Genomic DNA, 109,278 nt, shown 5'->3' on the forward strand with positions numbered 1-109,278 from the left:
GAGGACGCCGCCCGCGAGGAGCACCAGGACCAGCGGCAGGATCCGGGCGGTGAGGACGAGGCCGAGTTCGGTGCCGTCGCCCCCGTTCTCCAGGACGGCGAACGCCAGCGCGACCGACGCCATCGAGGATCCGAGCAGGGAGGTGGCGTAGCCGGTGAAGAAGCGGCGGAAGTCGCGTTCCCGCAGCACAGCGGGGCGGAGGTCGAAGGGCATGGGCGCAGCGTGCAAGGGCCGCCCGCCGACACGCCAGGCTCGCGGTCGAAATTATTGAGTCGGGTCGAATCAACTTATGCTGAATGACGTCACGGACCGCAGGCTATTTACTGCGGTCGAAGGGCCGCGATGGCCACCATGACGGGTCGACGGGGGTGGGCATGAGCCGTCCGGTGGAGTACGCCGTCGCCGTCGACCGCTATCTCTCCGCCACGGGCCTGAGCGCCGGCTCCCGCCGGGTCTACCGGATCGCCCTGGCCACTTGGACGTGGGGCCTGGTCGGGCGCGCCGCTCCCCTGGGGCGGGGGCGCCGCAACGCCTCGCCGCCCGCCGTCCCGTTGACGCTGCTGGACACACCGCGGGCGGCGCAGCGGTTGCGCGCGGCCTTCGCCGCACGCTCCGCCGCGGTCGGCGTCCGTACGGCCAACCGCGAACTGTCCGTCCTCGCCGCCGCCGTGGGCTGGTGGCGGGAGCAGGGCTGGCTGACGTGCGACCCGCTCGACGGTCTGCGGGCGCTGCCCCTGCCGGCGCCGCGCGACGCGGCGGGCGGTCCCGGTGCGGACCGCGCGGGGGCGGTGCTCCGTCTGCCGGCCCCGCTGCGCGAACAGGCCCTGTGGCATCTGCTCCACGACACCGGGGCACCCATCGAGCGGGTCCTCGCGCTGGACGTCGACGACCTGGACCTGCCCGGCCGCCGCACCCGCGAGCGCGTCGGCGTCACGCCGCTGCGCTGGGGTGGGGCGACGGGCCGGCTGCTCGCGCTGCTGACGCTCGGGCGCGTCGGCGGACCGGTGTTCCGCACCGGCCGCGGCCGGCTGTCCTACCGCCGCGCGGCCGAGGTCTTCACCGCAGCCACGCGCCCGCTCGACCCGGGCGGGCGCGGGTGGACGCTGCGGGAACTGCGGGCACTGCGGGGCCCGGGGCGGCGGTGACCCGAGGCGTCAGCCGCCCTGGGTGAAGCGGGCCGTCACCGAGATCGTCGCGGGGCCCTTGATCATGCCGAGCCGGTTCCAGGTGAGGCCGAAGTCCGCCCGGTCGACGACGGCTTCGACGGTGAGCACGACCGCGTCGGGGGCGGCGGTGTCGGTCCGGCCGGTCAGGGCGAGCGGGCGCGTGGTGCCGCGGACGGTCAGTTCGCCGTCGACCGCGAGTGCGCCGTCCGCGCCGGCGGTGACCCGGCGGGCGGTGAAGACGATCGCCGGGTGGGCCGCGGCGTCGAAGAGCTCGGCGGACTTCAGATGGGTGTCGCGCTGGGAGTTGCCGGTGTCGAGAGAGGCGGCCTCGACGGTGAGTGTGCCGTGCGCGGCGCCGTCGGGGGCGAGTTCGCCGGTCCCTGAGACGGTGGCGAAGGCGCCCTTGACGGTGGCCGCGCCCCACATCGTCTTGTGGGTGAGCCGGACCGAGGAGCCCGCGGGGTCGAGGATCCACGTGCCCGTGCGCAGGCCGGCGGGGGTGGTGGACGAGTCGGTCATCGGGAACCGCATCCTTTGATGGCTAGCCAGATATTAAGTAGCTGGTTAGACGATAGCTGGCGTTGGTACCCTGGGCAATGTGATGACGGAGATCCACACGGGGACGGACGGCGGCGCCGGCTGCCCCGGCGCCGCGGACCTGGAACTGCTCGCACGGTGGGACGCGTTGCAGTCGGGCTTCCGTCGCGTCACCGACCAGTTGCTGGCGGACGTGGAGGCGCGCTCGGGGCTGGCCCCGTCCTCGTTCCAGGCGTTGTGGTTCCTCATGACCACGCCGGAGCGCTCCGCGCCGATGTACCAGCTCGCGGGCACGCTCGGATTCACGACGGCGGGCACCACCAAGGTCGCCGACCGCCTCACGGAGGCCGGCCTCATCGAGCGCCGTCCCTGCCGGAGCGACCGGCGTGTCACGCTGGCGGCGCTGACCGAACGCGGGCTGGAGGTGGCGGTGACGGCCGCCCGTACGCTCGCCGACGCGCTGCGGGAACGTGTCGTCGCCCCTCTCGGCGGCACGGAGCGCTTCGCGGCGCTCGCGGACGCGGTCGTCGCCGTCGACCCGGAGCAGGCCGGCCGCCCTCCGTGCGGGTCCTGAACGTCAGAGGTCGACCGCGACCGAGCGCGGGTCGAAACCGAAGGGCAGTTCCAGGCGGTGGCGGCGCATCAAGGCGTCGTCGGACAGCAGCTCCTGCGTGCGGCCGTCCGCCGCGATGACACCGCCGCTGAGGACCACCGCGCGGGAGCAGAGTTCCAGGGCGTAGGGCAGGTCGTGCGTGACCATCAGCACCGTGACGTCCAGCGACCGCAGGATGTCCGCGAGTTCGCGGCGCGACGCCGGGTCCAGGTTGGAGGAGGGCTCGTCGAGGACGAGGATCTCCGGCTCCATGGCGAGCACGGTGGCCACCGCGACCCGGCGCCGCTGGCCGAAGGACAGATGGTGCGGCGGCCGGTCGGCGAACTCCGCCATGCCGACCCGCTCCAGCGCCCCGCGGACGCAGGACTCCAGCTCGGGCCCGCGCATCCCGGCCGCGGCCGGGCCGAAGGCGACGTCCTCGCGGACGGTCGGCATGAACAGCTGGTCGTCCGGGTCCTGGAAGACGATGCCGACCCGGTGGCGGATCTCCGCGAGGTGCCTCCGGTCGCCGACCGGCAGGCCCGCGACGGTGACCGTGCCCGCGCCCGCCTCCAGGATGCCGTTGAGGTGCAGTACGAGGGTGGTCTTGCCGGCGCCGTTGGGCCCGAGCAGCGCGACCCGCTCGCCGCGGCCGATGGTCAGGTCCACGCCGAACAGCGCCTGGTGGCCGTCGGGGTAGGCGTAGGCGAGGCCCTTGACCTCGAGTGAGGGTGTCAAGCGAACCATCCCGTCAGACAGACCAGCAGGGCGGCGGCCGGGAGCGCGGCAGCGTACGACCACTGCGTGCGGGACGCCGTGACGTCGTCGATCACCGGCATGCTGCCGGCGTAGCCGCGGCTGACCATGGCCAGATGGACACGCTCGCCGCGCTCGTAGGAGCGGATGAACAGGGCGCCCGCGGACTTGGCGAGGATGCCCCAGTGCCGCGGGCCGCGGGCCTCGAAACCGCGTGAGGCGCGGGCGACGCGCATGCGGCGCATCTCGCCGGTGATGACGTCGCCGTAGCGGATCATGAAGGAGGCGATCTGCACCAGCAGCGCGGGCAGCCGCAACCGCTGGAGGCCGAGCAGGAGTTCGCGCAATTCCGTGGTGGAGGCCAGCAGCACCGAGGCGGCGACGCCGAGGGTGCCCTTGGCGAGGATGTTCCAGGCGCCCCACAGGCCGTTCACGCTCACGGACAGCCCGAGCACCTCGGTGTGCGGGCCCTCGGCGACGAACGGCATCAGAACGGCGAAGGCGACGAACGGCACCTCGATCAGCAGCCGCCGCAGCAGGAAGCCCGCCGGGACGCGGGCCACCGCCGCCACCGCGGCCAGGAGCACCGCGTACAGCGCGAAGGCCCAGACCGCGGTGCGCGGTGTGGACACGACGACGAGGACGAAGCAGAAGACCGCGGCGATCTTGCACTGCGGGGGCAGCGCGTGCACCGGCGAGTGCCCGTGCCGGTAGAGCCGGTGTGCGTGCCCCGCGCCCATCCGTCAGGCCTCGTCCGTGCGCGGTCGGCGGCGCACGACCCAGAACACGCCGCTGCCGAGCGCGAGGGTGGCGCCCACGCCGAGGATCCCGGCGAGGCCGCCGGACAGCCGGGGATCGCCGACGTCCTTGGTCCGGTAATCCGCCAGCGGGGAGTCCTTGGCCGCGTGTTCCCCGGTCTTCTTGTCGATGCCGTGGTCGGCGGCGACCTTCTCCAGGCCGTCGGGGCTGGACGAGGCGTAGTAGCTGACGAATCCGGCGAGCACCAGGGCGGCGATCAGGCCGGCGATCCACAGCGGCCGTATGCCGCCGCGCTTGGGGGTGGTGGTCACGGCCGCCATCAGACGGTCGCCTCCTTCAGCTCCAGCGGACGGCGCAGGTCACGGGCGCCGTGGACGAGGTCGGGACGGACGGCGATCACGGCGCCCACCGTCGCGGCGGTGATGAACGCCTCGCCGATGCCGATCAGTACGTGGACGCCGACCATGGCGGTGAAGACCTTGCCGAGGGGGACGTCGGTCGTGCCGCCGAGCGCGTAGATCGCGGTGAAGGCGACCGATGCGGCCGGTACGGAGAGCAGGGCCGCCACGAAGGCCGAGCCCGTCACCGCGCCGCGTGTGCGCGGCAGCACCTTCACCAGGCCGCGGAAGACCGCGTAGGCGACGACGACCGTCACGATGGCCATGTCGGTGATGTTCACGCCGAGCGCGGTGAGACCGCCGTCGGCGAAGAGCACCCCTTGGATGAGCAGCACCACCGACACGCACAGCACGCCGGTGCAGGGGCCGACCAGGATCGCGGCGAGTGCGCCTCCCAGGAGGTGGCCGCTGGTGCCCGCCGCCACCGGGAAGTTGAGCATCTGCACGGCGAAGATGAAGGCGGAGACGAGTCCGGCCAGCGGCGCGGTGCGTTCGTCGAGTTCGCGCCGGGCACCGCGCAGGCTCACGGCGACGGCGGCCGCCGCCACGGCCCCGGTCGCCACCGACACCGGGGCGTCGATGAATCCGTCGGGTACATGCATGAGGTGCTCCGCTTCGGAGTCGGCCTGCTCGAACGCCTCATCATACGGTCTTATTGCGACTGGGTTGCAAGAACCTGGGAGGCGCGAAAACGTCCCTCTTGCGTGTACCGGCAGTTGGCAGCCAGGCCCGCCGCACGGCGCCGTTCGCTCAGGCCGGCGGCCGGCCCGCCGTCAGGTTCCAGCGCCCGGACCGCCCGCTGAAGTCCGTCGCGGTGAACGGCGGGACGTCGATCCGCCAGAACGCCGACTCCGGCGCGCCCAGCGCCCGTACCGCGCAGGCCCGCACGATCTCCGGCTCCACGACGGCGATCACCCGGCCGGGCTCGGCCGCCAGCCCGTCCAGCCAGTCGCCGGCCCGGGTGCACAGGTCGCGCAGCGACTCGGCGTCGTGCGGGGCGGCGTCGGGGTCGGAGAGCCAGGCCGCGACGGCGTCGGGCTCCTCGGCGCTCACCTCGGCCAGCGTGCGGCCGCGCCAGCGGCCCAGCGCCCAGCCGTCGGGGGCCTCCTCGGCGGTGGCCAGGCCCAGTGCCGCCGCGGTCGCCCGGCAGCGCGCCGAGGGCGACACCAGGACCCGGCCGGCCGGCCGCAGGTGTCCGGCCACCGCGCGGGCCACCTCCAGCGCCTTCCCGTCCGGCGGCACGTCGTCGTCGAAACGGGCCTCGCGCAGGGCGGCCGTCACGACCGGCGAGATCAGGGTGACCCGTGTTGTCATGCGCTCTCCTCCGTTGTCCGCGGGGGCCGCGGGCCGGCCCCGAAACGGCCCGGCCACCGCTCACGGCCAGGCGTTCGACGGCAGGTCACACGGTCAATGGGGCTGGAACCGGGCGCCCTTGGCCGTCCGGACGGATCGCGGTACCGTCGCAAGGACACGTACGACGGCATCGCGGAAGTCCGGTGGGAATCCGGCACGGTCGCGCCACTGTAAGCCGGGCACAGTGCCGGGCGAGAGTCAGACCCGCAGCCGACGTCAGAGCTCCACCAACCGGGACGCGCGTTCCCACCAGGAGGTCCTGCCATGGCGCACTCCGCCGTCCGGCCCGCCGTCGCACCCGCGGCCGCCCCCGCCCCGCTGCCGATCGGCGCGATCGCGCCGTGGGCCGTCTTCTTCGGGGTCCTGATGCTCGTCGTCCTCTACTTCGTGGGTGCCGAGCAGGGCGCGACGTCGCTCGTCTCCGGGGGACACGTCCACGAGTGGCTGCACGACGGGCGCCACCTGCTCGGCTTCCCCTGCCACTGACGGGGCCGAAGGGGCGCGGACGGGCCGGCCGTCGACCCGTTGTGGACGCGCCGGTCCGGGACGGGTGATTCCCGGCGTGACCGGGCCGGAGCCGGCCGGAGCCGGCACCCCGGCCGGGCTGCTGGGCTGGTGTCCGGTGGCCGAGGTGTCCCGGGAAATCGTCCGGGGAGAGGGCGGACTGGACATTCAGCGCGGTAGGCGGCACTTCGCCGCGGGAACCCTGCCTGTGGATCTCGCCCGCCGCGGGCCGTCACCGCGGCGACCCCCGCCGGTGCGTCAGCACGGTCGCGAACCTGGACGACCTGGAGCACTTCCGCGTCAAGGGCGTCTACCGCGAGGGCCTGGTCCGCAGTCTCAACGGCCACCGGCACGGCCCGGCCGCCCCGCGGACCCTGCAGAACCCCTGGCCCTCCCGTGAGGAGGTCCGGAGTCTGGTCGACGGCTGGAACCGGCCGCGGGAGCGCGTCTTCATCGACGGCAGTCCGAGTGCCCGGACCAGCGTGCCCAACCCCCCGCCCGCGGAGGTCCGGTTCGAGGGCGAGACCCTCCGCCTCGCCCGCTACGACAACAGAGGGGCCCCCTGCAGCCGCCTCCTCCCGCCGGCCGAGCGCGTACCGGGCTCTGACCGGCGCCGCACCAGGACCCGCCCGTGCGGCGCTCAACGCGTCGTGCGGGCGGGGTCGTTCGCGGCCATCAGTGTGTGCGGGCGGTCGGCGGCGGCGCGGCCGAAGTCCGGGTCACGCGGCGCAGCAGCAGGAGTGCCGTGTCGTCGGCCCGGTGCGCCGAGGCGGCGTCGTAGTGGACGAGGGTCTCGGCGAGCTGGTCCAGCGGACCCCGTCCGGCGGTGCTCCCGTACGGGGGCGGTCACCACCATGACGGGCCCGCCGTCCATGCCGATCGGCTCTCCATGGGGCCGATACGCCTCATTCCACCGCTCGTCCCCGCCAGGCCGCCGCGCCCCGCGCCGCGGGCTACGACGAGTCCGCGGGCGGGGTGGGAGCGACGAGGTCGATGGCGGCGCCGACCTGGTCGGCGAGGGTGACGGCGACCAGGCGGGTCTGGGCCGAGGGGACGGTGCCGGGGGTGGGGCGGAGCATGAAGCGCCCGTGGAAGCGGCCGTTGTGGAAGACCCGGAGTTCGACCTCCGTGTCGGGAAGGCCCTGGCGGTCCGCGTCCCAGGGGTGACGGCCCCAGATGATCGTGCCGTCGGCCTCGAGCCGCGGCGGGTGGCCGACGAGGGTGCCGTACTCGAAGCGGCAGTCGCGCAGCCCGAGCAGGCCCACGAGCTGGTCGCCGACGTGCTCGACGACCCGGTGCGGCGACGGGGCGCGCTGTACGAGCCGGGCGGTCTCATGGATGCGGGTCAGGTGGTCCGCGTCGGTGACGGCGTCGACTTCCAGCCGCCGTGTCCGCGCGGCCAGCTGGGAGACGGCCAGGCCGACGACGAGCAGCAGCACCGCGGTGGCGATGTCGCCCGGCCCGGCGATGGTGAACCGCTCGTAGGGCGGGGCGAAGAAGAAGTCGAACCACGCCGCGGCCGACAGCGCGGCGACGGCCCCGGCGACGCGGCTGCCGAGGACGGCGACCGCCACCACCGCGACCACCAGCACCAGGGCCACGAGCGGGGCGGAGAGGTCCGGGCGGAAGGGCGCCGTCGCCGCGGCGACGGCGAACGGCAGCAGGACCGCGGCCGGCAGGGCGAGCCTGTGCAGGGACGGGGACAGGGACGGGTTGTGGGGCAAGGCCCTCACCTGATTCGGACGGGTTGCGGTTCCGATGGCGTGAAGTCCCCCCGCGGAACGGTCAGACGGGTCCGGCGGCCCGCAGCGGCAGCTGCCGTGCGTTGCGGCGGCGCACGTTCTCGAAGAGGTCCTGGAGCGACGGGCGCGGCACGGTCAGCACCGGGCAGGCAGCGTCCCGTACGCACCGGCGGGCCACCGAAGGCGACAGCAGCCGGCGCAGCCGGCCGGGGTGCCCGGCGCCGACGACGAGGAGGTCGTCCTCGCGGTCCGCGACGTGCACCAGGGAGCGGGCCGCGGGGCCGCGGGCGATGAGCGCGTGCACCGGGAGGCCGGCCGGCGCGCCCCCGAAGGCGTTGTCCATCGCGGTCAGCAGCCGTGTCCGGGCCTGGTCCTGCTCCGCACGCAGCAGCGTCGGGCACGGCCGGCGCCGGTAGGCGAACTCCCCGCCCGCCGGTTCCCAGGCGTGCACCACGACCAGCGCCGCATCGCTGCGGCGGGCCTCGGCGGCCGCCCGGTGCAGTGCCGCGAGACTGCCCAGCGAGCCGCTCACCCCCACGACCACGCGGCGGTATCCGGTGTCTTCCATACCCCCATGGAAGCGCTGTCCCCGTCCGCGCGCGGGAGCTCTTGTCGTCGCCCTGTCGCCGCCGCCGCGACCCTTGACGCTTCCCTGACCGTGCCGCCAGCGGACCGTCAACGCTTGGCCCGCGGACGTCAACGTCGTATCAGGGACGGGCCCGGACCGGGAGGTGCCGGGCATAGCGTCAATGCCTGGCCACGGACCACGACCGGCCCGGGCCACCGTCACGAACGAACCTCACAGGAGGATCGCCATGAGCGAGACATGGTGCGGGGACGACCCGGAACCTTCCGAACCCGTCCCGGCCGGACAGCCCCACCGGGAGACGTGGTACGTCCCCGTCCGGCCGGGTCCCGTCGGGTGCGTCACGCGCATGTTCCGTACGCCCCTGGGCGGCCGTACGGCCGTCGCCTTCACCAGTGAGGAACGCCTGGCCGCCACGCTCGGCCCCGGCCAGGAATGGATCAGGCTCGGCGAATCCGCGCTGCGGGCGCTCGCCGAACCGCTGGGGGTGACCACCCTCACCGTGGACCCGCAGTTCGCCGCGCCCGCCGTGGGCGCCACCGCGGACTGGGACCCGCGAGCCGTGCACACCGCCGACCACCTGCCGCTGCGCATCGGCTGAGGAGCGCCTGCCATGACCATTTCTCCGTTCTCCGCATCCACTGCGTTCACCGCGCTCGCCGCCGAAGGCGTCGACACCGGGCTGTCCGTCTGGCCGGCCTCCACCCGTACCGCGCCGCACGGTGAGCTGTCGGTGGGCGGCGTCGCCCTCACCGAGCTCGCCGAGCGCTTCGGCACCCCGGCGTACGTCCTCGACGAGGGCGAGGTGCGGGCCCGCTGCCGTACCTACCGGGCCGCGTTCCCCGACGCCGACGTGCTGTACGCCGCCAAGGCGTTCCTGTGCCGGGCGATGGCCCACTGGGTCGAGGAGGAGGGCCTGGGCCTGGACGTCTGCTCGGCCGGCGAGCTCGAACTCGCCGTCGTCACCGGCTTCCCGGCGGAGCGCATCGTGCTGCACGGCAACGCCAAGAGCCCCGAGGACCTGGCCACCGCGCTGCGTCTGGGGGTGGGCCGCATCGTCATCGACAGCACGGGGGAGATCGCCCGGCTGGCCGCCCAGGTCCCGGCCGGTTCCCGGCAGAAGGTGCTGCTGCGCATCGTGCCCGGCATCGCCGCCGGCGGTCACGCCGCGGTGCGCACCGGCACCGACGACCAGAAGTTCGGGCTGTCGCTCGCCGACGGCTCCGCGCAGCACGCGGTGGCCCGGGTCCTGGACCAGCCGCGGCTCGAACTGGCCGGACTGCACTGCCACCTCGGCTCGCAGATCTCCAGCATCAAGCCGTACCTGTCCGCGGTGCGACGGCTGGTCGGGCTGCTGGCCGGGATCCGCCGCCAGCACGGTGTCACGCTGCCCGAACTGGATCTCGGCGGCGGCCACGCGGTGGCGTACCGGCCCGGCGAGGCGGCGCTCGACATCACCTCGCTGGCCTCCCGGGTCCGCGGCGAGCTCGCCGCGAGCTGCGCGGCCGCCGGGCTGCCCGTCCCGCGGCTGACGGTCGAGCCGGGCCGGGCCATCGTCGGGCCGGCGGGGGTGGCGCTGTACCGGGTGCTGTCGGTCAAGCGCACCGGCGGCCAGGTCTTCGTGGCCGTGGACGGCGGTATGAGCGACAATCCGCGGCCCGCCCTGTACGGGGTGCGCTACGCGCCCCGGCTGATCGGCCGGCACTCCACGGAGGAGCCCGCGCTGGTCACCGTCGTGGGCCGGCACTGCGAGGCCGGCGACGTCCTGGCCTCCGCGGTCCCGCTGCCCGGCGACATCCGGCCGGGCGACCTGCTCGGCGTACCGGTCGCGGGCGCCTACCACCTGTCGATGGCCTCGACGTACAACATGGTCGGCCGCCCGCCGGTGGTCGCCGTGGACAACGGCCGGGCCCGGCTGCTGGTGCGCCGCGAGTCGTTGGAGGACTTCCGCAGGCGCGACATCGGGCTGTGAACGACTCCGGCCGGCCCTGGCGGTGCCCGGCCGGTACCCCCGGAGGGGCCGCCCGGGTCACGCCGGATAGGCGTGCACCTGGGCGGCCTTGACGGTGGCCCAGACCTCGGCCCCCGGGTGGAGGTCCAGTTCGGCCGTGGCAGCGGTCGACAGGTCGGCGGCGAGCGGGAGTTCACCGTCGACGTCGACGCGGATGCGGTCGCCGCGGGACTCCAGACCGGCCACCCGGCCGTGCCACAGGTTGCGGGCGCTCGTGCCGGCGGGCCGCTCCCGGTACAGGGTGACCGCGTCGGGCGGGAACACCGCGAAGGCCGGGCCCGTCAGCTCGTCGGTGGTGGTGACCGCCGGTCCGCCGGGGAGCGTCACGGCGCGGCCGTCGGACTCGCCCCGGTAGAGGTTGAGACCCACCAGGTGCGCGATGTAGTCCGTGCGGGGGCGGCGCGCGACCTCGGCCGGGGTGCCCTCCTGAACGGCGCGGCCGTGCTCGATGACGACCAGCCGGTCGGCCAGCACCATGGCGTCCAGCGGGTCGTGCGTCACCAGCACGGCCACCGCCTCGAACTCGGCCAGGTGGCGCCGCAGTTGTGAGCGCACCTCCAGCCGGGTGCGGGCGTCCAGCGCGGCCAGCGGCTCGTCCAGCAGGAGCAGCCGCGGCCGGGTCGCCAGCGCGCGGGCCAGGGCGACGCGCTGCGCCTGCCCGCCGGACAGCCGCCGCGGCCGGGACGCCGCGTGCTCGGCCAGCCCCATCCGTTCCAGCCACGCCGCCGCCTCGGCGCGCGCCCGTGCCTTCGGCAGGCCGTGGCAGCGCGGGCCGAAGGCCACGTTGTCCAGGGCGGACAGGTGCGGGAAGAGCAGGTAGTCCTGGAACACCACGCCGACCGGGCGGGTCTCGGGCGGCGTGCCGTCCAGTTCCGTCCCGTCCAGCCGCAGCCGTCCGCCGGTCAGTGGCGTCAGCCCGGCCAGGGCGCGCAGCGCGGTGGTCTTGCCGGCGCCGTTGGGCCCGAGCAGCGCCAGGACCTCGCCGGGGGCCGCGGCCAGACGTACGTCGAGCCGGAACGTGCCCAGGTCGACGACGAGTTCGGCCAGCAGGCCCTCTGCCGGGAGACGGCCGCTCATGCGGCCGTCATCCAGCGGTCGCGCAGTCCCGCGAGGACCGCGACGGAGACGGCGAGCAGGACGAGGCTGAGCGCGATGGCCGCCGCGGGGTCGCTCTGCAGGGCCAGGTAGACGGCCAGCGGCATCGTCTGGGTGCGGCCGGGGAAGTTGCCGGCGAAGGTGATGGTGGCGCCGAACTCGCCGAGCGCGCGCGCCCACGCCAGGACCGAGCCCGCGGCGATGCCCGGGGCGATCAGCGGCAGCGTGACGCGGCGGAACGCGGTGAAGCGGGAGGCGCCCAGCGTGGTGGCGGCCTCCTCGTAGCGGGGGTCGGCGGCGCGCAGCGTGCCCTCCACGCTGATCACCAGGAACGGCATGGCCACGAACGCCTCGGCGACGATCACCCCGGCCGTGGTGAACGGCAGCGTGAGCCCGAACCACTGGTCCAGATACCGCCCCGCGACGCCGTTGCGGCCCAGCGCCAGCAGCAGCGCCACCCCGCCGACGACCGGGGGCAGCACCAGCGGCAGCGTCACCAGCGCCCGCACCAGGCGGCGCCCGGGGAACTCGGTGCGCGCCAGCAGCCAGGCCAGGGGAACGCCCAGTACCAGCGTCACCGCGGTCGCGGAGGTGGCGCAGACCAGCGACAGCCGCAGCGCCTGCCACACCCCGGGGCTGGTCAGCTGGTGCGGGAGGTCGCTCCACGGTGTGCGCACCAGCAGCCCGGCGAGCGGCAGTACCAGGAAGGCGAGACCGATCAGCGCGGGCAGCAGCAGGGGCAGCGGCACCCGGGAACGGTGACGGCGCGGCCGGGCCTTCACGGGGCCGGCCGCGCCGCCCTGGGCGTCGTCCGTCACGGGTTGAGGAAGCCCGCGGCGCTCAGCACCTCGGCGCCCTCGGGCGACTCCACCAGGGCGATGAAGGCCGTGGCGGCGTCGGCGTTGGGGGCGTCCTCGAGCAGGACGATGGGGTAGTCGTTGACGACCTTGGCGGACTCGGGGAACTCCACGCCCTCCACCTTGCCACCGGCGGCCTTCACGTCGGTCCTGTAGACGAGCGAGGCGTCGACCTCCTTGAGCTCGACCTTGGTCAGCGCGCTCTTGACGTCCTGCTCGTAGGAGACCGGCGTGAGCTTCAGCCCGGCGGCGTCCAGCGCCTTCTGGGCGGCGGCGCCGCAGGGCACCTCCTTGGCGCACAGGGCGACCTTGAGGCCGGACCCGGTGAGGTCCTCGAGGGCGCCGACCCTCTTGGGGTTGCCCGGGACGACGGCGATCTCCAGCTGGTTGCGCACGAAGGTCTCCGGTTCCCCGGAGGCGTCCTTCGCGTCGGTGACGATCTTCATCGTCTTCGGGGAGGCGGCCGCGAAGACGTCGGCCGGGGCGCCTGAGGTGATGCTCGCGGCGAGCGCGTCGCTGCCGCCGAAGTTGAAACTCACCTTCGTGCCGGGGTGCGCGGCCTCGAACTGCTTGCCCAGCTCGGTGAAGGTCTCCTTGAGGGAGGCCGCGGCGAACACGGTGACCGTGCCCTTGAGGCCGTCGGCGGACGAGCCGGGCGAGGCGGACGACGAGGCGTCCGAGGAGTCGTCGCCGGAGGAACAGGCGCTCAGGGCCAGCAGCACCGCGGTGCCTCCGACGGCCAGCCGCACAGCCCGGGTCCGGCGGTGCACGGAACGGTTCGTCACGTGGTCATTCCCCCTCGGTAAGTGGTCGCGCGGGCTCCGATGATAGTGCCGCAGATGCAGCTTTGATGATCCCTATTGCATTGCATTAGCCAGACGATTCGACATCTGATCCTGCACGTGCGTTTTCATGGGGGGTCGCCGTGGGTACGGTTGTCCGGGAGGTGCATGCCCGTGACCGCGCCCGTTCCCGCGCCGCAGCCGCAGCTCGCCGGATTCGTGCTGAGCGGCAACCTCGCCCGCCCCGCCCCGCTCACCGTGCGCGATCTGCGCGCCTGGCCCCAGCACGAGGTGCGGGGCAGCTTCGAGTGCGCCACCAGTGGGACGCGGCACCACCGGTTCGAGGGGCCGCTGCTGCACGAGGTGCTGTGCGCCGCCGGTCCGGCCTTCGACCCGTCCCGGCGCAAGGACCGGCTGCGCTTCCTCATCGTCGTCACCGGTGCCGACGGACATCATGCGCTGCTGTCCTGGGGCGAGATCGACCCTGACTTCGGGCGGGCCGCCGTACTGCTGGCCACCCGCATCGACGGCAATCCGCTGGACGGGAGCGGCCCGCAACTGGTGCTCCCGCAGGACCGGTGCGGGGCACGGCACATCAGCGGCATCACCGCGATCCGGGTGGACGGCCGGTACGCGGGCACCGCGGCGGCCTGAGTCCGCGGGGCGTGGCGGGCGGCCGGGGCGCGGCGGCCTGAGTCCGCGGCGGGCACGGATTACGATCGGCCGGATGCACGCCTCCTCCCCTTCCTCGCCTGGCACTCCCGCATCTGCTGTCTCTCCCGTCACTGACATCCCTCCTGCGCCTCCCGCATCACCCGCCGGTCTCGTCCGCGCGTTCCACACCGCCTTCGGCCTCGACGTCCGCTCCGCTCCCGCCGAGATCTCCGCCGCACACGCCGCGCACCGCCAGGAGCTGCTGGCGGAGGAGGTGGCCGAGGTCGCGGAGGCCTCCGCGGAGGGCTCGCTGGCCCACCTCGCGCACGAGCTGGCCGACGTGGTCTACATCGCGTACGGCACGGCGCTGGTCCACGGCATCGACCTCGACGCCGTGATCGCCGAGGTGCACCGCGCCAATATGTCCAAGCTGGGCCCCGAGGGCCGGCCGACGCTGCGCGCCGACGGCAAGGTCCTCAAGGGCGGGCACTACCGCGCGCCGGACGTCGCCGGGGTGCTGCGCGACCAGGGCTGGGCGCCCCGCGAGGCATAGCGCGCGGGACGCGGCGGCGTGCCGGGCGCGGCCTCCCGTGCCGCAGTCGGCCCCTGGTGTCACGCTGGGAGGATCAGGGACGGACCCCGCCGAAGGGAGCGTCATGATCACCACAGACTTCGTCCCCGGCTCGCCGTGCTGGGTGGACCTCGGGGCGCCGGACGTCGATGCCGCGGCCGCCTTCTACGGCGCCGTCTTCGGCTGGGACTTCGAGCGGTTCGCCCTGGACGGCGGTGACTTCGGGCTCTTCCGGCTGCACGGGCGGACGGTGGGCGCGGTCGGGAGGCTCACCGAGGAGGGCGCCCGCCCCGCGTGGATGATCTACTTCCGCGCCCTCGATGTCGAGGTGACCACCTGGGCCGCGATGCGGGCGGGCGGCTCGGTGCGGCGGGAGCCGTCCGACGTGCGGGACGCGGGCCGCCTGGCGCAGCTCACCGACCCGCTGGGCGCCGAGTTCGCCGTGTGGCAGCCGCGCGGGACGCAGGGCTTCGGTGCCGCCGACCTGCCGGGTTCCCTGTGCTGGACCGAGCTGTACACCACGGACGTGGCGGCCGCGAAGGAGTTCTACGGCTCCCTCTTCGGCTGGAAGACCGACGACATGCCGCTCCCCGGCGGGAACGGGGGCACGTACACCGTGATCACCCCCGCGGGGGAGAGCCAGGACCGGATGCAGGGCGGGCTGATGGAGATGGCCCCGGAGTTCCTCACGCTGAACGGCGGGCGCCCCTACTGGCACCCGGTCTTCGCCGTCGGGGACTGCGACGCCGCCGCCGCACGCGTCACCGGCAACGGCGGCTCGCTCCAGATGGGCCCCGAGGACGCCGAGGGCGTCGGCCGGCTGGCGGTCTGCCTCGATCCGGCGGGTGCGGACTTCGTTCTGCTGACCCCGGCGTCTCCCGTCTGAGCGGGGCCTGGGGGAGAATCGAAGGCATGACGGAGCGCAAGCCACCCGGTGTCCCGTTCGAGTCGTGGGTCGACCATCAGATCCGCGACGCCACGGAGCGCGGCGCCTTCGAGGACCTGCCCGGGGCGGGCAAGCCGCTGCCCTCGATGGACGAGCCGTACGACGAGCTGTGGTGGATCCGGCGGAAAATGGCCCGTGAGGGCCTGTCCTCGCTGCCGCCCGCCCTCGTGCTGCGCAAGGAGGCGGAGGACGCCCTGGCCAAGGCGCGGCGCGCCCCGTCGGAGCGCCTGGTCCGGGCCATCCTGGAGGGGATCAACGACAAGATCCGTGCGGCGCTGCGTATGCCGCCGCCCGGTCCGCCGCTGGGGCTGAGGCCGTACGACATCGAGCAGGTCGTGGCCGAGTGGCGGGAGCGGGAGCAGCACTGACCTCGCACCGCCCCGGGGCGGTGGGGGAGGTCCCACCGCCCCGGGGCGCCCGTGAGCCGGTGGCCGAGCGGTCGCCGTCCGCGCCCACGCACCACCGGAGGCCTCGCCCCGGACGCGGTGCGCGAGCTCCACGCGTTCCCTGGCCCGCTCACGGCGCACCAGGCGTTCCCGGCGCGCCGCCGGTCCCGCTCACCGTTCCGTGGAAGGGCCCGGTCCCACGGGTGCGGCCGGATGCGTGGACTCCGGCAGCTCCGGCGGGAGGCCGAACGCCGGGAACAGTGCCGGGCCGAAGGTCGTGATCTCGGCGATCAGCCCGTTCTCCACCCGCAGGACGTCGAACTTGAAGGCCCGGAAGCGGGAGTCGCCCGGCCGCCGCAGATAACTGGCGGCGGTCGGCATGCGGTTGGCGCTCGTCGGCAGCAACCGCCAGTCGCCTTCCCGGTTCTCGCCCAGCGCGCGTTCCAGCAGCGGCGCGATGGCGTCCAGCCCTTCGAAGAGCAGCGGCAGCGGCGGCATGGTGATCCGCAGATCCTGCGCGGAGATCTCCACGGCGGCCGCGGCGTCGCAGCGTTCGTGCGCGTCGATGAAGCGTTCCAGCAGGGCTTTCTCCTCGGCGCCTGGCTCCCCCGCGGACCACTCGGCCCGCCGCGCCGGCAGGTGCTGCCGCATCGTCGCCCGCGCCCGCTGGAGGGCGCTGTTGGCGGCGGCGACCGTCGTCCCCAGCAGGGCGGCCGTCTCCTCCGCGGGACGCCCGAGGACGTCCCGGGCGAGGAACGCGGCACGCTGCCGGGGCGGCAGCACCTGGAGCGCGGCCAGGAACGCCAGCTCGATCGTCTCGCGTTCCACGGTGACCGCGTCCGGGTCGTCCGCGCCGCCGGCCACCAGTTCGTCCAGCAGGCCGTCCGGGTACGGCTGGAGCCACGGCACGTCCGCGAAGGAGTGCGCGGCGGCCGGGCGGCGGGCACCGCGCCGCAGCGTGTCGAGGCAGACGTTGGTCGCGATGCGGTAGAGCCAGGCGCGGTAGAGCAGATCGCCGCCGAACCCGTCCCGTCCGCGCCACGCCCGCAGGTACGTCTCCTGCACCGCGTCCTCCGCCTCGTCGAACGAGCCGAGCATCCGGTAGCAGTGGACGTGCAGTTCGCGGCGGTGGCGCTCGCTCAGCGCGGCGAAGGCCGCCTCGTCCGTCATCCCGCGGACCGGTCCTTCCCGCCGGGCCCGCGCCGCACTTCCTGGAGCACCCAGGTGTTGCCGTCGGGGTCCGCGAACTCGGCGAAGGAGTTGTACGGGGCGTGGTCCGGGTCGACGCCGTCCACCCAGCCGCCCGGCGTCATGTGCCGGATGCCGCCGACGGTGACGCCGCGCGCGGTGAACTCCTCGCGTACGGCCTCGATGTCGTCGACGACGAGGTGCAGTCCGCGCACCGAGCCGGGCTCCGCGTCCGTGATGCCCCTGCCCACCGAGACCGAGCAGGCGGAGCCGGGCGGGTCGAGCTGGACGACCCGGAAGTCGTCGCCCGCCCGGTGGTCGACGTGCACGGCGAAGCCGAGCTTCTCGCTGTAGAAGGCCTTGGCACGGTCGACGTCCGCGACCGGCAGCAGCACGAGTTCGAGCCTGAGATCCATGGCGCTGTCTCCATCCGTGGGTGGTGGGGATCGTGTCACCTGAGCACGAGACCGGCGGTCACATTGGTCATCGTGCCCGTCATGCCCGCCGCCCGGTCCGAGGCGAGGAAGGCCGCCACCTCCGCGACGTCGGCGAGCCTCGGGGTGCGGCGCAGCACCGACGCCCCGGCGATGGCCGCCAGGGCGGCCTGCGGGTCGGGGGCGTTCTCCCCGGCGACGGCGGTCAGCCCTTCGCGGGTCAGCGTCTCTGCGACCCCGGCCGTCCAGATGCCGCAGACCCGCACCCCGTACGGCCCGGTCTCGGCGGCCAGGTACCGCATGAACGCCTCCGTCGCCGCGTCGGCCGGCCCGGTGCTGCCCATGCCGGGCATCGCCCCTGCGCCGGACGCGCTGTTGAGGTGCAGGATCACCCCGGACCCCTGGGGGATCATCCGCCGGGCGGCGGCGCGGGCGGTGACGAACGAGGACCGCAGCCCGGTGTCGACGGCGCGCAGCAGGTCGTCCGCGGTCATCTCGACCAGGGGGACGCCCTGCACATCGCCGCGCGCGACGAGATTGAACGAGACGTGGACTCCCCCGTGGCGGTCGGCCACGTCCTGGACGTGCGCGTCGACGGCCTTCTCGTCCAGCGCGTCGAGCACGGCAGTCTCGGCGCGGCCGCCCGCCGCGGCGATCTCCCCGGCCACCGCGTCGAGCCGCTCCCTGGTACGCCCGGCCAGGCACACCAGCGCCCCCTCGCGGGCCAGGACGCGCGCCACACCGCCGCCGATACCGCCCCCGCCGCCGTAGACGATCGCCGTGCGGCCGTCCAGTGTCCCCGTCATGCCGGCTCCCTCGGAACGCGCGGCCGCCCCTGCGGCGACCGCTCACGGAGGTGAAACGACGCCTGCCGCGGAAACTCATCGGTGCACCGGTTGCGGGGTGTGCCGGGCTGAAAAATAGTCGGAGGGTGACAGGCCGGCCGCGGGGCGGGATTCGGGACGGGCTCAGCGCCGTGCGCGCGGATCTGCCGCGCCGGGCCCGGGAGCTGCGCAGTGGTGCCGAGCGGCGGTTCCCGGTCATCACCCGGCTGGCCGCCCGGCTGCTGACCGTCAACGTCCTCGACGCCGGGACCCGGCTCGCCGCGCAGGTCTTCCTCACCGCCGTGCCGCTGGTCTTCGTCGTCACCTCCCTCGCGCCCGATGACCTGCGCCGGGAGATCTTCCATTCGCTGCACGACCTGCTGGGACTGGACGGCGCGTCGCAGCAGCAGCTGAGTCAGCTGGCCGAGGCCGAGGCGGGCAATCTGCGGGAGACGGTCGGCGCGGTCGGCAGTCTCATGGTGCTGCTGTCCGCGACCGCGTGCAGCCGGTCGATGCAGCGGGTGTGCGAACGGGCCTGGCGGATGCCGAAGTCCGGTGCGCGGATCGCGGCCTGGCGGTGGTTCGCCTGGGTGGTGACGATGCTGGTCGTCGTCTTCCTCCTGGGGCCCCTGCGGGACGCCTTCGGTGTCGGCGAGTGGCTGGGCATCCCCCTTTCGCTGACGTGCGGCATCGCCGTGTGGTGGTGGACGCAGCACCTCCTGCTGGGCGGCCGGGTTGGCTGGCGGCCGCTACTCCCCGGCGCCGTGCTCACCGCGGGGGTCCTCGAGGTCGCCTATCTCGCCGCGCCGCTCTACGTGCCCCTCGCGCTCAACCGCAGCCTGGAGGCCTACGGCTCCCTCGGCTCGGTCTTCACGCTCCTGTCCTGCCTCATCGCCGCCTGCGTCGCCCTCGCCGTGTGCATCACCTTCGGCGCCGTCCTCTCCGGCGACCGGCCGCCCGCCGGGGTCAGTGGCGGAGGGCGGTGTCCACCGTCGCCTTGACGGTGCCGGTGAGGTCGCGGTGGCTGCGGGCGGTGGCCCGGCCGGTGCCGTGGGCGGGGACGTCGGGGACGGTGACGACGACCGCGTCGAGAAGGTTGCCGCCGGCGTCGCGGAAGGAGACCTGGACGGTGTAAGTGGCGGGCTTCGCACCGTTGTTGGCGGCGGTGACGGGGACGTCGGCCTTGCCTTTGCCCTGGGCCACGGTGACGCTGCCGAGGCGGACGTCGGCCTTGGCGTCGACGCCGCCCTTGATGCGGGCGAGTTCCGACGCCGCCGCGGCGGTCGCCGACGCCAGGGCCTCGCCGCCGCGGGCGGCCAGCGAGGACGCGGCGGAGGCGGCCCGGGAGCCGTCGACGGAGGGCGTGCCGGCGCCGTCCGAGCAGCCGCTCACGGCACAGGCCGTGACCGTCAGTAGGGCCGCCGCGTAGGTGGCGTACGCCGCGCGCCACTGGTTCACCGTTGTCATCGTCGTCCTCCGTACCGCTTCTGACGCCTCATATGGCACATCATGGACAATACGGATTAAATGACCCTGTCGCATGGTCAGGGAGAGGCGGCGGTGACATGGCGGGCACAAGCCCCGAGGGTGGTGACCTCGCCGAGCTGCGCGCGCGGCTGGCGGCGCTGGAGGCGCGTGAGGCCCCGGCCGGCGGCCGCCGCCGGCACCATCCGGTCAGGGCCTTCTTCTCCGCACTGCTGATCGTCCTCGCCTGCGTCCTCGTGCCGCTCAGCGCGCTGGCCGTCTGGGTGAACTCCCAGATCGGCGACACCGACCGGTACGTGGCCACCGTGGCGCCGCTCGCCTCCGACCGCGACGTGCAGGACGCCGCCGCCACCCGCATCACCGGCGCCGTCATGCAGCACGTCGATCTCAAGTCCCTGCTGGACGAGGTCGCCCCCGCCGACCGCCCGGGGCTGGACGCCCTCCTGGGGCGGCTGTCAGGGCCGCTGACCAGCGGCCTGGAGAGCCTGGTGCACAGCACGGCGGAACGGGTCGTGCGCAGCGAGGCCTTCCGGAAGCTGTGGGTGGACGCCAACCGCCGCATCCACGCCACCGTCGACAAGGCGCTCACCGGCCAGGGCGGCGGCGCGGTGCGGCTCACCAACGACACCGTCGCCATCGACCTGGCCCCGGTCATCGACCAGGTCAAGCAGCGGCTGGTCGACGCCGGCCTCACGATCGCCGCGAAGATCCCGCAGATCCACACCGACTTCACCGTCGTCCGCTCGGAGAAGGTCGGGAAGATCAGGACCGCCTTCCGGCTGCTGCAACTCGTCGGCCTCTGGCTGCCGGTGCTCACGGTCCTCCTGGCCGCGGTGGGCGTGCTGCTCGCCGTGCGCCGCCGCCGGTCCCTGGTCGCCGCGGCGCTCGGCTTCGCCGGGGCCGCCTTGGTGCTCGGCCTGGCCCTGACCGTGTTCCGGACGGTCTATCTGGACGCGCTGCCCGCGAGCGTGTCCCAGCCCGCGGCCGCGACCGTCTACGACACGCTGATCCACTTCCTGCGCGGGACCGTCCGCGCGGTCGTCGTGCTCGGCGTCGTCGTGGCGCTCGGCGCGTGGCTCAGCGGCCCGGGTCGGTACGCCGTCCGGGTGCGCGGGGTGTGGGAGTCCGTGCTCGGCGCCGCGGGGGACGCCGCGGAGGGGGTGGGGATGCGGACCGGGCCCGTCGGCCCGTGGCTGGCCCGGCACAAGGTGCTGGTCGCCTGGATCGTCGTCGTGGCGGCGGGCCTCGTGCTCGCCTTCTGGTCGTACCCGACGGGCTGGGTGGTCGTCGGCCTGGCGCTGGCCGTCGTCCTCGTCCTCGCGGCGGTCGAGTTCCTGGCCCGTCCAATCCGGTCATGACCTTCGGACTGGCGCGCCGTCAGGTACGCCCCAAGGTCCCCCTGCTGCACGGCGAGGGCGACAAGTCGCGGCTGACCAGCCTCCAGGGGCTGGCGGCGCTGTCGCTGGACGCGCTCAGCTCGGTGGCGTACGGCCCGGAGTCCATCGTCGTCGTCCTCATCGCGGCCGGGACGGCGGCGCTGTCCGCGACGCTGCCGGTCATGCTGGTCATCGCCGCGCTGCTGGTCGTGCTGGTGATCTCCTACGGGCAGGTCATCGCCGTCCACCCGGACGGCGGCGGGTCCTACGCGGTGGCCAAGAAGGACCTCGGCAGGGGGGTCAGCCTGCTGGCGGCGGCCAGCCTGGTCGTGGACTACGTGCTCACCGTCGCCGTCAGCCTGGCGGCCGGCGCGGCCAGTCTCGCGTCCGCCTTCCCGTCCCTGACGCCGTATCTGCTGGAGATCTGCCTCGGCGGGCTCGGCCTGATCACCCTGGTCAACCTGCGAGGCGTCGCGGACAGCGCACGGGTGCTGATGCTGCCCGCGCTGCTGTTCGTCCTGAGCATCGGCGCGGTCGTGGTCGTGGGCCTGCTGCGCTCCCATCCGGCGGCGGTCGTCGGCACCGCGCAACCCGTGCGCGCCACCGAGGCGCTGAGCGTGCTGCTGCTCCTGAAGGCGTTCTCCTCCGGCTGCTCCGCCCTCACCGGTGTGGAGGCCATCGCCAACGCCGTGCCGGCCTTCCGGCCGCCCAAGGTCCGGCGCGCCCAGCGGACCGAGCTGATGCTCGGCGCGCTGCTGGCGCTGATGCTGATCGGGCTCGGCTTCCTGATCCGGCGCGACGAGGTCGCGCCGCGCGGCGGGGTGACGATCCTGGCGCAGCTCACCGCCGGTTCCTTAGGGGACGGCTGGCCCTACTACGCGACGAACCTGATCGTGACGTGCGTACTGGGCCTGGCCGCGAACACCAGCTTCGGCGGGCTGCCCGTACTGATGAGCCTGCTGGCCCGCGACGACCGGCTGCCGCACGTCTTCGGGCTGCGCGCCGAACGGCCGGTCTACCGCTACGGGGTGGTGGCCCTCGGGCTGGTGGCGGCGGTCCTGCTGATCGTCGTGGACGCCGACACCCAGCGGCTCATCCCGCTGTACGCGATCGGCGTGTTCATCGGCTTCACCGTCAGCCAGACCGGCCTGGTACGGCACTGGGCCGGGGCCCGGCCGCGCGGCTGGCTGCCCAGGGTGCTGCTCAACGGCCTGGGCGCGGTGCTGACCGCGCTCGCCGGGGTGATCCTGCTGACCAGCAAGTTCCTGGAGGGCGCCTGGGTGGTCGTCATCGCGGTGCCCCTGCTGATGCTGCTGTTCGCCCGCATCGAGCGGTACTACGCGCGGGTCGGCGAGGAGCTCAGGCCCGGGCAGATCCCCGATCCCCCGCGGCGCACCGACAGCCTGGTCATCGTGCCGCTGGGCGAGGTCAGCCGGCTGGCCCGGCACGCCCTGACCGCGGCCATGTCGCTCGGCGACGAGGTGGTGGTCGTCGCCGTGCACTGCGATCCGGACAAGAGCCGCCGTCTGCTGGAGGCTTGGGAGCAATGGCACCCCGGGGTGCGCCTGGACATCATCGAGAGTCCGCACCGCTCACTGGTCCAGCCGATCCTCGCCTACGTCAAACGCGCCGCCGTCGGCGGGCGGCAGGTCGCCGTGCTCATCCCCGAGGTCGAGCCCCGGCACCGCCGCTACCGCATCCTGCAGAACCAGCGCGGCATCCTGCTCGCCACCGTCCTGCGGGCCCGCACCGACGTGGTGGTCTGCCTGGTGCCGTACCGCCTCGACATCTGACCCGCGCCCCTTCGGGACGTTGCGCCTACCATCACCGCCGTGGCAACCGATGCGCACACCGGTGGCCGCGTGCTGGTCGCCGACGACGACGCCGCGATACGCAGGTCCCTGGCACGGGGTCTGCGGCTGGGCGGCTTCTCGTTGGCCCTGGCCGACGGTGGGCACGCCGCGCTCGGCGGCGTCCGCGAGGGCGCGCCGGACGTGGTCGCCCCGCGACCCGAAGGAAGACGTCATGCGACGCCGTACCATCGCCGTGGCCCTGGCCACCGTCGTCACCGTGCTGGGACTCGCCGCCCCGGCGGGCGCCGCCACCACCGCGCCGGCCCCGAAGGGCGACGGCGCCAAGGCCCTGTGCAAGCGCGCCGACCGGATCGACGCCCGCATCGAACGGGCACCGAAGCGGCTGGACGGGCCGGTGACGCGGCGCGGTCCGATCAAGCGTCTCCAGCAGCGGGTGGCGGCCGCCGAGGCGGCCGGCCACACGGAGATCGAGACCTACCTCAACGACCGGCTGACCTTCCGCACCTCCCTGGTGCCGACGCTTCAGCAGCGGCGCACGGACCTCGGCAAGGTCCAGGACTGGTGCGCCGACCACCACGACGGCGCCGCTTCGTGATCCGCCGCCGCGCCGCCGCGCCGCCGTCCTGGCCGTCACCGCCGCGGTCTGCGTCGCCCTGCTGACCGCCAGACACTGCCGCGCCCGCCTCGTCCGGCGGTCCCGCTCCGTCGCCCCGGTCCCCTCCGACCTCACCCGGACCGTGAACGACGCCGAGAGCGCGGCCTCCCGGGCGGACTCCGACATGGCACGCGGGGACGGCTGATCAGGCCGGATCGAACAGGGCGCTGACCGATTCGCCGTCGTGGATCCGGCGCACGGCCTCGGCCAGCGCCGGCGCCACGGACAGCACCGTCAGCTTCGCCGTGCGCTGTGCCTCGGGGACGGGCACGGTGTCGGTGCACACGATCTCCAGCACCTCCGGCTCGTCCGACAGGCGCTTGAGGGCGCCCGCTGCGAACAGGCCGTGCGTGCAGGCGACGCGAACCGAGCGGGCGCCCAGTTCCCGCAGCCGCTCCAGCAGTTCCAGGACGGTGCTGCCCTTGGCGATCTCGTCGTCCAGGACGATGACGTCCCGCCCGGCGACCTCGCCGATCACGGAACTGATGCTCACCCGGTCGTCGGCGAAGCGCTGCTTGGCCCCGGCAGCGACCGGCACCCCCAGCATCCGGGCGAAGGCGGCGGCCTCCTTGGCGTTCCCCAGGTCCGGGGAGACGACCGTGGCGCGGGACAGGTCGTGACCGCGGAAATGCGCGGCCAGCTCGCGCAGCGCGTGCAAGTGGTCGACCGGCACGCTGAAGAAGCCGTGCACCTGAGGGGAGTGCAGAGTCATGGTGAGCACGCGGCTCGCGCCCGCCGCGACCAGCAGATCGGCGACCAGACGCCCCCCGATGGAGATGCGGGGGGCGTCCTTCTTGTCGGACCGCGCGTAGGCGTAGTGCGGCATGACCACGGTGATCCGGGCCGCCGACGCGCCGCGCGCGGCGTCGCACATCAACAGCAGCTCCACCAGGTGCTCCTGGACGGGCGCCACCAGCGGCTGGATCAGGAAGACGTCCCGCTCACGGCAGTTGGCCTGCAACTGCACCTCCAGGCAGTCGTTGGCGAACCGGCTGACCCGCGTCGGGCTGAGTTTCACCCCCAGGTGGGCACAGAGCTCGGCCGCGAGGTGGGGATGGGCACTGCCGCTGAAAACCGCGATGTCGCGCACGCTGCGCATCCTACGGGCGGCCCCCGCGGAGACGGTGCCCTACGGCGCCCTTCGGCGCCCCGCCAGGGGGAACGTCAGAGGGGGAGAAGCCCCGGCCCGGGGGGTAGCGGGGGATTCGCGTAGGCTGCGGCTGCTGTGCCCGACCGAATACGCCGACTTGCGAGGTGCCCCGTAGATGGACGACGCGTCCGCCCGTGTGGCCGTCGTCGGGGTCGGAGCGGACGGCTGGGGCGGGCTGCCCGCCGATGCGCGGGCGGCGCTCGCCGCGGCCGAGGTCGTGATCGGCGGACCGCGCCAACTCGGCCTGCTGCCTGAGGAGGTCGCGGGCGAGCGGGTCGCGTGGCCGTCGCCGCTGCGGCCGGCCGTGCAGGGGCTGACGGCCGCGTACGCGGGACGCCGGATCGCGGTGCTGGCCAGCGGCGATCCCATGTTCTACGGGATCGGGCGGACGCTCACCGAGGTGCTGGGCGCGGGGCGGCTCGATGTGCTGCCGCATCCCTCGTCGGTGGCGTACGCGTGCGCCCGGCTCGGCTGGGCGGTGGAGGACACCGAGGTCGTGAGCCTGGTGGGCCGCCCGCTGGCGGCGCTGGCGGCTGCCCTGTACGACGGGCGTCGCGTGCTGGCGCTCAGCGCGGGCGCCGGGACGCCCGCCGAGGTCGCGGGGCTGCTGCGGGAACGCGGCTTCGCCGCCAGCCGGATGCGGGTGCTGGAGCAGCTGGGCTCGGACCGCGAACGCGTCCTGGAGGGCACCGCAGGCCGGTGGCCGCACGCCCCCGGCGATCCGCTGAACGTCGTCGCCGTGGAGTGCGTGTCCGATTCCGGCACGCGCAGGCTCGGTCTGGTCCCCGGCCTGCCGGACGACGCGTACGAGCACGACGGTCAGTTGACGAAGCGTCACATAAGGGCCGCCACCCTCGCCGCGCTCGCGCCCGCCCCCGGCGAGCTGCTCTGGGACGTCGGAGGCGGCTCGGGCTCGATCGCCGTCGAATGGATGCGGGCCCACCGCTCGTGCCGGGCGGTCACGGTGGAGCGTGACGCCGTCCGCGCGGAGCGCATCACCCGTAACGCCGACGCGCTCGGCGTGCCCGCGCTGCGGGTGGTGACCGGCCGCGCGCCGGAGGCACTGGCCGGACTGCCCGCCCCCGACGCGGTGTTCGTCGGCGGCGGACTCACCGCCCCCGGTCTGCTGGACGCCTGCTGGGCGGCCCTGCGCCCGGGCGGCCGGCTGGTCGCCAACACCGTCACGCTGGAGTCCGAGGCCCTGCTCGCGCGGTGGTACGCCCGGTACGGCGGCGACCTCGTCCGCCTCGCCGTCGCCCACGCCGTGCCGGTCGGCGGCTTCACGGGCTGGCGGCAGGCCATGCCCGTCACCCAGTGGTCCGCCGTCAAGCCCGCAGGGGAGCAGAAACCATGACCGTCCACTTCATCGGCGCCGGGCCGGGCGCCGCCGACCTGATCACCCTGCGCGGGCTGCGTGTGCTGGCCCGCAGCGAGGTGTGCCTGTACGCCGGCAGCCTCGTGCCGCCCGAACTGCTCGCCGACTGCCCGCCGGACGCCCGGCTGGTGGACACCGCGCAGCTCACCCTCGACCAGATCACCGAGGAGTTCGTCCGCGCCCACGAGCAGGGCCACGACGTCGCCCGCCTGCACTCCGGTGACCCGTCGGTGTTCAGCGCCGTCGCCGAGCAGATGCGCCGCCTGGACGCGGCCGGCATCCCGTACGAGGTCGTCCCCGGCGTCCCCGCGTTCGCGGCGGCCGCCGCCGCGCTCAAGCGGGAGCTGACGGTGCCGACCGTCGGCCAGACGGTGATCCTCACGCGGATCGCGCAGCAGGCCACACCCATGCCGGAGGGCGAGGACCTGGCGACGCTCGGCCGCGGTGGCGCGCTGATCGTGCTGCACCTGGCCGCCCGCCACGTCGACCGGGTGGTCGCCGAGCTCACCCCGAACTACGGCGCCGACTGCCCGGCGGCGGTCGTGGCGATGGCCTCGCGCCCCGACGAGCTGGTGCTGCGCGGGACGCTGGGCGACATCGCGGAGCGGGTGAAGGAGGCGGGCGTGGTCCGCACGGCCGTGATCATCGTCGGGCGCACCCTGGGCGCGGAGCAGTTCCGCGACAGCCACCTGTACTCGGCGGAGCGCGTCCACCGCCACGCGGCAAACTGCGCGGCTCAGCCGCCGAGTTCGTAGTCGAACCGGATGCGGTGCGTGCCGTCCGTGTCGACGGCCAGCCCGCCGGTGCCGGTGATCCCGGCCAGCGCGCCGGTGCCGCTGCCCGGCACGACGGTGAAGAACTCCGCCGTGCGGTCCTCGCCCGACGTGGTCGCCGAGTGCGCGAAGTTGAAGGTGCCCTCGCGGCCGTTCAGCGCGCCCTCGAAGGACTCCATCGCGACGTACGTGCCGACGCCGGTGGCCTGGTCGTAGGCGGCGGTGAACAGGGTCGCCGAGCGCCCGGCGACCTCGCCCTCGAAGGCCTTCTCGATGGTGGCGACGCCGACCGGCGTCCCGGTCGTGACGGCCGGCTCGGGCACGAGTGCGGCCGGCACGAAGCTCTTCACAGTGAACGTTCCCTCGGCTCTCATGGCCCGAGCCTAGAGGCCGGCACGGACAGGCCGCCCGGGATCCGGGCGGGGGGCCGCCCGCCGCGGCCGGGCGTCACGGCCCGTTGGGCGCTCCCCGTACAGTGCGCCCGTGACCGGCAAGCAAGCGCACGTCCTGATCCTCGGCGGCACCACGGAGGGCCGCCGCCTCGCGGAGGCGCTGGCCTGCGACCCGGCGGCCTGGCGGGTGACCAGTTCGCTCGCGGGCCGGGTGGCCGCACCCCGGCTGCCGCCGGGGGAGGTGCGGACGGGGGGCTTCGGCGGCACCGAGGGGCTGGTGCGGTGGCTGCGGGAGCACGCCGTCGACGTGGTGGTCGATGCCACCCACCCGTTCGCCGGCACGATGAGCGCCCACGCCGCCGCGGCCGCCTCGGCGACCGGGGTGCCCCTGCTGGGCCTGCGCCGACCCGGCTGGGTCGCCGCTCCCGGCGACCGCTGGCACCCGGTGGACTCCCCCGCGGAGGCCGCCGCCCTGCTGCCCGCGCTCGGCGGGCGGGTGTTCCTGACCACGGGCCGCACGGGCCTGGCGGCCTTCGCGGGGGACGCCGGCCGCTGGTTCCTGGTGCGGTCCGTGGACGCCCCCGAGCCGCCGTACCCGCCGCGCATGGAAGTCGTCCTGGACCGCGGCCCGTTCACCCACGAAGGGGAGCGGGCGCTCATGACCCGCCACCGCGTCGACGTCCTGGTCACCAAGGACAGCGGCGGCGCGGCGACGGCCCCGAAGCTCGCCGTCGCCCGCGAACTCGGCCTGCCCGTGGTGATCGTGCGCCGTCCGCCCGCCCCGCCGGGCGTCGCGGCCGTCCCGGATGTGGCGGGCGCTGTGGAGTGGCTGCGCGGCGGGGCGTGAGGCGGTGCGGGGGCGTCAGGCCGGGTACCGGCGCGGCGTCCACACCACCGTCGTGCCGTCGCCGCGCCGAACCGCGCGGGTCTGCGAGGAGCCGACGAGCAGAACGCAGCGCATGTCCACGGCCGCCGGGTCCAGGTCCTCCAGCGTGGTGATCCGCACCGCCTGCTCCGGGCCGCCGACGTCGCGCGCGACGACCACCGGGGTGCCGGGCGCGCGGCCCTCCCGCAGCACCTTCAGCGCCTGCTCCAGCTGTTCCCGGCGGCTGCGGGACGCCGGGTTGTAGAGCGCGAGCACCAGATCGGCGGCGGTCGTGGCGCGCAGCCGCTCCTCGATCACCGTCCAGGGCTTGAGCCGGTCGGACAGCGACACCACCGCGTAGTCGTGCCCCAGGGGCGCGCCCGCGAGCGCCGCCGCCGACTGCGCGGCGGTGATGCCGGGCACCACCCGCACCCGCACGTCGAGGTAGGGCTCGGCGGAGGCGGCCTCCAGCACGGCCGTCGCCATCGCGAAGACGCCGGGATCGCCGGACGACACGACGGCCACCCGCCGTCCGCGCCGCGCGAGATCGAGGGCGAACTCGGCGCGTTCGGCCTCGACGCGGTTGTCGGAGGCGTGCCGGAGCTGCCCGGGACGGACCGGGACGCGGTCCAGGTACGTGGTGTAGCCGACGAGTTCGTCCGCCTCGGCGAGCGCGGCGCGCGCCTCGGCCGTCAGCCACATCGGGCCGGCCGGCCCGAGGCCGACGACCACGACCTCGCCCTCCGCCTGACGCGGGGCCGGGCGCTCGCCGATCCGGCTGGGCAGCACCGCGACGGCGAAGTACGGCACCGAGTCCGGGTCGACGTCGGCCAGCATCGCCAGGCGCTCGGCGTCCATCGTGGCCCGCTCGACGTAGTGCGCGTCGGCCAGCCGCCCGGCCGTTTCCAGCGCGCGGCGCACGGCGGGGAAGGTGCGCCCGAGCTTCATCACGGCCGCCGCGTCGGTGGCCGCGAGCCGTGCGGCGAGTTCTTCCTCCGGCAGGGTGCCGGGCAGGATCGTCAGCACCTCGTCGCCCTCCACCAGCGGCCGCCCGATGCGCGCGGCGGCCGCGCTGACGGAGGTGACGCCGGGGATCACCTCGGCCGGGTAGCGGTCGGCGAGCCGCTTGTGCATGTGCATGTACGAGCCGTAGAAGAGCGGGTCGCCCTCGGCGAGCACGGCGACCGTGCGGCCCGCGTCGAGGTGCGCGGCGAGCAGTTCGGCGGACTCCGCGTAGAAGTCGTCAAGGGCGCCGCGGTAGCCGCCGGGGTGGTCGGTGGTCTCCGTCGTCACGGGGTACATCAGCCGCTCCTCGATCTGCTCGGGGCGGATGTGCGCCGCGGCGATCGAGCGGGCGATGCTGCGGCCGTGCCGGGCGCAGTGGTACGCGATCACGTCGGCGGAGCGGATGACGTCCACGGCGCGCACGGTCATCAGGGAGGGGTCGCCGGGGCCGAGGCCCACTCCGTACAGACGGCCGGTGGTCATATGATCTCGTCCTCCGTGGCAAGGGCGTTGAGGGCGGCGGCCGCGAGCGCGCTGCCGCCGCGCCGGCCGCGCACGATCAGGTACTCCAGGCCGGCGGGGTGGGCGGCCAGGGCGTCCTTGGACTCGGCCGCGCCGACGAATCCGACCGGCACGCCGATGACGGCCGCGGGCCGGGGGCCGCCCGCCTCGACCATCTCCAGCAGCCGGAAGAGCGAGGTGGGGGCGTTGCCGACGGCGACGACGGCGCCTTCCAGGCGGTCCCGCCACAGTTCCATCGCGGCGGCGCTGCGGGTGGTGCCGAGTTCGGCGGCGAGCGAGGGCACGGCGGGATCGGAGAGGGTGCAGACCACGTCGTTGTCCGCGGGCAGCCGCTTGCGGGTGACGCCGCTGGCGACCATCTGCACATCGCAGAGGATCGGTGCCCCGGCGCGCAGCGCGGCGCGCGCGTCCGCGACCACGGACGGGCTGAACGCCAGGTCGCGGACGAGGTCGGTCATGCCGCACGCGTGGATCATGCGGACGGCGACCTGCGCGACGTCCGGCGGCAGGGCGTCGAGTTCCGCCTCGGCGCGGATGATGGCGAACGACCGGCGGTAGATCTCCGCGCCGTCCTTCTCGTACTCGGTCACGTCGTGGTCCTCGGTGGTGGTGGAGTCGTACGGCGGGCGGCGGCGACGGCGGCGGGCAGGTCCAGGGCGGAGGTGCTCGCGGAGGTGTCGCCCACGGTGACGCGGTAGCGGTCGGCGGCGGTGGCCACGACGTCGGCCCGGGCGCCGTCCGGGTGGCCGCAGCGGCGTGCGCAGCCGGAGAAGTGGACGGGCAGCAGGGGCAGTCCGGGACCTGCGGCCCCGGCGCGCACCGCGGCCACGGCGTCCGCCCGTACGTCCGCGAGGGACTTGGCGCAGCCGGGCTGTCCGGCGCACGCGGTCACGCCGCGCCACGGAGAGTCCTCGCCGGTCAGGAAGCCCGCCCCGGCCAGGCGTTCCAGCACCTCGGGTGCTCCGGCCGACGCTGCGCCCGGCACGACCACGCCGCGCCACGGCGTCACCCGCAGCTGCCCGAGGGCCGCGTCGGCGACCTCCGCAAGGACCCGCCACGCCTCGGCGGTCGCCCGCCCCAGCCGTACCCCGGCCGACAGCACCCACGTGCCGCCGCCGGGCTGGGGGACGGCTCCGAGCGCGGGGCCCGCCCGGTGCCCGCCTGGGGGTCCGGCCGGTCCGCTCCGGAGCGGGAGGTCGTCCGCGCCGGGCAGGAGCCCCGCGGTGCGGGCGCCCGTGGGGTCGACGTCGGCGAGGCGCCAGGCGCGGGTGGGGTGTCCGGCGGCAAGGGTGAGGAAGGCCTCGGCGGCGCGCAGCGCCCAGCGGGGTGCGTCGGCGGCGGGCACGTGGGCGACGGGTGTGCCTGCGAGGCGGAGTTCGGCGGTGGCGCGGCCGGGCCGTGCGATCACCGTCACATCGGCGCCCAGTGCGGCGACATCGCCGCGGCCGTCGTCGAAGGCGAAGAGAAATCGCCCCGACAGCCCGGCCGCCGCGGGACTCGCGCACAGCAGGGCGTCCAACTCCGCCACCCAGGCCGCCACATCGGCGTACCCGTTGCCGTCGAGGCCGCCGAGGGGAGAGGCGATGACATTGCGGGCCCGTTCGTGGGCGTACGAGGGGAGCAGTCCCGCGGCGGCCAGTCGTGTGGCGAGGGCGGTCGCCGCGCCGGGTGCGCGCAGGCCGCGCAGTTGCAGATTGCCCCGGGAGGTGAGGTCGAGACGGCCGTCGCCGAGGTCGTCGGCGGCGTCGGCCAGCACATTTGCCTGATGGGACGTCAACAAACCGCCGGGTATGCGGATCCGGGCCAGCGGACCGTCGTCGGCGGCGTGCAGCCGCAGTGCCCCGGGGCACGCGTCCCCGCGGGCGGCGGGCCCCGCCGCGGGCACGGCGAAGGCGCCGTTCACGGGGGATTCCGGGGCGGTGGGCATGGCCGCGAGCATACCCGCGGGCACCTGGGAGGTGTACGGCCCATGCAACGTCACCAGCCCTTACTATGCGAGTGGGACGGCTTTCGGGTCGCGCCCACGCCATCGACGGCGCCAGGGGAGGAAACCGGTGCGATTCCGGTGCGGTCCCGCCACTGTCATCGCGGCCCACGGGTAATGCCGGGCCGCGGGAGCCAGGAACTCCCGCCGTCATCCACCGGCCCGGGGCGCGGACCCCGAGGAAGGCACGCCCGACGTGATCCTGCTGCTCTCGACGTCCGACACCGATCTGCTCAGCGCCCGTGCGGCGGACGGGCCGGTCCCCTACCGGCTCGCCAACCCGGCACGACTCACGGCGGGGGAACTGCCCGCGCTCCTCGACGGCACCGACCTGGTCGTCGTCCGCCTGCTCGGCGGCCGCCGGGCCTGGGAGGAGGGACTGGATGCGCTGCTCGCCGGCCCGCGCCCCGTGGTCGTGCTCACCGGTGAACAGGCCCCGGACGCGCAGCTCATGGAGCTGTCCACGGTGCCGGTCGGCACCGCCGCCGAGGCCCACGCCTACCTGGCGCACGGCGGCCCCGCCAACCTCGCCCAGCTGGCCCGCTTCCTCTCCGACACCGTGCTGCTGTCCGGTCACGGCTTCGAGCCCCCGGCCTCCGCCCCGTCCTGGGGCCGCCTGGAGCGCTCCGCGGCCGCCACCGAGGGCCCGCTGGTCGCCGTCCTCTACTACCGGGCCCACCACATGAGCGGCAACACCGCCTTCGTGGAGGCGCTTTGCGTGGCGATCGAGGAGGCCGGGGGCCGTGCGCTGCCCCTGTACGTCGCCTCGCTGCGGGCACCCGAGCCGGAACTGCTCTCCGCGCTGACCGGTGTGGACGCGATCGTCACCACCGTGCTGGCCGCGGGCGGAACCCGCCCCGCGGAAGCGTCCGCCGGCGGCGACGAGGAGGCGTGGGACGCGGGCGCGCTGACCTCGCTCGACGTGCCGGTGCTCCAGGCGCTGTGCCTGACCTCCTCGCGGGCTGTGTGGGAGGGGAGCGACGAGGGGCTGTCCCCGATGGACGCCGCGACGCAGGTCGCCGTCCCCGAGTTCGACGGCCGGCTGATCACCGTCCCGTTCTCCTTCAAGGAGGTCGACGAGGACGGCCTGCCGGTCTACACGCCCGACCCCGAGCGCGCCGCCCGCGTCGCCGGGATCGCCGTGCGTCACGCGCGGCTGCGGCACATACCGCCCGCGGAGCGCCGCCTCGCGCTGGTGCTGTCCGCGTACCCGACCAAGCACTCCCGTATCGGCAACGCGGTGGGACTGGACACCCCGGCCAGCGCGGTGGCGCTGCTGCGCCGGCTGCGCGAGGAGGGCTACGACTTCGGGCCCGCGGAGGAGATCCCCGGGCTGTCCTCGGGCGACGGTGACGAGCTGATCCGCGCGCTGATCGAGGCGGGCGGCCACGACCAGGACTGGCTGACCGAGGAGCAGTTGGCCCGCAACCCGGTGCGCGTCCCGGCCGCCGACTACCGCCGCTGGTTCGCCGCGCTCCCGGCGGAGCTGCGCGACGCGGTCACCGGGCACTGGGGTCCGCCGCCCGGCTCGATGTTCGTGGACACCAGCCGCGACCCGGAGGGCGACATCGTGCTGGCCGCGCTGCGCCGCGGCAATCTGCTGATCGTCATCCAGCCGCCGCGCGGCTTCGGCGAGAACCCGATCGCGATCTACCACGACCCCGATCTGCCGCCCTCCCACCACTACCTGGCCGCCTACCGCTGGATCGCCAGTGCACAGGCCGAGGGCGGCTTCGGCGCCGACGCGATGATCCACCTGGGCAAGCACGGCAACCTGGAGTGGCTGCCCGGCAAGAACGCGGCCCTGTCCGCCGCCTGCGGCCCCGACGCGGCCCTCGGCGACCTGCCGCTGATCTACCCGTTCCTCGTCAACGACCCCGGTGAGGGAACCCAGGCCAAGCGCCGCGCCCACGCCACCCTCGTCGACCACTTGGTGCCGCCGATGGCCCGCGCCGACTCCTACGGCGACATCGCGCGTCTGGAGCAGCTGCTCGACGAGCACGCCGCGATCGCCGCCATGGACCCGGCCAAGCTGCCCGCCGTGCGCGCCCAGATCTGGACGCTCATCCAGGCGGCCAGGCTCGACCACGACCTGGGCCTGGAGGACCGGCCGCACGACGCCGAGTTCGACGACTTCCTGCTGCACGTCGACGGCTGGCTCTGCGAGATCAAGGACGCCCAGATCCGCGACGGCCTGCATGTGCTCGGCCAGGCGCCCGCCGGCGCCGCGCGGGTCAACCTGGTGCTGGCGATCCTGCGCGCCCGGCAGATCTGGGGCGGCACCGCCGCCCTGCCCGGACTGCGCGAGGCCCTGGGCCTGGACGAGTCGGCGGCCACCCGCACGACCGCCGACGCGGCCGAGGAGCAGGCCCGCGCGCTGGTACAGGCGATGGAGGACGCCGCCTGGGCCCCGGAGGCGGTCGCCGAGGTCGCCAAGGGCCTGTCCGAGGAGGTCGCGCGGGTGCTGGACTTCGCGGCCCGGCAGGTCGTGCCGCGGCTGGCCCGTACGACGGACGAGATCGACGCCGTCGTGCACGCCCTGGACGGCGGCTTCGTGCCGGCCGGCCCCTCGGGATCCCCGCTGCGCGGCCTGGTCAACGTCCTGCCGACCGGCCGCAACTTCTACTCCGTCGACCCCAAGGCAGTGCCCAGCCGGCTCGCCTGGGATACCGGGCAGGCGCTGGCGGACTCGCTGCTGGCCCGCTACCGCGAGGACAACGACGGCACCTGGCCGCAGTCGGTGGGCCTGTCGCTGTGGGGGACCAGTGCGATGCGCACCGCGGGCGACGACATCGCCGAGGCGCTGGCGCTGCTCGGCGTACGCCCGGTGTGGGACGACGCGTCGCGCCGCGTGACCGGCGTGGAGGCCGTCCCGGCGCAGGAGCTGGGCCGCCCGCGTGTCGACGTCACCCTGCGCATCAGCGGCTTCTTCCGCGACGCCTTCCCCCATGTGGTGGGCTTGCTGGACGACGCCGTGCGCCTGGTCGCGGGCCTTGAGGAGCCGGGCGAGGCCAACTTCGTCCGCGCGCACACCCGCGCCGACCTCGCCGCCCACGGCGACGAACGGCGTGCCACCACCCGGATCTTCGGCTCCCGTCCCGGCACCTACGGCGCGGGCCTGCTCCAGCTCATCGACAGCCGTGACTGGCGCAGCGACGCCGACCTCGCCGAGGTCTACACGGTCTGGGGCGGCTACGCGTACGGCCGCGGTCTCGACGGCCGCCCGGCGCGGGAGGAGATGGAGACCGCCTACCGGCGGATCGCGGTGGCCGCGAAGAACACCGACACCCGCGAGCACGACATCGCCGACTCCGACGACTACTACCAGTACCACGGCGGCATGGTCGCCACCGTCCGTGCGCTGACCGGGCGTTCACCCGAGGCGTACATCGGCGACTCCACCCGCCCCGAGACCGTCCGCACCCGCTCCCTGGTCGAGGAGACCTCCCGGGTGTTCCGCGCCCGGGTCGTCAATCCCCGCTGGATCGAGGCGATGCGGCGGCACGGCTACAAGGGCGCCTTCGAACTGGCCGCGACCGTCGACTACCTCTTCGGCTACGACGCGACCACCGGTGTCGTCGCCGACTGGATGTACGACAAGCTGGCCCGCACCTACGTCATGGACCCGGAGAACCGGGCCTTCCTCCAGGAGGCCAACCCGTGGGCCCTGCACGGCATGGCCGAACGGCTGCTGGAGGCCGAGTCCCGGGGGATGTGGGCGGAGCCCGACCCGGAGGTCGTCGCGGCCCTGCGCGAGGCGTTCCTGGAGACCGAGGGCGACCTGGAGGGCGGCGAGTGAGGGGCGCGCACGCCGGCTTGTGAGGCGCCGGACGACTGGGTGTCACTCCCCCGTCGGACGGCGCTGGCACGCTGACGTTATGGACGCCACCGCGCTCGCACGCGCGCTGCCGGAACCCGTGCCGGCCAACCGGACCGCGGGGATCGAGGTGGTCCGCGCCGAGGACGGCGCCGCGGAAGGGGCGCTGGAGACGCCGGACGCGCTGCGGAACGCCACCGGGAGCCTGCACGCGAGCGGCCTCGTCGCGCTCATCGACGCGGCCGGATCGGCCGCGCTCGTCGCGGCCTGCGAGGAGCCCGCGCAGTTCGGGGGCGTCGTGCCGCTGGGTGCGGCGGCCACGATGGAGTTCCTGGCCCCGGCCCGGGGACGGCTCGTCGCGTCGTGCGTGCTCGGCGCGGCCGAACGCGCCGTGCTGCGGCCCCTGCTGGCGGGGGAGAGCGACCGCGTGCGGATCGCCACGGTCGCCGAGGTCCGGGACGCGGCGGGCGAGGTGGTGTGCCGGGGCGGCTTCGACTGGAGTGTGCGCCGGCTGCCCGGCCGGCGCCAAGGACGGCTCCCGTCCCCGCCGGAAACGCGGGACGAACATCTGACGGCAGGACAGGTAAAGCGTCACCGGCGTCCGTTCGCCCTCGTACGGTGACCGGATCCGACCGGACCGTCACCACGGGCACGGACGGCACCGCTGACACACGGGGGATGCGAGAACGCGCATGGGCGATTGGCTGAGTGCCGACAACATCGTGGCGGTGATGACCGCGATCGTCGGTCTGGTGGTCTCCGTCGGGGTGGTCTGGTACGAGCGCCGGGTGCCGCGCCGCAAGCGCATCGGCTACCGCGTCCAGATGGACACCCCGATCGGCAGCGACGACCCGGACGGCGAGGCCGGCGCGACCAACGTGCGGCTCGGTCTCTTCAACGACCTGCCGGACATGGTGGACGCCACCCTCGTCCTGCTCCGCATCGAGAACGACGGCGGCGAGAGCATCGCCGACAGCGACTACACCAACCGTGACCCGCACCGGGCACTCAATGTGGTCTTCGCCGGCCGTCTGGTCCGGGGTGTGGCCGTCACCCAGGTCGACGCCGGGGGGCTGATGGACCACTTCGCCCCGGCCGGCGGCGAGGGCGGGGTCCGCCACGAGGGCAACGTCATCCACCTCCCCCGCGTGCCGCTCAACCGCGGCCAGCACTACAAGCTGCTGGTGCTGCTCACCGGCGGCCACGTCGGCGGCGGGGTCCGGATCACCGGCGGCATCCGCGACGGCGTCGTCGTCCCCAACAAGGCGATGCCCGTCGACGCCTCGCCCCCGCTGTTCAGCCGTGCGACCCGGTGGATCACCATCCTGCTCACCGTCTGCGTCACGGTGCTGGCCACCATCATCGTCGTCCGTGAGGACGCGCCGCCGCCCATCGGCTGCGCCACGGGCAAGCTGACCGTCACCGGGTCCACGGCCTTCGCCCCGGTCATGCGGGATCTGGCCCACCGCTATGCCGCGGAGTGCGCCGACTCCGGGATCGGGGTCGACGCCAACGCCAGCGACCGGGGTGTCCGCGAGCTCGCGAAGGCCGGTGCGGCGGGCCACGGGTCCGCGGTCGTCGCCATGTCGGACGGCCCCGCGCCGGCCGGGTTCTCCCAGCTGGAGGAGCACCGGGTCGCCGTCTCCGCCTTCGCGCTCGTGGTCAGCGACGGCATACCCGTCAGGAACCTGTCGCTCGACCGGATACGCCGCATCTTCGACGGCTCCGTCGTCAACTGGAAGGACGTCGGGGGCCCCGACCGCGCGATCTCCCTCGTCAGCCGCAACGCCGACTCCGGTACCCGCGAGATCTTCCGCCGCCGTGTCCTCGCCGGCCGGGGCGAGCCCTCGTTCACCTCGCGCAACTGCGAGGACAAGAACTCCCCCGACGACACGGTGATCCGCTGCGAACTCGACAGCACCGCGGACGTCCTCTCCACCGTCGGCCGCCTCGACGGCGCGATCGGCTACGCGGAACTGGGCGCCGCCACCGCCTCCGAGGGCCTGCACACCGTGAGCATCAACGGCCGTGCCCCCTCGACCGGTTCCGACGGCGACGCCCGCTATCCCTTCAACGAGATCGAGTACGCCTACACCTTCGGCACCCCCGCCCCCGACAGCCTCACCGCCGGCTTCGTGGACTACATGCTCTACGGCCCCGGCCAGGACATCGTCAGGGCCCACGGCCACCTCCCCTGCTACGCCCCCGACGGCCTCGAACGCTGCGTCAGGTAGCTGTCCCGAGGGCATGCGCCTGCTCATGACAAGAAGTACCCGCGGGGGTCATGTGGGTGTCGCCCGGCGTACGTGTGGAGCCCTTTTCCTCAAGTGGCATGGACCACATCACGTTTCTCGTGGCGGTCGTGATCGTGACCGCGCTGGCCTTCGACTTCACCAACGGCTTCCATGACACGGCGAACGCGATGGCGACGTCCATCGCAACGGGAGCTCTGCGACCGCGTACCGCGGTCCTCATCAGTGGCGTGCTGAACATCGTGGGCGCCTTCCTGTCGACCGAGGTCGCCAGGACGATCTCCGGCGGGATCGTCGACGACACCCTGGTCACCCCGGGAATGATCTTCGCGGGGCTGGTCGGCGCGGTGCTGTGGAACCTCATGACCTGGCTGCTGGGGCTGCCCTCCAGCAGCTCGCACGCCCTGTTCGGCGGGCTCATCGGCGCCGTGTGGGTGGGCGCCGGCAGCAAGGGCGTGCACGTCGACAAGGTGGCCGAGAAGGTACTGATCCCCGCGGTCGCGTCTCCCCTGGTGGCGGGGATCGCGGCGCTGCTGGCGACGTACCTGGCGTACCGGATCACCGCGCGGGCGCGGCAGCAGTCGGTGACCCGCGGCTTCCGCCTCGGGCAGATCGCGTCGGCGTCGCTGGTGTCGCTGGCGCACGGCACGAACGACGCCCAGAAGACGATGGGCGTGATCACGCTGACGCTGATCTCCACTGGTGCCCTCGGGCACGACGCGGGGCCGCCGGTGTGGGTGATCGCGTCGGCGGGCCTGGCCATCGGGCTCGGCACGTACCTGGGCGGCTGGCGGATCATCCGCACCATGGGCAAGGGGCTCACCGACATCCAGTCGCCGCAGGGCTTCGCCGCGGAGGCGGCCTCCACGACGGTGATCCTCACCTCAGCGCACCTGGGCTTCGCGCTGTCGACGACGCAGGTGTGCTCGGGCGGCATCCTGGGCGCGGGGCTGGGCCGCCGCCTGGCCGAGGTGCGGTGGGGGACCGCGGGCCGCATGGTGATCGCCTGGCTGGTGACGCTGCCCGCCGCCGCGCTGGTCGGTGGCGTCTCGGCGAGCGTCGTACAGCACGGCGGCACCGCGGGCACCGTGGTGATCGCGCTGGTGGCGGTGGCGGTGGCCGCGTTCATCGTCGTGCTCTCGCGCCGCAACCCGGTGCACGCCCAGAATGTGAACGACACGCATACCGTGGCGCTGCGCCCCTCCGCGACCTCCGCCCCGTCGGCCGCCTGAGCGCGCCCGACCGCGTCCGACAAGGAGAAATGCGATGCAACTGGACTGGAGTGCCCTCGGCGAAGTGGCCGCCGTCAGCACCGGGGTTACGGTGGGTGTGGTCGTCGTCTTCGCACTCGGTGTCCTCGGCCTCTCCCGGGCCGAGGGCTCAGGGGACGGCGCGACCCTGTCGTATGCGACCGCGGGCCTGTGCTTCCTGGCCTGTGCCTCGGTCGTGGCGTACGGCATCTATCTGATCGTTCCGCAGTTCCACTCCTGAGAGGCGAGGCGACATGGCGACGCTCCCGCACCCCGCCGATCCGGACCTGCTGGCCGGTATGCAGGTCGACTACACCGACCAGGACGAGCCCGTGCTCATCCGCCCCGACGGCACCCCCGTCGAGACATGGCGGGAGAACTACCCGTACGACCACCGCATGGAGCGCAAGGAGTACGAGTGGCACAAGCGGCTCCAGCAGATCGAGCTGCTGAAGCTGCAGAGCTGGATCAAGGAGACCGGGCGCCGGCTGGTGATCGTCTTCGAGGGGCGTGACGCGGCCGGCAAGGGCGGCACCATCAAGCGGTTCACCGAGCACCTGAACCCGCGCGGTGCCCGGGTCGTCGCCCTGGTCAAGCCGACCGAGCGCGAGCGCGGCCAGTGGTACTTCCAGCGGTACGTCGACCACCTGCCGACGGCCGGCGAGATCGTCATGTTCGACCGTTCCTGGTACAACCGGGCCGGCGTCGAGCGCGTCATGGGCTTCTGCACGGACGACGAGTACCAGCGCTTCGTGCGCCAGGCGCCCGCCTTCGAGCGGATGCTCGTGGACGACGGCATCGACCTGGTGAAGTTCTGGTTCTCGGTGTCCCGCGACGAACAGCGCACCCGCTTCACCATCCGCCAGGTCGATCCCGTGCGGCAGTGGAAGCTCAGTCCCATGGACCTCGCGTCCCTGGACCGCTGGGACGACTACACCGCGGCGAAGGTCGCGATGTTCCGTGAGACGGACACCGAGCAGGCGCCCTGGACGGTCGTGAAGAGCAACGACAAGAAGCGCGCCCGCGTCGAGGCGATGCGCAGTGTGCTCGCCCGCTTCGACTATCCGGACAAGGACGAGGAGGTCGTCGGCGTCCCCGACCCGCGGATCGTCGGCGCCGCCGTCAACCTGCTGGAGGCGGGCGAGGTCTGACTCTCCGCGCTCTGCCCGGACATGGACGAGGCCGCCCCGAACCGATCGGGGCGGCCTCGTCCATGTGGTGCGTGGAACGTCACTTGGTGAAGTAGAAGTACTTCCAGGCGCCGTAGGTGGTGGTGTTCACGCTGTCGCCCGAGCTGCCCTTGATGTACGACGAGCGCATGCGGGCCCGGATGCCGGTCTCGCCCGGCGCCGGCACCTGGACCAGCGACTTGCCGCTGGTCCCCAGGTTGAAGTACTGCGGGTCGTTCGCGTACCAGTGGCCCTGGTAGTAGACCTCCAGCTCGAACCGCTGGGCGCGGCCGGCGTGGTAGGTCATGGTCGTGGTGAACCGCGGGTCGGTGTTCTTGTGGAACCAGTAGTACGTGGTCGAGCCGATCTTGCCGGTCTTGTAGTGCCGGGAGACGGAGGTGGAGACCTTGACCTGCGTACCGACCGAGCGGGACACCGACTTCGGCGCCGAGATGGCGTCACCGCCGAACGAGGCCCAGAAGGTGGTGTTGCGGGTGAGCTTGTAGGTCGTCTTCAGGTCGCCGGAGGAGTTGACCTTGCCGCTCTTGATCAGCTTCTTCGTGCCGTCGGCTGCCTTGGCGTAGATCGACACCACGCGGCTCTTGCCGGTCTTGCCGAGGTGCCCGGTGACGGTGGCCGTCGAACCGTAGGAGTAGGTCGAGTGGTTGGTCTTGACGCTGACCGAGGTGGCCGTGCGGGAGACCGCGACACTGTCCTTGCCCAGGGCGGCGGTGTGCGTGGCGTCGCCGTCGTAGTGGGCGGAGTAGGTGACGGTGCCGCCGGTGTACGGGGTGTCCGTGAAGCTGAACGTACCGTTGGACGCGACCGTCTTGCTGCCGAGCGACTTGCCCTTCGGGTCGGTCAGGTCGGTGCGGGTCACCGTGACCTTGGTGCCGGCGGGGAAGGGCAGGGCGGCCGTGAGCTTGCCGGTGACGGTGATCTTCGTCGCCCGCTTGGCGGTGGAGGGCGCACTCACCTTCAGGGTGGACTGCGCCTTGCCGGACGCGGCGAACGACTTGACGGTGTAGCCGCCGTTCACCGCCACGAGCCCGAAGATCCGCGAGGAGTCCGGGGCCCAGGCAAGGTCGGCCACGCCGCCCGTGCCGGTGGTGTAGGTCGACAGCGGCACGGTGGTGTTGGGCCGGTAGACCCGCACGCTGCTGCCGCTGCTCTGGGCGACCAGCCCGTTCGGCGCGATGTCGGCGTCCTGCCCGGAGGGGTAGGAGCCGGCGAGGGTGAACGTCCCGTTCGCGTAGGCGTTCCGGTCCCTGCCGTTGACCAGCACCTGGTGGGTGCCGGGGACGATGTCGATGTCGTGGATGCCGTTGTTGAGCGTGTAGTCGCCGTTGTGCCGGGCGACCTGCTGCGGCGTGGCGCCGGAGACGTCGAGTACGGCCAAGGAGTCGGTGGAGATGCCCGTCTCGCCGACGGCCAGCAGCCCGGGCGTGGACGGGTCGGTGTCCAGGAGCGCCTGACCCCAGACCTTGCCCGAGAACTGGCCGAGGGCCACCGCGTCGGTGCCGGCCGGGTCGGCTGCCGGGTCGACCGAACCCAGGTCGCCGTCCCACTGGTCGCCGTAGGTGAACCAGGCCTTGCCGCCGGAGAAGGCGATGTGGGTCGGGCCGTAGAGCGTGCCGACCGTGTAGCGGGCCTTGAGGTCGAGGGTGGCCGCGTCGAAGGCCATCACCTCGTGGACCTCCCGCGCCGCCGCGTAGAGGGTGGAGCCGTCGTCCGACACCGCCAGGTCGGAGACCCCGCTGACGCCGTTGACCGAGTCGACGAGGTTGCCGCTGTAGTCGGTTGCCAGGATCTCGCCGGATTCACTGTCACCGACGAAGACCCGCTTGACGGTGCCGTCCGCGACGATGCCGCCGGGCGAGGCGACGGTGGCGGAGGCGGCCGAGGCCGAGCCGGCCGTGATGACGCTCAGTGCCGCCGAGCTGAAGATGACCGCGAGCGCCGTAGCGGTCGAGATGCTGCGCGTACGCACAGTGCTGAATACCCCCCACAGGTATCCCGGCGGAGCCGGGGTGTCGAGAGCGTCGCACGACGCCCGTCGTCTCCGCCGATGTGCGGTGACGCCCAGGGTGCGGCTGCTCCGGTTGATCGTGGAAATGGCAGGGGACCCGTGGTCCCGCTGTCGGCAAGGGGAAACGCTACGTCATGCCTATGACAGCGGGCCACCGCTTATGGCGCCCTTGTCGATCCGTTACCACGGCTTCGTCGGGCGCTGGCCGTATCGTGCCCGATTCGATGCAGGGATTCGTACAACCATTGTGCGAGGCCGGTGTGTTCAGCCCTGTGCGACCCGTACGGTGACGGTCCACTCGCGCAGCCCCAGGCAGGCTACCTGGTCCGGGGCGGTGGGCTGGGCGCACAGGGGCTGGGTGGCGGTGAGGCGTGCCGTGCCGGGGGCGGCCGCGCGGTAAGCGGCGATGGTGTCACCGCGGGGGGCGCCGATGCCGGCGTTGCCGGCCCGCAGGGCGCCGCCCTCGAGGGTGACGGGGGACCAGGGGCGGTCGGCGCTGCCGTCGAGCGTGACACGGACCGTGGCGCCGGCGCTGACGCAGAGGGTGTGGCCGGTGTCGGCGGCGGTCAGGTCGAGCCGGGTGGGGCACGGCTTCACGCCGGTCGCCGGGCCGTCGCCCGGCCGGTCGCCGCCGCTGCCGCCGCAGGCGGTGAGCACGAGCGCCGAGAGGGTCGCCGCGACGGTGGCTGCCGGCCGGTGCAGTCGGTGCAGTCGGTGCATGGATGAACCTCCTTTTCTCTGTGACGTGTCCCGGACGTAAAAGGGTCCCGGCCGCCTCGCGGCGACCGGGACCCCACGCGCGGAGGAAGGGGCTCAGCCGGTGGTCAGGGCGGTGTCGTCGACCACGAAACTCGTCTGGAGGGAGGAGTCCTCGGCGCCGGTGAACTTCAGGGTGACGGTGGAGCCGGCGAAGGAGGACAGGTCGAAGCTCTTCTGGGCGTACCCGGTGGCCTTGTTGAGGTTGGAGTACGTGGCCAGGGTGGTGGACCCGGCCGTGACGGTGAGCTTGTCGTAGGCCGAGGCCGTGGTGGTCTCGGCGGTGTCGATGTGCAGCCAGAAGGTGAGGGTGGCCCGGCAGCCGCTCGGGACGGTCACCGACTGGGTGAGCGTGTCGGTGTGCGTGGAGCCGTAGCCGTCCAGCCAGGCCTTGACGAGCCTCGGGTCCCCGTGCGCCGGCCCGATTTCCGTAGGGTTTCCCCTGTACGCCCCCCTGTACGCCCCGCTGTGGCCGCGCCCGCCTCGACCTTGTCGCAACGTCAAGGTCTCCACTGGCCCCATGCGCATCGGAGAACTCGCCGCCCTCGCCGGGGTCAGCCCCCGCACGGTCCGGCGCTACCACCGCATCGGGCTGCTGCCCGAGCCCGCGCGCCGCGTCAACGGCTACCGCGACTGCGGGCTGCGCGATGCCGTCGAGCTCGCCCGCGTCCGGCGGCCGGCCGCACGCTGCGCTTCCACGCCGACGACCCCGTGCCGCCGTCGCCGCCCTGGGCTGGGCGGGGCGTGGGGGTTCCGGTAACGTGGCGTCGCCAGCAGTGGACGGACCGAGGAGGTGAGACCCATTACCGCCATGTCAGGTTGGGTGCTCCCTTCGTACGGCTCTGCTGCCACCCCGGCGTAGGAGACCGCGAGCGCCCTTCGGTATCCCGAAAGGCCCTCATGCCCGCATTGCCTCCTTCCGTGCCCACCCCGGCCGATCACCAGGCCGTCGTCACGGCGCTCCGCGCCGCCGGCTGCGTCTTCGCCGAGGACGAGGCGCGACTGCTCCTCTCCGCCGCCGGGACCCTCGCCGAGCTCGCCGTCATGGTCGAGCGCCGCGCGGCCGGCTTCCCCCTCGAACAGGTCGTCGGCTGGGCCGAGTTCCGTGGTCTGCGTATCGCCGTCGACCCCGGGGTCTTCGTGCCGCGGCGCCGTACCGAGTTCCTCGCCGCCGAGGCCGCCCGCCTGGCCCGCCCCGGCGCGGTCGTCGTCGACCTGTGCTGCGGGACCGGCGCGGTGGGCGCCGCGCTGGCCGCCGAGGTGGAGCGGCCGCGGCTGTACGCCGCCGACATCGACCCCGCCGCGGTGGCCTGCGCCCGGCGGAACCTCGCCGCCGCCGGTGGCGTCGTCCACGAGGGCGACCTCTACGAACCGCTGCCCGCGCGGCTGCGCGGCCACGTCGACATCCTCGTCGCCAACGCCCCGTACGTCCCCACCGACGCCGTCGGACTGCTCCCCGCCGAGGCCCGCGACCATGAACCGCGCACCGCCCTCGACGGCGGTCCCGACGGCCTTGACATCCTCCGCCGTGTCATAGCCCGGGCCCCCGGCTGGCTGGGCCCGGGCGGCCACCTCCTCTTCGAGACGGGGGAGCGGCAGGCCCCGGCCGCGGTCGCCGCGGTCAGCGGGGCCGGCCTCCGCGCGCGCGTCGCGGTCTCCGAGGAATGGCACGCCACGGTGATCGTCGGCACCGCGGCCCCGGTGGTATAAGGGTCCGCGGAGAAAAGTCCCGGCGGTCATGGGACCAAGGTCCCGCCGATGCGCTATCGAAAGGCCCGGCCACTGAAAGGCGGAAAGTAAGAAAGCGGGAAAGCGCGAGAGGGAGAAAGTCCCGGCCCCCGGAGTGGAAAGTCCTGGCGCCCGGACGGGAAAGTCTCCCGCCCGCCTGAAGGGGAATCCTCTGGCCTCTCCGGCCGGTTCCCGCGCGTCCCCTTTCTGCCGCGCCCGCGCGGGCGCGCGAGCACGCGTGAAGGGGGGTGACCCTCGCCCGGCGGCGGTGCCGGCGAGCGTCGGTCGTGAAGGGCCGCCGTCCCGGCACGGACGTGCCGGGACGGCGGCCCTTCCTGCGTTCGCCCAGGTCCACGAGGGGAATCTGCCCTGCCTCAGCCCTCTGCGGGGGCGGTGTCCGTACGACGCGGAGGCCGCGGGACGCCGCCGCCGCCCAAGAGGGGTCACGTCGTGCCACCGCAGGGGCGCGCAGCGCGACATCGCCCCGAAATTCGTGACTGGGGTCACGTGACGCCGGTCACGCGATGGGTGGTTTGTAGGGGTCTGCGTGTGACGTAGCAGATATGGCGTGCGCCACAGTCCGGGCCGTTTAGTAGTCGGCGGCCCTCAATTTCCGTGCGGTGACTGGGTGGCGGGACTTTAGGCCCTGAAGCCACTACTAATCGCGGTCGTAACAGGGGGCATTGACCCCCGCCAGGAATTCGGCCAACAATTCATGGCGTACCCCACGGAAAAGGAAAGAAACGAATGCAGATCTCCGCCATGACGAAGTTCGCCTCCGCCGCCAAGGCCAAGAAGATCTCCCTCGGCGTCGTCGCTGCCAGCGCCGCCGTCGTCGCCGGTGGAGTGGCGATGGCCCCCACCGCTTCCGCCGCTCCGACGCACTCCGGCTCCGTCAACGCCTGGATCAACCAGAGCCTGGAGATCATGCACAAGAACGGCATCCCGGGTTCGTACAACGGCATCTACAAGAACCTGATGCGCGAGTCCTCCGGCAACCCCCAGGCCATCAACAACTGGGACAGCAACGCCGCCAAGGGCATCCCGTCGAAGGGCCTCATGCAGGTCATCGACCCGACGTTCAACACGTACCACGTGGCCGGAACCTCGCACAACATCTACGACCCGGTCGCGAACATCACCGCTGCCTGCAACTACGCGGCCCACCGCTACGGTTCGATCGACAACGTCAACTCGGCCTACTGAGGCCGCGCGCGACAGCGCCCACGCGAGAGCCCGTGAAGAGTGCCCCCGGCAGTGCCACTGCCGGGGGGCGCTCTTTTTTGTGGGTCCGGACCGGTTCCCGGGTCCGTGCTTGACACCGTCGCGAGCCCCGGCGCATCATCGTTCCACTAATCAAGTAGTGGAATGGTGGTGCTGGGAACGTGGAGTTCCGCATCGACCGGCGGAGCGGCGTCGCCGCCTACCAGCAGATCGTCCAGCAGACCAAGCAGGCGCTGCGGCTCGGTGTGCTGGTGCCCGGGGACCGGCTGCCGACCGCCAAAGAGGTCGCGGAGCACAGCGCGGTCAACCCCAACACGACGCTGAAGGCCTATCGCGAGCTGGAGCGGGAGGGGCTCGTCGAGCCCCGGCCGGGTCTGGGGACGTTCGTCCGCCGGTCGCTGGCCCGCCCGCAGGCCGGGCCTGACTCGCCGCTGCGCGGCGAGCTGGACGCGTGGATGCTCAGGGCCCGTGCCGCGGGCCTGGAGCGGGACGACGTGACCGCCCTGGTCACATCGGTACTGGAGCAGCGGTACGCCGATCCCCTGGCGGCCGCCGCGGGCGCGGAAACGCACGGGAACACGGAAAGCGGGAAGCACGGATGAGTGACGGCATGGATCTTCCGGGACCACCGGAGGAGTCGGCGATCGAGGCCTTCGGCGTCGGGAAGCAGTACCGGCGCGGCTGGGCGCTCCAGGACTGCTCCTTCCGGCTGCCGGCCGGCCGGATCTGCGGTCTGGTGGGGCCCAACGGAGCGGGCAAGACGACGCTGATGAGCATCGTCGCCAATCTGCTGGCGCCGACCGCCGGCACGCTGCGCGTGTTCGGCGCGGCCCCCGAGTCGGCGGAGGCCGGTCGCCGGATCGCGTTCCTCGCCCAGGAGAAGCCGCTGTACCGGCGCTTCACCGTGGCCGAGACGCTGCGCATGGGCCGCGAGCTGAACCCGGGCTGGGACCAGGCCGCCGCCGAGGGCATCGTGCGCGCGGGGAATGTGCCGCTGAACGCGCGGGTCGGCACCCTGTCGGGCGGCCAGCGCACCCGTGTCGCCTTCGCCGTCGCGTTCGGCAAGCGCCCCGACCTGCTGCTGCTGGACGAGCCGCTGTCCGACCTGGACCCGCTGGTGCGCCACGAGATGATGAGCCTGCTGATGGCCGAGGTCGCCGAGCACGGCACGACCGTCCTGATGTCCTCGCACATGCTCGCCGAGCTGGGCAGCATCTGCGACTACCTCATGGTCATCGCGGGCGGCGGGCTCCGTCTCGCCGGCGATGTGGACGAACTGCTGTCCGCGCACGCCCTGCTGACCGGCGTCGCCGAGGGCGGTTCTGGCCTGCCGGCCGGCCTGGAGCGGCACACGTTCGTCGAGTCCCGGGTCAACGGGCGGCAGTTCACCGCCCTCATACGCCCCGACGGTCCGGTCGGTGCCCCGTGGCAGACCGACACCCCGAACCTGGAGGAACTCCTGCTCGCGTACCTGCGCAACCCCGGGGCGCCCGCGCTGATCAGCCCCACGGCCCGGGTGGCGGTGGCGGCATGAGCACCGTGACCGACCCCAGGAGCACCGCCGCGGCCCCGGCCGCGAAGAGCCCGCGCCGCCCCCACCTGAGCGGCATGACCTGGCTGGTGTGGCGGCAGCACCGCGCCGCGTACTGGACCCTGGTCGCCCTCACCCTGGCCTGCCTGGCCGGTGTCGCGTGGCAGCGGTCCCGGCTGACGGACTACCTCGCGCAGTACGGCTGGCCCCACCTGAAGGGCGACGAGTGGGTCCAGGGCTTCAACGCCTACTCCCAGCAGCTGGCCCAGGCGGGCCTGGCGCTCAGCTGCGTCCCCGTGCTCCTCGCTGTCTTCGTCGGCGCCCCGCTGCTCGCCCCCGACCTGGAGAGCGGCACCGCGAAACTGGTCGCCGCGCAGTCCGTGAGCCGGGTGCGGTGGATCGGCACCAAGCTCGTCATCACCGGGGTCCTCCTGGTGGCCGGCATGGCGCTGATCTCGGCCGCGTACACCTGGTGGTGGGCTCCCGTGAAGAGCCAGGCGCCCTGGACGGACGGCATTTACTTCAACACCACCGGTCCGGTCGCGGTGGCGCTCACCGTCTTCCTCGTCGCCCTCGGCGTCCTCGTCGGCATGCTGGCGCGGCGCACGCTGACGGCGATGGTGGTGACCTTCTTCGTCTCGATCGCCGTGGAGGTCGCCTGGAGCCTGTCCCGGATGAACCTGGGCTCCACGATCACCGCGACCACCCACCACGCCGCGGGTCTGCCGGGCGATCAGCCCGCGCTGCCCGCCGGCGCGTACGAGATCGACTCCAACTACGTGACCGGCTCGGGCAAGCTGATGGGCTGGGGCACGTGCGCCCACGAGGCGAACGAGAAGGCCGTCGAGGTCTGCCTGCGCAAGGCGGACGTGGTCGGCTGGTCCACCGATTACCTGCCGATCTCGCAGCTGTCGTCGATGCAGTGGCTCGGTGCGGGCATCCTGTTCGGCCTCACCGCCGTCGTCGTCGCGGTCATCGTCGTCCGGGGCCGCAGGCGACTGGTCTGACCCCTCCCGGATCCCGGCCCTCCGGACCCGGCCCGCGCCCCTCACCAGGGCGGGGTTCGGGTCCGGAGCGCGTCACGGGCCTTTACAGACGTACCCGCCTCGGCCACCCTTCTCCTCCATGACATCCGCCGCACCGCAGGTCACCGCAGCCGTCCACGCCACCGCCGGGCGGATCGCCGAACTGCTCCGCGCCGGTGCGGACCCTGCCGTACGCATCCCCGGGGCGCGGTGGACCGTGGGCGAGGCGGCGGCGCACCTGATGCTGGCCAACGAGCTGATGGCGGAGCTCGCGCAGGGCCACGAGAGGCCCTACGGCGACGGCACCCCCGGCAGCCTCGCGGCCGCCAACGCGGCCTCGCTGGAGGCGTTCACCGAGCGCGACCCGACGGTGCTGGCCGAGGGCATCGTGCGCCACGCCGGGGCGTTCGCCGACGCCGCGGCCGTCCGCCCGGCCGGGCAGCCCGTCGTCACCCCGCTCGGCCCGATGGACCTGGCCACCCTCGGGTCGTACCTGGTGGCGCACATGCTCGGCCACGGCTGGGACATCGCCGCCGCGCTGCGCCGCCCGCACATGATCGACGCGGCGGCCGTGGAGGCGACCGTGCCGTTCGTCATGGCCGCGATGCCCCGCGTCCTCAGCGCCGCGGCCGCCGGCCACTCCGCCTGCTACGACCTGCGGGTCCGCGGCGGTTCGCGCTTCGCCGTCACCTTCACCGACGGTGCGGCGCGGGTCACGCCGGAACTCCCGGGCCGCCCCGATGTGACGATCCTCGCCGAGCCCGTGACGTTCCTGCTCATCGCGCTCGGCCGCCGCACCGCGACCGGCGCCGTGGCCCGCGGCAAGATCCTCGCCTGGGGGCGCAGGCCGTGGCTCGCGCCGAACTTCCCCTCGCTGTTCACCGCGCCCTGAGGCGGGCCGCACGCGGCACTTGGTGGACTGCTGGCCGTTGTTCAAGCCTTCTCGCTGCGGATTCCGATCCGCCGGGGAGGCTTTTTTCATGCCGCGCGGGCCCCCCGCTGCGGACCCCTTCCCGGACAGGAGATTCATGCCGGACCTGTGTGGACGCCTCGCCGACGCGGGCGACCGCCCGCTGGTGGAGCGCCTCCGGTTGATGTTCCGCCACGACATGTCCGGATTCGGCGGCGTCGTGCCGAACCCGGACCGGACCGTCCGGGGCGATCGGCTCCACGCGGCGTTCGGCGGTGCCGGGCGGGAGGCGGGCGCGCGTCCCGCCGACAGCGAGGCGGTGCGCGCGGTCGCCCGCGCGCACCGTGCGTCGGCGGCGCAGATCCGTCCGGTGTGGACGCTTCGGCAGGGGCCGCACGTGCCGGCCATCGCGGGGACCGGCGATCCGGATCACCTCGTCGCGAACGTCGCCGCCGGCGCGATCCGGCTCTCGGACGACGACATGGCGCTCCTCCGGCCTCGCGGCCAGGACGGCTCATGAACCCCGGCCGCGTCGCGGTTCGGCGCTCCCGAATCCCATCGTCAACTTCGGGTTGACGATTCTCCATGCGTCAACCTACCGTTGACGCATGACGCAACCCATTCGGCTCGACGACCTGATCGAGGCCATCAAGAAGACCCACCCCGACGCGCTCGACCAGCTCTCCGACGCGGTCCTCGCCGCGGAACACCTCGGAGAGGTCGCCGACCACCTCATCGGCCACTTCGTCGACCAGGCCCGCCGTTCCGGCGCCTCCTGGACCGACATCGGCAAGAGCATGGGCGTCACCAAGCAGGCCGCCCAGAAGCGCTTCGTCCCCGACCTCGACCCCAGTCAGGGCTTCAGCCGCTTCACCCCCCGCGCGCGCAACACCGTCATGGCGGCCCACACCGAGGCCCGTACCGCCGGCAACACCGAGGTGGCCCCCGAACACCTCGCCCTCGGCCTGCTCGCCGAACCGGAGGGCATCGCCGCCCGCGTCTTCACCGCGCAGGGCCACGCCCTCCCCGCCGTCCGCGAACACCTCGCCGCCGCCCTGCCCCCCGCCGCAGGCCAGGTCCCCGAGGTCGTCCCCTATGACCTCCGCTCCCGCAAGGCCCTCGAACTCACCTTCCGCCAGGCCCTGCGCCTCGGCCACAACTACGTCGGCACCGAGCACATCCTGCTCGCCCTCCTCGAACTCGAGGACGGCACCGGCCCCCTCACCTCCCTCGGCATCGACAAGTTCACGGCGGAGACCGCCGTCACCGAAATGGTCGCCGCGGCGACCGCCGCCCGCGGCGGGGAGTGACCGGACGGCCGCGGCACCGCCCGGGCATGCCAGGTCAGCCCGTACGGCCCGGTGTCCGGTGCGGGGCGCCTGCCTTCATACAAGCGCCGTGTCGCGCGGGTCGACCGGCAGCGGGGTGAAGGGCAGCAGTTCGTCGCGGCCCGGCTGTACGACGCCGTACGTGCTCTCCGGCATCTCCTGCCAGGCGTCCGGCAGGTCGCCCAAGGGCTCGGAGACCACCAGCCGGGTCGACGGGGAGACGTCCTGCAGCCACCACAGGTCGGGGTGCAGTTCCTCCAGGGACTTCACGCGGCTGCTGAAGAACAGCGAGCGCGATGCGCCCTCGCTGGAGTAGCGGAACGCCCACAGACGTTCGCCGTCGGTCACGGCCACGGTCATCTGCATCGGGAACTCCACCCCGTGCTCGTGGCCGATCCCTTCCACCAGGCCCACCATGCGTGCGACGGCGGTCGGCGCGTCCTGGTCCAGGCCGAAGCTGAGGGCGAGCAGGAACATCACCTCGGAGTCGGTGGACCCTTCCAAGCGGGAGAACAGCACGGGATCGATGGCGAGCGACAGGTCGCGGCGCAGCCGGTGGAAGTCGGTGATCGCGCCGTTGTGCATCCACAGCCAGCGGCCCAGTCGGAAGGGGTGGCAGTTGGTCTGCTGGATCGCGGAGCCCGTGGAGGCCCGCACATGGGCGAAGAAGGTCGGCGAGGTGACGTGGTGCGCGATCTCCCGCAGATTGCGGTTGTTCCAGGCCGGGCCGGTGTCGCGGATGATCGCCGGGGTCTCCAGTCCGGAGGAGTACCAGCCGATGCCGAAGCCGTCGCCGTTGGTCGTCTCGACACCCATGCGGGAGTGCAGGCTCTGGTCGATCAGAGAGTGCTGGGGCTTGTACAGAATGTTGTCGAGCAGCATCGGGGTGCCCGAGTAGGCCAGCCACCGGCACATCAGCATCACCCTCTTCCCCGGGTGTCCCCTCTTTCTCCCCCTTCTACCTCTTTACCCCTCCTCGCGTCCCGCCGCAGGGCGAAGCCCGGACCGGCGCGCACTCCTGCTCGACCTCCGCGTCGGCGGGCAGCGCGTCCTGACAGGTCCGGCGGGGGCCGGCGGGGCCGTCAGACCGTGTCGATGTGCACGTTGGTGGACTTCACGCGGGCGGTGGCCTCCATGCCGACCTCCAGGCCGAGTTCCTCCACGGCCTCCCGGGTGAGCAGGGAGACCAGCCGGTGCGGGCCGGCCTGGATCTCCACCTGGGCCGCGACGTCGCCGAGCTTCACGGCGATGACGATGCCGGGGAAGGCGTTGCGGACCGAGGTGTGCGGCACCTCGTCCTCGCCGCCCCCCCCGGTGCGGGCGAGCTCCACCGAGAACGCGGCGAGGTCGCGGCCGTCGATGAGCCGGCGGCCGCCCTCGTCGCGGTGCGTGGCGACCCGGCCGGCGTCGGCCCACCGGCGCGCGGTGTCGGGGCTGACGCCGAGCAGCCGGGCCGCCTGGCCGATGGTGTAGGAGGGCATGTCGGATTCCTCTCGCCTCGGCCCGACGATATCCCGCCCCCTGCCCCGGGGGCGGGGCACCACCGCCCGCCCCCGGGGCGCGTCACACCGCCGCCAGGGCCTCCGTCGGGGGCAGCCGCGAGGCGCGGACCGCGGGGTAGACGCCCGCGGCCGCGCCCACGACGACCGCGCCGAGCACGCCCGCGGCGAGGGCGAGCGGCGGCAGGACCGGCGGCCACGACCGGGAGAGCGCGTATCCGGCCGTCGCCGCCGCGCCCAGCACGGTGCCGGTCAGCCCGCCCAGGACCGACAGCGCGACGGACTCCGCGAGGAACTGCCCGCGGATCTGGCGGCGGTTGGCGCCCAGGGCCCGTCGCAGCCCGATCTCCCGGCGCCGCTCCAGCACCGAGACCACCATGGTGTTCGCCACGCCGATCCCACCGACCAGCAGGGCGACCCCCGCCAGGCCCAGGAAGAGGGCCGAGAAGGTGTGCTGCGTGGCGCGCTTGGCGGCCAGCGCGTCCGAGGGGCGGCTGACCTGCACCAGGCCCGGCAGTTCGGGGTTGACGGTCGCGGGCAGTACGTCGCGTACCGCCTCGATCCGCGACTCGGCCGCCCTCACGTAGATCACCGTGGGATGGCCGTCGAAGCCGAGCGTGTCGCGGGCCGCGTCCCAGCCGACCAGGACGGAGGTGTCCAGTTCGGGGGTGAGCGGCATCGGCCGCAGCAGGCCGATCACGGTGAACGCGTGTCCGTCGATGGACACCAGTGGCTCGCTGCCCGGGACGATCCGGTCGAAGCCCAGCCGGGACGCGGCGCGCTGTCCCAGGACGGCGGTGGGGAAGTGCTCGGTGGCGGGGGTGAGGAACCGGCCCGACCGTACGCTGCCGCCGATCGTGCCCAGCAGGTTGGTCCTGGCGGCCAGGACGCTCATGCCGATCGAGTCGTTGGGATCGGCCAGATCGGAACGCCGCACCGTCGTATGGGTGTTGGCGACCGCGGTCGCGCTGGTGACGGGTCCGATGCGGGCGGCCATGGCGTCGGCGGCCTCGGGGAGCAGCGCTTGCGTCCCGCCGCCCGACGGCGGGGGCTGCGCGCGCAGCATGTTGGTGCCGAGCGCGGACAGTTCGTCCATCAGCGCCCGCTGGCTGGAGGCGGGGATGCCGGTGACCACGACGAGCGTCGCGATGCCGATCGCGATGCCCAGCGCGGACAGTGCGGCGCGCGTCCTGCGGGTGCGCAGACCCAGCAGGCCCAGCCGCAGGACGTCGAGGGGGGCGAGCCTGATGCGCTGGTTCATGCGGGGCTCCCGGCGGGGGTGCGGGTGGTGTCGGAGGACACCCGGCCGTCGCGCAGTTCGACCCGGCGTGGCAGCCGGGCGGCGATGTCCCGGTCGTGGGTGATGACCGCGATGGTGGTGCCCTCCCGGTTGAGTGCGGTCAGCAGGTCCAGCACGGCCTGCCCGTTGGTGCTGTCCAGTGCCCCGGTCGGCTCGTCGGCGAGCACCAGCGCGGGCTCGTTGACCAGGGCGCGGGCGATGGCGACCCGCTGCCGTTCGCCGCCGGACAGCTGGTGCGGCAGATGGCGGGTGCGGTGCGCCAGGCCCACCCGGGCCAGTGCCTCCTCGGCGCGCGGGCGCCGCAGCCGGCGCGGCACGCCCCCGTACAGCAGGCCGGTGGCGACGTTCTCCGTCGCGTCGAGGCCGTCGGTGAGGTGGAAGTGCTGGAAGACGAAGCCGAGCAGCCGGGCGCGCAGCGCGGACAGCCGCCCGTCGTCCAGCCCGGAGACGGCGTGCCCGGCGATCTCGACGGTGCCGGAGGTCGGCCGGTCGAGGGTGCCCATGATGTGCAGCAGCGTGGACTTGCCGGACCCGGACGGGCCCAGGATGGCCAGCAGTTCGCCCTCCCCGACGGTGAGCGACACCTGGTCCAGCGCCGTGACGCCGCCGGGGTAGGCCTTGCTCACCTCGTGCACGACGAGGACCGGCGCGGCAGGGGGCCGGCTCATGAGGCCGTCACCACGGTCATGCCCTCGGTCACGCCCGTTCCGCTGATCTCCACCACGCCGTCGGAGAACATCCCGGTCTCCACCGCGACCAGGGCGCCCCCGGGCCGCTGCACCGCGTACCCGCCCTCGCGGAGCGCGACGAGCGCGGTGACGGGGACGGTGAGGACGCCCTTGCGTTCTGTGCTGGTGAACAGGACCTGCACGGAGGCCGAGTCCAGCGCCTGCACGTCCGCGGCCCGCCGCGGCACGACGGTGACGGCGACCGTGGGCGGTCCGGCCTGCGCCTGATCCTCCTCCGAGGAGCCGCCCTGGACGGCGCGGGCGACCACGGTGACCGTGGCCGGGATCTCCTGGTTGTCGGGCAGCGTGACGGTGACGGCCTGACCGGTGTGGACGCTGCCCACGTCGGTGGCGTCCACGGTGACCGACACCGACTTGGCCGTCGAGGTGTACGTCAGCAGGTCCCCCTCCACGGGGTCCCCCAGGACGGCGGTGACCGTGTTCACCCGTACGGGCCCCGGCAGGACCACGGCGCGGCCGAGTGGGAGGGTGCCGGTCGCCTCCCGGCCGGTGTCGCGCTGCCACCGCTTGAGCGCGGCGCTCAGGGCGGGGGTGAACTCGTCCCCGCCGCCCGCGCCGCGGGACGACCAGCCGGTGTCCCCGGTGTCGTACCCCAGGGCCCTGAGGTTGTCGGCCAGCATGGTGACGTCACGGCCGTGCAGACCCGGCTTGTCCAGCGCGCGGAAGAACGGGGTGTCGCCGAAGAAGACCGTGACGGGCTGGTCGTCCACCCAGTACAGGGGCTTGCCGCGAGCCGCCCGCGTACCGGGGGAGGGCAGCCGGGTGACCATGCCCGCGCCCTTGCCGCGCAGGGGCAGCGGCCGGCCGTAGCCGAGGGAGCCGGGCATCGTGCGCCGGGTCGAGAGGTCGGCCCTGGCCACCTTGGCCGTGTGGACGCGGACCGGGTCCTCGGGCGCGGTCTCGTGACTGCCGGACCGCGCGTTCCAGGCGACGGTGCCCGCCCCGGCCGTGCCGGTGGTCAGCAGGACCGCCAGGGCCACCGTGAAGCGGCGCCGGCGGCGCACGTGGAGGCGGTGCTCAGCCATTGCCGCCGCCGAAGGACTTCACCTTGCAGCTCAGGTCGAGGTCTGCCATCTTCTCGTCGCTCATGCCGCGGTGGCTGTCGTTGAACGTCCAGCCGGTGTTGCCCGGCAGCGCCGTGACGTGCAGGCCCCCGTCGTTGAGGCAGGCGACGTAGTCGCGGTAGTCCTCGTCGAAGTGCGGGTTGGTCTCCCGCTCGGTCTCGGGCGGCTGCTGCGGCATCTTCCCGGCGCAGGCTTTTTCGGCGGCTTTGGCGGTGGGGCTGTTGTCGTTCTGGTCGACGGAGTAGGGGCCGCGGCCGAGGATCATCTTGTGCCCGTGCTCCTTCAGGCACTTCCAGTAGCCCTGCCAGTAGACCTGTGTCTCTGCGTCGGTCATGTCGAGGCGGAGCTGCGGCCGGCCCTGGTCGTTCGGGTTTGTGGTGGGGGTGGCGGCCGAGGAGGAGGTCGTCCCGGTGGCGGGGGCGGACGGTGTCGGCAGGGAGGCGACGTCGTCCTTCGCGGTGGTGTCGTCGGCCGGTGAGGGGGAGCCTCCGCAGCCGGCGAGCAGCACCGCGGCGGCGAGTACGGCGGCGGCCCCCAAGGAGCGGGCGATGCGTGAACGGGTCATGCCGCCCCATCGTGGGCGGCGAATGTGGGGAACCTGTCAGGAAGCGTTCGCGGTCCCTTGGTCCCGTCCCGGAAGGGCCTTCGGCCAGGGAAACGCGTCATTTGTCATACCTATACTCCCGGCATGAGCGCACGCATCCTCGTCGCAGAGGACGACACCAAGCAGGCCCAGCTGGTCCGCCTCTACCTGGAGCACGAGGGCCACACGGTGACGGTCGTCCACGACGGCCGGGCCGCGCTGGAGGAACTGCGCCGCGACCCGCCGCATCTGCTCGTCCTGGACGTGCTGATGCCCAAGGTCGACGGCCTCGACGTCTGCCGCATCCTGCGCCGCGAGTCCGACCTGCCGGTGCTCATGCTGACCGCCCGCTGCACCGAGGACGACCTCCTGCTCGGCCTGGACCTGGGCGCCGACGACTACATGGCCAAGCCCTACAGCCCGCGGGAACTGGTCGCCCGGGTGCGGACCCTGCTGCGGCGGGCCCGCCCCGCGCCGGCCGCGGCCCCCCGCCCCGACCCCGTACTGACCGTGGGCGGTCTGGCCATCGACCCGGTACGCCACGAGGTGAGCTGCGACGGCGAGCCTGTGGACTGCACACCGGGGGAGTTCCGGCTGCTGGAGACGCTCGCGGAGCAGCCGGGACGGGTCTTCACCCGTGAGCAGATACTGGCCCAGCTGCACGGCACCGGCCGCTACTTCACCGTGCGCACGGTGGACACCCATGTGATGAACCTGCGCCGCAAGATCGAGCCCGACCCCGCCCGCCCGGTGCGCCTGCTCACCGTCTACGGCGTGGGCTACAAGCTCGCGGGGGACGTGTGAGCCGGCCGGGCCGGCGCGGCAGCCTGGTCCTGCGGCTGCTCGTCCTGTCCGTGCTGATATCCGTCTGCTCGATCGGCGCGACCGCCTGGCTGGCCGTGCGCACCACCGCGCGGGCGATCCACCAGGAGCAGGGCCAGGTCTTCGCCGACGACGCCCGGATCTACGACGCGCTGCTGGGCCTCGCGGCGGGCCAGGACGACTGGCACGGCGCGCAGCCGCTGGTCGACCGGCTGGCCCGGGAGACCGGTCACCGCATCGCCCTCACCGACCAGAACCGGCGGCCGTTCGCCGACTCCGCCGAATCCGCGGGCTCCTCCGACCCCGCAGACCCCGCAGACCCCGCCGAATCCGCCGGTTCCGCGGCCTCCTCCGGTGCCCGTTCCGTGCCGCTGCCGGACCGGGCCTCGGCGACCGTGGACCCCCTCGCGGTCGACTCCGTCTTCGTGCCCGGCGCGGGCGACTCCGACCGCATCGACCCGCGCGCCGTCGGTCCGTTCCGGCTGCCCCGCGCGGAACGCGACCACCTGAGGGCACTGGCCCAGCGGCAGGCGGGCTGCCTGCACGACGTCCTCGGCATCGACGCCACCGTCACCACCATGCCCAGCGGGCGGCCGCGGCTCCAGACCTACCTCGCCCTGCCGCCTACCGGCACCCGCTGCGAGGTGTCCGCCCTGGACCGCCCCACGGCCACCGAGGCCCGCGCGCTCGCCCGGCTCAACGCCCTGGTGGACACCTGCCTCGCCCGCCGCGACGCCCCGCCCGTGCACCTCGCCCTCGACCTGACCTGGACGACCACCGGTTCGCGCAGCGCGGCGGCCCGGCGCACGCAGGCGCAGTGCCTGGCCACCGCCCGCCGTGAACAGCTCACCCCGTACGTCGCCCCGCCCGCGCTGCTCTTCGTCGGCGCCCCCGACCCGGAGGCCGCCGTCCCCTCCTCCCCCTTCGACCTGTCCGCGCCGAACCGGGTGCGGATCGCGGGCGTCGTCGGGGGCGTCCTGCTGCTCACCGTCGCCGTCACCGTCGTCCTGGGCCTGCGCCTCGTGCGGCCGTTGCGGGCGCTGACCGGGGCGGCCCGGCGGTTCAAGGACGGTGACGTCTCCGTGCGGGTGGCGGTCACCGGCCGCGACGAGATCAGCCGGCTCGCGGAGGTCTTCAACGACATGTCCCGGCGCCGGGCCGAACTGGAGCGGCTGCGCACGGCCATGGTCGGCGACGTGGCCCATGAGCTGCGGACCCCGCTCAGCACGATCCGCGGCTGGCTGGAGGCCGCCGAGGACGGCATCGTCCCCGCCGACCGGCCGCTGATCTCCTCGCTGCTGGAGGAGGCGCTGCTGCTCCAGCACGTCGTGGACGACCTCCAGGACCTCGCCGCCGCCGACGCCGGTGAACTGCGGCTCCACAAGGGCCCGGTGGACCTCGCCGACCTGCTGCGCCAGGTCGCCGGCGCGCACCGCGGCCGCGCGGACAAGGCCGGGGTCGTTCTCGCCGTGGACACCGCGGACACCGCGGACGACCTCGGCGACCTGCACGCCGACCCGGTCCGGCTGCGTCAGGCGGTCGGCAATCTGGTCTCCAACGCCGTCCGCCACACCCCGGCCGGCGGCGCCGTCACCCTGCGCGCCCGGCGCACCGGCGGCACCGTCCTCGTCGCGGTCGCCGACACCGGCGCCGGCATCCGCTCCGAGGACCTGCCGCACGTCTTCGACCGCTTCTGGCGCGCCGAGAAGTCCCGCAGCCGCAGCACCGGGGGCAGCGGCCTCGGCCTCGCCATCGTCCGCAACCTCGTGCACGCCCACGCAGGCACGGTCACCGTCGAGAGCACACTCGGCGCCGGCTCCGTCTTCACCCTGCGGCTGCCGGTCAGTGCGGAAACGTCCGGGGCGGGCGCTGACGCGGAAGGCCGTCGCGGAACTCCTCGATGACCGAGCTGATCTGCCGGGTGAGCTGCGTGCCTTCCAGCCGGTCCGGATAGAGGTTGCGCCGGGCCAGGCCCACCGCGGCCACGCAGATGTACAGCGCCATCAGCGGATTGACGAACAACTCGCTGTTCCGGGTGCGTTCGGTGAAGCGGACGTTCCCGAACCCGCCCCGCACGGCGGCCGCCACGGAGCCGTTGACGATGCTCGGGTGGTCGGGCGTCGCGGCCTGCGCGTGGGCGACCGCGTCCAGGTAGAGCGCTCCTTCTCGGCTGTCGCGCGGCAGCGAGAGAACGCCCCGAGACAGGCACCGTCCTGCTCGGGGGCGGCCAGGTTCTCCAGCACCAGGGCCTGGTTGACGCCGTGGTACGCGTCCACGCCGAAGCCCAGGCAGACCACGAGGCGTTCGGCCACGCCGGTCAGCCCGTGGACGGTGCCGAGGCTCGCCATGTCCTCCTCGGGGGTGCCCAGGCCGTTCTCGTCGCCCCGCATCAGGATGTCGGTGCCGCCGTCGGCCGGCACGATCGCGTCGACCCCGCCCACGTGCTCGATCAGCGCGCGGTAGGCCGCGCGCAGCGGCTCCACGCCCGTCCGTTCCAGCGCGTACACCGTGGACGGCATCCCGTGCAGCTCCAGCCACCGCGCCAGGGTGCGTTCCGGGAAGTACGTGCCGCGCGCCACGGTGTCGGGCGGATCGCGGCCACGCCGGGCTCCACCCACACGTCCGCGTCCAGGCCGTACAGGTCCGCGAACGACAGGTTCGCCAGCGTCACGTCCTTGCCTGCCGGGCGCAGCGCCGGCGCCAGGGGAAGCCCCGCGTACACGTCGAATCCGCCGCCCGCTCCGGCTACGAGCACCCGCCGGGTGTCCCGCAGCCGGGTGAAGAGGGCCGGCTCGTCAAGGAGAACACCGGGGGACGGTAACAGCCTCGTGCGAGCCGCCGGCCGGGGGAGGGATTGGGCCGTTCGGGGGAAAACCGCGGCGGGGTGGGGGCGGGGGCCCTGGAGCGGGCGGCGAACCGCCGGACGAGGTGGGACAAGCGGTGTATAACCGCGGTGTCGGGGTCGTACGACGGGGACGCCGGTGCAGGGGCCGCGCGGTCGAGGGATACGGGGAACGGTGAAGAGGATCGCCCAAGTGGGAGTCGTCGTCGCGGGGGCCCTCGGTGTGCTGGGTACCGCGCCCGGGGAGGCCGCCGCCCAGGGGGTCCACCCGGATCAGTCGCTGCTGCACGCGGTCGCGGGCGCGGACGTCGGCACGGTGCTCCAGGCGGGACCCAACGTGGTCTGCGGGCCGCTGATCGGCTTCACCTACCACGGTCCCGTGACCTGCGTGAACGGGCCGATCCGCAGCGGCAACAGCCGCAACAGCGGGAATTTCGTCAACCGCGGCAACCCCAACAACAGCGGCAACCTGTCGAGCTCCAACGGCTCCACCGGCTCCAACAACGAGGTCAGCGGCGATGCCGTGGACAGCTCCAACTCCACTCAGGTCATCCGGGGGAAGGGCGGCCGCGGCCGCTAGCCCGCAGGCGCCGGGTGGTCGGGCGCGGAGGTCCGTCGGACAATGGTGGCGCATGTGCTGATTCCGCCCACGGGGGGCGTGAGGATCGAGAGGTCTGCGATGACACGAGCCGTGCGATACGCCCTGGTGACCACCGGCGCCGGGACCCTACTGCTGTGCGCCGGCGCACCGGCGCTCGCCGCCACGCCCACCGACATCCGTGCCCGCTGCACACCGAACACCCGGATCTGCGCCAACGGCCCTGTGAACAGCGGAAATCTGCACAACAGCCAGAACGTCACGATCAACGGGACCACGAACAACAGCGGCAACCCCAACAACGTCATCGGTTCACCGAACAGCGCCAACACGTACGATGGCCCGGGCGACAACAGCTGGAACAACGTCCAGCAGATCACCCGGTCCCTCGGCGGCTGAGTCCGGTCCGTCCCGCGAAGGCCGCGCTACGGCGCGGTCTTCGCCCCGTACGTGCTCAGGAAACGGTTGCGGAAGGTGTCCATGCGCCAGACCGGCGCGTCCGGGTGCGGCTGGAGACCGTCCTGCCAGCCCCAGCCCGACATGCGGTCGAGGACGTCCTTGTCGTGGGCGACGATGGCGATCGGCACGTCGTGGCCGGCGTTGTCCCCGCTGACGACGGGGGCGGGCTGATGGTCGCCGAGGAAGACCAGCACCGTGTTGTCGTTGCCGTACCGCTCCACCCATGACACCAGGTTGCTCACCGTGTACTCGATGGACCGGGCGTACTCCTGGCGCACCGAGTGCGGGCTCTTCCAGACGTCGCCGGGGTTCTTGCCCTCCTTGTTGATGGCGTTGAAGACCGAGCCGTCGCCGAGCTCGTCCCAGCCGATCGTCCGCGGGATCGGCGCCCAGGGGCGGTGGCTGGAGACCATGATGATCTCGCTCATCAGCGGCTTGTCGTGCTTCTTGCCGTGCTCCAGCCGCTGGAACGCTTCCAGGCTGTACTGGTCCGGCACCGGCGACCAGCTGAAGTTGGGGCCCTTGTAGCCGAGGTGCTGGGAGTCGTAGACGTTGTCCAGTCCGTAGAACTTCCCCTCGGGCCAGGACCGGGTGACGCCCGGCATGATGCCCACCGTGCGCCAGGCGTCCGCGCGTTGGAAGGCGCCGGTGAGGGTGAGCCGGTCGCTGGAGGTGACGGTGCGGTAGCGCTGCTGGTTGTCGATCCACAGCCCCGACAGGAACGTCGAGTGCGCGAGCCAGCTCCCGCCGCCGAACGTCGGCGAGGTGAGGAACGCGCTTCGCGAGGAGAAACCGGCCGCCTGAAGCCGGCGCGTCCCGTCCGCGAGCATCGCGTTCACCTGGGGCGCCATCTCCGGAGACTCGACCGCGCTGCGGCCGTAGCTCTCCACGAAGGCGAAGATGACGTCCTTGCCGCGCAGCCCGCTCAGCAACTGGTCCGGCGGTACGTTCGCGAACGGGTCGACGGCCGCCTCCTTCGCGAACTTCTCCCCGTCCGCCAGGCTCGCCCGCACCTGCTCGACATGGACTGCCGCATCGTCGGCCGTGACCTTGGCGGCGAGCGGTTCGCCGGCGATCCGCACGCCGAATGCCGCCAGCGCGATCCACAGCGTTCCCAGCACCAGCGTGGTGCGGGTGGCCACGTCGCTGTGCCGGGTGATGACGTTGCTCATCCGTACGACGGCCAGAACCATCAGGACGACCAGGACCACCACCAGCAGCACCGCCCCGATGAGGGCGGCGATGGCCAGTGCCTGGCCGGAGGTTTCCTTCAGGTACTCCTCGCCGTCGTTGACCAGGATCCAGTCCAGCACCGGGTCGAAGCGGCGGTTGAGCACCGAGTAGAAGCCCATGTCGATGAATTTCAGGACGGTCAGGAGGCCGAGGACGATGCCGCCCGTGATGGCGGCGATCCGCCGCGGCCGCGGCGGGAGCAGCAGCGCCAGTCCCGCGCCGATGAGGGCCTCCGCCGGGATCCGTACGAACTGCGCGACCGTCAGCTTGTTCAGCGCGTCCGGCAGCAGCACGGTACCCAGCACGAGCACGGCGGCCAGTGCGGTCGTCACCATCGCCACGCCCCGCGGCGCCCCCGGATACCGCCCCCGCCACCCGCGCCGGGCCTTGTCCCCGGGAAGCGCGGTGGTGATGCCGGCACCGGTACTGGTACCGGCCTCCTCGGCCGTGTCGGGCTCGCGGGTGGTGTCGGCGGGTTCGGTGGCGGTGGCGGCCTCGGGGGGCTCGGTGCCGGTGCCGGCGTCCTCGGCCCGGGCCTCGCCGGCTTCGGCGGGCTCCGTGCCGCCGGTCCCGGCCGCGGCGGTGCCGGGTTCCGCGGGGGCGGTGTCCTCGGGAACGCCGGCTGTGCCCGGCGGCACGTCCTTGCCCGTACCCGGCGGCTGTTGAGAGCGCGTGAAAAGCGACAACCCGAAGGTCCTTCCGTGCGAGGCCCCGCTGACGGCGTGGCGGGCCGGAGTGCTGGACCGCCGCTTCTACGGTGCTGTACGACCTCACGGTGCGCCAGGTTCAACGCCGCGGCGGGTTTTGCCTCCCCATTGCTCCACGCAGACCCATGACGTCCGCGACGGCGGTCAGCCGGCGTGCGGTGGTCCCGTCGGTACCGACGTCGACGCTGGTGCAGGAGGCGTCCGCCGCGGTGAGCCGGCGCTGCGCGAGGGCGGTCGCCCGCGTGCCCGGCAGTAGTCCGGGCAGCGCGACGGCGGCGCGGACACCGCCCGCGCGGACCAGCCCGGCGAGGGCCGCGACGGCGCGCGGGCGGACGTCCAGCCGGGCCGGCAGGACGGCGGCGCCGACGGCCATGACTCCTGGGTGTCCTCCGCGGTTGCCCGTGTGGATACGTACTGACGGGGCCAGGACGCCCGCCTCGCCGGGACGTTGCGGTGCGCGACGGCGTACGTCGAGGCGGGCGCCGACGGCGTCTTCGTGCCCGGCGCGACCGATGCCGCGGAGCTGCGGCGGCTTGCCGCGGTGGTCCCGGTCCCGGTCGACGCCCTCGTGGTGCCGGACTTCTCCCTCGCCGCCCCGGGCGCGCTGGGCATCCGCCGCGTCGGCACCGGTTCGCTGCCGTACCGCTCCGCGATCGACGCCGCGGTCGGCACGGCGAGCGCCGTCCGCGACGGCCGGCCGGTCCTCGCGGCGACGCCGTACCCGAAGATGCGGCGCCGGCTCCCGCGGTACGAGGAATCCGCCCGCTGACCGCGATTCCTGGGCCGGACGGGTGAAGCCGGGCCCGAGGACGCAACCGGCGCTTCCCCGGCGGCAGTCGTGTACGGCAAGTCCGGTCGATTCCGTCCGGGATCCGAGGGGAAACACCATGAGCCTTCTCGATACTCCGCTGCGGTCGCACGACATCGCCCCCGCCCTCTCCGCCGTCGACGCCCGCTGGGTCGACCTCCACGCGGCCCTGATCGCGGCGGGCGTCCCCCCGCTCCCCGGCGACAGCTCCGCGGTCCGCGCTCTCGCCCGGAGCCTCGACGACGCCACGGTGGGCGCCGTCGTCGCCTGGATCGACAGCGCCGCCGCCCGCTGACGCGCGCCGGCACGGCCGTTCTGTGACGAGGGTGTTACCGGAACTGTGGCCTCCGCCACGGCCGGTACGGCGTCCGCCCTGATGGGCTGGCCCGATGCGCACCCTCCCTCTCGCCTCCTTCACCGTGCCCGCCGTGCTCGCGGGCGTCCTGGTCCTCGCGGCGTGCGGAACGGAGGGAGTTGGCGGCGACGGCCCACGGGCGGCGGGGCCGTCCTGCGGACCCGTACCGTCCGCCGCTGCCGGGACGGCCACGGCAGGGGACGAGGGGACGGGCGGCGTCGGCATCGTCGGATCGGACGTGGCGTCGCCGGCCTGCGCCCCGGCGATCCGGATCACCAACCACGAGCCGGAGGCGTTCGCCTACACCGTCACCCTCTCGTTCGTCTCCGACTCCGGAGCGGTGATGACGAACACGGAGCAGACCGTCCCTGCGGTCGCTCCCGGCCGCACCGTGAAGCGGCCGGTGGATCTCGCCGCCGCCGGTGCGGGCCCGGGTGGCGGCCTCCCCTCGCACGTCCGGGTCCTCAAGGTCAGGAGCGTCCCGGCGGACGAGGCGCCCGTGCCGGCCGGCCCCTGCCCGCCCTCAGGAGTGCGGGTCACCGCCGACAAGGGCGACGCCGCCATGGGCCTGCGCGTCGTGGGGCTGCACTTGGAGAACTGCTCGACCGCCCCCTACCACCTTGACGGGTACCCGCAGCTCCAGATCCTCGACGCCCTTCACCGGCCCGTCACCGGCATCAGCATCCTGCGCGGCAGCTCAGGCTCCGTCGGCGCGGCCTTCGACGCCCCGCCCCGCCCCCTGACCCTCCAGCCGGGCGAGACCGCTTCGTCGGGTCTGACCTGGCGCAACACCGTCACGGACGGCACTTCCGTCAACGCCCCCTACGTGCGGGTCCACGCCAGGCCCGGCGCAAGCCCCGTCGTCGTGACGCCGGAACTCGACCTCGGCACGACCGGGAAGCTCGGTGTGAGCGCGTGGCGGAAGTCCGAGGCCGACGAGGCGCGCTGAGCGCCGGGCCGGTACCGGCCGGCCCGTGCCGCTCGCGCGCGGCGGCACGGCGAAGGCCCCGACCGGGACTGGGTCGGGGCCTTCGGCAGGGGGTCAGTTGGGCGTGGGCTGCCCGCCGATCTCGCAGGCCTGGCAGGGCGGCCGGCCGCAGGTGCACTGGGTGATCGCCGCCAGCACGCCGTGGTCGTGGTAGAGGCACTCGTCACGGCAGGTGTGGCGGGGGATGAAGCCGGCCTGGATCTCGCCGGGCCACGGCTCGTGCCCCTCGCGGCAGCGGGCGAACCGCTCCGGGTCGGTGGCGTGGAGCTCACGCATCGCGGAGCGGGCCTCTTCCTCGAGCTCCCGCACACGCGTCACCAGGGCCTTGAGCTCGCCGGCGATGCCCGCGTAGTCGTCCGCCCCGGTCCGTACATGGGCCGCCCGCAGTGCCATCGCGGCGTTGCCGAGGAACCGGCCGGCGTCCTGGAGGTCGGTCACGTGGTGCAGCTGAATTCCCGTCACGCCCCGGACCCACACGGCGTCCATCGTCACGTCTCCACCTTTCCGGCGCTCATCGGTGATCTGCACGCCGTTGTCACCGCATTTCTCGGGAAAGGCGGCCGGATATCGACGCTAAATCCGCGGGTGGTACGCGTCCAGGAAAAGCTCAGTGAATCGCCTCACAAGGCTGCGAAGCGCAGGGAACGCGGCGCTCGGTGCGGGGGACTGCGGAATGTGCGGAGGTGGTCACGCGGAGCGGTGCCGGACCGCCGTGAACAGGGCCGTAAGTCCCGGAAAATGAGGGCACAGGGCGTCGCAGAATCCTCATGAGTCACCTTGACAACGATGTTGCCGTGACGTCTCCTGGAATGAGGGATCGTTCCCCGGTGGTCGTCGCGGAATGGGCGACGCCGAGGTCGGCCGAAGTGCGCCGTTTCACGGAGGCAGCTGCATGGCGACCTATGAATACTTCTGCGAGCACTGCGGTCCTTTCGAGGTCAGACGCGCGATCGGCACCGCGCCCGACGGTCACGGCTGCCCCGCGTGCGCGGGCCCCGCGCGGCGCGTCTTCTCCGCGCCGTCGCTCGCCGCGACGCCACCGTCGGTCCGTTCCCTCAGGGAACGGGCGGAGCGGTCCCGCGAGGCCCCGGACGTCGTGTCCGCCGTGCCGTCCCGCCCGCGCAGCCGGCCGGAGCCGGCTCCGCACCCCGCGCTCTCGCGGCTGCCCAGGCCCTGAGCCGTCCCACCGCACTGCCGGTGGGACGGGCCCGGCCCCACGCCCCTCGCCGGGGCGAAGTCCCGTCCTCACACGTACCTGGGAGGTGCGTCCCCGTGGCCAACGTGGGACTGCTCTTCGTCGGTGCGGTCCTGTTCATGAACGGTCTGCTGCTGCTGGGAAAAGCCGACCCCAGGTCCGCGGCGGTGTTCAACCTCTTCATCGGCGCACTGCAGGTCCTCACCCCGACCTATCTCATCTTCACGGCAGGCAATGACCCGGACAAGATTCTTTCGGCGTCCGGCATCTATCTGTTCGGATTCACCTACCTCTACGTGGGCATCGTCCTGCTCGCCGGCATGGACAACATCTGCGTCGGCTACTACTCGCTGTTCGTCGCAGTGGTGGCCCTGGGGTACTCGTTCGCCAATTTCCACCTGCTGAAGGACTACCCGTTCGGGGTGATCTGGCTGTACTGGTCATTCCTGTGGGGCCTGTTCTTCCTGCTGTTCGGTCTCCGGAGGACGGAACTCACCTCCTATGTGGGCTGGGTTACGGCCATCGAGGGCTGGATCACCGGAGTGATTCCCGCGGCGCTGCTGCTGTCCGGCTACTGGAAGCACACCACGGAGATCGCCATCGCCCTGGGCGCGTTCGCCGTCGTGGTGTTCGGCGCGCTGTGGCCGCTCACCCGGAAGTCACGACAGGCGGCCCGGATCGCCCGCGAGGCGTCCTGACCGGCCCCTGAGGGGTCCTGACCGGACCCGAATGGATCTGAGGAAAGACGAGGAGGGGCAGTCATGCCCGACGTAGTTTTCAGCGTCGACCAGACCAAGTCGATGCGGGAGCAGGCCACGCCAGGACACAACAGGTGGCACCCCGACGTCCCGAACGCCGCCATGGTGAAGCCCGGCTCCGAGTTCCGGATGGAGTGCCGCGACTGGACCGACTGCCAGATCGGCAACAACGACTCCGCCAACGACGTCCGCGACATCGACCTGACCATCCCCCACATGCTCAGCGGCCCGATCGGCGTCGAGGGCGCGGAGCCCGGCGACCTGCTCGTCGTCGACATCCTCGACCTCGGCCCCGTACCGCAGCAGACCGGGGACGCGGCGGGCCAGGGCTGGGGGTACACCGGCATCTTCGCCAAGGCCAACGGCGGCGGCTTCCTGACCGACTACTTCCCGGACGCCTACAAGGCCGTGTGGGACTTCCACGGCCAGCAGGCGGTCTCCCGGCACCTGCCCGGTATCCGCTTCACCGGCATCACCCACCCCGGACTCTTCGGCACCGCGCCCTCCGCCGAACTGCTCGCCCGGTGGAACGCCCGCGAGCAGGCGCTGATCGACACCGACCCCGGCCGGGTCCCGCCGCTCGCCGTCCCGCCGGACGCCGCCAACGCCCTCGCCGGCACGGCCACCGGCAGCCTCGCAGCACGCATCGCGGCGGAAGGCGCCCGTACGGTGCCGGCCCGTGAGAACGGCGGCAACCACGACATCAAGAACTTCACGCGCGGCTCGCGGGTCTTCTACCCCGTGCACGTGAAGGACGCCAAGCTCTCCGGCGGCGACCTGCACTTCAGCCAGGGCGACGGGGAGATCACCTTCTGCGGCGCCATCGAGATGGGCGGTTTCGTCGACTTCCACGTCGACCTGATCAAGGGCGGGATGGAGACGTACGGCATCTCCACCAACCCCGTCTTCATGCCCGGCAACGTCGAGCCGCGCTACTCGGACTTCCTGACCTTCATCGGGATCTCCGTCGACCAGGACACCGACACCAACTACTACCTCGACGCGACGATGGCGTACCGCCGCGCGTGCCTCAACGCCGTCGAGTACCTCAAGCGCTTCGGCTACAGCGGCGAGCAGGCCTACCTGTTGCTCGGCTCCGCCCCCATCGAGGGACGCATCAGCGGCATCGTCGACATCCCCAACGCCTGCTGCTCCCTCTACCTGCCGACCGCCATGTTCGACTTCGACGTCCGCCCGTCCAGCGCCGGCCCCCTGCGCGCCGACCGCGGCCAGGCGGCCCTCACCGGCACCTGACCCCCTCACCGATCGCCGCACCGCCGGCCACCGCCGTTCCAGGCGTGGGCCGTCGGTGTTAATGGCGCGCGCGTCTGTCGGTGCCTGCCGCCGGATCGACCGTGCCGGGCCGAGGATTCGCCGTGGTCAAGACGTTCCGACGGACTCGGCGGCAGTGAGGGGAACAACCGATGGACAGCGCAGGACACCCGCAGCGCAGGACGCTGCTCGCCGGGGGCCTCGTGGTCGCCGCAGGCGCGCTCTCGGCGTGCTCGTCGAAGACCATCGCGCCGAGCGCGATGACGTCCGCGCCGGGGCAGTCGCGGCCGGCCACGCCGTCCGCGGCCTTCCAGCGGCTGATGGACGGCAACAAGCGCTGGGTGAACGGAAACCTCGAGCACCCCGACCGGGATCCCGACCGGCGGGAGTTCGTCGCCATGAAGCAGGAACCCTTCGGGGCGGTCCTGTCGTGCATCGACTCCCGCGTGCCGCCCGAGCTGCTCTTCGACACCGGCCTCGGCGACCTGTACGTGATGCGGACCGGCGGCCAGGCGGTCGGACCCGTGGTCACCGGTTCCGTCGAGTACGGGCCGATGACGAGCGGCACCCCGCTGGTCGTCGTCCTCGGCCACCAGCGGTGCGGTGCCATCGAGGCCGCGTACAAGGCGATGCGCGGAGGCGAGGCGCTGCCCGGCAACCTGGAGGCGATCTCCCTGGCCCTGCGTCCCGCGTACGAACAGGCGGTCAAGGAGGGCGGTTCCGACCCGGTCGAGAAGATGACCCGCGCCCAGATCAAGACCACCGCGGACCGTCTGCGGGCGAATCGCGACCTCGCCCCCCTGGTGAAGAAGGGCGACCTCGCCGTGGTCGGCGCGTACTACTCGCTCGACACCGGGAAGGTGCAGGTCCTCACCGGCGCGCCCTCCTGAGCCCACCGCCCACTGCCCACCGCCCACCGCCGCCGGTCCGAGCGGCGCGGGGCTCAGCCGGTGGTGCGGGGAAACGCCGATTCAAGGGCCTTGGTGACCACCGCGAGTGTGCCGTCCGAGGGACCGCGCAGGCAGACGGAGATCCGCACCTCGAAGGGCTTGCCGGAGGGGGCCGAGCGGCCGTGGCCCCAGCCTGCGGTCCCCACGCTGCCCAGCAGCACGCGGCAGCCCTTCCCGGCGGGGGTGGCGCCTCCCATCCGGAGCGGCACCGCGTCGCTCGCACCGCCCGGCGCGTCGCTCCGGAAGGCCATCAGGACGCCTCCCTCGTGCAGTGACGGCAAGGGCGCGCAGCCGGCGAGCACTTCGTCCGCCGTGCCGGTGCAGGCGGCGTGCGCCGGTGTGCTCAGGGGCTGCGAGGAGATGTAGCCGACCAGATTCCCGTGCGGGTCGGTGACCTCCAGGGCGTGCCAGCCGTGCGGCACGCGCAGGGTCAGCCCGGACAGTTGCGGCAGCCGGACAGCCGTCAGCCCGGCGTCGCCGGCCGCAGAGGCAGAGGCAGAGGCAGAGGCAGAGGCAGAGGCAGAGGCGGTGGCAGAGGGCGAGGCCTGGGCCGAGGGCCGCCCCGCCGGCGTCACGCCCCGGTCCGCTACGCCCTGCGGCGACCGCAGCCCCGGTACGACGGCGGCGAGGGCCAGCACGGCGGCGGCCGCGGCGGCCGTGCCGATCGCCGCGTAGCGGTGCCGCCTGCGCCGCCGGACCCGCAGCGCGACCCGGGCCAGCCGGTCGGCGGGCACGGCCGGCCGCGGCACGGTGTTCCTCAGGAGGAGCCGTACGGCCCGCTCCGCCTCGCTCCACGGCTCATCGGCTGTGGTGTGCATGTCCCTCACTCCCCTTCGCCGGCCGGGGCGTTGCCGCGCGTTCCGTACGCGGCGGCAGGCCCGGCACCGTGGCGGCCTGCCGGCCGACGGCGTGCTCCTGCGTCGCTCAAAGTGCCCACGCCCGCCTCAACCGGGCGGAGACCGCTTTCGGTTGCCCGTGAGTGCCGCGGAGAACCGGCGGCACGTTGATGCCCGCGCCCGCTGTGATGTGCGCCACATCGTGAACGGGGGCTACTCCCTGCCCGGCGGTCCACCGGGTTCAGGAGGACGACGGGGTGGATCACCCGTTTCGAGCGTCTCCGAACGAAGTGATGGAACGACATGGCTCTCACTCTCAGGACCCGCGGTGTCTGGCCTACGGTGGCAGCGGCCGCCGTGCTGGCGCTGTCCGGGTGTTCCCAGGGCGACGGCGGTTCCGCCTCCGCCGCCTCCCCCGGTGGCGCGGCGTCCTCGGCCGCCGCGCCGTCCGCCGCGCCGACGGCATCGTCCGGTGGGCAGTTGGAGATTCCCGCGGACGCGGACGAGTCCACCAAGCAGGCGTACATCGCGGAGAACGCCACCGCCGCCTGCATGCGGGCCAAGGGGTTCAGCTACACGCCGCAGGTGACGGACTACGAGGCCGACGCCGGCAGCGGGGTCGACGGACAGGACTACGGACTGGCGAAGAAGTTCCGGGAGAAGTACGGCTTCGGCATCTACGCCGGAGCCGTCTACCGGGACGATCCGAACGTGTGGGGCAGCAAGGCGTACAACGAGGCGCAGGAGAGCAGCCCCAACGACGCCTATCTGAACGCGCTCACCCCGGCGCAGCGCAAGGCCTACGACAAGGCGATGGGCGGCGCGCTCATGTCCTCGGGCGGCAGGAAGGCGATGTCCCCGGGGTGCGTCAAGGACGCTTACGTCAAGGCCTACGGGCCGGAGAAGTCCCAGGCCGAGATCGACCGGCAGACCGCCGCCGACCAGGAGCAGGACCGCGAGGCGCACCAGGCCCTCGACGGCGACCCGGAACTGGTGTCGCTGGCCCAGGAGTTCGCGACATGCCTGCGCGGTGAGGGCATCGCCGTCACGACGACGCAGCCGACCTCCATCGGGGACATGGTGAAGTTCTCGGTGAGCGCCCAGATGCCGATGGACGGCGTGCTGAGCCTGGACAAGAGCACCGCCCTCACCAGGCTCACCCACGAGATCGGCCTCGCCAAGAAAGACCTGGCCTGCGGCAAGGACTTCCGGGCCGCGTACTTTCCCGCGCTCGCCGAGCACCCCCTGTCCGGGGTCACCGGATGAGCCCCCTCCGCGGCCGCGGAGGTCCGGGGAACCGCGGCAGGACGGTGGCGCTGATCGTCGGGGTGGTGACGCTGGTGGGCGCGGGCGGCTGGTTCGCGGGCTCGCAGATGCAGTCGCCCGCCGATGCGGCGGCCGCGCACCAGGCGCCGGAGGCCGGCCCGGTGACCGTCGCCGTGGTGCGCCGGAAGCTGACCGCCAGCGTGGTGACCCAGGGCAGCGTGGAGTTCGGCGCGCCGCACGCGGTCTCGCTCTCCGGGCCGGTCGGTTCCCCCGACGCCGCCGGGGACGGACAGGCCACGGCACAGCTGGTCACCAAGCTGCCGACGGAAGGCGCCACGCTGCGCGAGGGCAGTGTGCTGATGCAGGTCAGCGGCCGTCCGGTGTTCGTGCTGCGCGGCCCGGTGCCGATGTACCGCGCCCTCGGCCCGGGCATGTCGGGCGAGGATGTCCGTCAGTTGCAGAGCGCCCTGCGCAGGCTCGGCCACGACCCCGGGGCCGTCAGCGGGAACTACCGGCAGGGCATGGCGGCGGCGGTCGGCCACTGGTACGAGAGCAAGGGATACGCGCCGCTCAAGCCAGGGGCAGCCGACGCGTCGCGACTCGGCGAGCTCCAGGCGGCGGTGTCGCAGGCGCAACTGGCCCTGTTGTCCGCGCAGAACGGCGGCGGAGCAGAAGACGGCGGAAAGGGCGCAGCCGGAGGCGGTGCCGCCGACGACGCGACCCACGCCCTGGAGATGCAGGCCGCGCAGCAGCAGCTGAACCAGGCGAACGCGGCGCTCAGCGCCTTCACCGCCGGCTACGGCACCAAGGTCCCGGCGGGCGAGGTCGTCTTCCTGCCGGACCTGCCGGTCCGGGTCGACAAGGTCAAGGCGCGTCTCGGGGCCGCCCCCGACGGCGAGGTCGCCACCGTGACCAGCGCGGACGTCGTGGTGCAGGCGGTCGTACCGGGAACGGACGGGGCAGCGCTGCGCAAGGGCATGACGGCACGGATCGAGACCGGCGACGGCACGCGCGTGAACGGCGTCGTGTCCCAGGTCGGCGGCTCCGCTGCACCGGCCGGCGGGGCGAAGGGCGCCGACGGCGAAGGGGACGAGGGCGGCGGGGACGAGGGCGACGGGGGCAGCGGCGAGGGAAGTGCCCTCGGCGACCCGTCCGCCCCGGTCCCGGTGGTGATCTCGGTACCCGATCCCGGGCCGCTGAAGAGCCAGTCGGGCCTGTCGGCCAAGGTGACCGTCGATGTGGGCGCCTCGAAGGGAGCCGTGCTGGTCGTGCCCGTTGCCGCGGTCCGGACCTCCGCCGACGGGCAGGCCCGGGTCGAGGTGCTGCGCTCCGGAGAGGTCGTGGACGTAGGCGTCACCGTGGGGCTCTCCGCGGCCGGGCTGGTCGCGGTGACCCCCGAGGGCGGCTCGCTGGACGAGGGCGACCAAGTGGTGGTCGGCACGTGAGGTGCGAACCCGTACCGGCCCGTGCGGCCCCGGAGGACGCACCGGACGCGGACACCGTGATCCGGCTGAGTTCGCTCAGCCGGGTCTTCGACTCCGAACCGCCCGTGCACGCCCTGCGCGAGGTGGAGCTGACGGTCCGCCGCGGCGAGCACCTGTCGATCGTCGGCCCCTCGGGGTCGGGGAAGTCCACGCTGCTCAACACGCTGGGCCTGCTGGACCGGCCGACGTCGGGGAGCTACTGGCTCGACGGCGTGCTCACCAATGCCCTCGGCGACCGGGAGCGGACCGCGCTGCGCGGCAGCCGCATCGGCTTCGTCTTCCAGTCCTTCCACCTCCTGCCCTACCGGACCGTGGACGAGAACGTCATGCTCGCCGAGACCTACCGGGCCCCCCGGCCGGGCCGCGAGCGCCGTACCCGGGCCGACCGCGCCCGGCAGGCCCTGGCGCGGGTCGGTCTCGGGCACCGCTTCGGCTTCCTGCCCGGGAGGCTGTCCGGCGGTGAACGGCAACGGGTGGCCATCGCCCGCGCCCTGATGGGCGAGCCCGCCCTGCTGCTGTGCGACGAGCCGACCGGCAACCTCGACAGCGAGAACACCGAGTCGGTGCTGGAGCTCTTCGGTGAACTCCAGGCGCAGGGCATGACGTTGCTCGTGATCACGCACGACGAGTCGGTGAGCCGGCGCGCCGGCCGGCGGGTGCGGATCCGTGACGGCCGACTGAGCCAGGAGAGCGCATGACGAGCGGCATCGACGCCGCCGCGCCGGCCCGCCTCGAGTCCGCACGGGAAGGGGAGGGCGCACCGGCCCGGCGCCGCGGCGGTCATCGCCGCGCGGGGCGCCGGGACCGGCCCGAACGCCCCTGGATCGACCCGCGGGACCTGTGGGCGGAGTCGCTGGCCGGCGTGCTCGCCCGCCCGGTCCGCTCGGCCCTCACCACACTGGGCACGGTGCTGGGCATCGGCACGCTGGTGATCACGATCGGCGTGGCGTCGACGGCGGCGAACCAGATCGTCGGCCGCTTCGACGCCCTCACCGCCACCTCGGTGAGCGTCGTCGTGCCCGCCCCGGCGCCGGGCTCGACCGACCCCGCGCTGGTGGGGTGGTCGGGCGTCGACGCGGTCGAACGACTCGCCGGAGTGGAGTCGGCCGCCGCCCTGTCGGACTCCCAGGACACCGCGAACGTCCAGGTACGGGCGAACGACGTGGTCGCCCCCGGCGAACTGAGCGGGCAGACCCTCGCCGTAGTCGCCGCCGGCCCGTCGCTGCCCGCGGCGGTCCGCGGCACGATGGCCACCGGCCGGTTCTACGACTCCGGGGACATCGCCCGCCACGAGCGGGTGGCGGTCCTCGGCGACCAGGCCGCGCGGCTGCTGGGCATCGACGACGTACGGACCGCTCCCGCCGTCTTCTTCGAGGGCCAGTCCTTCACGGTGATCGGTGTGCTGGGCGGCTTCCGGCGCGAGCAGCGCCTGTCCACCTCGGTGATCCTGCCGCCCACCACCGCGGCGGACCGCGTCGGACTGAAGGACGTGACGCGGGTCCTGGTCAACACCTCACTCGGCGCGGCCCGGCAGGTCGCCCGGCAGGCACCGATCGCGCTCGCCCCCGGTCATGAGGACGCGCTCACCGTGGTCGCCCCGCCCGATCTGTCGAAGGCCCGCAAGGGCGTCCAGGGCGACGTCAACGGCCTGTTCCTGGTGCTCGGGCTGGTCTCGCTGATCGTCGGCGCCATCGGGATCGCCAACGTCACCCTCGTGACGGTGATGGAACGCGTCGGCGAGATCGGCCTGCGCCGGGCCCTCGGCGCCTCCCGGCGCCAGGTGGCCGGGCAGTTCCTGGCGGAGTCGACCACCATCGGGCTGCTCGGCGGCGTCGTCGGGGCCGCCCTGGGCGTGGTCGTCGTGGTCGCCGTGGCGGCCGTGAAGCACTGGACTCCCGTCCTCGATCTGCGCCTCGCCCTCGGCGCCCCGGTCGCCGGCGCCCTCGTCGGGCTCCTCGCGGGCCTCTACCCCTCGCTCCGGGCCGCCCGGATGGAGCCGGTGGACGCCCTGCGCGCGCCCTCCTGAGCGGCTTCCCCCGCCGGTGCGCGTGCGCCGGCGGGGGCGGCCCGGTGCCGGGTCACCCAGGGGTGTCGGAAGAGCCGCGCTCCTCGGCCGCGGCGCGGCGGAACTCCGCGTTGATGCGCTGGGCTTCCTCGAGCTGGTCCTCGAGGATGATGATGCGGCAGGCGGCCTCGACCGGTGTGCCCTGGTCGACGAGTTCGCGGGCGCGGGCGGCGATCCGCAACTGGTAGCGGGAGTACCGGCGGTGCCCGCCCTCCGAGCGGAGCGGGGTGATGAGGCGGGCTTCACCGATGGAGCGGAGAAAGCCCGGGGTGGTGCCGAGCATCTCGGCGGCCCGTCCCATGGTGTAGGCGGGGTAGTCGTCGTCATCGAGACGATCACTGAGCGGAGTGTCCTCGGTCATTCTCACCTCGTTGTGCGACGCGTCGTGAGGACCCGCTGCCTCACGGCGCCAGGGCCCCGGAGGAAATTCAACACCATTCAGCCGCTCCGCAGCGGTGGCGACCTTCCGCCCGAATGGGCCCCTGACGCGACGAGGGCCCGGCCGGCGTACGCCGGCCGGGCCCTCGCTTCACTCGTCGGTCACACCCGCGAGGGGAGGCCGAGCAGCGCCGACGCTTCCTCCAGCGGACTGAGGACAGGCTCGGGCGAGGCCTCCGGGGCCGTCCGGCAGGTGAAACCGAGACGGGTCATGGCCCGGGTGACCTCCGCGGCCGTGAAGTCGCGGCGGTCCTGCCGGGTGATGACCTCGCCGACCTGCTTCACGGGGTACTGACGGCGGCCGATGATCACGGACTCACCCGTGACCGGTTCGGGCTTGACGCCCTTCATCGAAGCCAGCACGCCGTCCTTGGTCAGGTCGAACGGGAAACGGGCGATGACGCAGCGCATGGTGCCTCACAGGTGGGGAGGGGACGGGGCCGGGCGGCAGGGTGGTTGTGCCTAGGCTGCCGCGTCGAAGGTGGACCGCCGACTCGGGCGGCGCGCCGGCCGGCCGGTCCCGCGGTTCTCGGTGGCGGCGTGGTTCTCCGTGGTGCGGCCGCGCCGGCCGCGGGGGGCGGGGACGCCGCGCTTGGCCCGCTCGGCGCGCTCGGCCGCGGGTGCGGTGATGACGACCGGGACGCCCGACGGGGTCCGCGCGCCGGTGATACGGCCCAGTTCGGCCTCGCCGGAGCGGACCTGGGTGGTCTGGGGGCGGATCCCGGCGTGCGTCATGAGCCGGTCCATGTCGCGGCGCTGGTCGGGCGTGACCAGGGTGACCACCAGACCGGACTCCCCGGCGCGGGCGGTGCGGCCGCCGCGGTGGAGGTAGTCCTTGTGGTCGGTCGGCGGGTCCACGTTGACCACCAGATCGAGGTTGTCGACGTGGATTCCCCGTGCCGCGACATTGGTCGCCACCAGCACCGTGACGTGTCCGGTCTTGAACTGCGCCAGGGTCCGGGTGCGTTGGGGCTGCGACTTCCCGCCGTGCAGCGCCGCGGCCCGCACACCGCTGTTCAGCAGGTGGGTGGTGAGCCGGTCGACGGCGCGCTTGGTGTCCAGGAACATGATCACGCGGCCCTCGCGCGCCGCGATCTCCGTCGTCGCCTGGTTCTTGTCCGCGCTGTGCACGTGGAGGACGTGGTGCTCCATCGTGGTGACCGCGCCCGCGGACGGGTCGACGGAGTGCACCACCGGGTCGGACAGGTAACGGCGCACCAGAAGGTCCACGTTGCGGTCCAAGGTGGCCGAGAACAGCATCCGCTGCCCCTCCGGGCGCACCTGGTCGAGCAGCTCCGTGACCTGCGGCATGAAGCCCATGTCGGCCATCTGGTCCGCCTCGTCCAGGACGGTGATGCCGACCTGGTCGAGGCGGCAGTCGCCTCGCGCGATGAGGTCCTTCAGCCGGCCCGGGGTCGCGACGACGACCTCCGCGCCGTTGCGCAGCGCACCGGCCTGCCTGCCGATCGACATGCCGCCGACCACGGTGGCGAGCCGCAGCTGCACCGAGCGGGCGTACGGGGTGAGCGCATCGGTGACCTGCTGCGCCAGCTCCCGGGTGGGAACCAGCACCAGGGCCAGCGGCTGCCGGGGTTCCGCCCGCCGGCCGGCGGTACGCGCCAGCAGCGCCAGGCCGAAGGCGAGGGTCTTGCCGGATCCGGTGCGCCCGCGGCCGAGCACGTCGCGGCCCGCGAGCGAGTTCGGCAGCGTCGCCCCCTGGATCGGGAACGGCACGGTCACACCTTCGCTGGCGAGCGCGGCCAGCAACTGCTTCGGCATGTCGAGATCGGCGAACGCCTCGACGGCGGGCAGCGCGGGCGTGGTCGTCACCGGAAGGGCGAACTCGCCCTGCGGCGCGGCGGGGCGGCGCCGCTGACCGCCCGAACGGCTCGGGGCGCCGGAGCGGTTGGGGCTGAAGCTCTTGGCACCCGTGCGGCTGCCGCCGTTGCCGGAGCCGGAACTGCCGGTACGGGTACGGGTGTAACGGTCGTTCGTACGTGTGCGGTTCATGGAGAACCTTCCTCGAAGCGGCACGCATCAAGGAATTTCTGCAGCGATGAACAGCACAGAGAATCGCAAGAACGGGCCGGAAAATAAGCGAAAGCGGATCCGACCCGGCGGAGAACGCTCGCGGGTCGAGGCGCCGAAAGGGCCGGCGCGATCCGGGTGGGAGAAAGCGGGGCGGTCAGTGCGCGGGAAGTCCCGGCGGACGTTCGTCCGCGGCGTCGAGGGAATTCTCCGTCAAACGGCGGGTCGACCGGACCCCTGATTTGCCGCTGCCCCGGGGTTCGTCGCGGCGGTGCGACGCGGGGGCTGCGCCCCGAAGGGCAACACGCCGGGGCCCGCACCCCTTGGTGCGGGCCCCAGCGGCGAACTGCGCGTGTGGTGATCAGGCGGGAACGATGTTCTCGGCCGTCGGGCCCTTCTGGCCCTGCGCGATGTCGAAGCTCACCTTCTGGCCTTCCAGCAGCTCGCGGAAGCCCTGGGCAGCGATGTTCGAGTAGTGGGCGAACACGTCAGGCCCGCCGCCGTCCTGCTCGATGAAGCCGAAGCCCTTTTCCGCGTTGAACCACTTGACGGTGCCAGTAGTCATGTGTCAGATCTCCTTCGGGCGGTGCACCGGAATCCGCACTGTGCGGACCCCGCGTCGCTGTGATGATGACCCGCCCGGGAAATGACCGGAAATACACGGCACTTCCACCGGCATGGAGACCGGTGAAGACACCGGAAGTTCTTGGGTATCACAACTGCAACTGCCTTCGACAGTAGCACGGAGCGATCGGCCGTGCGCGGTGGATAATTACGCTCCGCCTGTTGCGTCAGAAACCCTCACCGCGCGTCGCATAAATTTCTCGTTCCGCGACAGTAGATATTGACCCCGCCGAGACGCGGTTTCCGCCTGGCGGCCGCGAGGCCGCCGCCGTCCCGTCCCGGCCCCGCGACACGCTCGGAGTACGCCCAGCGGGTGCCATCGGCAGGTGGACAAGTTCAGGTAACGGCGGGGACGCCAACGGGCGCCGTCGCGGCCGTTTCCGCAGGTCAGGGCGGAGGAAGAGGTGTCATGCGGCTGTCTGTGCACTGTTGGGGCGCACGTTCGAGCCTATGCGCCAGGCATCCCACCACGCATACTGGCTGCAATGACGAAAAGATCCGCGCCCCCGCGCCACTTGCCCACGAGCCCCTTCAAGGCGCCCGCCGAACCGGTCCTCAAGCAGTTCGCCGTGGGGGACCGCGTCTCCCACGACCAGCACGGCCTTGGAAAAGTCATGGCCGAGGAGGCCGCGGGCGGGGCACTGCTCGTCGACTTCGGTTCCCAGCTGACCCGCATCGTCAGCCCCTACTACGGCATGCACAAGCTCTGACCACGCGACCCCTCACCGGTGGCCCCGACTGCCGTCGGGCCACCCGTTCGCGTGCCCTCCGGCGCTGCGTCCGGCACGCGCCTGTGTGACGGCACGCGGCGGGCCGATCCGGCCTGCCCGGGGGCCGGGACCCGCGGATCCCGGCCGAACGCCGGACGCGGCACGGCCGGCCCGAGGACAATCAGGGCGCATGGTCATCGACTATCGCAAGCGCCCCGGAATCAATTACCGCAAGCCGTCCGGGTCACCCACCGGTGCCATCGGCCCGGAGCAGATCGCGGCCCGGGCTCCCGGCCTCGTCAGCCTCTACAAGACCGCCGCGGTCTCCCTGGCCAAGCACGCCGTCGAGGGGCAGCGCGCGGCCGTGTACCTGGTCCTGGACCGCTCCGGGAGCATGCGCCCGTACTACCGCGACGGCTCGGTGCAGCGCCTGGCGGAGCAGACCCTCGCCCTGGCGGTCAACCTCGACGACGACGGGGTCGTCCCGGTCGTCTTCTTCTCCACGGACATCGACGGGACCGCCGAGATCAGCCTCGACGCCTACCGGGACCGGATCAACCCGCTGCATGAGTCCATGGGGCACATGGGACGTACCAACTACCACGTCGCCATGCAGGCCGTCATCGACCACTACCAGTCCTGCGGAGCCGGTGATCCCGCCTTCGTCGTCTTCCAGACCGACGGCTCCCCCACGTCCAAGGCCGCCGCCGAGCACGTGCTGTGCACGTCGGCGAAGCTGCCGATCTTCTGGCAGTTCGTCGGCTTCGGCGACGACGAGTTCCGCTTCCTGCGCAAACTCGACGATCTCCCGGTACCCGGCCGCCGTGTGGTCGACAACGCCGGATTCCTCGCCGCGGGCCCGTCGCCGACGGCCATTCCCGACTCGGAGCTCTACGACCGGCTCCTCAGGGAATTCCCGCAGTGGCTGTCCGCCGCCCGCGCCGCCGGCATCGTCAAGGACTGATCCGGACCGTCCCAGCCAGGCCGCCGCGCCCTCCGGCCACGAGGACGACGAGCGGCCGTTCTGGACCCTGCCGGAACGGCCGCTGCGACCGCGGTACGCGGGCGCTGCGCCGGCTCACGCCCTCACCCTCGCTCGCCGGCAGGCCCAGTGCTTCGCGTGACGCGGAACCGGGCTCCGCGATCCTGGCCCGGTTCCGATCCTGCGGGGCCCGCGCCGCCCAGTGATCACGGCGCAGATCCTGGCCGCGCGGAGCAGGGCGGACAAGCCCTCTCGCACGGCGGTGGGACGACCGTTCACCCCGCTCCGGGCCGCTCGCCGGGCGCGCCCACCGGAGTGGGCGTGCCCGGCGGCGCCGGTGTGTGTCAGCGCACGTGGACCGTCACCGTGACGGTCTTGAGGACTGCGGGCAGCTTCGTGGTGTCGACCTTCAGGATCTCGCCGTTGTCGGTCCGGCCCGTGGGCGGCAGCGTCTTCTGGTGGACGGTCCACTTCCCGTCGGGGTCGACGACGATGGTGTCGATGCCGAAGTCGTCGTCGTTGGCCAGGTACAGCGTCCGTCCGCCGTCCGTGGTGGCGACGCCCTCGACCTTGTCGTGCGCGAAGAACGCGCCACTGGGGTCGAGCTGGCTGACCAGCATGCCGACGTTGACGTACGGCTGCTTCTGCGCGACGTTGACGCCGGCGCCGGTGAGCGCGGCGAGGGCGGCGTTGGTGCCGCTCGTCCCGGCCAGCGCCTCGGGCGACTTGCCGCCGATCGTCAGGCCGCTGACGTCGGTGGCGCCGTTGATGTCGACTACGTTGAGAGTCTTCTGGGCGAACGGCTCGAAGGCGCCGTCGCGCTCGTCGATGAGGAACTTCGTGTCGGACAGCGCGGTGATCTCGCTGTTCGCGGCACCCGTGCTCGCCGGGTTGTCCAGCAGGTACAGGTACTGCCTGGTCCGGTTGGTGCGCAGGTCGACCGTGACGATGCGGGTGGGCGCGACGTTCCCGGCCTTGGTGCTGCCGAGGTCCGGCTGCTGCAGCGCGGACTGCATGATGCCCACCAGGGTGGAGCCGTCCGGCGTGACCGTCAGGCCTTCCATGCCCTTGTTCTTCGCGCGGAAGGCGAGTTCGGCCGGCAGGTACCCGACGACCTTGTGGGACGCGTTGTCCTGGCTGTTCCGGTACGGGGTCAGCCGGCCCAGCTCGTAGCCGTTCTTGTCGAAGTGCGTGATGTACGGGCCGTACTCGTCGGAGACCCAGAACGTGCCGTCGGACAGCGCCACCAGGCCCTCGGAGTCGTAGCCGTACGGGTCCCTGGCGATGGGCGTGGGCGTACCGCCGTTGGCGTTCGTCGCGGCGACGTCGTCGATGACCTCGCTCGTGTCGTGCGGCGGACGGCCGCTGTACGGCACGCCGCCGAGGCTCTTCGGCCCCTTGAGGGTGACCTGCTTGAGCAGCTCGGCCTTGCCGTCGACGAGCTTGAACTCGCCGATCTCGGGGGTGAAGCCGGGCACCATCTCGGACTTGTTGCCGTCAGGGGCGTCGGCGTTCGGGCCGCGGTCGGTGAGACCGTAGAAGTGGCCCGGCTTGCCCGGCACCGGGGTGAGCGACGAACCGTAGCCCTCACCGGAGAGCTCGGTGGTGGTGCCGCCCGGGCCCGCGACCTCGCCGAGCGGTGCCAAGGGAGCCCCGTTCGCCCGGGCGTCCTTGAACAGCTGCACCGCGTCGGTGGTGCTGTACGTGAAGGTGTCCGTGCCCGTGAAGCCGGAGTTCGGCGTGTACGAGAACGTGCCGTCCGCCTCGATCGTCACCTTGCCGTTGGCCGGGGCGGAGTGCCGCACGACCGCGGTCGCGCCGGAGTCGTTGCGCAGAACGTCGCCCGTGACCTTGCCGTGGCCGGAGAAAGTGTCGGCGACCGCACGGAAGTCATGCGAAGGGGCCCACAGCCAGCCACCGGAATGGGCCGCGGCCGTACCCGTGCCGGCCACGGCGATGGTGGCACCGATCGCGAGGGCCAGCCGGATGCGCTTGGGAGAGAAGCGTCGTGAAGTCATACCCCTGAACCTGACGGCAGGTGGTGAACTCCGGGCCCTTCCTCGATGAACCGTCGGTTCACAAAGAACCGGCTCCTCGCCTGCTTGTGGACGACGGCCGCGCTGAGCGCTCGCGCGAAGAACGTCCAGTCGCCGTTCGGCGGCTTCTCCTGCCCGAGGTGCCCGTCCACGGTCGCACCGGGCACGGTCAGCACGGCGTCGCCGTACCGGTCGCCGTTGAAGTACCAGGGACGGCGCCGTGCACCGCGAGAGCCGGCGCGGCACGCACCAGCGTTGCGCCGGGCAGTCCCGCGAGCAGTACGGCGGCCGATCTCCAGCCGCGCTTGTACGGCGAGAGTCTTTTTCACTGTGATTTCCCCTCGCCCCCAGGGTGCGACTCGTCACTCACGTCGGTTCTCCACCGGCCCGCAGACTCGTCGTGGCGGGCGCGATGGCTGTGTCGGTTCGATCACGAACATTGCGCATTGGTCGGCGCCGTGAGCTTCTTGACCATCCATAGGACACTGACCGCGGGAACCCTTGTGGCAAGCAGCCGTTTTCGCAGCAGGGGCAGCAGGTTCTCCCTGCATTACTGGAACGCCAACGTGACCTTCTGGGCTGTCCTGCTGCTGTTGCTGGTCGTTGCCGGCGTAGCCGTCTGGTGGCAGGTGCAGAAGCGCCGTAAGGGTCAGGGCTGACCGAAAGCCGCGGACCGGTTCACGACCTGGTCGAGGGTGGACCGCCGGGGACTTCTCGCGGCGTCAACCAACCCTGAGGGAACGCCAGTTGAACTGTTGCGCAGCAGTGACAGCGCGACCGCACTCCGGTGATGGTTCACCTGCGAATATTCACGCATCGCCGCCGCTGAGCCCGACCTTGGACTCGCGGTAGGCGCTTCGCCTTTACCGGTCTCTGTTCCCTGGGGGGGGATCCATGTCCATGACCCGTGCCGCTCTGGCCACTGCGACCGCAACCGTCACCGCCGCGGTAGCCGTCACCCTGCTCGCTCCGTCCGCGGCGTACGCGACGCCCATCGACAGCACGCTGAAGGTGGCGATCAGCGACGTCAGCCACAACGACGTCGACCGTGGCCAGAATGTCCAGACGCTCACCCTGACCGTCACCAACCCGTCCGGCACCGCGCAGGACTACGCAGGCCTGGTGTTCGGCATCCCGAGCGGGCCGAGCCCCATCCTCGGGAGCCAGATCCTCTTCCAGGCGGCGCCGGTCACCGCTCCCGCCACGGACGTGAAGACGGCCCAGGAGGACCGGTCGGCGTTGATCAGGTTCTTCCCGCATGGTGGCAAGTTCGGCGACGAATTCTCCGTGCCGGCGAAGGGCAGCATCAGCTGGCGGATCACCTTCGGCTTCGGTCAGGACTACCCGCTCAACGACGACGGCATCACGCTCGCCTTCGACACCGGCAGGGGTTCGGAGAAGGTGGACTTCGACGTGCCGCCCACGCAGGCCGCCGGCAAGCTCAACGGCGTGTTCGGCCCCAAGGCCACGGTCGCGCCCGGAAAGCCCGGCCAGACCTGGTACGAGGTCGACAACACCGCCGGCGGGGCGTTCGGTGCCCCACTGCGGACACTGATCTCGGTCGCGGACGGGATACCCGGACTCGGCCTGGAGGTCCTCGACAACGGGCACTGGGTGAAGGCCAAGGCGGCCGGGAACGGGCAGTGGACCCTTCCCGAGATCCCCAACGGCTTCTCCCACGGCCAGAAGTACCGTTACGTCCTGCGGTTCACCGTCCCGTCCACCCCGGGCACGGGCAAGGCCCGTGACGTCGTCGCGCAGATCCTCACCGGCCTGTCCAAGGGCAACACGACGCCCATCGTGGACATGGAGGGCACCCTGCACTACGACCCGCGGCAGGCCGCCGTCAGCACCCCGACCCCGACCCCGACCCCGACTCCGACCCCGACTTCGGCCGCGTCCCCGTCACCCAGTGCATCGGCCTCCACCGCGGCCGCGCCGTCCCCGGCGCAGAGCACCCCGGCCGCCAACGCTCCGGGCACCCACCAGCTGGCCAAGACCGGTTCCGGCAACGTGGGCCTCTTCGCCGGCCTGGCCGCCCTCCTCGCCGGCGCGGGCGCCGCGATCACGGCCTCCGTCGCCCGCCGCCGCCGCAACACCGCGGCCTGACCTCCGGCCCGGATCCGGGTCGAACCCCGGCAGTGACAAGCGGGGCCTCCCGGCGCGCTCGGTTCGACATCTTGCGAGCCACCGTGAGGTCCTGCCGTCGTACGCGGACCACTCCGACGCCCTGGGGCCAGGACTTCACGGAGGAGGGTGGCGTTGACCCCTTGCGGACCCCGATTCCCCTGGCTCCCCGCCTTGCCCCCGGCGCGTCGGACACGTGATCACCGCTTTGGGTGCGCGGGGTCCAGAGACGGCTCGCCGGGCGGCAGCTGCGATGATCTCCGTATGGGGTATCCCGCTACAGACGAACTGTCGTCCGCAGAGCGCGCTTTCATGATCAACGCGACCGAGATCGACATCCTTCCCGGCGTCCGGGGCGATCTGGACGAGCCGCTCACGTCCGGGGGCCCCTCAGAGCTTGCTGCGATCCTCCTGCCACTCGTCGACAAAGGCTGGGTCGAGGTATGCCGCCTCGTTCCCTGGATCGCCCCCGACGGAGGCCGTGGCTTTCAGCCCGGTCCTCCCTTCTCGCGACGGGATCTCCCTGCCCTGCTGGCGGACGCGGACAACTGGGAGTACCCGGACGACGGTGACTGGCTGGGACGTGTGACGCTCGTCCTCACCGAAGAGGGACGACAGATTCCCCGGTGACGTGGGTGGCTCCCCGAGGGCGCGGTCCGCGCACCGCTGCGGCTCGCCGGCCGGGAAGCGGCCGACGAGTCGCCGGCGGCGTACGAACGGCCGGCGGGCCGCCTGGTCAGCGTTCGGCGAAGACCGGCGTCCAGTTCCCGGCCGCACCGTCCCCCCCCGATGCTGAAACCGCTCAGCGGTACGACCTCGTCGCTGCCGATCGTGACGAGCACGAGCCGGAGCCGGACGGGTGAATTCCCCCGTACAAAGTCCCAGGCGATCAGTCGCTTGCTGTCGACCCAGGTGAGCAACCGGTTCCCGCGCACCATGGTGACCAACTGGCCGGTGCGGGGGTCGCAGAGCATGGAGTGAGCCTTCCTGTCGGGGCGGGGGCCCACGTAGCTGCCCGCGACGAACTTGCCGTCCGGGGACAGCCCGGCCGCGTTGCGGCAGAAGTACGGCTCGTTCGTGGGCGCGGCGACCTGGTTGCCCGCGAAGTCGTAGTACTGCCGGTAGGGAGGCGAAGTGGTGCCGGAGTAGACGAGCTTGCTGTCGCTGCGGAAGGAGAAGTCCTGGGTGCCGAGCGTGTCGACGATGGTGGTCTTGCTCCAGGATCCCTTCCCGGAGGCCACGTCCAGGACGTAGAAGCCGGTGTGGCCCTCCTGTTCGTCGAACTTCACCCAGTCCTTTTCGCCGTCGCCGTCGCTGTCCCAGCGTTCCTGGTGCCGCAGCAGGTCGGGGTTCTTGTTGTACGTCGTCGCGACGAGTTTGCTGCCGTCGGGCGAGAACGCGAGGTCCGCGACGCCGTGGTCGACCGGGATCCAGCGATCGACCTTGCCGGTGAGCAGGTTGAGCAGGCCGATCCGCTTGGCGGGCAGGTTCCTTTCCAGGACGGCGGCGGTCCGCAGGCCGGGGGCGACGGCGACACGGGACCACTTGGTCGTCTTCACGTACGTGCCGGTCTTGGGGTCCAGGAGCCGGTAGGTGCGGACGGCGAAATTATGGCCGTCGGCCTGCTTGGCGGTACCCCAGGTGTAGTAGGCGGCCATGGCGAGGTCCCCCGCCGCGATCATGTCGTGCGGCGGTGTCTGGTCCGGGTGGGCGAAGACGTTCGCGAGGCGCGCGTCGTCCTTGCCGGGGTTCAGGAGCGGGACGGCCACGGCGATGGCGACCACGGCGGCGGTGGCCGCGGCGGCGGAGGCCAGTGCCCGGGTCCGGCGGCGTCGTCGGACCGTCAGTACACGCTCGGCGAAGCCCGGTGCCAGGGCGGGCTGTTCGGCGGCCTGTTCGCGCAGTGAGTCGCGTACCAGTTGGTCGACGTTCACGAACGCACCTCCACAGGCGAGTAGTCACGGGACGGCTGCTGCTCGGCGTCCGCGGGGCCGAGTGCGGTCAGTTCGGGGGCCAGGTCCCGCAGCCGGGCCAGGGAGCGGTGCGTGGTGGACCGCACCCGTGCCGATTGAGCAGCCCAGCAGACGGGCGACGTCGGCCTCGGGCAGGTCCTCGAAGTAGCGCAGGACCAGGGCGGTGCGCTGACGGGCGGTGAGCCGGGCCAGCGCGGAGCGCATGACGAGGCGCAGGTCGGCCGCGCCGGGGCCGTCGTCGGCGCCGTGGCGTACGGGGTTCTCCAGCGATTCGGCGACGGTCAGTTCGCGTCGCGGTCCCTTCAGCCGCCAGCGGCTGACCTGCTGCCGGTAGAGGATCTGCCGTACGTACGCTTCGGGCTCCTCGATGCGGTGCCAGCGTCCGGCGGCCTTGATCAGGGCGTTCTGCAGCAGGTCCTCGGCCGCGTGCCGGTCACCGCCGCTGAGCAGGACGGCGGTCTTCAGCAGCGCAGACGACCTGTTCTCCGAACTCCCTGAAGTTTTTCTGGCCTCGGCATCCATCGTCACCTTCTCTGATCATCCCGGGATCTTCCGCTGCGGGCTTGCTGTCCTTGATGACGTCCGCGGTGGACCCCCGCTATGCCTGCATGCATGCAAAAAATAAACGGCCCGCCCGTACCGGTGTCCGAACGCCGATGGCACATCCGGGGTTTGCGTGTCGACGGCCTGTGCACGCCCGTTGGGCGCGTGCAAGCCGACGTCGTGCTTCTGGGTTCTGCTCGAGGGTGGGCTCCCGCGACCCGGGTACCTGGCCCGTGGCGGTGTGCGGGGAGCGCGAGCGCCGGGAATCGATGGTCTGGCCGCGACTGTTGCTTACTTTCGACGACCGGTCGTCGGCCTTGATCACGACAACTCGGGTGCCGGCCTGCCGCACCACGTGCCTGGCACGTACCGGTGATCCTGCGGGCGATCCCGACCACGGCCGTGGACGACGAACTGATCCGCAGGGCGACGGCGACTCGCAGCGGACCTTGCGGAACGAACGCCGTACGGCCGTGCTCACCGGAAAGGGCCGATTCAGGGACTCGAGCCCCGGAACCGGCCCCTCACCATGCGCCCCAGGCAGGATTCGAACCCGCGACCGACCTGATCCGGGACCGTTCGTGGCCGTTGAGGTCGTCGTTGGATGTCAGCGGAACAGCTGCGGCACCGGGCACATCTCCATTGGCTCGTCCGGTCGGCCCGTCCCCACCCGATGTACGACCGGCAGACCCGCCGGCCATCGTCCTCCCGCTGGGAGAGCACCAGGCCGCCAGCCTTCACGGGCCGTCCGCACTCGGGGCAGGTGGGAAGATCGCTGGCCATGTCGAGAGCACCTCAACGGAGCGGCCTCTTCGTCCCGAAGCAATGCCGGCGATCGTGTGACCTGCGGCCGAACCGCTCGTGACCTGGTCAAACCGTCCGTGGGCGACCGTGGTTGTGCGCCTCGATGTGTGGCCGTTGTGGCGCAGTCGGACACTCACTGGGTGGGTCAGCCCATGCCTTCGTCCTGGATCAGCCACCGCCCCTGCTGTCGCACCAGGAGGTAGCCCCAGTCATGGCGTCCGGGACCCATGGAGGAGTCGTCGGTCCACCAGTGCTGGTGCAGGTCGAAGATCACCTGGACCTCCACCTCGCTGCCCTCACTGATCGGCGCGGATACGCCCAGGACCTGCAAGCCGGACGTATGCGCGAGCCAGGTCGCAGCCGTTGTGCGGTGATCCGAGGTCGACAAGGCCTTCGCGGTGGCGCTGTCGTGCGCGTCCAACGCCCGCAGGTAAGCGCTCACGACATCGCCGGGACTGGCACTCGCCGACGGCACGGGCACGTCGTACCTCGGTGTGCTCTCCCACCACCAACCTCCGCCCACCGCGGCCACGACGGCCGTCACTCCTGCCGCTATGAGCTTCCATCGTTTCGGCATGCTGCCTCTGCCCCTACCGCTTGGCCTCGCTGGTGTTGGCCACTGTCCCCAGCGGTCCGCGTACTCCCGCCGGGATGACGCCCGGCACCCTCGACCGGTTCCCGCAGCCTGAGCTTGGAACCGCTCGGCATGTGGGTCCGCCGCGCCGTTCCCGAGTCGGCCACCGGCCGGCGTGCCGTGGGGGACACCGAGTCGGAAGCAGGGAAGCGTTTCATTGTGCTGCCGGAGTTTATGCACAGGGATGTGGACCGCCACGTGAAGTGGTTCGCGGAGAAAGACCCGAACGGCTGCTGTTCGTCGGCGAAAAGGGCGGCGCGTCCCGGCGTTCGTCCTTCGCGCGGAAATGCGGAAAGCCCGTGCCGAAGTCGGCCTCCCGGCGAACTTCCGCTTCTACGATCTGCGCCACACCGGCCACACCCTGGCGACGCAGTCGGGTGCCACGCTCAAGGACGCCATGGTCCGCGCCGGCCAGTCCTCCGAGCGTGCCGCGCTGTTCTACCAGCACTCGACGCTGGAGCGGCAGAAGGAGATCGCCGCCGCGCTCGATGCTCGGGTGCGGACTGACCGCGCGTCAATCGGCGGGCACGACGACGGCTCATCGGGCACGCAACGGGCACGGGAGGGACAAAGAGGTCCGGACGACAAAGAAGCCTCGGGCTGTTCGCCTGGGGCTTTCTGCTTGGAGCGGGTGGCGAGAATCGAACTCGCGCTCTAGCTTGGGAATCACGAAACAACGGCCTGCGTGTCGATCTGACCTGCTAAAACCGTGTCCTGCTCGGCGAGTCCACCTCGGGTGCACTGTCCCTTGTTGACCGTGGATCGCCGCCCAACGTGGTGCGTTGGTGGTGCGCGGTGGGGCGGCGATAGCCCCCTGAGCTTCTACGTCCCGAACGCGATTGCCGCCCCCCGTGGCCTCCTGAACGGCTAGCGCCGCCTCCTCAGCACGGACACCCTGTAAAAGCCCACGGCTACTGCCAGGATCACCAGCAGGATCAGGCCCTGCGCCTGCGGGCGCATGATCCATTCGCCGAACGTCGTTTCATGAGGCCGGATGATGTTGACGTAACCGTTCCGGGTCAGGCCGCCGTTCTCTTGTGTCGTCCTCGCGCCCCCCGAGGCGTCGTCACTAAGAATCGGGAACAACTCGGTCAAATCCGGCGGCGAGGAGGGCACTTGCGGTGTGGGAGTGCTCACAGCACCGATTCTCGCAGCACGCCAACCGGAGTCCATCTCGGACAGAACTTGCCAGTTAGGTTGGGCGTCGCCCGCGTGGCCGCGGCCTCTCCAACGGGTGTGCACCTCGCGCACCCGAAAGGCCTGCAGAGCAGGCAGCGAGCGGGCCTGGATCGCTGGTCCGGGAGTGGCGCGCGGTGGCAGACAACGCGGCATCTGGCACGGATCTGGCACGAGACGCTTGATCTGGTCTAGACAACAAAGAAGCCCCGGGCGGTCTGCCTGGGGCTTTCTGGTGGAGCGGGTGACGAGAATCGAACTCGCTCTCTGAGCTTGGGAATCACCGGGCTTTCGGCCCGAATCATGGGCCTGATCTGCGAGGACGGCTGTGCGATGAGTGAGTCTCGGCTTGCGTGGTGACCTCTGTTGACCGCTAATTACCGCTGCATCTGGTGCTCATCTGGTGCGGCCATCTGCTCGGTCCGTGGCAACCGGGGAGCGCCAGGCTCGGGGTCAGGTGCGGCAATCCTGGCTCGCCGGGCGCCCAGCAATCAGGCGAGCGGCGACCAGTGCCTTCCGGACTTGTCGCCAACGCTGTGACGGACCGAGCAGCGGAGCCTGCACGACGCACAACGCGAAGATGAGCTGGCCCATGACGGGGATGACCAGCATCTCCGAGAAGTTCTGGAAGAGCAGGAACCAGGTTGGCAGTACAAGGAGGCCGGCCAATGGAAGGCGGAACGCTGCGCCTGTCCGCGGGTTCAGCAGCGAGTAGTAGGCGCTGATCAGCAGAGACGGGATCCCGATGGCTGGGAAGAAGACCAGCCAGCCATCCGTGAAGTCGTCCGGAGGCAGTGACCAGTCCACCGCTGCCCACGTGAGGGTGTAGGTAAGGACATACCGTGCGGCCAGATCGACAAGCCGTAGCCCGATGACCCCCAGATTGCGCCATGGCTTGCTCGCATCCACAGCCGTTCCCCCTTCACGCCACGACAGGTCAGCGGCCTCTCGCGGCTGCCGGTGCGTGCGTCATCGTGGCACGAATCTTGAACGTGTTCAATTTCTGAGGTGATGTCGAGTCGTCGGCTGTGGACACGGTGACGTCATCGAGTGCGTAACCAGTTTGGAAGACTGAGGCTGCGACCCATGCCCCACCTGGGCAGACGCTGAACTGCGGCAACGCCGGTTCGGCACCGCTGTTCCCCGTGGCTCCCCGTTCGGCACCGCCTTACGTGGCACGGCTGTGGCACGTCCGATCCCTGCGATGGGGGCTATGGGCGCGACGGTCACCCAGGTCTGCTCGTCTGATCGGACGGGTGCCCTGGGCCGTGTCGGCGTCGGGCGAAAACTGGAGCGTGGGCGCGGCCGGACGTCGGCCGCGCGCCCGGCGGAGCGTGAGCGACGCCGGGTGACTTGATGAGGTAGGGAAACCTGTAACAGGCCAGGTGAGGGGACTGCTGTCCTGTCTCGGTTGATGGTTGACAGTGTGGCTTCAGTAGGGACCACCCCGGAAGTACATGCTTCCATGCGGTTGGGGGCGAGCACCTCGCTCGTGCGCGGCGTCAGAGCGGTCGGTAGGTGCCGACTTCTCCGCCAGCGCCCGCAAGGTCTCCAGACCGGCCAAGACCTGAGAGCGATTGTCGGACTTCTTCATCCACGCGGGCAGCCGGGCAAACATTGCCCTCGTCGGCCGTGCGTCACCGCGCTCGCGCAGTTGGGCTCCGATGTACGCGGACAGTTCGTTGACGTGCTCGACGTTGTAAGCCCACAGGGTGTGGCCGGCGCAACGGGTCTGGAGCCAGAGCGGTCGGTGGAAGAACGGATCTTCGCTGCCGCCCAGTACTACCCCGACCAGCCCGGCCCCCCGCACCTCGGGGCCCCAATCGCTGATGAAACCGCACCTTCCGCACGTCAGACGGCGTGGCCGGAACAAGAGCTCGCTGAAGTACCTGAGTGGGGGTAGGCCAGGCCGGGGAACCACGACTGCACAGCCATCGCATCGCGGGCAGACCACCAGCATGCGGATGGCGAACCGCGCCAACGACCAACCTGGGTCGTAGTGGCGGGCAGGCTCTATCGGCTCAGAATCCATAGCAGAACACCCTCGCAGATTCTCGATACAACCTATGCGTCGAAGTCGTATTCGAGGATGTACGCGGCTGAGTCCAGGGTCATCTCGTTGACCTCGACCGGGCGTCCCTCGTCGGCGATGGCGGTGCGGCAGATCAGGATGACGGGCATGCCCATCGACAAGCCGAGTCGGGTTGCCTCGTCCTGTGACGGCATCCGGCTGCGGATCTCTTCGCGGAAGTGCACGGGGTCGGCGGGCCTGGACACGGCCACCCTCGCAGACCTCCTGCGGGTGGCCGGGTCGGACGGCTTCGACCGCTGGCAAGACCACATCCGCCGCACCGGCGGCTGCTCCGACCCCATCCACCTGACCGGCTACACCAAGACCCTCGACCGGGCCACCGGGCAGGTTCTCCACGCCTACTCCACCGACACGAACCCGGCGGACGGCTCCGCGTCGCGTGCGGCAACCGCCGAGCCTCCCGCTGCCCCTCGTGCGCCTGGACCTACGCCGGCGACACCTACCACCTCATCCGCGCCGGCCTCGTCGGCGACCCCGGCAAGGGCACCCCCGAGACCGTGCGGGTGCACCCGAAGGTGTTCGCCACCCTCACCGCCCCCTCCTTCGGCCCCGTCCACAACCGCCCGACCTCGGGCTGCTGCCGCTGCGGTGTTGGCCACTTCGAGGACGACACCGCGTTAGGCACGCCCCTCGATCCCGAGTCGTACGACTACGCGGGGGCGGTGCTGTGGAACAACCACGCCTCCGACCTGTGGCGGTACTTCACCATCTACCTCCGCCGCGAGATCGCCGCCCGCGCCGGCCTCACCCAGCAAGCCGCCCGCGAACAATCCCGCGTCTCCTTCGGCAAGGTCGCCGAATACCAACGCCGCGGCGCCGTCCACTTCCACGCCATCGTCCGCTTCGACGGCCCAGACGGACCCGACACACCGCCCCCGCCGTGGGCGACCCTCGACCTCCTCACCGACGCCATCCACGCCGCCGCACGCCGCGTCGCCCTCCCCGTCCCCGCCGCCGGCGACTACCCGGCCCGCACCCTGGGTTGGGGCACCCAGCTCGACGTACAACCCATCCGGTCCACCGACGCCGACACGGACGGGGAACTGACCGAACAGGCCGTCGCCTCCTACGTGGCCAAGTACGCCACCAAAGCCGCAGAGACCACCGGCACCGTCGACCGCCGGGTCGGCAACCGCGAAGCCCTCGAACTCCTCGGCGTCCCCCCGCACCCGCGCCGCCTCATCGAAGCCTGCTACGACCTCCACCGCCTCTACCCCGACCGCAAGCTCCTCGACTGGGCCCACATGCTCGGCTTCCGCGGCCACTTCTCCACCAAATCCCGCCGCTACAGCACCACCCTCGGCGCACTGCGCCAGGTCCGCGCCGACTACCGCGCCGCCCAACAACGCGAAGCCCTCGGCCTACCCGACCCCGACGACTCCCCGGAAGCCACCACCCTCGTCCTCGCCCACTGGACCTACGCCGGCCACGGCCACACCCCCGGCGAATCCCTCCTCGCCGCCACCATCCACCGCGACATCCAGCTCAACCGCGAAACCGCCCGCGAAGCCCTGCAAGACCTCCGAGCCACGGAAGGGGACCTGCTGTGAGTGACCTCCTGCTGACCGTTGAGCAAGCCGCCGAACGCCTCGGCACGACCGCCCGCTTCCCTCGTCGGCTGATTGCCGAACGCCGCATTGCCTTCGTGAAGGTGGGGCGCCACGTGCGGATCGCGGAGAGCGCGTTGTCGGCGTACATCGCAGGCAACACTGTCGAGCCGATCCGCCAGCGCCGTTCCCGCCTCGGAAGGGCTGCCTGATGGGCAACAACAAGGGCTCGCGGCGCCGGTTCGGGTCCGTGCGGCAGTACCGGTCCGGTCGTTGGACGGCGGGCTACCTAGGGTCGGATGGGCAGGAGTATCGGGCGCCGGAGACGTTCGCGACCAAGCGGGATGCCGAGATTTGGCTGTCACAGATCGAGGCGGATCTGACGCGTGGGGATTGGCAGGACCCGAATGCTGGGGCGGTCAACTTCGAGGTGTACGCCCGTCAGTGGATTGCCGAGCGCGACCTGTCGGCGACCACTGAGGAGCTGTATCGACGGCTGCTCAGGCCGCACATCCTGCCGACCTTCTGCGCCTGGGACCCGGATGAGATCACGTCCCCCCGCGTCCGGACCTGGCGGGCCGAGCGCCTGTCGGCCACTGGAGCGGCAACGACCATTGCCAAGGCATACCGGCTGCTCAAGGCGATTCTCGAAACGGCCGTCGAGGACGAAATGATCCGCCGCAATCCGTGCCGCATTCGAGGTGCTGGCAAGGAGTCGGCACCGGAGCGGCCGACCGCGACCGTGGACCAGGTGGACGCGCTCGCCGACGCCATGGGACCGCGGTGGCGGCTGATGGTCTACATCGCCGCTTACGGTCCGGCTCGCCCGGAAGAACAGGCCGGCCTTCGGCGCCTGGACGTCGACATGGATGCCGTGGGCGTGTGGGTCCGACGTGCCGCGCCGGAGCTGACGACGGGAAAGCGTGCTGAGGGGCCCACCAAGTCCGAAGCGGGGAAGCGGTTCATCGTCCTGCCGCCGTTCATGCGCAAGGACTTGGAGCGGCATCTCAAGTGGTTTGCCGAGAAGGAGCCGAACGGCCTGCTGTTCGTAGGAGAGCGGGGCGCCCCTTTCCGCCGCTCGTCCTTCGGCCGCAAATGGCGGCGGGCCCGCGTCAAGGTGGGGCTCCCGGAGAACTTCCGCTTTTACGATCTGCGCCACACCGGGCACACCCTGGCCACCCAATCGGGCGCCACGCTCAAGGACACGATGGTCCGAGCGGGCCAGTCCTCTGAGCGGGCTGCGCTGATCTATCAGCACTCGACGCTGGAGCGGCAGCGGGATGTCGCGGCGGCTCTCGACACGCTGGTGCGCACAGAGCGGGCGAAGGCATCTGGTGCGGATCTGGTGCGCGACGCCTAGAGAGGTCTGGACAACAAAGAAGCCCCGGGCTGCTGGCCTGGGGCTTTCTGGTGGAGCGGGTGACGAGAATCGAACTCGCGCTCTGAGCTTGGGAAGCTCATGTTCTACCATTAAACTACACCCGCGTAAGTCGCCCGTTGAGGCGTCTCGTCGTTGCACACTGTACCCCATGGCCGGCCCCGGACGCATACGCTCCGGGGTCGTCGTGTTGTCGGGGCGCGCCCCCCGGTCGAGGGTGGGTCAGGGCACGGCTGGGGGCCTTGGTGAAGGGGTTGTGGAGGGGTGTTTCACGGAGTGGCGGAGTGTGCGTCCTGGGGTCGATCGGGCGTACGGTGAGGGCCGGTTGGCCGGGCCGGGGTGGGCGGAGTGCCGCGCGGGACAGGGGTGGGTTCATCCCCTAATGTGGCTTTCGTCGTTGAGGTACCGGGGAGAAGGGGAGCGATGGATCGCACCGTCGTTCGTTGTGCCGAAGGGCACGTTTTCAGCACCGCCACGCTGCCGATGCAGAACCTGGGAGCCGGACGGCTGGGCCCGGGTCGGTTGATCAGGTGCCCGCAGTGCGCGCGGATGCGGAGTGTGGTGCCGGTGTCGGTCGCGGTCCCGGCCGAGGGCGAGAAGTAGGCAGGCCGGACGGGACGCGGGGGCCCGTGGCCGATTCGGCCATGGGCCCTGCTGCCGCGTAATCTGCTGGTGTGCTGCTCTCAGACAAGGACATCCGGACCGAGATCGACAACGGACGGGTCAGGGTCGACCCGTACGAGCCGACCATGGTGCAGCCGTCGAGCATCGACGTGCGGCTGGACCGATTTTTCAGGGTGTTCGAGAACCACCGCTACCCGCACATCGATCCGGCCGTCGAGCAGCCGGACCTGACGCGGCTGGTGGAGCCCGAGGGGGACGACGCGTTCATCCTCCACCCCGGGGAGTTCGTGCTGGCGTCCACGTACGAAGTGATCTCGCTGCCGGACGACGTCGCCTCCCGGCTGGAGGGCAAGTCCAGCCTCGGCCGGCTGGGGCTGCTGACGCACTCGACGGCGGGCTTCATCGACCCCGGTTTCTCGGGTCACGTGACCCTGGAGCTGTCGAACGTCGCGACGCTGCCGATCAAGCTCTGGCCCGGTATGAAGATCGGGCAGCTCTGCCTGTTCCGGCTGACGTCGGCGGCGGAGTTCCCGTACGGGTCGGAGAAGCACGGCTCGCGCTATCAGGGGCAGCGGGGGCCGACGCCCTCGCGGTCCTACCTCAACTTCCACCGGACGCAGGTGTGAGCGTATGACCGGACGCGCGCGGGAGAACCTGACCTACGAGGCCTTCGGCGACGCCGTGCGCGAGATGGCACAGGCGATCGCCGACGACGGCTTTGAGCCCGACATAGTGCTGTCGATCGCCCGCGGCGGGGTTTTCGTGGCCGGCGGCCTGGCCTACGCGCTCGACTGCAAGAACATCCACCTGGTCAACGTGGAGTTCTACACCGGGGTCGGCACCACGCTGGAGATGCCGGTGATGCTGGCGCCCGTGCCGAACGTGATCGACTTCTCCGACAAGAAGGTGCTGATCGCGGACGACGTCGCCGACACCGGCAAGACGCTGAAGCTGGTCCACGACTTCTGCGTCGACCATGTCGCCGAGGTGCGCAGCGCGGTGATCTACGAGAAGCCGCACTCGCTCGTGAAGTGCGACTACGTGTGGCGGCGCACCGACGACTGGATCAACTTCCCGTGGAGTGTCGTGCCTCCAGTACATAAGTCCGGAGAGGCACCCAAGGGGAACAGGGAAGCCCTCTGATCTGCGGCTTTCCGTCGAATGTCATTCGGGAGCCCTCGGACGTCACCGGGGCTCTCAAGCATGATGGCGCCTTCTGATCCGTAGCTCTAAGCGAAGCGGTCATCTACGGCCCTTGCGGTTGCTTCCGCGCTTTGGAACGTCGAGATCGGTCGTGATCGGTTGCTGTGGTTGCAGTACAACGCTGCGGTACCGCCGTCAGTGCAACTCGGTCTCCCAGGGCTCGAACGGTGGCTTCACTTGGTAGCTCGGATCACAGTGCAAGCGGACCCATTGCGCGGCACGGTACTGGGCGTCCCCCTGGTTCAGCACTTCCCCATTTTCGTCCACCTCTAGGACGTTGGCGAAGATTGCAAAGACCTGCTCCAACGAAGATCCGAAAGCCATGAGCTGAGGCCGGTAGTCGGTGCCCTCCAAGAGATCCACGTCAAGGGTGCCATTCGCGATGTATAAGGCGAAGAGGCGCAGCGCTGCGCGTACGTCTACAGGAAGGTGATCCACGGGGGACATCATCTCTCGGACCGGAACGTGAAGCCCCAGTTTGGAAGACGCCGTATGCGGATGATGGCTGACCTGGGCCGGAGCGTGGTTGGCGCCGTTGTTCCCCGTGAGTCCCCGCTATGTCCCGCTGTAACGGGCACGCAACGGGCACTGGGCCTCTTCGTCCCGAAGGAACTTTGCTGGGCGCTTGACCTCAGGCTGGTCTGTCTCTCACCTGCTGCGACGGTCCGCAGACGTCCGCGGTTGTTCGCCGCTGTGCGTCGGCGTTGTCACGCAGTTAGACACTCACGTCCGTCGACCCGCCCACCAGAAGGCAGGTACGAAACAACGTCGCAAGAGGAGCTGAGAGACAAAACTTCTGGCCCCGAGGGGTGTTCCCGTGGCAGGGTCCCCGCCATGGCAGACATGGACAGCATCGTGATCACCTCGCTCGCCGAGCGGCCGTCGTTGGCCTCCCGGATCTACGAGATCGCTGAGACCTGGCCGGCCTTCATACCGAACGATCCGGTCGCGGGTGCCTTGCTGAGCCGGGTGGTCGAGAACTTCCCCCAATACTGCGTAGTGGCAACGGACGGTGGCCGTGTTGTTGCGCGTGGGCTGAGTGTGCCTTTCAACGCCGAGCTTGACGGCCGCGAGGAGATGCCGGACAAGGGCTGGGACCAGGTGCTCGTGTGGGCGTTCCACGACCAGCGCCGCGGGCATTCACCGACAACAGTCAGTGCGCTGGAGATCACGGTAGACACCGAATACCTCGGCCGTGGCCTGTCCTACTGCATGCTGGCCGGGCTGCGGGACGCCGTCGGCCGACAGGACCACGACGTGCTGTTGGCTCCGGTCCGTCCCACAGCCAAGCACCTCGAACCGCGCGTCCCCATGGCCGACTACATCCGCCGACAGCGCGACGACGGATTGCCGACCGACCCATGGCTGCGAGTACATGTCAAGGCCGGTGGCAGCATCGTAAAGGTCGCTTCGGCGTCGATGACGGTCAGCGGCTCTCTGGCCCAGTGGCAACAGTGGACCGGTCTGCCCTTCGACAGCGACGGTGACATCGGCGTGCCCGGCGCCCTCGTCCCGGTGCACTGTGACACCGCACATGACCATGCGGTCTACGTTGAACCCAACGTATGGATCCGGCACGGCGTGAATCCTCACGCCGCCTGACGATCACCGCTCCCCAAGGTCAATCCTCAACTGACGTTCGAGGATGAGCACCTGCGCCGGTGTTCGGAGCACCGCCCCTGACCAGGGGAATGGGCGTCGGCGACTGTCGTCATCTGTCGCCGTTGGCTACCGTCGGACGGCCCAGAGACGGCCCCAAGCTCCGAACTCGTCGTGGCCTCCGGCTTGTTTGCGACTCGGCTAGGAATCGCTGAACCAGGAGCCGATCGAGTTCCATTGGAGGGTATCCCGCCAGGCAATCTCGCCCGCCGCCCAGCCCGCCAAAGCTGCGATGACCTTGTCCGCTGAGAGTGTCCGTGTCTGATAGTGCTCGGCGGGACTGCGATCACGATATTCGAGCTCGTAGGTGCCGTCAGGCCGGAGCCAGACCTGGGCGTAGCAGTCCGCGTCCGCGGCGCACTCCAACACGAGGAACCCGTCGCGGGGAAGGCTCAACACCGCTGCTTCCAGTCTGGCGCCGCGTGGGCAGTTCTGGTCGGGGCGGTGGCCTGGGTGCGCGGGGGGGCCCGAGCCTGCGGGGTCTTCTCGGACGGGCTCGGCCGGCGGCAGTCCGCAGGCGTCGACCAGCTCGAAGAAGACGTCTTCCACGAGCGGCTCCGCTTTCTTGGTCAGGACCACACGCAGTGCTTCCCGATCCGCGGTAAAGCCGCCCTCGGCCGCCCAGACCGCTATCTGCTCCGCCGTCTTGGGAACGTCCGCGAGCAACCAGCGGACCCTCCTATCTTTGTCGGTCTCCCCCCTTGGCGCCTCATCCTCCGAAGGCGGCGACACCGACACTTCGTAGTCGGCAGCCATCACCGGATCAAGGAAGGTCGACCAGGTCACCCCGGACGGAGTGAGACCGCGGACGTAGCAGACATCGCTGTCCATGACGCTTGCGATCATGACTGGCGAGCCAGTTGCTGTGACCAGCCGGTGCAGCCAGCGGTCGTCGTCGTTCTCCGGCAGATAGTCATTCACTTGCAGCGTCTGCCAGCCACCGGGGCGCGGCCAGCACTCGTCGAAGTATTCGGCACGCTCCTCGATGCACCACTCCGGGTCATCGAATACAGGCAGGTCCCGCAACGAAGAATCGCTACGAACTAGAACAAAATCGCCAGAATAACTCATGCTTCCTCCCCAGGGACTGCCGCGATGCTAGCGACGGGGGCGGACACCGGCTGGGTTGCCCACGCAGTCGGCGTAGCGACTTTGGCCGGGAGTTTCAACGAGCCAGTCAAGCACCGGGGCGCTCGGATCCTGGAGCCCCAGTTTGGAAGACTGAGGCTGCGGACCCGGCCTCACCTGGGGGGACGCTGACCTGCGGCAAAGTGACCCCGTCACCGCTGTTCCCCGTGGGTCCCCGTTCGGCACCGCCTCACCTGGCACGGCTGTGGCACGCCCGGTCCCTCGACGCGAAGTGTGGGCGTAGTCGCTGAGGTCTGCCGGGCCATGTGGTGTCAGTACTTCCGTACAAGCATCGGAGCGCCGGCCGCCCCAGCCACCGAGGTTCTCACCTTCATGCCCCTGGGCCTATCCTGCGGGCGGCCGGTGGCGGGCGGCCGTGCCGAGCGGGGCGAAGACTGGAGCGTGGGCGCGGCCGGACGTCGGCCGCGCGCCCGGCGGAGCGTGAGCGACGCCGGGTGCCTTGATGAGGTAGAGAAACCTGTAACAGGCCTGGTCAGGAGGCAACTGTCCTGTCTCGGTTGACAGAGTGTGGCTTCACCTGATGCTTGACACCGCTTGCCTCGGCTTGAAGTCAGCGAACCCACAGCCCAGGGAGCTCCGCTCGAATGGCTTCGAGATCGGCAGGCGTATGTCCGCGGGCGTGAATCCAGGACTCGTCCTCGATGCCGTCCCGGCGCACCAGTCGGCCGGGAGCTGCGTACCAGCGCACTGGCGAGTCGTTTTTGCTCGCCCACATCGGATGGTCAGGCAGGTCCACCCGCACATAGCGAGCCTGGAGGTTCGGCATGAGCGTGTCTGGGAGCTCGCAGGCGTCGTAGAGGTTGTGGTTGTCCGCTCCGAAGAGCGACTCGCTGAGTACGAGTTCCACCCAGGCCAAGGACATCCGATCGAAGAAGGGAATCCAACCCTCAGACGATTCCACCAGCACCGGCGGGTCCTCCTGCTCGATCTCGTCCAGCGGAATCCCCCAGTACGCACATCCCTGGTTCTCGTGGCGAAAGATCAGGACACCGTTCAAGGCGTCATCGACGTAGAGCCCGGTCGGCCGGACCAGAGGGTCCTGCTGTCGGGTCAGGTCGTCACGCTGGCCGAAGAGCTCAAAACCCTCCCGCAAGGCAGCCGGAAGCTCGAAGCCCAGATCGGCCTCCGCAGTAGCCAACTCGTTTTGGGCGCAGCCGTCTTCCGCTCGCAGAGGGCACCCCGTCCATGCATCGGCGAACCAGCGCACGAAGTCCCAAGCCTGGGAACGATTCTGCACCCCGCCCCGTAGCACCACTGACACGTCAGGGTCGTTCAACATGCCGGGGAGGCTACCGCCTCCCTCAGCCACGCGACCGGACGTGACCCCGCAGCGATCGGACGGGTAACTCAGAAGGTGCGTTACCTCGTGCTGCCGGTAGTGATGAGGCGGCTTGTGAAGCCGTGTTGGCGCAGTCGTTCGTACGCGGCCATCACTTCGGCCGGCACCGGCTGGCTGATCATGAAGCCCTGCTCCGGGTAGATCAGCAGCCGTTGAAGTGCACCGACAAGCATATCGATCACCAGACGAGCATCGCCGATGGAGTCCACGTACTCGCCCAACGTCAGCGGTGTGGAAGCACTGATGATCTCAACTTCGGGCCACAGCTTGCGTGTCGTGGCGTACGCTCGCCTCTCCTCGTACAGAGTCAAGGACGCCTGGAGTGTCCTGCCTCCGGTACGTAAGCCGGGAGGACAGGCCAAGCCGAACACGGAAGCGATCTGACCTCGGCTGTCGCACGGACGGTCCACAGGCTGTGGGTCGCGGGTTTCCCGCCGGGACCGTGTCGCGTGGGTGTCGGGTGTCGCGGACTCGTGCCGGGCAGCGCGGCACCGATCAGCCCTTTCTCCTGTGACTGCGCGAGCGGTTCTCGACCGGCTTGCCGTTCCCTCATACGCGCCTGGCGACACGCGGAACGGGCGGGCACCCCCGTCGGGGTGCCCGCCCGTTCCGCGGCGGAAGCGGGTGGTCGGTCAGATTACCGGCAGCTTGAAGAGCACCAGCAGTGCGATCAGCTGGATGGATGCCGCGCCCAGCGCCTTCGGCCAGGGCAGGTCGTGGGACTTGCTCACCATGGAGGTGAGAAGCGCGGCGCAGCCGATCCACGTGGCCCAGCCCAGGACCTGGACGAACATGTTGGCGCTGCCGAGGAAGATCGCGAAGACCAGGCGCGGGGCGTCGGTGATCGACGTGATCAGCATCGCGAGGCCGATGGTGGGCGCCCAGGCGCCGTCGCCGCCGAACTGCCGGGCGAGGGCGTTGGTGACGGCGCCGAGCATCACGCCGCTGAGGACGACCGCGACGGCGGTACTGAGCACCCAGGGGATGCTGGTGGAGAGGTTGGCGTCGATCACGTCCTCGCGGGCGGTGTCGAAGCCGAAGACGGCGAGCAGCCCGTAGAGGAACGTGACGGTGAGCGCGGGCGCCCACACCTGGTAGTCCCGCATCTGCCAGAAGGTGGCCGCAGGGCGCATCACGATCCCGCTGAGCAGCTGCTTCCAGGGCAGCCGCGGGCCGGCCGGGGGCGCGGTGGTCCGGCCGGCGCGGTAGGTGGAGATGTTGTCGGGTTGCTGCGTCCCTTGCGGGTCGTAGGAGTCCGGGTCGTCGCCGATGGAGAAGGCGCGGGTGTGTCCGGGGTCGTTGTCGTACGAGTGCTGCTGTGCCGGCGTGCCGAAGTACTCGGGCTCGCCGTCGGCGGCCGGTGAGAACCCGTACTGGGGCGGCTGCTGGCCGCCCGGCCGGGTGTTCTGCTGAGGGTGTCCGCCGTACTGCTGATGCGGGTGCTGCACGTCCCCGTCCCGTCCGCGTCCGTTGTCGAATCCAGCCACGTCCTCGAACGTACCCGGTCCTGCGGGCGGAGGGCGGAGCCCTCCGCCCCCGGACGGGCTTTGCGGCCAAGCTGTGACAGACGGCCGACGGGCCGACGGGGTGCTTACGGGGCGAGGGCCTCGCCGAAGCGGGCGTCGGGCGACGGGGCCTTGATCGTGGCGCCGTTGAAGAAGAAGGAGCGTTCGGTGGCGAGGCCACTGCTCGCGCCGGGGAAGACCCAGGCGCCGCCGTCGTTGGTGTCCTCGCCGGGGGCGCCGGCGACCAGGTCGGCCTTGCGGTCGCGGTTGCCGTCGACGAGCCGGAGCGCGCTGCCGAAGGCGTCCTTCTTCTCGGGGGTGCCGGGGACGCGGTAGGAGTCCTGGCCGTAGGTGTGGATGTTCTTCGTGGTCAGGCCGGTGGCCGAACCGCGGAAGACCCAGATCGTGCCGGCGTCGGTGGCCTTGCCGATGTCGTTGCCGGGGGCGCCGATGGCCGCGTCCAGGTACCCGTCGCCGTCGATGTCGCCCAGGGAGATGCCCGCGCCGAAGTGGTCGGCGTTCTGATCGGTCCCCGGCACGCCGGCGGTGTCCTGGGTCCAGACCTGGCTGCCGGACTTCCCTTCCTGGGCCGGTCCGCCTGGTCCGCCCAGGTAGACGCGTACGCTGCCGCCGTCGAAGAAGGAGTCGTTGAGCTCGTCGCGGTCGGCCGGTGAACCGAGGACGAGATCGGTGTATCCGTCGTGGTTGATGTCGCCGGACGCGCCGGAGGCACTCGTCGCGCCCCCGCGCATGCTGCGGCTGTAGGTCAACCCGTTGGGGCCGCCGACGAGCAGGCGACCCACGCCGTACGACTCGGCGGGGATGATGCTCTCCTCGACGATCGAGGTGCCGAGGAGGACCAGGTCGTCGGCACCGTCCTCGTTGTAGTCGCCCGAGGTGAGGCCGCCGGCCACGTAGATCTCGGAATCCCAGCTGAAGGCCGCGTCGGCGGCGCGCATCAGGTGCCTGGGCGCCGTGTCGTCCCCGTGGTGGGTCGACACCGTCGAGTGGGTCATGACGGCCAGCTGGGTGTCCTCCCCGGTGAAGCGGCCGGCCGCCAGGCCCACTCCGAAGCTGCCGTGGACCTGCGGGGCCCCGTCCTGCAGCCAGGTGCTGCCGGCCGCCTGGAGGCCGCTCTTGGAGCCCCACAGGACGACCGCTGCGCCCGCGTCCGTCATGCCCGCGACGTCCTTGCCGGGGATGCCGACGACGAGGTCGGCGTAGCCGTCGTTGTCGAGGTCGCCGGAGGCGGTGGACTTGCCGAAGCGGTCGCCGGCGACGGCGACCCCTGCGATGCCCACGGTGCTGGAGCTGAAGGTGGCGCGACGGGCGGTGGAATAGCCCTTGGCGGAGCCGTAGAGCACGGCGACGTAGCCGCGCGGCGGACGCCTTGCTGACGGTGGCGCCGGGGGCGGCGACGACCAGGTCGGAGTACCCGTCGCCGTTGAAGTCGTCATGGGCGACGCGGGCGGCGGGCGCGGGTGCGGCCGTCGCCGGGGCCGTGGCGGCGGTGATGGTGGCGCCGATCGCGAGCAGAGTCGCCGCCAGGGCGGCGGCGGAGGTACGGAACCCGCCGAAGGGTTTCGTGGTGTGCACGGGGCTGCTCCAGGGCTTGTGCCGGGGGCCGGGCAGGATCGGTGGGGGGACGGCGCGGCGCCCGTGCCGCCCGTCGCGTACATGACGCTTGTCCGGAGGCGGAGGTTGTGCGGGCGACCCGCGGGTTCATTCGCTGTTCATGATTCCGCGACCGGTCCTTCGGGAGGTGGGGGCGGCCCGGCAGCCCGGTCCGTGTGCGGGGCGCGGGTTTCGCGGGCGGGGCTGTGACCGCTTAGCGTTCGGGGGCAACGTGATCCGAAGGGACGGGAACCGCCGATGGCCATCAGGGTTGTACCGAACGCAGCACGCCCCCGCGTGCGTCATGCCGTGCGGGTCAGCGCCCGCGTCGCGGCCGGGGCGGCCGCCGCCGGGCTGCTGACTCTCTCGCTGTCGGCGTGCAGCCTGCTGACGACCGATTCCGCGGGCTCCCCTGCGCCCTCGGCCTCACCGGCGGGCGACACCGCCGGCCAGGGCTCCGCGTCCAATGTGCCGACCGCGCCCGACGCGAAGGTGCTGGCCGGACTGCCGGCCCGTATGGAGGCCGACGGCACGACGATCACCGTCGGCGACCCGGCGGCGCCGAAGACCGTCCACGTCTACGAGGACCCGCGCTGCCCGATCTGCCAGGCCTTCGAGAAGGCGGCCGGACCGCAGTTGGCGGCGCTGGCGGCGGACGGCCGGATCCGGATCCAGTACACGCTGGCCTCGTTCCTCGACGAGAAGCTGGGCGGCGAGGGCTCCCTGAGGGCCGGGAACGCCCTGCGTGCCTCCGTCGAGGCCGGCAGGGGCGCCTTCACGACGTACCACGAGACGCTCTACGCCCACCAGCCCAGCGAGACCGAGGACGGCTTCACCGACGCGTACTTGCTGAAGCTCGCGGAGGGTGTCGACGGGCTGCGCGGCGCCGCCTTCGACCAGGCCGTGGGCAAGGGGTCCTACCGGGACTTCGTCACCGCCTCCGAGGACGCGTTCGTCAAGAGCGGTGCCACGGGCACCCCGTACGTCACGATCGACGGCGAGGCGGTGTCCCAGGCCGACCTCCAGAAGCTGTTCGACCCGGCGTCCTTCGCGCTGCTGCTGCGGCAGGCCGGGATCGGCGGCTGACGGCCCCGTACCAGGCCGCCCCGCACAACGCCGGTGGGCGCGTACGGACTTCCGTACGCGCCCACCGGCGTTGCGATGTGAGGGACGGGCCCGCCTACTTCGCGGGCTCGGGCTCCGGTTCCACGGCCGTCTCCTGCGCGCCGTCCGGGTCGAGCGGGGTCCTGACGGAGTCCAGCAGCAGCTGGGCGACGTCGACGACCTGCAGCGTCTCCTTGGCCTTGCCCTCGTTCTTCCGGCCGTTGACGGAGTCCGAGAGCATCACCAGGCAGAACGGGCAGGCGGTGGAGACGATGTCCGGGTTGAGGGACAGGGCCTCGTCGACGCGCTCGTTGTTGATGCGCTTGCCGATCCGCTCCTCCATCCACATGCGGGCGCCGCCGGCGCCGCAGCAGAAGCCGCGCTCCTTGTGGCGGTGCATCTCCTCGTTCCGCAGCCCCGGCACCTTGGCGATGATCTCGCGCGGCGGTGTGTAGACCTTGTTGTGGCGGCCCAGGTAGCAGGGGTCGTGGTAGGTGATGACGCCCTCGACCGGGGTGACGGGGACGAGCCTGCCCTCGTCGACCAGGTGCTGGAGCAGCTGGGTGTGGTGGATGACCTCGTACTCGCCGCCGAGCTGCGGGTACTCGTTCGCCAGGGTGTTGAAGCAGTGCGGGCAGGTGGCGACGATCTTCTTCTTCGAGGCGGGGAGCTTGGTGCTCGCGTCCTCGTCGTCCTCGCCGAAGGCCATGTTCAGCATCGCGACGTTCTCGGCGCCGAGCTGCTGGAAGAGGAACTCGTTGCCCAGGCGGCGGGCGGAGTCACCGGTGCAGTTCTCCTCGCCGCCCATGATCGCGAACTTCACGCCCGCGATGTTGAGCAGCTCGGCGAAGGCCTTGGTGGTCTTCTTGGCCCGGTCCTCCAGGGAGCCGGCGCAGCCGACCCAGTAGAGGTACTCCACCTCCGTGAGGTCCTCGATGTCCTCGCCCACGACGGGGACCTCGAAGTCGACCTCCTTGACCCACGCCAGGCGCTGCTTCTTGGGCAGGCCCCAGGGGTTGCCCTTCTTCTCCAGGTTCTTGAGCATCGTGCCCGCCTCGGACGGGAACGCGGACTCGATCATGACCTGGTAGCGGCGCATGTCGACGATGTGGTCGATGTGCTCGATGTCCACGGGGCACTGCTCGACGCACGCGCCGCAGGTGGTGCAGGACCACAGGACGTCGGGGTCGATGACGCCGTTCTCCTCGGCGGTGCCGATCAGCGGGCGCTCGGCCTCGGCGAGGGCCGCGGGAGGGACAGCCGCGAGCTGCTCCTCGGACGCCTTCTCCTCGCCCTCCATGGTCTTGCCGCCGCCGGCGAGCAGGTAGGGCGCCTTGGCGTGCGCGTGGTCGCGCAGCGACATGATCAGCAGCTTGGGGGAGAGCGGCTTGCCGGTGTTCCAGGCGGGGCACTGCGACTGGCAGCGGCCGCACTCGGTGCAGGTCGAGAAGTCGAGGATGCCCTTCCAGGCGAACTGCTCCACCTGGCTGACGCCGAAGACGTCGTCCTCGCCCGGGTCCTCGAAGTCGATCGGCTTGCCGCCGGAGGTCATCGGCAGCAGGGCGCCGAGCGCGACACCGCCGTCGGCGTTGCGCTTGAACCAGATGTTCGGGAAGGCCAGGAAACGGTGCCAGGCGACGCCCATGTCGGTCTTGAGGGCGACCGTGATCATCCAGATGAACGAGGTGCCGATCTTGATCATCGCGGTCAGGTAGACCAGGTTCTGCAGCGTCGTGACGCTCAGCCCCTTGAAGGCCGCGACCAGCGGGTACGAGGCGAAGTAGGCGGCCTCGTAGCCGTGCACGCCCGCCAGGGCGCCCTCCAGGCCGCGCAGCGTCATGATCGCGAGGCCGATGATGAGGATGACGGCCTCGACGAAGTACGCCTGGCCGAGGTTGGAGCCGGAGAAGCGGGACTTGCGCCCGGCCCGGCTCGGCAGCGACAGCTGGCGGATGACGATCAGCGTGAGGATGCCGAGCGTCGTCATCAGGCCGATGAATTCGACGAACACCTCGTACGGCAGCCAGTGGCCGATGACCGGCAGCGCCCAGTCGGCCTGGAAGAGCTGCCCGAAGGCGTTCACCAGGGTGAGGACGAGGGAGAAGAAGCCGACGGCGACGAACCAGTGCGCGACGCCGACCACGCCCCAGCGGTTCATCCGGGTGTGCCCCAGGAACTCCCGGACCACCGTGAGGGTGCGCGCGCGCCAGTCGTCGGTGCGCGTGCCCGCGGGTACGTTCTGGCCGAGTCGTACGAACCGGTAGATCTGGGCGATGGCTCGGCTGAACAGCGCCACGCCGACCACGGCGAGTACCAGCGACACGATGATCGCGGCGAGTTGCATTTCAGGGCTCCTCGGGCCTGCGAGAGCGGAGGCGCGGGCCGACTGCCCGGCTGGCTACTAAGCAGTAACTTATGTGGTTCTCCTGAGGGTACCCAGTATCGGCGCGCGTGCGCAGCCGCGCCGCCGGTGATCTGTGTCGCTGAGGGCGGCCTTGCCCGGTCGGCGGCCGGCGCCGGACCGGGGCGGGACGGGCCGCCGTCGCGCTCCGCGGGCGGCCATGCGCGCAGGGTCGGCGCTAAAGTTGAGCGGACGTGACTCAGGTCTGTTGACAGCGAGAGAACCGTCCGGCATCCTTGAGTCAGTTCCACTCATGTAGGCAGTTGGAGGGTTTCACCATGGCACGTGCGGTCGGCATCGACCTGGGCACGACTAACTCCGTCGTCAGCGTTCTCGAAGGCGGCGAGCCCACCGTCATCACCAACGCCGAGGGTGCCAGGACCACGCCGTCCGTCGTCGCCTTCGCGAAGAACGGTGAGGTTCTCGTCGGCGAGGTCGCCAAGCGGCAGGCCGTCACCAACGTCGACAGGACCGTCCGGTCGGTCAAGCGCCACATGGGCACCGACTGGCGGATCAACCTGGACGGCAAGGACTTCAACCCGCAGCAGATGAGCGCCTTCATCCTGCAGAAGCTGAAGCGTGACGCCGAGGCATACCTGGGCGAGAAGGTGACCGACGCGGTCATCACCGTCCCGGCGTACTTCAACGACTCCGAGCGCCAGGCCACCAAGGAGGCCGGCGAGATCGCGGGCCTCAACGTCCTGCGTATCGTCAACGAGCCCACGGCCGCCGCCCTGGCGTACGGCCTGGACAAGGACGACCAGACCATCCTCGTCTTCGACCTCGGTGGCGGCACCTTCGACGTCTCGCTGCTGGAGATCGGCGACGGCGTCGTCGAGGTGAAGGCCACCAACGGCGACAACCACCTCGGTGGTGACGACTGGGACCAGCGCATCGTCGACTTCCTGGTGAAGCAGTTCGCCTCGGGTCACGGCGTGGACCTGTCCAAGGACAAGATGGCGCTGCAGCGTCTGCGCGAGGCCGCCGAGAAGGCGAAGATCGAGCTGTCCTCGTCCACCGAGACCTCGATCAACCTGCCCTACATCACGGCGTCCGCCGAGGGCCCGCTGCACCTGGACGAGCGCCTCACCCGCGCCCAGTTCCAGCAGCTGTCCGCGGACCTGCTGGAGCGCTGCAAGATCCCGTTCCACAACGTCATCAAGGACGCGGGCATCCAGCTCTCCGAGATCGACCACGTCGTTCTCGTCGGTGGCTCCACCCGCATGCCCGCCGTCGCCGAGCTCGTCAAGGAGCTGACCGGCGGTCAGGACGCCAACAAGGGCGTGAACCCGGACGAGGTCGTGGCCATCGGTGCCGCGCTCCAGGCCGGTGTGCTCAAGGGCGAGGTCAAGGACGTCCTGCTGCTCGACGTCACCCCGCTGTCCCTCGGTATCGAGACCAAGGGCGGCATCATGACCAAGCTGATCGAGCGCAACACCACGATCCCGACGAAGCGTTCGGAGATCTTCACCACGGCCGAGGACAACCAGCCGTCGGTCCAGATCCAGGTCTACCAGGGCGAGCGCGAGATCGCGGCGTACAACAAGAAGCTCGGCATGTTCGAGCTCACGGGCCTGCCGCCGGCCCCGCGCGGCATCCCGCAGATCGAGGTCGCCTTCGACATCGACGCCAACGGCATCATGCACGTCTCCGCCAAGGACCTCGGTACCGGCAAGGAGCAGCGCATGACCGTCACCGGTGGCTCCGCGCTGCCGAAGGACGACATCGACCGCATGATGCGCGAGGCCGAGCAGTACGCGGAGGAGGACCACAAGCGCCGTGAGTCCGCCGAGACCCGCAACCAGGCCGAGCAGCTGGTCTACCAGACGGAGAAGTTCCTCAAGGACAACGAGGACAAGGTCCCCGGTGACGTCAAGACCGAGGTCGAGGCGGCCGTCGAGGACCTGAAGGAGAAGCTGAAGGGCGAGGACTCCGCCGCCATCCGCGAGGCCACCGAGAAGGTCGCCGCCACTTCCCAGAAGCTGGGCCAGGCGCTCTACGCCAACGCCCAGGCCGAGGGTGGCGCGGCCGGTGCCGCCGGTGCCGCGGGCGGTGCCCAGGCCGACGACGACGTCGTCGACGCCGAGATCGTCGACGAGGACAAGAAGGACGGTGCCGCGTGACGGAGGAGACCCCGGGCTTCGAGCAGGAGCCTGACGTCCCCTCTGCCGAGGCTGGTGCCGCGTCGTCCGCGGACTCCGCGGGTGACACGGCACCGGGTGCCGGGTCCGCCGAGCAGGCGGCCCCGGCGGCCCCGGCCGGGGACGCGAACGCCACGGTCGCTCTGCAGGCGCAGCTGGACCAGGTGCGTACGGCGCTCGGTGAGCGCACGGCGGACCTGCAGCGGCTCCAGGCGGAGTACCAGAACTACCGCCGCCGGGTGGAGCGGGACCGCATCGCCGTCCGCGAGGTCGCGATCGCCAATCTGCTCACCGAACTGCTTCCCGTGCTCGACGACATCGGCCGTGCCCGGGACCACAAGGAACTGGTCGGCGGCTTCAAGTCGGTCGGCGAGTCCCTGGAGACGGTGGCCGCCAAGCTGGGCCTCCAGCAGTTCGGCAAGGAGGGCGAGCCCTTCGACCCGCTGGTGCACGAGGCCCTGATGCACAGCTACTCGCCGGACGTCGCACAGACGACCTGCGTGCAGATCCTGCAGCCCGGGTATCGCATCGGAGAGCGCACCATCCGCCCCGCGCGGGTGGCGGTCGCCGAGCCCCAGCCGGGCACGCAGAGCAACGCTGACTCGGCGGACGAGGAGAACGGTGGCCCGGAACAGGGCTGACGTGAGTCGCGCGCAGAAGGCACGGAAGGAGGGACGCCGGGGATGAGCATCAGCAGGGATTTGTTCGAGAAGGATCTCTACAAGGTCCTCGGCGTCCCGAAGGACGCCACCGAGGCGGAGATCAAGAAGGCGTACCGGAAGCTCGCCCGCGAGTTCCACCCGGACGCCAACAAGGGCGACGCCAAGGCCGAGGAGCGCTTCAAGGAGATCTCCGAGGCCAATGACGTCCTCTCGGACCCCAAGCGCCGCAAGGAGTACGACGAGGGTCGCGCCCTCTTCGGCAACGGCGGCCTCCGCGGCGGCCCGGCCGGCGCGGGCGGGTTCGGCTTCGACCTCGGTGATCTCTTCGGCGGTGGCGCCGCCGGCGGTACCGGCGCGCCCCAGGGCGGCGGCTTCGGCGGCGGCCTCGGGGACGTG

At 71.9% G+C, this 109,278-nt stretch carries 103 protein-coding genes, 1 tRNA gene, 12 pseudogenes and 1 riboswitch (2 of these 117 only partly in view); of the genes and pseudogenes, 61 read left to right on the top strand and 55 right to left on the bottom strand.

From position 1 onward, the window contains the following. A protein-coding gene (locus RV983_RS19085) for an MFS transporter (protein WP_475986968.1) crosses the window boundary here: on the bottom strand, window positions 1-213 show its 5' end (the start). The gene continues 1,020 nt to the left of window position 1, outside the view; only the first 213 of its 1,233 coding nucleotides appear in the window; it begins with the start codon at window positions 211-213; its stop codon lies beyond the left edge, outside the window. Window positions 214-374: 161 nt separating this feature from the next. Here RV983_RS19085 and RV983_RS19090 point away from each other — a divergent pair, with 161 nt between their 5' ends. After that, window positions 375-1,145, top strand: coding sequence for a hypothetical protein (locus tag RV983_RS19090; RefSeq protein WP_475986969.1), 771 nt, complete (start codon window positions 375-377; stop codon window positions 1,143-1,145). A gap of 9 nt (window positions 1,146-1,154) precedes the next feature. On the opposite strand, the gene RV983_RS19095 is transcribed toward RV983_RS19090, so the two are convergent. Next, window positions 1,155-1,685 (bottom strand): YceI family protein, encoded by a 531-nt coding sequence (locus RV983_RS19095; protein ID WP_475986970.1) that lies wholly within the window; start codon window positions 1,683-1,685, stop codon window positions 1,155-1,157. Between the two features lie 82 nt (window positions 1,686-1,767). Between RV983_RS19095 and RV983_RS19100 the strand changes: the two genes are divergently transcribed. After that, window positions 1,768-2,277, top strand: coding sequence for a MarR family winged helix-turn-helix transcriptional regulator (locus RV983_RS19100; protein WP_475986971.1), 510 nt, complete (start codon window positions 1,768-1,770; stop codon window positions 2,275-2,277). A 3-nt stretch (window positions 2,278-2,280) separates the two neighbouring features. Here the strand turns inward: RV983_RS19100 and RV983_RS19105 are convergent, their stop codons facing one another. The 4 genes and pseudogenes from RV983_RS19105 to RV983_RS19120 form a co-directional block, all read right to left on the bottom strand. Further along, on the bottom strand, window positions 2,281-3,042 hold the full coding sequence (locus tag RV983_RS19105; protein ID WP_475986972.1) for an energy-coupling factor ABC transporter ATP-binding protein: 762 nt from the start codon (window positions 3,040-3,042) through the stop codon (window positions 2,281-2,283). Next, window positions 3,030-3,791 (bottom strand): cobalt ECF transporter T component CbiQ, encoded by a 762-nt coding sequence (gene cbiQ, locus RV983_RS19110; protein ID WP_475986973.1) that lies wholly within the window; start codon window positions 3,789-3,791, stop codon window positions 3,030-3,032. Before cbiQ ends, RV983_RS19105 begins: the two co-directional genes overlap by 13 nt. Before the next feature lie 3 nt (window positions 3,792-3,794). Next, window positions 3,795-4,810, bottom strand: a pseudogene (locus RV983_RS19115) (energy-coupling factor ABC transporter permease). A 148-nt stretch (window positions 4,811-4,958) separates the two neighbouring features. Then, the gene (locus tag RV983_RS19120) at window positions 4,959-5,522 is read right to left on the bottom strand and encodes a histidine phosphatase family protein (RefSeq protein WP_475986974.1); all 564 of its coding nucleotides are present in this window, start codon (window positions 5,520-5,522) and stop codon (window positions 4,959-4,961) included. A gap of 303 nt (window positions 5,523-5,825) precedes the next feature. On the opposite strand from RV983_RS19120, the gene RV983_RS19125 reads away from it, so the two are divergent. Further along, a complete protein-coding gene (locus RV983_RS19125) occupies window positions 5,826-6,047 on the top strand; it encodes a CbtB domain-containing protein (RefSeq protein WP_475986975.1) in 222 nt (73 codons plus the stop codon). Between the two features lie 971 nt (window positions 6,048-7,018). On the opposite strand, the gene RV983_RS19130 is transcribed toward RV983_RS19125, so the two are convergent. Both RV983_RS19130 and RV983_RS19135 read right to left on the bottom strand, forming a co-directional pair. Then, the gene (locus tag RV983_RS19130; protein ID WP_475986976.1) at window positions 7,019-7,789 is read right to left on the bottom strand and encodes a DUF4118 domain-containing protein; all 771 of its coding nucleotides are present in this window, start codon (window positions 7,787-7,789) and stop codon (window positions 7,019-7,021) included. 61 nt (window positions 7,790-7,850) lie between these two features. After that, on the bottom strand, window positions 7,851-8,375 hold the full coding sequence (locus tag RV983_RS19135) for a universal stress protein (RefSeq protein WP_475986977.1): 525 nt from the start codon (window positions 8,373-8,375) through the stop codon (window positions 7,851-7,853). Window positions 8,376-8,622: 247 nt separating this feature from the next. On the opposite strand from RV983_RS19135, the gene RV983_RS19140 reads away from it, so the two are divergent. Next, window positions 8,623-8,994, top strand: a complete 372-nt coding sequence (locus RV983_RS19140; protein WP_475986978.1) for an SAV_915 family protein — start codon at window positions 8,623-8,625, stop codon at window positions 8,992-8,994. Window positions 8,995-9,006: 12 nt separating this feature from the next. After that, the gene (lysA, locus tag RV983_RS19145) at window positions 9,007-10,365 is read left to right on the top strand and encodes a diaminopimelate decarboxylase (protein WP_475986979.1); all 1,359 of its coding nucleotides are present in this window, start codon (window positions 9,007-9,009) and stop codon (window positions 10,363-10,365) included. 57 nt (window positions 10,366-10,422) lie between these two features. Here lysA and RV983_RS19150 read toward each other — a convergent pair whose 3' ends face one another. From RV983_RS19150 to modA, 3 genes are read right to left on the bottom strand one after another with little or no spacing between them, the layout of a single operon-like run. Further along, window positions 10,423-11,481, bottom strand: a complete 1,059-nt coding sequence (locus RV983_RS19150) for an ABC transporter ATP-binding protein (protein ID WP_475986980.1) — start codon at window positions 11,479-11,481, stop codon at window positions 10,423-10,425. Further along, window positions 11,478-12,317: a molybdate ABC transporter permease subunit gene (gene modB, locus RV983_RS19155; RefSeq protein WP_475986981.1), complete on the bottom strand. Its 840-nt coding sequence runs from the start codon at window positions 12,315-12,317 to the stop codon at window positions 11,478-11,480. Before modB ends, RV983_RS19150 begins: the two co-directional genes overlap by 4 nt. Then, window positions 12,314-13,141, bottom strand: a complete 828-nt coding sequence (gene modA / locus RV983_RS19160) for a molybdate ABC transporter substrate-binding protein (RefSeq protein WP_475986982.1) — start codon at window positions 13,139-13,141, stop codon at window positions 12,314-12,316. Before modA ends, modB begins: the two co-directional genes overlap by 4 nt. A 171-nt stretch (window positions 13,142-13,312) precedes the next feature. Here modA and RV983_RS19165 point away from each other — a divergent pair, with 171 nt between their 5' ends. From RV983_RS19165 to RV983_RS19180, 4 genes are all read left to right on the top strand, one after another. Continuing rightward, on the top strand, window positions 13,313-13,792 hold the full coding sequence (locus RV983_RS19165) for a molybdopterin-dependent oxidoreductase (RefSeq protein WP_475986983.1): 480 nt from the start codon (window positions 13,313-13,315) through the stop codon (window positions 13,790-13,792). A 73-nt stretch (window positions 13,793-13,865) separates the two neighbouring features. After that, the gene (locus RV983_RS19170) at window positions 13,866-14,345 is read left to right on the top strand and encodes a pyrophosphohydrolase domain-containing protein (RefSeq protein ID WP_475986984.1); all 480 of its coding nucleotides are present in this window, start codon (window positions 13,866-13,868) and stop codon (window positions 14,343-14,345) included. A 103-nt stretch (window positions 14,346-14,448) separates the two neighbouring features. Then, window positions 14,449-15,249, top strand: a complete 801-nt coding sequence (locus tag RV983_RS19175) for a VOC family protein (RefSeq protein ID WP_475986985.1) — start codon at window positions 14,449-14,451, stop codon at window positions 15,247-15,249. A gap of 26 nt (window positions 15,250-15,275) precedes the next feature. Continuing rightward, a complete protein-coding gene (locus RV983_RS19180) occupies window positions 15,276-15,677 on the top strand; it encodes a DnaJ family domain-containing protein (protein ID WP_475986986.1) in 402 nt (133 codons plus the stop codon). 189 nt (window positions 15,678-15,866) lie between these two features. Here RV983_RS19180 and RV983_RS19185 read toward each other — a convergent pair whose 3' ends face one another. Genes RV983_RS19185 through RV983_RS19195 form a run of 3 tightly spaced genes read right to left on the bottom strand, consistent with a single transcriptional unit; the run spans window position 15,867 to window position 18,123 of the window. Beyond that, the gene (locus RV983_RS19185; protein ID WP_475986987.1) at window positions 15,867-16,865 is read right to left on the bottom strand and encodes an RNA polymerase subunit sigma-70; all 999 of its coding nucleotides are present in this window, start codon (window positions 16,863-16,865) and stop codon (window positions 15,867-15,869) included. Next, window positions 16,862-17,299 carry a glyoxalase superfamily protein gene (locus tag RV983_RS19190; protein WP_475986988.1) on the bottom strand — a complete coding sequence of 146 codons (438 nt, stop codon included), beginning with the start codon at window positions 17,297-17,299 and terminating at the stop codon, window positions 16,862-16,864. The genes RV983_RS19185 and RV983_RS19190 overlap by 4 nt, the downstream gene beginning before the upstream one ends. 35 nt (window positions 17,300-17,334) lie before the next feature. Beyond that, window positions 17,335-18,123: an SDR family NAD(P)-dependent oxidoreductase gene (locus tag RV983_RS19195; RefSeq protein WP_475986989.1), complete on the bottom strand. Its 789-nt coding sequence runs from the start codon at window positions 18,121-18,123 to the stop codon at window positions 17,335-17,337. A gap of 125 nt (window positions 18,124-18,248) precedes the next feature. Between RV983_RS19195 and RV983_RS19200 the strand changes: the two genes are divergently transcribed. Then, complete coding sequence (locus tag RV983_RS19200; protein WP_475986990.1) at window positions 18,249-19,142, top strand: YhjD/YihY/BrkB family envelope integrity protein; 894 nt, start codon at window positions 18,249-18,251, stop codon at window positions 19,140-19,142. Here the strand turns inward: RV983_RS19200 and RV983_RS19205 are convergent. Continuing rightward, complete coding sequence (locus RV983_RS19205) at window positions 19,108-19,608, bottom strand: hypothetical protein (protein ID WP_475986991.1); 501 nt, start codon at window positions 19,606-19,608, stop codon at window positions 19,108-19,110. The two genes, RV983_RS19200 and RV983_RS19205, sit on opposite strands and share 35 nt — an antisense overlap. A 98-nt stretch (window positions 19,609-19,706) precedes the next feature. On the opposite strand from RV983_RS19205, the gene RV983_RS19210 reads away from it, so the two are divergent. From RV983_RS19210 to RV983_RS19220, 3 genes are all read left to right on the top strand, one after another. Continuing rightward, the gene (locus RV983_RS19210) at window positions 19,707-20,984 is read left to right on the top strand and encodes a hypothetical protein (RefSeq protein ID WP_475986992.1); all 1,278 of its coding nucleotides are present in this window, start codon (window positions 19,707-19,709) and stop codon (window positions 20,982-20,984) included. Continuing rightward, window positions 20,981-22,795 carry an APC family permease gene (locus RV983_RS19215; RefSeq protein ID WP_475986993.1) on the top strand — a complete coding sequence of 605 codons (1,815 nt, stop codon included), beginning with the start codon at window positions 20,981-20,983 and terminating at the stop codon, window positions 22,793-22,795. Before RV983_RS19210 ends, RV983_RS19215 begins: the two co-directional genes overlap by 4 nt. 232 nt (window positions 22,796-23,027) lie before the next feature. Further along, window positions 23,028-23,411 carry a hypothetical protein gene (locus tag RV983_RS19220; protein WP_475986994.1) on the top strand — a complete coding sequence of 128 codons (384 nt, stop codon included), beginning with the start codon at window positions 23,028-23,030 and terminating at the stop codon, window positions 23,409-23,411. Window positions 23,412-23,616: 205 nt separating this feature from the next. On the opposite strand, the gene RV983_RS19225 is transcribed toward RV983_RS19220, so the two are convergent. Continuing rightward, the gene (locus RV983_RS19225; protein WP_475986995.1) at window positions 23,617-24,561 is read right to left on the bottom strand and encodes a ribose-phosphate diphosphokinase; all 945 of its coding nucleotides are present in this window, start codon (window positions 24,559-24,561) and stop codon (window positions 23,617-23,619) included. Window positions 24,562-24,736: 175 nt separating this feature from the next. Here RV983_RS19225 and cbiE point away from each other — a divergent pair, with 175 nt between their 5' ends. Both cbiE and cobM read left to right on the top strand, forming a co-directional pair. Further along, window positions 24,737-25,975 carry a precorrin-6y C5,15-methyltransferase (decarboxylating) subunit CbiE gene (gene cbiE, locus RV983_RS19230; RefSeq protein WP_475986996.1) on the top strand — a complete coding sequence of 413 codons (1,239 nt, stop codon included), beginning with the start codon at window positions 24,737-24,739 and terminating at the stop codon, window positions 25,973-25,975. Further along, window positions 25,972-26,751: a precorrin-4 C(11)-methyltransferase gene (gene cobM, locus RV983_RS19235; protein ID WP_475986997.1), complete on the top strand. Its 780-nt coding sequence runs from the start codon at window positions 25,972-25,974 to the stop codon at window positions 26,749-26,751. Before cbiE ends, cobM begins: the two co-directional genes overlap by 4 nt. On the opposite strand, the gene RV983_RS19240 is transcribed toward cobM, so the two are convergent. Then, window positions 26,733-27,143: a DUF3224 domain-containing protein gene (locus RV983_RS19240; RefSeq protein WP_475986998.1), complete on the bottom strand. Its 411-nt coding sequence runs from the start codon at window positions 27,141-27,143 to the stop codon at window positions 26,733-26,735. The two genes, cobM and RV983_RS19240, sit on opposite strands and share 19 nt — an antisense overlap. 109 nt (window positions 27,144-27,252) lie before the next feature. On the opposite strand from RV983_RS19240, the gene RV983_RS19245 reads away from it, so the two are divergent. Then, a complete protein-coding gene (locus tag RV983_RS19245; RefSeq protein ID WP_475986999.1) occupies window positions 27,253-28,008 on the top strand; it encodes a cobalt-precorrin-6A reductase in 756 nt (251 codons plus the stop codon). A 15-nt stretch (window positions 28,009-28,023) separates the two neighbouring features. Here the strand turns inward: RV983_RS19245 and RV983_RS19250 are convergent, their stop codons facing one another. The 3 genes from RV983_RS19250 to cobG are packed head-to-tail and all read right to left on the bottom strand — an operon-like array spanning window position 28,024 to window position 31,480. Further along, window positions 28,024-29,514, bottom strand: coding sequence for a precorrin-2 C(20)-methyltransferase (locus tag RV983_RS19250; RefSeq protein ID WP_475987000.1), 1,491 nt, complete (start codon window positions 29,512-29,514; stop codon window positions 28,024-28,026). Beyond that, window positions 29,511-30,143 (bottom strand): precorrin-8X methylmutase, encoded by a 633-nt coding sequence (locus tag RV983_RS19255; RefSeq protein ID WP_475987001.1) that lies wholly within the window; start codon window positions 30,141-30,143, stop codon window positions 29,511-29,513. Before RV983_RS19255 ends, RV983_RS19250 begins: the two co-directional genes overlap by 4 nt. Beyond that, window positions 30,140-31,480 carry a precorrin-3B synthase gene (gene cobG / locus RV983_RS19260; protein WP_475987002.1) on the bottom strand — a complete coding sequence of 447 codons (1,341 nt, stop codon included), beginning with the start codon at window positions 31,478-31,480 and terminating at the stop codon, window positions 30,140-30,142. Before cobG ends, RV983_RS19255 begins: the two co-directional genes overlap by 4 nt. Before the next feature lie 60 nt (window positions 31,481-31,540). Beyond that, window positions 31,541-31,703: riboswitch (cobalamin riboswitch) on the top strand. Window positions 31,704-31,733: 30 nt separating this feature from the next. Here cobG and cobN point away from each other — a divergent pair. The 6 genes from cobN (at window position 31,734) to ppk2 (ending at window position 40,007) form a co-directional block, all read left to right on the top strand. Beyond that, window positions 31,734-35,336 carry a cobaltochelatase subunit CobN gene (cobN, locus tag RV983_RS19265; RefSeq protein WP_475987003.1) on the top strand — a complete coding sequence of 1,201 codons (3,603 nt, stop codon included), beginning with the start codon at window positions 31,734-31,736 and terminating at the stop codon, window positions 35,334-35,336. A 79-nt stretch (window positions 35,337-35,415) separates the two neighbouring features. Next, complete coding sequence (locus RV983_RS19270) at window positions 35,416-35,976, top strand: PaaI family thioesterase (RefSeq protein ID WP_475987004.1); 561 nt, start codon at window positions 35,416-35,418, stop codon at window positions 35,974-35,976. Window positions 35,977-36,046: 70 nt separating this feature from the next. Beyond that, window positions 36,047-37,588: a substrate-binding domain-containing protein gene (locus tag RV983_RS19275; RefSeq protein WP_475987005.1), complete on the top strand. Its 1,542-nt coding sequence runs from the start codon at window positions 36,047-36,049 to the stop codon at window positions 37,586-37,588. 98 nt (window positions 37,589-37,686) lie between these two features. Further along, complete coding sequence (locus RV983_RS19280) at window positions 37,687-38,838, top strand: inorganic phosphate transporter (RefSeq protein WP_475987006.1); 1,152 nt, start codon at window positions 37,687-37,689, stop codon at window positions 38,836-38,838. 34 nt (window positions 38,839-38,872) lie between these two features. Beyond that, entirely contained in the window at window positions 38,873-39,097 is a 225-nt protein-coding gene (locus RV983_RS19285) for a hypothetical protein (RefSeq protein ID WP_475987007.1), read from the top strand. A gap of 13 nt (window positions 39,098-39,110) precedes the next feature. Next, on the top strand, window positions 39,111-40,007 hold the full coding sequence (gene ppk2 / locus RV983_RS19290; RefSeq protein WP_475987008.1) for a polyphosphate kinase 2: 897 nt from the start codon (window positions 39,111-39,113) through the stop codon (window positions 40,005-40,007). Between the two features lie 79 nt (window positions 40,008-40,086). Here ppk2 and RV983_RS19295 read toward each other — a convergent pair whose 3' ends face one another. The 3 genes and pseudogenes from RV983_RS19295 to RV983_RS19305 form a co-directional block, all read right to left on the bottom strand. After that, on the bottom strand, window positions 40,087-42,015 hold the full coding sequence (locus tag RV983_RS19295) for an Ig-like domain repeat protein (protein ID WP_475987009.1): 1,929 nt from the start codon (window positions 42,013-42,015) through the stop codon (window positions 40,087-40,089). A gap of 303 nt (window positions 42,016-42,318) precedes the next feature. After that, complete coding sequence (locus tag RV983_RS19300) at window positions 42,319-42,774, bottom strand: hypothetical protein (RefSeq protein WP_475987010.1); 456 nt, start codon at window positions 42,772-42,774, stop codon at window positions 42,319-42,321. Window positions 42,775-42,867: 93 nt separating this feature from the next. Continuing rightward, window positions 42,868-43,203 (bottom strand): annotated as a pseudogene (locus RV983_RS19305) (hypothetical protein); the annotation flags it as partial. 127 nt (window positions 43,204-43,330) lie between these two features. Here RV983_RS19305 and RV983_RS19310 point away from each other — a divergent pair. From RV983_RS19310 to RV983_RS19350, 9 genes and pseudogenes are all read left to right on the top strand, one after another. Further along, a pseudogene (locus RV983_RS19310) lies at window positions 43,331-43,486 on the top strand (MerR family DNA-binding transcriptional regulator); the annotation flags it as partial. 224 nt (window positions 43,487-43,710) lie between these two features. Next, window positions 43,711-44,520 (top strand): putative protein N(5)-glutamine methyltransferase, encoded by an 810-nt coding sequence (locus tag RV983_RS19315; protein WP_475987011.1) that lies wholly within the window; start codon window positions 43,711-43,713, stop codon window positions 44,518-44,520. 921 nt (window positions 44,521-45,441) lie between these two features. Continuing rightward, window positions 45,442-45,744: pseudogene (locus RV983_RS19320) on the top strand (transglycosylase SLT domain-containing protein); the annotation flags it as partial. A 179-nt stretch (window positions 45,745-45,923) separates the two neighbouring features. Then, window positions 45,924-46,364, top strand: a complete 441-nt coding sequence (locus tag RV983_RS19325; RefSeq protein WP_475987012.1) for a GntR family transcriptional regulator — start codon at window positions 45,924-45,926, stop codon at window positions 46,362-46,364. Next, window positions 46,361-47,296, top strand: a complete 936-nt coding sequence (locus RV983_RS19330; RefSeq protein WP_475987013.1) for an ATP-binding cassette domain-containing protein — start codon at window positions 46,361-46,363, stop codon at window positions 47,294-47,296. Before RV983_RS19325 ends, RV983_RS19330 begins: the two co-directional genes overlap by 4 nt. After that, window positions 47,293-48,300: an ABC transporter permease gene (locus RV983_RS19335; RefSeq protein WP_475987014.1), complete on the top strand. Its 1,008-nt coding sequence runs from the start codon at window positions 47,293-47,295 to the stop codon at window positions 48,298-48,300. Before RV983_RS19330 ends, RV983_RS19335 begins: the two co-directional genes overlap by 4 nt. 118 nt (window positions 48,301-48,418) lie before the next feature. Next, a complete protein-coding gene (locus RV983_RS19340; RefSeq protein ID WP_475987015.1) occupies window positions 48,419-49,210 on the top strand; it encodes a maleylpyruvate isomerase family mycothiol-dependent enzyme in 792 nt (263 codons plus the stop codon). Between the two features lie 136 nt (window positions 49,211-49,346). Next, window positions 49,347-49,748, top strand: a complete 402-nt coding sequence (locus RV983_RS19345; protein WP_475987016.1) for a hypothetical protein — start codon at window positions 49,347-49,349, stop codon at window positions 49,746-49,748. 88 nt (window positions 49,749-49,836) lie between these two features. Then, window positions 49,837-50,538 carry a Clp protease N-terminal domain-containing protein gene (locus tag RV983_RS19350; protein ID WP_475987017.1) on the top strand — a complete coding sequence of 234 codons (702 nt, stop codon included), beginning with the start codon at window positions 49,837-49,839 and terminating at the stop codon, window positions 50,536-50,538. Window positions 50,539-50,613: 75 nt separating this feature from the next. Here the strand turns inward: RV983_RS19350 and RV983_RS19355 are convergent, their stop codons facing one another. The 6 genes from RV983_RS19355 to RV983_RS19380 form a co-directional block, all read right to left on the bottom strand. Then, window positions 50,614-51,471, bottom strand: a complete 858-nt coding sequence (locus RV983_RS19355; RefSeq protein ID WP_475987018.1) for a class II glutamine amidotransferase — start codon at window positions 51,469-51,471, stop codon at window positions 50,614-50,616. Window positions 51,472-51,638: 167 nt separating this feature from the next. Then, window positions 51,639-52,037 carry a TOBE domain-containing protein gene (locus RV983_RS19360; RefSeq protein ID WP_475987019.1) on the bottom strand — a complete coding sequence of 133 codons (399 nt, stop codon included), beginning with the start codon at window positions 52,035-52,037 and terminating at the stop codon, window positions 51,639-51,641. A gap of 82 nt (window positions 52,038-52,119) precedes the next feature. Then, window positions 52,120-53,316 (bottom strand): ABC transporter permease, encoded by a 1,197-nt coding sequence (locus RV983_RS19365; RefSeq protein WP_475987020.1) that lies wholly within the window; start codon window positions 53,314-53,316, stop codon window positions 52,120-52,122. Further along, the gene (locus RV983_RS19370) at window positions 53,313-54,023 is read right to left on the bottom strand and encodes an ABC transporter ATP-binding protein (RefSeq protein WP_475987021.1); all 711 of its coding nucleotides are present in this window, start codon (window positions 54,021-54,023) and stop codon (window positions 53,313-53,315) included. Before RV983_RS19370 ends, RV983_RS19365 begins: the two co-directional genes overlap by 4 nt. Continuing rightward, window positions 54,020-55,129 (bottom strand): hypothetical protein, encoded by a 1,110-nt coding sequence (locus RV983_RS19375; RefSeq protein WP_475987022.1) that lies wholly within the window; start codon window positions 55,127-55,129, stop codon window positions 54,020-54,022. The genes RV983_RS19370 and RV983_RS19375 overlap by 4 nt, the downstream gene beginning before the upstream one ends. Next, complete coding sequence (locus RV983_RS19380; protein WP_475987023.1) at window positions 55,122-55,733, bottom strand: hypothetical protein; 612 nt, start codon at window positions 55,731-55,733, stop codon at window positions 55,122-55,124. The genes RV983_RS19375 and RV983_RS19380 overlap by 8 nt, the downstream gene beginning before the upstream one ends. Before the next feature lie 123 nt (window positions 55,734-55,856). On the opposite strand from RV983_RS19380, the gene RV983_RS19385 reads away from it, so the two are divergent. Further along, window positions 55,857-56,555, top strand: a complete 699-nt coding sequence (locus RV983_RS19385; RefSeq protein WP_475987024.1) for a response regulator transcription factor — start codon at window positions 55,857-55,859, stop codon at window positions 56,553-56,555. Continuing rightward, a complete protein-coding gene (locus RV983_RS19390; RefSeq protein ID WP_475987025.1) occupies window positions 56,552-58,477 on the top strand; it encodes a sensor histidine kinase in 1,926 nt (641 codons plus the stop codon). Before RV983_RS19385 ends, RV983_RS19390 begins: the two co-directional genes overlap by 4 nt. On the opposite strand, the pseudogene RV983_RS19395 reads toward RV983_RS19390, so the two are convergent. Continuing rightward, window positions 58,416-59,328 (bottom strand): annotated as a pseudogene (locus tag RV983_RS19395) (DUF1152 domain-containing protein). The gene RV983_RS19390 and the pseudogene RV983_RS19395 sit on opposite strands and share 62 nt — an antisense overlap. Window positions 59,329-59,590: 262 nt before the next feature. On the opposite strand from RV983_RS19395, the gene RV983_RS19400 reads away from it, so the two are divergent. After that, on the top strand, window positions 59,591-59,995 hold the full coding sequence (locus RV983_RS19400) for a hypothetical protein (protein WP_475987026.1): 405 nt from the start codon (window positions 59,591-59,593) through the stop codon (window positions 59,993-59,995). A gap of 99 nt (window positions 59,996-60,094) precedes the next feature. Next, entirely contained in the window at window positions 60,095-60,412 is a 318-nt protein-coding gene (locus RV983_RS19405; RefSeq protein WP_475987027.1) for a hypothetical protein, read from the top strand. A gap of 26 nt (window positions 60,413-60,438) precedes the next feature. Here the strand turns inward: RV983_RS19405 and RV983_RS19410 are convergent, their stop codons facing one another. Then, window positions 60,439-62,391 carry an alkaline phosphatase family protein gene (locus RV983_RS19410; RefSeq protein WP_475987028.1) on the bottom strand — a complete coding sequence of 651 codons (1,953 nt, stop codon included), beginning with the start codon at window positions 62,389-62,391 and terminating at the stop codon, window positions 60,439-60,441. A gap of 100 nt (window positions 62,392-62,491) precedes the next feature. Further along, entirely contained in the window at window positions 62,492-62,785 is a 294-nt protein-coding gene (locus tag RV983_RS19415) for a hypothetical protein (RefSeq protein ID WP_475987029.1), read from the bottom strand. 63 nt (window positions 62,786-62,848) lie between these two features. On the opposite strand from RV983_RS19415, the pseudogene RV983_RS19420 reads away from it, so the two are divergent. The 3 genes and pseudogenes from RV983_RS19420 to RV983_RS19430 all read left to right on the top strand — a co-directional run. Further along, window positions 62,849-63,181: pseudogene (locus RV983_RS19420) on the top strand (isocitrate lyase/phosphoenolpyruvate mutase family protein); the annotation flags it as partial. Between the two features lie 118 nt (window positions 63,182-63,299). Next, a complete protein-coding gene (locus RV983_RS19425) occupies window positions 63,300-63,515 on the top strand; it encodes a hypothetical protein (RefSeq protein ID WP_475987030.1) in 216 nt (71 codons plus the stop codon). A gap of 94 nt (window positions 63,516-63,609) precedes the next feature. Continuing rightward, window positions 63,610-64,524, top strand: a complete 915-nt coding sequence (locus RV983_RS19430; protein WP_475987031.1) for a DUF4232 domain-containing protein — start codon at window positions 63,610-63,612, stop codon at window positions 64,522-64,524. Between the two features lie 93 nt (window positions 64,525-64,617). Here RV983_RS19430 and RV983_RS19435 read toward each other — a convergent pair whose 3' ends face one another. Continuing rightward, a complete protein-coding gene (locus RV983_RS19435) occupies window positions 64,618-65,049 on the bottom strand; it encodes a hypothetical protein (RefSeq protein WP_475990379.1) in 432 nt (143 codons plus the stop codon). Between the two features lie 406 nt (window positions 65,050-65,455). Here RV983_RS19435 and RV983_RS19440 point away from each other — a divergent pair, with 406 nt between their 5' ends. The 4 genes from RV983_RS19440 to RV983_RS19455 all read left to right on the top strand — a co-directional run bounded on the left by RV983_RS19440 (window position 65,456) and on the right by RV983_RS19455 (window position 68,678). Beyond that, window positions 65,456-65,740 carry an FmdB family zinc ribbon protein gene (locus tag RV983_RS19440; RefSeq protein WP_475987032.1) on the top strand — a complete coding sequence of 95 codons (285 nt, stop codon included), beginning with the start codon at window positions 65,456-65,458 and terminating at the stop codon, window positions 65,738-65,740. A gap of 95 nt (window positions 65,741-65,835) precedes the next feature. Beyond that, on the top strand, window positions 65,836-66,456 hold the full coding sequence (locus RV983_RS19445) for an AmiS/UreI family transporter (protein ID WP_475987033.1): 621 nt from the start codon (window positions 65,836-65,838) through the stop codon (window positions 66,454-66,456). Between the two features lie 63 nt (window positions 66,457-66,519). Beyond that, entirely contained in the window at window positions 66,520-67,770 is a 1,251-nt protein-coding gene (gene fmdA, locus RV983_RS19450; RefSeq protein ID WP_475987034.1) for a formamidase, read from the top strand. A 170-nt stretch (window positions 67,771-67,940) separates the two neighbouring features. Further along, window positions 67,941-68,678, top strand: a complete 738-nt coding sequence (locus tag RV983_RS19455; RefSeq protein ID WP_475987035.1) for a carbonic anhydrase — start codon at window positions 67,941-67,943, stop codon at window positions 68,676-68,678. 53 nt (window positions 68,679-68,731) lie between these two features. Here the strand turns inward: RV983_RS19455 and RV983_RS19460 are convergent, their stop codons facing one another. Next, on the bottom strand, window positions 68,732-69,556 hold the full coding sequence (locus tag RV983_RS19460) for a hypothetical protein (RefSeq protein ID WP_475987036.1): 825 nt from the start codon (window positions 69,554-69,556) through the stop codon (window positions 68,732-68,734). A 321-nt stretch (window positions 69,557-69,877) separates the two neighbouring features. Here RV983_RS19460 and RV983_RS19465 point away from each other — a divergent pair, with 321 nt between their 5' ends. The 4 genes from RV983_RS19465 to RV983_RS19480 are packed head-to-tail and all read left to right on the top strand — an operon-like array spanning window position 69,878 to window position 74,350. After that, the gene (locus RV983_RS19465; RefSeq protein ID WP_475987037.1) at window positions 69,878-70,840 is read left to right on the top strand and encodes a hypothetical protein; all 963 of its coding nucleotides are present in this window, start codon (window positions 69,878-69,880) and stop codon (window positions 70,838-70,840) included. Beyond that, a complete protein-coding gene (locus RV983_RS19470) occupies window positions 70,837-72,285 on the top strand; it encodes a peptidoglycan-binding domain-containing protein (RefSeq protein ID WP_475987038.1) in 1,449 nt (482 codons plus the stop codon). The genes RV983_RS19465 and RV983_RS19470 overlap by 4 nt, the downstream gene beginning before the upstream one ends. Then, window positions 72,282-73,022 (top strand): ABC transporter ATP-binding protein, encoded by a 741-nt coding sequence (locus RV983_RS19475; protein WP_475987039.1) that lies wholly within the window; start codon window positions 72,282-72,284, stop codon window positions 73,020-73,022. The genes RV983_RS19470 and RV983_RS19475 overlap by 4 nt, the downstream gene beginning before the upstream one ends. Then, entirely contained in the window at window positions 73,019-74,350 is a 1,332-nt protein-coding gene (locus RV983_RS19480; RefSeq protein WP_475987040.1) for an ABC transporter permease, read from the top strand. Before RV983_RS19475 ends, RV983_RS19480 begins: the two co-directional genes overlap by 4 nt. Before the next feature lie 52 nt (window positions 74,351-74,402). Here RV983_RS19480 and RV983_RS19485 read toward each other — a convergent pair whose 3' ends face one another. From RV983_RS19485 to RV983_RS19500, 4 genes are all read right to left on the bottom strand, one after another. Beyond that, window positions 74,403-74,750: a helix-turn-helix domain-containing protein gene (locus tag RV983_RS19485; protein WP_475987041.1), complete on the bottom strand. Its 348-nt coding sequence runs from the start codon at window positions 74,748-74,750 to the stop codon at window positions 74,403-74,405. Between the two features lie 179 nt (window positions 74,751-74,929). Further along, on the bottom strand, window positions 74,930-75,238 hold the full coding sequence (locus tag RV983_RS19490; protein ID WP_475987042.1) for an SCO5918 family protein: 309 nt from the start codon (window positions 75,236-75,238) through the stop codon (window positions 74,930-74,932). A gap of 51 nt (window positions 75,239-75,289) precedes the next feature. After that, complete coding sequence (locus RV983_RS19495; RefSeq protein ID WP_475987043.1) at window positions 75,290-76,837, bottom strand: DEAD/DEAH box helicase; 1,548 nt, start codon at window positions 76,835-76,837, stop codon at window positions 75,290-75,292. Between the two features lie 379 nt (window positions 76,838-77,216). Next, window positions 77,217-77,420, bottom strand: a complete 204-nt coding sequence (locus RV983_RS19500; protein ID WP_272118185.1) for a cold-shock protein — start codon at window positions 77,418-77,420, stop codon at window positions 77,217-77,219. Between the two features lie 544 nt (window positions 77,421-77,964). Here RV983_RS19500 and RV983_RS19505 point away from each other — a divergent pair. Then, window positions 77,965-78,189 (top strand): hypothetical protein, encoded by a 225-nt coding sequence (locus RV983_RS19505; protein WP_319660205.1) that lies wholly within the window; start codon window positions 77,965-77,967, stop codon window positions 78,187-78,189. Window positions 78,190-78,379: 190 nt separating this feature from the next. Beyond that, on the top strand, window positions 78,380-79,153 hold the full coding sequence (locus RV983_RS19510; protein ID WP_475987044.1) for a vWA domain-containing protein: 774 nt from the start codon (window positions 78,380-78,382) through the stop codon (window positions 79,151-79,153). 362 nt (window positions 79,154-79,515) lie between these two features. Here RV983_RS19510 and RV983_RS19515 read toward each other — a convergent pair whose 3' ends face one another. After that, window positions 79,516-81,189: an esterase-like activity of phytase family protein gene (locus tag RV983_RS19515; protein WP_475987045.1), complete on the bottom strand. Its 1,674-nt coding sequence runs from the start codon at window positions 81,187-81,189 to the stop codon at window positions 79,516-79,518. Continuing rightward, window positions 81,186-81,383, bottom strand: a complete 198-nt coding sequence (locus RV983_RS19520) for a hypothetical protein (protein WP_475987046.1) — start codon at window positions 81,381-81,383, stop codon at window positions 81,186-81,188. Before RV983_RS19520 ends, RV983_RS19515 begins: the two co-directional genes overlap by 4 nt. 718 nt (window positions 81,384-82,101) lie before the next feature. On the opposite strand from RV983_RS19520, the gene RV983_RS19525 reads away from it, so the two are divergent. Next, a complete protein-coding gene (locus RV983_RS19525) occupies window positions 82,102-83,316 on the top strand; it encodes a hypothetical protein (protein ID WP_475987047.1) in 1,215 nt (404 codons plus the stop codon). A 506-nt stretch (window positions 83,317-83,822) separates the two neighbouring features. On the opposite strand, the gene RV983_RS19530 is transcribed toward RV983_RS19525, so the two are convergent. The 3 genes and pseudogenes from RV983_RS19530 to RV983_RS19540 form a co-directional block, all read right to left on the bottom strand. Further along, window positions 83,823-85,268 carry a YncE family protein gene (locus RV983_RS19530; protein ID WP_475987048.1) on the bottom strand — a complete coding sequence of 482 codons (1,446 nt, stop codon included), beginning with the start codon at window positions 85,266-85,268 and terminating at the stop codon, window positions 83,823-83,825. Further along, a pseudogene (locus RV983_RS19535) lies at window positions 85,265-85,848 on the bottom strand (SigE family RNA polymerase sigma factor). The gene RV983_RS19530 and the pseudogene RV983_RS19535 overlap by 4 nt, the downstream one beginning before the upstream one ends. A gap of 951 nt (window positions 85,849-86,799) precedes the next feature. Continuing rightward, on the bottom strand, window positions 86,800-87,231 hold the full coding sequence (locus RV983_RS19540) for a hypothetical protein (RefSeq protein ID WP_475987049.1): 432 nt from the start codon (window positions 87,229-87,231) through the stop codon (window positions 86,800-86,802). A gap of 129 nt (window positions 87,232-87,360) precedes the next feature. Here RV983_RS19540 and RV983_RS19545 point away from each other — a divergent pair. Continuing rightward, a pseudogene (locus RV983_RS19545) lies at window positions 87,361-87,802 on the top strand (tyrosine-type recombinase/integrase); the annotation flags it as partial. A 353-nt stretch (window positions 87,803-88,155) separates the two neighbouring features. On the opposite strand, the gene RV983_RS19550 reads toward RV983_RS19545, so the two are convergent. From RV983_RS19550 to RV983_RS19560, 3 genes and pseudogenes are all read right to left on the bottom strand, one after another. After that, complete coding sequence (locus RV983_RS19550; protein WP_475987050.1) at window positions 88,156-88,425, bottom strand: hypothetical protein; 270 nt, start codon at window positions 88,423-88,425, stop codon at window positions 88,156-88,158. A 492-nt stretch (window positions 88,426-88,917) separates the two neighbouring features. Then, a complete protein-coding gene (locus RV983_RS19555) occupies window positions 88,918-89,373 on the bottom strand; it encodes a hypothetical protein (RefSeq protein ID WP_475987051.1) in 456 nt (151 codons plus the stop codon). 1,155 nt (window positions 89,374-90,528) lie between these two features. Continuing rightward, a pseudogene (locus RV983_RS19560) lies at window positions 90,529-90,723 on the bottom strand (UTRA domain-containing protein); the annotation flags it as partial. Here RV983_RS19560 and repSA point away from each other — a divergent pair. From repSA to RV983_RS19575, 3 genes and pseudogenes are all read left to right on the top strand, one after another. Continuing rightward, a pseudogene (gene repSA / locus RV983_RS19565) lies at window positions 90,635-92,106 on the top strand (replication initiator protein RepSA). The pseudogenes RV983_RS19560 and repSA sit on opposite strands and share 89 nt — an antisense overlap. Then, a complete protein-coding gene (locus RV983_RS19570; protein WP_475987052.1) occupies window positions 92,103-92,315 on the top strand; it encodes an excisionase family DNA-binding protein in 213 nt (70 codons plus the stop codon). Before repSA ends, RV983_RS19570 begins: the two are co-directional and overlap by 4 nt. Next, on the top strand, window positions 92,315-93,463 hold the full coding sequence (locus RV983_RS19575; protein ID WP_475987053.1) for a tyrosine-type recombinase/integrase: 1,149 nt from the start codon (window positions 92,315-92,317) through the stop codon (window positions 93,461-93,463). Before RV983_RS19570 ends, RV983_RS19575 begins: the two co-directional genes overlap by 1 nt. Before the next feature lie 51 nt (window positions 93,464-93,514). Here the strand turns inward: RV983_RS19575 and RV983_RS19580 are convergent. Next, window positions 93,515-93,588: transfer RNA gene (locus RV983_RS19580), tRNA-Gly, on the bottom strand. A gap of 316 nt (window positions 93,589-93,904) precedes the next feature. On the opposite strand from RV983_RS19580, the gene RV983_RS19585 reads away from it, so the two are divergent. The 3 genes from RV983_RS19585 (at window position 93,905) to RV983_RS19595 (ending at window position 95,248) form a co-directional block, all read left to right on the top strand. After that, window positions 93,905-94,084 carry a hypothetical protein gene (locus RV983_RS19585; protein ID WP_475987054.1) on the top strand — a complete coding sequence of 60 codons (180 nt, stop codon included), beginning with the start codon at window positions 93,905-93,907 and terminating at the stop codon, window positions 94,082-94,084. Between the two features lie 71 nt (window positions 94,085-94,155). Next, window positions 94,156-94,731, top strand: coding sequence for a dCTP deaminase (gene dcd, locus RV983_RS19590; protein WP_475987055.1), 576 nt, complete (start codon window positions 94,156-94,158; stop codon window positions 94,729-94,731). Between the two features lie 4 nt (window positions 94,732-94,735). After that, a complete protein-coding gene (locus RV983_RS19595; protein ID WP_475987056.1) occupies window positions 94,736-95,248 on the top strand; it encodes a phosphoribosyltransferase in 513 nt (170 codons plus the stop codon). 195 nt (window positions 95,249-95,443) lie between these two features. Here the strand turns inward: RV983_RS19595 and RV983_RS19600 are convergent, their stop codons facing one another. Beyond that, window positions 95,444-95,755 carry a DUF7677 family protein gene (locus RV983_RS19600; protein ID WP_475990380.1) on the bottom strand — a complete coding sequence of 104 codons (312 nt, stop codon included), beginning with the start codon at window positions 95,753-95,755 and terminating at the stop codon, window positions 95,444-95,446. Window positions 95,756-96,142: 387 nt separating this feature from the next. Between RV983_RS19600 and RV983_RS19605 the strand changes: the two genes are divergently transcribed. Continuing rightward, entirely contained in the window at window positions 96,143-96,910 is a 768-nt protein-coding gene (locus RV983_RS19605; RefSeq protein WP_475987057.1) for an N-acetyltransferase, read from the top strand. A 198-nt stretch (window positions 96,911-97,108) separates the two neighbouring features. On the opposite strand, the gene RV983_RS19610 is transcribed toward RV983_RS19605, so the two are convergent. The 6 genes and pseudogenes from RV983_RS19610 to RV983_RS19635 all read right to left on the bottom strand — a co-directional run. Beyond that, entirely contained in the window at window positions 97,109-98,038 is a 930-nt protein-coding gene (locus RV983_RS19610; RefSeq protein ID WP_475987058.1) for a hypothetical protein, read from the bottom strand. 628 nt (window positions 98,039-98,666) lie between these two features. Next, window positions 98,667-99,395, bottom strand: coding sequence for an SMI1/KNR4 family protein (locus RV983_RS19615; RefSeq protein ID WP_475987059.1), 729 nt, complete (start codon window positions 99,393-99,395; stop codon window positions 98,667-98,669). An 80-nt stretch (window positions 99,396-99,475) separates the two neighbouring features. Beyond that, window positions 99,476-99,757, bottom strand: a pseudogene (locus tag RV983_RS19620) (YdcF family protein); the annotation flags it as partial. Window positions 99,758-100,087: 330 nt separating this feature from the next. After that, window positions 100,088-100,942 (bottom strand): Yip1 family protein, encoded by an 855-nt coding sequence (locus RV983_RS19625; protein ID WP_475990381.1) that lies wholly within the window; start codon window positions 100,940-100,942, stop codon window positions 100,088-100,090. 104 nt (window positions 100,943-101,046) lie between these two features. Continuing rightward, window positions 101,047-102,417, bottom strand: coding sequence for an FG-GAP repeat protein (locus tag RV983_RS19630; protein ID WP_475987060.1), 1,371 nt, complete (start codon window positions 102,415-102,417; stop codon window positions 101,047-101,049). Next, window positions 102,389-102,556, bottom strand: a pseudogene (locus RV983_RS19635) (hypothetical protein); the annotation flags it as partial. The gene RV983_RS19630 and the pseudogene RV983_RS19635, both read right to left, overlap by 29 nt. 315 nt (window positions 102,557-102,871) lie before the next feature. Between RV983_RS19635 and RV983_RS19640 the strand changes: the two are divergent. Next, window positions 102,872-103,660: a DsbA family protein gene (locus RV983_RS19640; protein ID WP_475987061.1), complete on the top strand. Its 789-nt coding sequence runs from the start codon at window positions 102,872-102,874 to the stop codon at window positions 103,658-103,660. Window positions 103,661-103,754: 94 nt separating this feature from the next. Here RV983_RS19640 and RV983_RS19645 read toward each other — a convergent pair whose 3' ends face one another. Then, a complete protein-coding gene (locus tag RV983_RS19645; protein ID WP_475987062.1) occupies window positions 103,755-106,022 on the bottom strand; it encodes a (Fe-S)-binding protein in 2,268 nt (755 codons plus the stop codon). A gap of 335 nt (window positions 106,023-106,357) precedes the next feature. On the opposite strand from RV983_RS19645, the gene dnaK reads away from it, so the two are divergent. The 3 genes in view from dnaK to dnaJ are tightly spaced (at most 42 nt apart) and all read left to right on the top strand, a layout consistent with a single transcriptional unit that may run on beyond the window. Beyond that, window positions 106,358-108,202 carry a molecular chaperone DnaK gene (gene dnaK, locus RV983_RS19650; protein WP_475987063.1) on the top strand — a complete coding sequence of 615 codons (1,845 nt, stop codon included), beginning with the start codon at window positions 106,358-106,360 and terminating at the stop codon, window positions 108,200-108,202. Beyond that, a complete protein-coding gene (grpE, locus tag RV983_RS19655; protein WP_475987064.1) occupies window positions 108,199-108,861 on the top strand; it encodes a nucleotide exchange factor GrpE in 663 nt (220 codons plus the stop codon). The genes dnaK and grpE overlap by 4 nt, the downstream gene beginning before the upstream one ends. A gap of 42 nt (window positions 108,862-108,903) precedes the next feature. Continuing rightward, window positions 108,904-109,278: the 5' portion of a molecular chaperone DnaJ gene (gene dnaJ / locus RV983_RS19660; protein ID WP_475987065.1), read on the top strand. 810 nt of this gene lie beyond the right edge of the window; 375 of the gene's 1,185 nt are visible here — the first part of the coding sequence; the start codon lies at window positions 108,904-108,906; its stop codon lies off the right edge, out of view.

Source organism: Streptomyces sp. RLA123 (genome assembly GCF_056270165.1).

What these genes read in the sequence shown, in the direction of transcription:
- RV983_RS19090 (WP_475986969.1), top strand. Translation starts at nt 375, where the DNA reads ATGAGCCGTCCGGTGGAGTACGCCGTCGCCGTCGACCGCTATCTCTCC.
- RV983_RS19095 (WP_475986970.1), bottom strand. Translation starts at nt 1,685, where the DNA reads ATGACCGACTCGTCCACCACCCCCGCCGGCCTGCGCACGGGCACGTGG.
- RV983_RS19100 (WP_475986971.1), top strand. Translation starts at nt 1,768, where the DNA reads ATGACGGAGATCCACACGGGGACGGACGGCGGCGCCGGCTGCCCCGGC.
- RV983_RS19105 (WP_475986972.1), bottom strand. Translation starts at nt 3,042, where the DNA reads ATGGTTCGCTTGACACCCTCACTCGAGGTCAAGGGCCTCGCCTACGCC.
- cbiQ (WP_475986973.1), bottom strand. Translation starts at nt 3,791, where the DNA reads ATGGGCGCGGGGCACGCACACCGGCTCTACCGGCACGGGCACTCGCCG.
- RV983_RS19120 (WP_475986974.1), bottom strand. Translation starts at nt 5,522, where the DNA reads ATGACAACACGGGTCACCCTGATCTCGCCGGTCGTGACGGCCGCCCTG.
- RV983_RS19125 (WP_475986975.1), top strand. Translation starts at nt 5,826, where the DNA reads ATGGCGCACTCCGCCGTCCGGCCCGCCGTCGCACCCGCGGCCGCCCCC.
- RV983_RS19135 (WP_475986977.1), bottom strand. Translation starts at nt 8,375, where the DNA reads ATGGAAGACACCGGATACCGCCGCGTGGTCGTGGGGGTGAGCGGCTCG.
- RV983_RS19140 (WP_475986978.1), top strand. Translation starts at nt 8,623, where the DNA reads ATGAGCGAGACATGGTGCGGGGACGACCCGGAACCTTCCGAACCCGTC.
- lysA (WP_475986979.1), top strand. Translation starts at nt 9,007, where the DNA reads ATGACCATTTCTCCGTTCTCCGCATCCACTGCGTTCACCGCGCTCGCC.
- RV983_RS19150 (WP_475986980.1), bottom strand. Translation starts at nt 11,481, where the DNA reads ATGAGCGGCCGTCTCCCGGCAGAGGGCCTGCTGGCCGAACTCGTCGTC.
- RV983_RS19170 (WP_475986984.1), top strand. Translation starts at nt 13,866, where the DNA reads ATGCACGCCTCCTCCCCTTCCTCGCCTGGCACTCCCGCATCTGCTGTC.
- RV983_RS19175 (WP_475986985.1), top strand. Translation starts at nt 14,449, where the DNA reads ATGATCACCACAGACTTCGTCCCCGGCTCGCCGTGCTGGGTGGACCTC.
- RV983_RS19180 (WP_475986986.1), top strand. Translation starts at nt 15,276, where the DNA reads ATGACGGAGCGCAAGCCACCCGGTGTCCCGTTCGAGTCGTGGGTCGAC.
- RV983_RS19185 (WP_475986987.1), bottom strand. Translation starts at nt 16,865, where the DNA reads ATGACGGACGAGGCGGCCTTCGCCGCGCTGAGCGAGCGCCACCGCCGC.
- RV983_RS19190 (WP_475986988.1), bottom strand. Translation starts at nt 17,299, where the DNA reads ATGGATCTCAGGCTCGAACTCGTGCTGCTGCCGGTCGCGGACGTCGAC.
- RV983_RS19195 (WP_475986989.1), bottom strand. Translation starts at nt 18,123, where the DNA reads ATGACGGGGACACTGGACGGCCGCACGGCGATCGTCTACGGCGGCGGG.
- RV983_RS19205 (WP_475986991.1), bottom strand. Translation starts at nt 19,608, where the DNA reads ATGACAACGGTGAACCAGTGGCGCGCGGCGTACGCCACCTACGCGGCG.
- RV983_RS19210 (WP_475986992.1), top strand. Translation starts at nt 19,707, where the DNA reads ATGGCGGGCACAAGCCCCGAGGGTGGTGACCTCGCCGAGCTGCGCGCG.
- RV983_RS19215 (WP_475986993.1), top strand. Translation starts at nt 20,981, where the DNA reads ATGACCTTCGGACTGGCGCGCCGTCAGGTACGCCCCAAGGTCCCCCTG.
- RV983_RS19220 (WP_475986994.1), top strand. Translation starts at nt 23,028, where the DNA reads ATGCGACGCCGTACCATCGCCGTGGCCCTGGCCACCGTCGTCACCGTG.
- cbiE (WP_475986996.1), top strand. Translation starts at nt 24,737, where the DNA reads ATGGACGACGCGTCCGCCCGTGTGGCCGTCGTCGGGGTCGGAGCGGAC.
- cobM (WP_475986997.1), top strand. Translation starts at nt 25,972, where the DNA reads ATGACCGTCCACTTCATCGGCGCCGGGCCGGGCGCCGCCGACCTGATC.
- RV983_RS19240 (WP_475986998.1), bottom strand. Translation starts at nt 27,143, where the DNA reads ATGAGAGCCGAGGGAACGTTCACTGTGAAGAGCTTCGTGCCGGCCGCA.
- RV983_RS19250 (WP_475987000.1), bottom strand. Translation starts at nt 29,514, where the DNA reads ATGACCACCGGCCGTCTGTACGGAGTGGGCCTCGGCCCCGGCGACCCC.
- cobG (WP_475987002.1), bottom strand. Translation starts at nt 31,480, where the DNA reads ATGCCCACCGCCCCGGAATCCCCCGTGAACGGCGCCTTCGCCGTGCCC.
- RV983_RS19270 (WP_475987004.1), top strand. Translation starts at nt 35,416, where the DNA reads ATGGACGCCACCGCGCTCGCACGCGCGCTGCCGGAACCCGTGCCGGCC.
- RV983_RS19275 (WP_475987005.1), top strand. Translation starts at nt 36,047, where the DNA reads ATGGGCGATTGGCTGAGTGCCGACAACATCGTGGCGGTGATGACCGCG.
- RV983_RS19280 (WP_475987006.1), top strand. Translation starts at nt 37,687, where the DNA reads ATGGACCACATCACGTTTCTCGTGGCGGTCGTGATCGTGACCGCGCTG.
- RV983_RS19285 (WP_475987007.1), top strand. Translation starts at nt 38,873, where the DNA reads ATGCAACTGGACTGGAGTGCCCTCGGCGAAGTGGCCGCCGTCAGCACC.
- ppk2 (WP_475987008.1), top strand. Translation starts at nt 39,111, where the DNA reads ATGGCGACGCTCCCGCACCCCGCCGATCCGGACCTGCTGGCCGGTATG.
- RV983_RS19300 (WP_475987010.1), bottom strand. Translation starts at nt 42,774, where the DNA reads ATGCACCGACTGCACCGACTGCACCGGCCGGCAGCCACCGTCGCGGCG.
- RV983_RS19315 (WP_475987011.1), top strand. Translation starts at nt 43,711, where the DNA reads ATGCCCGCATTGCCTCCTTCCGTGCCCACCCCGGCCGATCACCAGGCC.
- RV983_RS19330 (WP_475987013.1), top strand. Translation starts at nt 46,361, where the DNA reads ATGAGTGACGGCATGGATCTTCCGGGACCACCGGAGGAGTCGGCGATC.
- RV983_RS19335 (WP_475987014.1), top strand. Translation starts at nt 47,293, where the DNA reads ATGAGCACCGTGACCGACCCCAGGAGCACCGCCGCGGCCCCGGCCGCG.
- RV983_RS19340 (WP_475987015.1), top strand. Translation starts at nt 48,419, where the DNA reads ATGACATCCGCCGCACCGCAGGTCACCGCAGCCGTCCACGCCACCGCC.
- RV983_RS19345 (WP_475987016.1), top strand. Translation starts at nt 49,347, where the DNA reads ATGCCGGACCTGTGTGGACGCCTCGCCGACGCGGGCGACCGCCCGCTG.
- RV983_RS19350 (WP_475987017.1), top strand. Translation starts at nt 49,837, where the DNA reads ATGACGCAACCCATTCGGCTCGACGACCTGATCGAGGCCATCAAGAAG.
- RV983_RS19355 (WP_475987018.1), bottom strand. Translation starts at nt 51,471, where the DNA reads ATGTGCCGGTGGCTGGCCTACTCGGGCACCCCGATGCTGCTCGACAAC.
- RV983_RS19360 (WP_475987019.1), bottom strand. Translation starts at nt 52,037, where the DNA reads ATGCCCTCCTACACCATCGGCCAGGCGGCCCGGCTGCTCGGCGTCAGC.
- RV983_RS19365 (WP_475987020.1), bottom strand. Translation starts at nt 53,316, where the DNA reads ATGAACCAGCGCATCAGGCTCGCCCCCCTCGACGTCCTGCGGCTGGGC.
- RV983_RS19370 (WP_475987021.1), bottom strand. Translation starts at nt 54,023, where the DNA reads ATGAGCCGGCCCCCTGCCGCGCCGGTCCTCGTCGTGCACGAGGTGAGC.
- RV983_RS19375 (WP_475987022.1), bottom strand. Translation starts at nt 55,129, where the DNA reads ATGGCTGAGCACCGCCTCCACGTGCGCCGCCGGCGCCGCTTCACGGTG.
- RV983_RS19380 (WP_475987023.1), bottom strand. Translation starts at nt 55,733, where the DNA reads ATGACCCGTTCACGCATCGCCCGCTCCTTGGGGGCCGCCGCCGTACTC.
- RV983_RS19385 (WP_475987024.1), top strand. Translation starts at nt 55,857, where the DNA reads ATGAGCGCACGCATCCTCGTCGCAGAGGACGACACCAAGCAGGCCCAG.
- RV983_RS19405 (WP_475987027.1), top strand. Translation starts at nt 60,095, where the DNA reads ATGACACGAGCCGTGCGATACGCCCTGGTGACCACCGGCGCCGGGACC.
- RV983_RS19415 (WP_475987029.1), bottom strand. Translation starts at nt 62,785, where the DNA reads ATGGCCGTCGGCGCCGCCGTCCTGCCGGCCCGGCTGGACGTCCGCCCG.
- RV983_RS19425 (WP_475987030.1), top strand. Translation starts at nt 63,300, where the DNA reads ATGAGCCTTCTCGATACTCCGCTGCGGTCGCACGACATCGCCCCCGCC.
- RV983_RS19430 (WP_475987031.1), top strand. Translation starts at nt 63,610, where the DNA reads ATGCGCACCCTCCCTCTCGCCTCCTTCACCGTGCCCGCCGTGCTCGCG.
- RV983_RS19435 (WP_475990379.1), bottom strand. Translation starts at nt 65,049, where the DNA reads ATGGACGCCGTGTGGGTCCGGGGCGTGACGGGAATTCAGCTGCACCAC.
- RV983_RS19440 (WP_475987032.1), top strand. Translation starts at nt 65,456, where the DNA reads ATGGCGACCTATGAATACTTCTGCGAGCACTGCGGTCCTTTCGAGGTC.
- fmdA (WP_475987034.1), top strand. Translation starts at nt 66,520, where the DNA reads ATGCCCGACGTAGTTTTCAGCGTCGACCAGACCAAGTCGATGCGGGAG.
- RV983_RS19455 (WP_475987035.1), top strand. Translation starts at nt 67,941, where the DNA reads ATGGACAGCGCAGGACACCCGCAGCGCAGGACGCTGCTCGCCGGGGGC.
- RV983_RS19460 (WP_475987036.1), bottom strand. Translation starts at nt 69,556, where the DNA reads ATGCACACCACAGCCGATGAGCCGTGGAGCGAGGCGGAGCGGGCCGTA.
- RV983_RS19465 (WP_475987037.1), top strand. Translation starts at nt 69,878, where the DNA reads ATGGCTCTCACTCTCAGGACCCGCGGTGTCTGGCCTACGGTGGCAGCG.
- RV983_RS19470 (WP_475987038.1), top strand. Translation starts at nt 70,837, where the DNA reads ATGAGCCCCCTCCGCGGCCGCGGAGGTCCGGGGAACCGCGGCAGGACG.
- RV983_RS19480 (WP_475987040.1), top strand. Translation starts at nt 73,019, where the DNA reads ATGACGAGCGGCATCGACGCCGCCGCGCCGGCCCGCCTCGAGTCCGCA.
- RV983_RS19485 (WP_475987041.1), bottom strand. Translation starts at nt 74,750, where the DNA reads ATGACCGAGGACACTCCGCTCAGTGATCGTCTCGATGACGACGACTAC.
- RV983_RS19490 (WP_475987042.1), bottom strand. Translation starts at nt 75,238, where the DNA reads ATGCGCTGCGTCATCGCCCGTTTCCCGTTCGACCTGACCAAGGACGGC.
- RV983_RS19495 (WP_475987043.1), bottom strand. Translation starts at nt 76,837, where the DNA reads ATGAACCGCACACGTACGAACGACCGTTACACCCGTACCCGTACCGGC.
- RV983_RS19500 (WP_272118185.1), bottom strand. Translation starts at nt 77,420, where the DNA reads ATGACTACTGGCACCGTCAAGTGGTTCAACGCGGAAAAGGGCTTCGGC.
- RV983_RS19505 (WP_319660205.1), top strand. Translation starts at nt 77,965, where the DNA reads ATGACGAAAAGATCCGCGCCCCCGCGCCACTTGCCCACGAGCCCCTTC.
- RV983_RS19510 (WP_475987044.1), top strand. Translation starts at nt 78,380, where the DNA reads ATGGTCATCGACTATCGCAAGCGCCCCGGAATCAATTACCGCAAGCCG.
- RV983_RS19515 (WP_475987045.1), bottom strand. Translation starts at nt 81,189, where the DNA reads ATGACTTCACGACGCTTCTCTCCCAAGCGCATCCGGCTGGCCCTCGCG.
- RV983_RS19525 (WP_475987047.1), top strand. Translation starts at nt 82,102, where the DNA reads ATGTCCATGACCCGTGCCGCTCTGGCCACTGCGACCGCAACCGTCACC.
- RV983_RS19540 (WP_475987049.1), bottom strand. Translation starts at nt 87,231, where the DNA reads ATGCCGAAACGATGGAAGCTCATAGCGGCAGGAGTGACGGCCGTCGTG.
- RV983_RS19575 (WP_475987053.1), top strand. Translation starts at nt 92,315, where the DNA reads ATGGGCAACAACAAGGGCTCGCGGCGCCGGTTCGGGTCCGTGCGGCAG.
- RV983_RS19585 (WP_475987054.1), top strand. Translation starts at nt 93,905, where the DNA reads ATGGATCGCACCGTCGTTCGTTGTGCCGAAGGGCACGTTTTCAGCACC.
- RV983_RS19595 (WP_475987056.1), top strand. Translation starts at nt 94,736, where the DNA reads ATGACCGGACGCGCGCGGGAGAACCTGACCTACGAGGCCTTCGGCGAC.
- RV983_RS19600 (WP_475990380.1), bottom strand. Translation starts at nt 95,755, where the DNA reads ATGTCCCCCGTGGATCACCTTCCTGTAGACGTACGCGCAGCGCTGCGC.
- RV983_RS19605 (WP_475987057.1), top strand. Translation starts at nt 96,143, where the DNA reads ATGGCAGACATGGACAGCATCGTGATCACCTCGCTCGCCGAGCGGCCG.
- RV983_RS19610 (WP_475987058.1), bottom strand. Translation starts at nt 98,038, where the DNA reads ATGAGTTATTCTGGCGATTTTGTTCTAGTTCGTAGCGATTCTTCGTTG.
- RV983_RS19615 (WP_475987059.1), bottom strand. Translation starts at nt 99,395, where the DNA reads ATGTTGAACGACCCTGACGTGTCAGTGGTGCTACGGGGCGGGGTGCAG.
- RV983_RS19630 (WP_475987060.1), bottom strand. Translation starts at nt 102,417, where the DNA reads ATGACGACTTCAACGGCGACGGGTACTCCGACCTGGTCGTCGCCGCCC.
- RV983_RS19645 (WP_475987062.1), bottom strand. Translation starts at nt 106,022, where the DNA reads ATGCAACTCGCCGCGATCATCGTGTCGCTGGTACTCGCCGTGGTCGGC.
- dnaK (WP_475987063.1), top strand. Translation starts at nt 106,358, where the DNA reads ATGGCACGTGCGGTCGGCATCGACCTGGGCACGACTAACTCCGTCGTC.